The sequence below is a fragment of the Bacillus sp. MMSF_3353 genome (assembly GCF_030733445.1).
Taxonomy (GTDB): Bacteria; Bacillota; Bacilli; order Bacillales; family Bacillaceae_G; genus Bacillus_A; species Bacillus_A wiedmannii.
In genome coordinates this window covers 1-115,343 of sequence record NZ_JASHJA010000007.1, presented here as the reverse complement: position 1 = coordinate 115,343, position 115,343 = coordinate 1, and the positions used below count along the sequence as shown (strand labels likewise).

Sequence of the window (115,343 nt, the reverse complement as noted above, 5' to 3'; positions counted from 1 at the left end):
AAAAAAGAGAGGTTTATCATATAGGATGAAAGTATAGCTTGAATCAATACGATATGCATAGAGGAGAGAAAGCCTTATGAAAAAATGTTATTCCATTAAGTTAGCAAGTTTGGCAGTTTTATTAGCGGGTACTACTTTATTCACACCAGGTTTTACTGTGGAAGCAGAATCTACTCAAAATATTTCTAATTCGTCACAAGCACATGATCAAAAGAATCGGAATGGGTGGAAACGAGTCATGCAGGAAACCATCCAAATTGGAGCACCCGGGGTACTAGCTAAGACGTATAATAACGGAAAAATTAGTAGTTATAATGCTGGCGTCGCGGATTTAAGTACAAAGAAATCGATGAAATCGGACTATCGCTTTCGGATTGGTAGTGTGACGAAAACTTTTACTGCTACGACTGTTCTTCAATTAGTAGGAGAAAATCGTGTGCAGCTTGACGATTCGATTGAAAAGTGGCTGCCCGGCCTCATTCAAGGAAATGGTTATGATGGCAATCAAATTACGATACGTCAACTTTTGAATCATACGAGTGGTATAGCTGATTATTTAAAGTCAAAAGACGCTGACATTATGAATTCGAAAAAAACGTATACAGCAGAAGAAATAGTAAAGATAGGACTTGCTCTACCCCCAGATTTTTCGCCAGGTAAAGGTTGGTCGTATTCAAACACAGGATACGTAATACTAGGAATGCTTATTGAAAAAATAACTGGTAATAGTTATGCGGAAGAAATTGAAAAACGAATTATTGAACCTTTGGATTTGGCAAATACGTTTTTACCAGGTAATTCACCAGTCATCCCAGGAAAGAATCATGCTCGAGGGTATATGAAAATTGACGAAACAAGTGAATTGAAAGACATGACGTATTATAATCCGAGTTTAGCTAATTCAGCGGGAGATATGATTTCAGATGCAGACGATTTAAATAAGTTCTTTTCATCTTTGCTCGGTGGTAAGTTATTGAAAGAACGCGAGCTAAAAGAAATGCTTACTACAGTTCCAATAGAAGGAAAAGATCTTGGTGATGGATATGGCCTTGGGATATATGAGACGAAACTTCCAAACGGTGTTTCAGTTTGGGGTCACGGAGGAGCAATTCCTGGGTATATGACTTTTGCTGGTGGAGTAATTGGAGGCAAGCATACATTTGCTGTCAATGTTAACTCTTTAGGTCCGGTTGATATTCTTACACAGTTTAATAAAATGATGCAAATTGAATTTAAGAAATAATAGATGAAAAGAGTTCTACTATAGAGGTATATAAGGACTTGTATGCGATTTAATTATTATTAAAATATAGTCTTAAAAAACCCCGAATCATGAGCAATTTACTTCCCATGATTCGGGGTTTTTACGTGCTGTTACAAGAAAAGTAATGATGTATTTAAATTTTTTTATTTTACTATAAATCTATTATATTTATTTGATATTTCTTATTTATAGTGACTTTTACATTTTTAAAATATTGGAACACACAAAGGTAAGTAGTTCTAGATTTTGGAGTTAATAATAAGTAAATTCTGATTTTTGTTGAAAAATATTCGAATGTATTCCCTTAATTTACATAATAATGTACTTTTATCGTATGAATTAATATCTTAAAGCGTATTAATGTTGACGCATTTCCGAAGGATAAAACAAAACATTTTTGGAAGATGAAAAATAGAACACATATACAAGTCCTTTTTCAAAAGAAACAATATGTATGAATTAATAACAAATAGAATTAAGTATACAAAAATAGATAATTATGATTTGTGTCTAAATGATTGACTATTATGAAATTAATGATTAATATAGGTTTTATATTTTAATTCCATTTTTATTACAAAAATGTATTTTATTGCAATTTAAATTGTGTTTTAAACTATAATTGAATATATTGTGAAAAAGAATAGGGAGCGGGAACAGCAATAGAAAAGGCTATATTTTCAAATTGTGTAATGAAATCAAAGGGAGGATAAATATGTATAAACAAGTAGTAGAACTGTTAGAAGAAGCGGCTATATCGTATAAACAATATACACATGAACCAATATTAGATTATGAAACAGATAGAAAAATTAGAGAAAGGTTTAAATTAGAAGGTGTACCCAGTAAAAGTTTATTTTTAAAAGATAAATCAAATAACTATTACATATTTGTAACTGTTGAAGGAGAAAAATTAGATTCAAAACTTATGAAAGAGTTGGTTGGAAAAAGGATTTCTATTTGTTCAGCCGAGGAGTTAATAGAAAAAACTTCTTGTGTTCCAGGATGCGTATCTCCATTTGGCTATTCAGATGAAATCACACTTATTATAGATCGAAAAATTTATAACTATAATAAATTTTTATTATCTCCCGGTATACCTGAGATAACAATTGAAATACCTACAAAAAGTATAAATGAAATTTTAAATATTGTTGAGAATAATATTTTACTATATGAGAAAAAATCATAAATATATTAGGGGGGCTTTTAGTAATGCCAACTACAAAAATGTATTTATACGATCAAAAGAGAATAATTGAAGAACAAAATAAAGGGATTTTAGATGAGTGGAAAACTGTATCTTTCAATAATTTTCACGATAGCATTTTAGATCAATCTAAACCATTTCCGTGTTATTTTGCAGTGGATTCTGAGAAACATGGTTGGTCTAGATATATATTTTCCGAATCGGCTTATGATGAAAATGAATTGTTCAAACTAAGAGATGGGATTTATGAATATATTAAAACATATCAACAAATTGCAAAGAGAACTACTTTAGTAATATTTTTTAAACCATCTAATAAACAATTACTGGCTGAAGAATACAAAAAACAATTTTGGAATGTATTACAATTTTTAATGAGAAATGATCCGGAGCCATGGAATGCAGAAATACCAATAGATCCTTATAACGCTAAATGGGAATTTTGTTTTGGTGGTGAACCTATATTTGTCGTTTGTAGGGCTCCAATATATTCTGAGAGAAAAAGTAGATATACAGGAACCGGCCTTGAAATTACGTTACAACCTCGAGGTACTTTGGATGATATTACAGGTGATACAAAACAAGGGAAACAAGTGCGGAAAGTGATTAGAAAACGTTTGTTAGCATATGATGATATTCCAATGCATCCAGATATAGGGGATTACGGAATAAAAGAAACCTTTGAATGGAAACAATATATGTTACCAGAAACAAATGAAGAAAGTGTAATGAGATGTCCTATTACGGGGTTGAAGAAAAATGATTAGCATGATATTCAGTTATATATTATTAGGGATTTCATTGTCTGCACCAGTCGGTCCGATTAATGTTGCTCAAATAAATAAAGGAATAAAAAATGGTTTTTTGAGTGCATGGTTAGTGGGAGTCGGGGCAATGTCAGCAGATGTTGTAATGATGTTTTTAATTTACTTTGGTATTTCGACTTATTTAACAACCCCAGTTGCTCAACTTTGCATTTGGATTTTTGGTTTTGTAACGATGATTTATTTGGGTTATGAAAGTATGAAAGAAGCTACTAAACAAGTTCAATATATTTCATCAGGTGAAAAAGAACATCCTTTAAAATCTTTTCTATCGGGGTTTGCTATCGCAATTTCTAATCCATTAAATATTATTTTTTGGATAGGGATATATGGATCAGTTCTAACTAGTGCCATGAATACTATTGGAAAAGAACAAGCTTTATGGTATAGTGCAGCCATTTTTGCTGGGATTATGCTTTGGGATATATTTATGGCTACATCTATTCATTTTGGTAGAAGATTTATTAATCATATAGTAATGAAATGGATTTCTATAGTAGCAGGCATTGTTTTAATTCTGTTTGGAATATATTTTGGCTACGAGGCAGTAAAAGGAATTACTCAACTATTGTTAATTTTTTGACGATTAGAGAGAATAGTGATTTATTAGAAATTTATTCATCGCGAACCTTTTGGTTTTTGAATTTGTTAATCGATGGGTATAGGTTAATTCCTTATAGTAAAAGACTTATAGAATCATTCTATAAGTCTTTTTATTGCGGTATAGAAAAATATATAGGTACATTCTCTTCTCACAAGGAGAAATAAAATTCTTAACAAGAGCGATAAAATAAATATATAAGCAGTAAAGCAAATTTCAATCAAAGTAGCTTGTTTGCATTTCAAAAATCTAGAATATTTTTAATTGCTATGAATGACTTTCACACCTTTTGCCGGCACCCCTGCAACGACGGTGTTTGCAGGTACATCTTTTGTAACAACTGAACCTGCAGCAACAATTGAATTGTTCCCAATTGAAACACCAGGAAGTATTGTTGCGCTAGAACCAATCCATACATTTTCACCAATTGTAACAGGGGAAGCGTATGTTGTATTTCTTGTTTCTAAAGTTAGCCCGTGATTAAGTGTGGCAATTGTAACATTCATACCGATCATACAATTGTCTCCTATATGAATTCCGCCTCTATCTTGAAAAGAACATCCAGTGTTAAAAAATACGTTTTTTCCAATTGTAATATTTTTACCGAAGTCTGTATGAAACGGTGGAAAACACATAAAAGATGGATCAATGTTGTTACCTGTTAATTCACTAAATATCGCTACAATCTCTTCTTTAGAATGATAAGATGTATTTAATTTCATTGTTATCTTCTGGGCTTCATAGCTACATTGAACTAGTAGATCATGTAATTCTTTATCCTCGCCTGAAATAGGCTTGCCGGCCTTACAAAAATTTATAAAATCTTTCATATCCATTGTTATACTCCCCTCTAAAACGCTAATCTTTTCAATACAATCATAAAATGATACGATTCCAATATCAAATACCTATATTAAATACATTCATATGCTTATTAGCTATATGTAAAAGGAGACTATCGTGGAAATTCGAGTGTTACGCTATTTTATTGCTGTAGCAAATGAAGAAAGTATTTCAGCAGCTGCAAAACAATTACATTTGTCACAGCCAACATTATCAAGGCAACTGAAAGATTTAGAAATGGAATTAGGAACAAATTTATTTATAAGAGGAAATAGGAAAATCTCATTAACAGAAGAGGGGAAATACTTATTTAAAAAGGCGAAGGAGATTGTTGATTTAGCAGATAAAACGGAAGCGAACTTAAAAGATTCAAAAGAAATGATAAGCGGGGAAGTTTACATTGGTGCCGGTGAAACTGAAGCGATGCATCTTATTGCGAAAACATTAAAAGTATTAATAAAAGACTATCCAAATATTCGATTTCATTTGTACAGCGGAAATGCTGATGACATTAAGAGTAAATTAGATAGTGGATTATTAGATTTTGGTGTCGTTATAGAGCCAACTGATAAACAAAAATATGAATATGCACAATTGCCAGCTAAAGACACTTGGGGTGTATTAATGTGTAAAGATAGTCCTTTATCGGATAAACAAGTTATTAGCCCAGTGGATCTAATAGATAAACCATTATTCATTTCACGACAATCTACTGTTAGTAATGAATTAACAGGATGGTTTGGACAAAGTATAGATAATTTAAACATCGTCGCAACCTATAATTTGCTTTATAATGCAGCACTTATGGTTGAAGAAGGTATTGGATATGCATTATGTATAGATAAGATAATTAACACGTCAGGAAATAGTAAACTTTGCTTTAAACCATTACAACCTAAATTAGAAGCGAACTTAAATATTATTTGGAAAAAGAATCAAGTTTTTTCAAATGCAGCCCATGCCTTTATAAATCAGCTCCGAAATAGTATGAACTAATCATAATTTGAAATGCAAAGTAAAAAACGTGCCATCGTATTAAGGTGACACGTTTTTTACTTTACGAAATAGTCGTTATTCTTTCGAAGATTTCAGTAAAACAACTGCACAGAAATGTTTATGTTCAAAAGGAGAAGTAGTGAACAATAAAAACGATGTTGATTCTGAAAATTGTTATTTTTATGATTATTAAATATAATAGGGGTACGTATTTAGTGGGCTTGTATGAAAAATAGTTTATTTAATTAATTATTTTTCATCTTAAATAATATAGCATTGGAGTTGAATACAGTGGAACAAAAGGATTTCAGGTGGAGTAACAAGCAATTAAGAGAACATGTTGAAATAATAGATGGCAAAAGAAGTCCGCACATTTTATTTAAGAATGCAACTTATTTAAATTCCTATATGCGCGAGTGGATGCAAGCAAATATTTGGATCTATGATGATCGCATTATTTATGTAGGAGAAAAACTGCCAGCGCAACTACATAAATGTGAAGTCATTGATTGTGATGGAAAGTATATAGTTCCAAGTTACATAGAACCGCATGCACATCCATATCAATTATATAATCCAGAAACGTTAGCAAATTATGCGATGCAGTTTGGGACGACGACTTTTATTAATGATAATTTAACTTTATTTTTCACATTACAACGTGAAGAAGCATTTCGTTTATTAGATGGATTTGAAAAGATTCCAGCAAGTATGTATTGGTGGTGTCGTTTTGATGGACAAACTGAATTGCAAAACGGGGAATCTTTATTTAATCGTGAAGAAATAATAGAGTGGCTTAAGCATAAAGCAGTTCTTCAAGGTGGCGAGCTAACAGCGTGGCCAAAGTTATTACATGGCGATGATGAAATGTTACATTGGGTGCAGGAAACGAAACGATTACATAAAAAAGTAGAAGGGCATTTTCCAGGAGCATCTGAAACGACTTTAGCGAAGTTAAAACTGTTAGGTACAGATTGTGATCATGAAGCGATGACAGGGCAGGAAGTTTTCACTCGTCTTATGCAAGGTTACACGGTTTCCCTAAGAAATTCTTCAATCCGCCCAGATTTAGAAGTGTTACTAAAAGAATTGTTGGAACTAGGAGTAAAGCAGTTTGATAGATTTATTCTTACTACAGACGGCTCACATCCTTCGTTTTATGAAAATGGAATGACAAACGTAATGATAGCTACCGCGATAAAACAAGGAGTGCCAATAATAGATGCTTATCATATGGCAAGTTATAATATCGCTCGTTATTATAATATGGAACATCTACATGGTTCAATTGCGACAGGTAGAATTGCTAATATTAATATTTTAGAAAGTAAAGAAAAACCGGTTCCAATAAGCGTAATTGCAAAAGGGAAATGGGTGAAGCGTGACGGAATAAACAAAAATGAATCATTACAAATAGACTGGAGTAAATTCAAAGTAACTCCATTATTATTAAACTGGTCCATAGAAAAAGAGGATATGATTTTTTCTCATAACATGGGTATACATTTATTGAATAACGTTATAACTAAACCATACACGAGTGAAATTGATTTAAACTGTGATGAACTTTCTCTAGATCATGATGAGTGTTTTCTTATGATGATTGCTCGTGACGGTACGTGGCGAGTGAATACAGTTGTAAAGGGGTTTGCGAAAGAACTAGGTGGTCTTGCTAGCTCTTATTCTGGTACCGGCGACATCATTCTTATTGGGAAGAATAAAGAAGATATGCTTACAGCTTTTCATAGAGTAAAAGAGCTTGGCGGGGGAATGGTAATAGCTGAAAAGAATGAAGTATTACACGAAATCGCATTACCATTGCTCGGGATTATGTCTAATTTAAAAATGAGTGAATTAATACAGGAAGAGAAACAGTTGGTGAAATTATTGCAAGAGCGTGGCTACAGGTATGACGATCCGGCATTTACCATTTTATTCTTTTCTGCGACGCACTTGCCTTTTATACGGGTAACGCCTATAGGACTATATGATGTGAAAAATAGTAAGGTAATGGCTTCACCGGTAAATTTAATAAAGCAATGTTAATATGAAAGGCTCTATAAAAGTCCAATTTATAGGGCCTTTCACATTGTTAGCATAAGAATATTGTAAGACTCAAATGATATAGTATATAAATCATTTGAGGTGATATGTAAATATGAAAAAAATATTTTACATTTTAAGCGTATTTATTTTGTGTGTATCGATACAACACGTTGTACATTCCCAATCAGATGCACCAAGGTTATCTTCTGATTGTCTTGAAAAAAGGAAAATTCGAGATGAGAAGTATGTGAAAAACATTATGAGGGACATTAAATCTACGTTTGATTTAAATATTGATGCACACAGTTTTTGGGAAGTAAGTAAAAGAGATCTGGAGGCTGCCCATTTGATGTATGGTGGAAAGGAAAATGATTCTTATTATAATTCGCTAACTAAAATTTATGATAGTGGTGGATTTAGCGAGCAGCCCAGCTTATTTGTGAGGGCGCAAGAAGCATTTTTACTTTATAAAGAAAAAGATAATATTAATGTAATGAAACGCCTTAAACTAGACGTTGAAAAAGGGGAATGGCTCGTTATAAAAACGAAAAAGAAGAAAGGGAAAAAAGTGAAATTCAAACCGTTACAATGTGAAAAAGATTATCTAAAAAAGAGAAATGAATAACAAAATACTTATTAATACTATTTTTATTCAACGATATTTTGCTGTTGATTTGAAATAGAAAAAGGTAAACGAACATATTAGCTTTATGGAATATGTTTGTTTACCTTTTTTGAGAGATTTAAAAATTGGGGATGTTGTTAGTTGAAAATTATTTACTGGCTAATGAACTTATAACATTCAATGAATTTGTTCTTCATAAACATTAGATTTTGTGTCAAATGATTTATACATTGCCGAACCACCTATGTATATTTTATTCTACAGTATTTATAAAAGAATGTTGGCTATTCATAAGAAATATGATTAATATGATTGGCACAGTTTTTGCTTGTACTAAATGTAAGGAAGGGAGATTGTATGTAAGGAATCTGTACTCGTAATAGTATAAAACAAGCTACTATTGCATTATTGATCATAGTTGTATTTATAGCGGAACTGTAAATACATACAAATAAGTGTTTTTTGGTTTTGGAATTCAGAATTTTCTTTTAAAACACTAGGGGGCAATGGTATGGTTAAATATTCGAAAATTTCTAAGTGGATTCTTGGTGTTGGACTAGTGACAATAACATGTAATGGTTTGCAAATTCAAGCAGAGACAAAAGAGAAAAATGTGAAGAATGTATTACAAATGGAGCCGGTAGGAATACAGAAATCTGTTGATGAATTGGCGCACCCTTCAAAAGTACAAGAAAATGCATCTTTTACAAAACGGTTAAAATTAGCGGATTTATCGCAGCGTCCACTAGCACCAACCGATAATATTAAACCGTTAGCTGAAGAAAAAAAGTATTCGATGGCTGAGTTAAATCAATTAAATAACAAACAATTAACTGATCTTCTTGTGACAATTAAATGGTATCAAATTCCGGAATTATTTCAGTTTAATAGTGATAGTCTTAAATTCTATCAAGATGATAACCGAATGCAAGCGATTATTAATAAACTAGCAGAACAAGGACAAGCTTATACGAAAGATGATTCAAAAGGGATTGAAACATTAGTAGAAGCTCTACGTGCAGCATTTTATTTAGGTTTTTACCATGATGAATTAAGCAAACTAAATGAGCGTAGCTACCATGATAAATGTTTACCAGCTTTAAAAACAATTGCAAAAAATCCAAATTTCAAACTTGGTACATCAGAACAAAATAAAGTAATTGCATCATATGGAAAATTAATCGGAAATGCATCAGCAGATGTTGAAACGGTTTTATATGCAGGTGAAATTTTTAAACAATATAACGATAATCTTGCAACTTTCATTGAAGACCGAACAAAAGGAGACGCTATATATGAGTTGATGAAGGGAATTGACTTTGATATTCAGACGGATATGTACACGACTGGAAAAGAGCCGAAAGATACGATGTGGTATCGAAATATCGATAACTTTATTAATGAAGTAAGTCGTTTCGCACTTATTGGTACTGTATCAGATAAAAATGGATGGTTAATAAATAACGGAATTTACTATGCTGGCCGATTGGGCAAGCTTCATAGCACGCCGACAAAAGGACAACAAGTTGTTACAGATACAATGCGAATTTATCCATATTTAGGAGAGCAATACTTTGTTGCGGCAGAACAAATTACTACAAATTATGGAGGAATAGATGCGAACGGAAAAACTGTAAATTTAGATCAAATTCGAGAAGAGGGTAAAGAGAAATATTTACCGAAAACGTATACGTTTGATGATGGAGCAATTGTCTTTAAAGCTGGGGATAAAGTTAGCGAAGAGAAAATTAAACGTCTATACTGGGCGGCAAAAGAAGTGCGTTCTCAATTTTATCGTACAGTTGGTAGCGATAAACCACTTGAAAGTGAACATGCTGATGATGTGTTAACGATGGTTATTTATAATAGCCCAGATGAGTATCAATTTAATCGTCAACTGTACGGATATGAAACGAATAATGGTGGGATTTATATTGAAGGGACAGGGACTTTCTTTACATATGAACGTACACCAGAGCAAAGTATTTATAGTTTGGAAGAATTGTTCCGCCATGAATTTACGCACTACTTACAAGGAAGGTACGAAGTTCAGGGATTATGGGGACAAGGAGAAATGTATCAAAATGAACGTTTAACATGGTTTGAAGAAGGGAATGCAGAGTTCTTTGCAGGTGCAACGCGATTAGATAGTGTAGTACCGCGAAAAAGTATAATTGGTGGGTTATCTAATGATCCTGCAAAACGTTATACAGCATCACAAACATTAAATGCGAAATATGGAACGTGGGATTTTTATAATTATTCGTTTGCACTGCAATCATATATGTATAATAAACGCCCAGAAATGTTCGATAAAGTACATGATTTAATTCGCGCAAATGATGTTTCAAGTTACGATGCATACCGTGTTACATTAAGCAAAGATAATAAGTTAAATGAAGAATATCAATCTTATATGCAAATGCTTATTGATAATCGCGATAAGTATACAATTCCACAAGTATCAGATGAGTATTTAACTCAGCATGATCCAAAATCGCTTTCGGACGTTACTTCAGATATTACGAATGAAGCGAAATTAAAAGATGTGAAAGTAACAAAGAATAAATCACAATTCTTTAATACATTTACACTACAGGGGACATATACAGGAAGTGCGGCTAAAGGAGAAGTTGAGGACTGGAAAGTGATGAATGAAGCAACAAATGATATGTTGAAACGCCTTTCAGGAAAAGAGTGGACTGGATATAAAACATTGACTGCTTATTTTGTAAATTACCGTGTAAATAATGCTGGACAATATGAATATGATGTTGTGTTTAGCGGAGTGAATACAGAAGAAGGTACGGCTGTAGAAAAAGAACCAAATAATTCATTTGAAACAGCAAATCCACTATCCTTGAATATTTTGTTAAAAGGAACCTTGAGCGATCAAGATCAGGGGGATAAATTTGTTATTGATGTAAAGGATCAAAAAGATTTACAGATTTCTGTTACGAACGAACAAAATCTTGGACTGAACTGGGTATTATATTCTGAATCAGATCTAAATAATTATGTAGCTTATGCAACAAAACGTGATGGAAACAAATTGCTTGGAAATTATAATGCAAAGCCAGGGAAATATTACTTAAGTGTATATAAGTATGGTGGTGGAACAGGGAATTATACGGTACAAGTAAAATAGTTTGTTTTGAAAGGCTACTTATTGCATTTTTTAGCTAAATAAAGTATTTAATGTTAAACATTAAACTACTTCAATATATCCCTGTTCTAATTATAGAACAGGGATATATTGGCTTTATATTTTTAAATTAAATAACTTCATTGGATTTTGACAAGAAAATAATTAATATAGATTTGAATTCTCATTCGTAAAGCATGTTTTAATCTTCTTAATGCTCTTTCATTTTTGTCTCAATGCTTGTTTTCAAATCAGTTGATACTTGATTGAAATACCCCAAAACTATCTTCCTAATATCATGGGATATAACTTTGAAATCACTAGCTAAGTTTTTAGCAAGATGTTCTTTTTCTATCGGTTTTAACTTCGCATAAAATTCACTAGGCTGCGTAAAGTCATCCTGTTTCGTAATAGAAGTTCTTTCAAGTTTACCTTCAACGTATCTTCCGTCACCGCTCGTTATTTGATTAGCAGGCGTCCAATTTTGCTGTTTGTTAATCGCCAATTTGCGAAATTCGGAACCAATTCTTCTTCTTTGAGAATCACTGTAAATGTTAGCACGCCCTTGCAGCATTTTATCATCTGATAGTTCTGCACCGTCTAGTAAATTAGAAGGGGAGAAGGCGACTTTTTCTACTTGCTCCATATAATTTTCAGGATTTTTATTTAATACCATTTTGCCTACTGGTATAAGAGGATACTTCTTTTCATCCCATACTTTTGTATCATCTAAAGGGTCATAAGAAAGATGTGCTTCATCTTTCGGATCCATGAGCTGGACATATAAACCGTATTCTACTGGTTTACCATTTGCAATTGCATCATATAAATCTTTTCCGCTATAATCAGGGTTTTCAGCAGCCAGTTTATTCGCTTCCTCACTAGTAATGTATTGTACACCTTCAAAGGGGTACCAATGATACTTTACATACTTTCGATTACCTTCTGCATTTCTCCATACATATGTATTAACACTATGTCCTGGGATGTGGCGAAGACTTTTGGCCGTACCAGCATCAGAATATAAATGAACAACGAAATGAATGGATTCAGGCGCTCTAGCGACAAAGCTCCAAAATCTATTAGGGTCTATTAAGTTATTTATAGGTGAAGGTAACAACGCTTGAATCGTTTCAGGGAAACGCATCGGATCACGAACGGAAAAGACAGGGATGTGATTACATAAAAGATCGAAAATGCCTTCTTCTGTATAAAACTTTGTAGAAAAACCGCGTACATTTCTAGAAGTGTCAGGTGTTCCTTTCGTACTAACGGCTAATGAAAATCGCACCATAACAGGAACTCTCGCATTAGAATTTTGTAAAAAACGTAGTTTAGTATGTTCAGACATTGGATAGATCGTTTGAAAATAACCGAACGCACCAAATCCTTTTACATGAACAGGTCTTTCTAAAATTTTTTCGTGAATAAATTCTTGTAGCGTCTCGTGAAGTACACTATCTTGCTTTAGAATAGGTCCACGTGAACCAACTGTTTGTGAGTGAAGTATAGCTTGTTCATTACGTTCTCTATTTTCATTAAAGTCATTCCCTAGTAAAGATTGCCCCTGTTTATCATAGTTTTCATCCATCTATATAGCCTCCAAATCTTTTTTGTCCATTGTTACTAAATATGATTTCATAGCCTTGATTATGTATGACACGCAAAGTCCAAAATGGTAACAGACCGCTAGATGAAAAAAATGCACATGTAGTGGACCTGTTGAAATAGAAGAAATTATGGAAAAATGAATATCGTGAAGAAAATTACTATTAAAATTTTAATCTGAAAAATGAATTTATACATGACTTTATAGAGAATGAACATAAATAAACAGGGAAAATAACTAGGAGGAATTTAAAATGTCGGATTGGTTTCAATTAGATAAAGAATATATGATGTCTACGTATTGTCGTACGAAGGTTGCGATAGAAAGAGGAGAAGGTTGCAAACTATATGATGTGGATGGTAAAGAATATGTAGATTTATTTTCTGGTGTCGGAGTGAATGTATTAGGATACAATCACCCGAAAATCGTGCAAATGACAATGGAACAAGTTACGAAATCGTTGCATCTTCCATTTCATTTTTTAAATCCAGTTGCGATTGAGTATGCAAAGAAATTAGTTGACTGCTCTTTAAAAAACGGAAAGGTCTTTTTTACAAACTCTGGTACGGAAGCGACAGAAACGACATTAAAATTAATTGATAAATATAGAGCTAATACGGGAGAGGAACGTGAAGGAATCGTAGTGCTGAAGAATAGTTTCCATGGGCGTACGTTAGGAGCACTTCATTTTACGAGACAAGAAAGTGTATATCAAAATTTTCCTAAAACATCGATTCCGGTATATGAAGTAGAGCGTGAGAATATAGAGCAATTAGAAGAAACAATCGTTAAAGAAAATCCAATTGCGATTATGCTAGAGCCTGTATTAGGAAGCGGGGGGATATACCCTTTATCAAGTGAATATTTACATGGTGTTCAAAACTTATGTGATAAATATAATGTTATTCTTATCGTTGATGAAGTTCAAAGTGGTATGGGGAGAACTGGTAAACTATTTGCTTATCAAAATTTCAATATTACTCCGGATATTATTCAAATTGGTAAGGGAGCAGGAGGCGGGATACCGCTTGGCGGAATTATTGTAGGTGAAAAGTTATGTGATGTATTTGCACCAGGAGATCACGGCACAACGTTTGCTCATTCTTCAATGGGAACCGCTTTAGGGTTAACGGTATTAAACACATTGATTGACGATGGTTTAATGCAAGAAGCGTATGAAACGTCACACTATCTAAATGATAAATTGCAAGAAATTCAGAAAGAAAATTCTTATTATATTCAGGAAGTACGCCATGCTGGTATGATGTTTGGAATTAGTTTGAATGATACGAACGAAAATGTAAAGAAATTACAGGTAGAGCTAATGGAGAAAGGGATGTTAGTTGATGTTACACAAGGGAATATCATCCGTTTACTTCCTCCATATATAATTAAAAAAGAAGAAATTGATGCATTTATTACTCAATTTATTTCTTGTATGGATAAAGTTGCTGCTGTAGTAAGTGCTTAAAAGTTAAAAGCTAAATTTTATATAAAGTGCACTCTAATTGTTAAAAATAGTTTTACAATTGGGGTGCATTTTTTATAGTTGAATTTTGTAAAATACAGTTGTTGGTAAATGATAACGAAAAAAATAGAAGGGATTTCATTATATTTGATACATGATTGAATGATATTTTACTGTTGAAGAAAAGAGAAAGTAAATATAAAGATAGTAGATAAAACGAGTGGTACTAACAACGAGTGATAGAACGTTTTGAAAATAATAGCATACGAATATATAAATAATAAGAATGAGGTGGTATATTGGAAAATAATGATATTCAATTTACTTCTTTACAAATGAGAACGGATAAATATGGTTGGGCTGGTATTCAATATGCAAATAAAAAGCAAGCCATCTTATATACTCGAAACGGAGGAGTAGAATGGGATGTTGTTAATCCTCTAAATTCAATTGTATTATTTGCATATCCAATAAACGCTCGAAGCTCTTGGGCATATGGTTTAACAAAAACGAATGACGATCTATTGCCAGCTATATTTTATACAGTTAATAGAGGGGAAAGATGGAGTGAGTTTATTTTACCGGTTGAAGAAGATTGGGAGAAATCGACTGATGTTCAAGTGCAATTGCATGCTACGAATATGGATAGTATATGGATTGTATTATCTAGAAAGCTTGCATCAAATAAATTTGAACATAATTTATACTATTTGAAAACGAAAGGGAAAGCTTGGAAAGTAATAAAAAATATAAGTATTAGTGATAGTATTTCAGGGATAACATTTATAAACGATTTAGTCGGATTTATTTCATTACAAAAACATTATGAAACATCAACGGTATTTAAAACAATAAATGGTGGGGAAAGTTGGCAAGCTATAAAAGATATTCCAAGTCTTGAAGGGATTAATACTGGGACTGCTATGGCTTATAAAGCAATCTACAAAAATAACCTATTAGTAATACCAACTAAAATGAATGATGATAAATTTTTAATGAATTACTCATTTGATAAGGGGAATTCGTGGCATATTTCAAATAAAACAATAAATACTAGTAAAGTGGCTGTTTCTTTTTTTAGTTCCTATTATGGCTGGGTTATAAATAGTGAAAATGGAAGTGTATATCAAATAATAAAAAAAGGATCAAAATGGATAAAAGTATCAAGTAATCCATTGTTAAAAAATGTATTTTGTTTGCATTTTTTTAATCGGCGTAAAGGTTGGGCGTGTAATAAAAAAGAAATATTTACTACAACAGATCGCGGTATAACATGGAAAAAGGTAGTATATAAAATTAATAATATTGATAAATTTGTTTAATAGAGTCCTAAAGAAATTAGGACTTTTTTTGTTTTTAAATGGTGAGAGTTGTAACAAACAATGATAAGAGGAAGGAGGTAAGTGCAGAACTTATATTTTCAAAAATAGACGGTTGTTTTTACACAGTATAATTCACTTTTGAATATGTTAATAAAGTAGCAAATTCATAGGAAATGGTAATACTTAATATTTTATCCCACTTTAATAGGCAGTAAGACCCCCACCTCAAAATTTAGCGAAAGCAAAGAAGTTAGATGGGGGTCGGGCTGCCCATAAAAGTCCGATTGGTTCAACTAATAATCAGTGGGGGATGAAGAAAACCCCCACTGATTAAAGTTTCACTTTATGTCACATGATGTGCAAAGGGGGCGTGTAATGAAATCGTTAACGGTTATTATTTTGTATAGTGAAAGAGCACAAATATTAGAAGAATCAATTCAATCTATATGGAAGCTAAATCCTCTTGAAATTATAATTTTCGTTCCTAACGATAGAAGTAATTTGTATGAAATAGCAAAGAAACATAAATGCCATATTGTTTTGAGGGATAAATATAGTACGTATTATGATGGGTATGAAGCTTCTGTAAAGGCAGCTAAAGGAGATGTATTGTTATTTGTAGATAGTAATTTTTTATTATCTTCAAATGAAATGAAGAATTTTATTGAGCCAGTTGTTACAAATCAGGCTGATGTAGTATTAAACAAAATAGATAAATTTATAGAAGTTGGTAAATGTCCAAATACGGATATTGTTTGGAGAAAAATGTTAAATGAAATTTTAAGTCGACCAGATTTAAAAAGCAATTCAATACTTTCATTACCATATGCACTTACGAAAGAAGTAGTGGTAAATATCGGCTTTGATTATATAAAAGATATCGTTCTAGCTCATATGAACATAGTTAATCAAGGCTGGCGGATTAACGATCAATATGCAATAAAAACGTTATCTAGAGATGAAACGTTAGAAGAGGAAGGTTATTTAGTTAAAAAAGAATTGTCAGAAAATGAAAGGGAGAAAGTGGGAAAATATTTAATCGGTATTTCTAAATGGATAGAGAAAAAGGGAAAAAGAGTAGGGTTTACTGATGCAGGAAAAAGAAGAGATATTATTCAAAGATTAGGTGAAAGCAAGCAGTATCCTTCGTATCATCGAGGTTGGGGAATGCATTCTTCAATTTATGACGGGAAACAACTATCTGTCATTATACCAGTGCAAAATGAAGAAGAGACTATAGAACAAGTAATACTTGAGGCAAGAAAAATAGAACCGCTAGAAATAATTGTCGTTGTAAATGGTTCGACAGATCAAACGGCCAATATTGCTAAAAGACTTGGTGCTACTATTATTGAATATAACGAACGACTTGGTCATAATGTTGGACGTGCTATTGGAGCGCTTGAAGCTACAGGAGATATCCTTTTATTTATTGATGGTGATTTTAGTGTTTCAGGAAGTAATTTGCATCACTTTACAAAAGCAGTTTCAGCTGGTGTAGACATAGCATTAAATGATTTGAATCCGATGTTACATCCTCCGTTTTATGTTGTAGACGTCGTAAAGTATATGCTTAATTTAGCATATAATCGTCCAGAATTAAGTAATGGCTCATTAGTAGCAATTCCACATGCTATGAGTAGATCATGTTTAGATGCAATAGGCTGGGAAAGTTTACTATGCCCTAGTCTTGCACAAGTAAAAGCTATATTACAAGGGTATAGAGTAGAATGTGTACATTACGTTGATGTTGTAAAACCGAATAGAATTCGTTTAATGGAGAATGTAAGTCATAATGGACATCCTCCAGCGGTATTAAGAATAATTGGTGATCACGTTGAAGCTCTCTCTTACTTAATAGAACACCTTGAAATAGATGGAAAGGGTGATTAAACTGTTAGACCAGTACAAAAAAATTAACATTTCATATGAAGAATTATGGCAAATGGATTTTCAAACTACAGAACCATTTATACTCAAGGTTGATTGGGGTAAAGTAACGTATGAATTTTTAATTCGTATTAAGCCGGGTGCTTCTAACACTATTGTTTTTGGATCCGGAGCAGGTGGATTTCAAGAACAGCCAATCGGTCCACCTATTTTTCATAGACATTCTTGGATGGAAGAGTTTGAAGATACTGTTATATATTATAATGATCCTACATTATATCTTGGAAAATTATCTTTAGGTTGGGGACAAGGGGAGTTAGATAGATTTTACTTACAAGATATAGCAAATATTTTAGAAATATTATTTACAAAGTTAAAAATTGATTCGAAAAATGTGTTGTTTTATGGCAGTTCCGGGGGAGGGTTTATGTCTTTAATTTTAGCTGGATTCGTTAAGGGCTCCACAGTTTTAATTAATAATCCTCAAACAAATTTATTAAAATGGATACCTGTACCAATAAATCTAGTTTTTGATTTGTCTTATCCAGGTTTATCAAGAGAAGAAGTTGAGGAGAAATTTGGCGAAAGAATTAATGTTGTGAAATTTTTTAATCACATTAAATATGTACCGAATATTTATTTTTTGCAAAATTTCGCGTGTGAATTTGATGTGCAAAATCATTTAATACCATTCATTTCTGAATTAGAACAACTGGATAAAGATACAGAAGTAAATCAAATTGTAATAGACTTATATTTCGATAAAAAAGCAGGGCATGCAGCGGTAGGTAAGAGTGAAACAATTGAATATATAAAAAAAGTAAAGCCTAATCAGACTGTAAAAAAAGAACAAAAAGAAGTGGCACTGTCAGTCGTTATAGTTTTAGGAGAAGAAAAATCGAAATTGAATCAAATTTTAAACAAAGTGCACCATATAAAACCATTAGAAATTATCATTGTAGCTGATGATAGAATGAGTGCGATACAATCCATACCTACATTTGTTGAGAGTAACGTTGTTGTTATTGAAGAGAAAAATAAATGGAAAGCACCAGTTTATGGGGCGAAAATCGCTAATGGAGATGTAATTTTATTTTTAAATGGAGAAGATGTTATTTTTTCGGTAGAATTAGAACGATTTATAGAACCACTACTAAAAAAGGAACAGGATGTAATCTTGAATAACATAGACTCTGTATGTTTTGAAAAGATGAGAGTAGAATGGCCAAGCATTGCTATGGTGTATAGAAAAATAGTAAACGATGTATTGGGGCGTATGGATTTAAAATATGATTCGATGTTATCTATGCCATATGTTATTACTAAAAAAGCAATTGAAGACATTGGATATGATATCTTGCAGAACCCTATTCTGTCCCAAGTAACTCTTATTGAGAAAGGGTGGCGACTACAATCCTCGTCAGCTATCACTAACACCTCCTTGAATAATATACCCGCAAACAAAACCTCTTTCTATAAAAATGAATTAACTAAATTAGAAGTATGTGAGATTAAAGAGAATGTAAAAGCTTTGGAAAGTTGGTTACAACGAAAAGATGATAGAGGTAACTATACAGATGGAGGAAGAAAAAGAGAAATTATAGAGCAACTAAAAAAACAAAAGAATTATTCGCGTTTCCATAAAGGGTGGGGTATGAATTCATCAATTTATAATGGAAAACAGTTATCAATTATTATACCGGCACAAAATGAAGAAGCGACAATTAAAGAAGTTATTCTTGAGGCAAGAAAAGTTGAACCGAAAGAAATAATTGTTGTCATTAATGGATCAACAGATCAGACAGAAGTAATCGCAAAACAATTAGGAGCAACAGTAATTGTTTATCAAGAAGCATTAGGACATGATGTAGGACGGGCAATTGGTGCACAAAAAGCCACAGGGGATATACTTCTCTTTATTGATGCTGATTTTGCCATTCCAGCAAAAGACCTTCATCCGTTAACGCAGGCTGTTGCGGATGGTGTTGATATGGTTTTAAATGATTTAAATTTAAATCTTAGATTTCCTCTATATATTGTAAATTTATATAAATATATGTTGAATATTGCTTGTAATCGTAAAGATTTAGGTGTGGGATCCACAATTGCTGTTCCCCACGCTATTAGTCGAAAATGTTTAGAGGGAATTGGCTGGGATACTCTTCATACAGCGTGTGTTGCGCAAGTAAAGGCAATATTAGAAGGATATAAAGTTGAATGTGTCCATTTTGTAGATGTAATGAAACCAAATCGTATTCGTCCAAATGAGCACTTTGCAACAGTAGGACATCCACCGGCTGTATTGAGAATTACTGGAGATCATGTAGAAGGGCTTTCTTATTTAATAAAGAATAGGGATTTTAAAGATTTATTTTAATTTGGAAGCTACTTTACTAATAAGCGTAGAATAGCAACGGATAGAGTATAAGTTGAGTATTGGAATGAAAACAAAATTTAAAGAAGTTACCATTTTGGTTCAGGTGTAAGTGAAAAGTAAAAACTTCTTAAAATACATGAAGAGGTTTTTACTTTTTTATTTTAACTTATTTTAAGTATATCAAGTAAAAAATAAATAAAGAAGTAACGATAAGTTCTATATAACTTAATATCAGATGCAAGTAAGGAGGGAATACCTTTTCTTACATCAATAAAAGGTGTTTTAATATGTATTTAGAAATTAAGGTTTATCCAAATGTTGGGGCAGAAATATCTCTAAGGTGTAATTATGAATTTTCATCTGATTTTAATGTAATATCATTTACCGCATGTATTTCTATTTCAGTAAAAGATGATCTGAATTTATTAATTAATTTATCTAGTTTAATAATAAATTAAATATATATAAAACTGATAAGAAAATAGCAGCTAATTTATAAAAATTAGTAGGAGAGTCGTGTCTAAATTCGATAAACTGCATATATTGTTAAAAGAAAGGAGGGAGAGTTATGGCATGTACTACGAATAATGTTTGTTTAGATGTGTGTCTTAAAATTACAATTACCCCTGGTAGTGGAATTGATGCAGAAGTGGATTGTGGGGGCACATGTGGGACAAGTCCTACAATTGTAATTAGTCCTAGTGGATCAATTGTTATTACTTTACCATTAGTTGCATGTTTCTCAATTGCACTAAAAGATGATTTAAGTGTTGAATCTTCATTAACAAGCCTCTCTTTTCAAACTTCTTAAGAAAATAAGAAATGAAAAGCCTGCCTTCTACTTTTCTTTTGAGCTGATGTAAAAATAAAAAAGATGGTTACAAACCATCTTTTTTATTCTGTCATATATTAAAAATGAGATAATATATTATTTAGTAGGCAGGATGTATAATTAAAAGCACTCTTTACCTCATTTTTTGTTCGATCAGGTAAGAAATTGCTTCTATATGATCACCAATGATTTGTTGTGTTGCTAATGAAAGGCAACCTTGCTCAGAGAAGTGTTTTTCAGGTCGAACACGATTCATTTTATCGACGTCGACAGAATGGACATTTTGCACATGAAAGCCTGCTAAAATTGTTTTAACTTGACTTAAGGTTGGTGAAAGAAGTGAATCAAACCCAATTGTATGAATGCTTTTTCGACTAAAAGCATGAGGGACAGCAATTGTGGATCCCATACCTAAATCTTTCCGATTACATGCTAAGTTAATAGCATATTTACATGCGGTGACGATAGAATAGGGGAGACGATACATATAGTAGTAATCTAGTTTATTTAAAGCTAAGTCCGTGCCATTTTGAATAGATTGTACAAATGGTAATAAATCACAACTAGAAATTAAGAAATCTCCATCTATAAATAATAATATGTCACCTTTGGCAAAATAGGCACCAACAGCACGTCCCGTATCATTTCCAAGTGCTTCTTCGTAACTAATAACTGTTGCATCGCAATCCTTCGCCAATTCCTCTGTTTTATCTGTTGATCCATTAACAATAACGATAATTTCAAAAGGTTTTAATTTCTGCACCTCAAAAATGACAGATTCTATCGTTTTTTCTTCATTTTGAACAGGGATGATAACTGATAATTGTTTATCTCCATAAGTATTCGAATAAAACTCTTTACCTGTAATTATTTTTGGAGTGGATTTTTGTTCCCCGTTGTGAAGCCCTAAAATAATATCCCGCTTTCGATTATTATCGGTATAGTTTCCTCTTTGATCTCGCACTAGATTGATCCAATTTGCAATGGCTGCAAGATGATAATGAATGAGTTGAGTTGAAGGAAAAAAGGGAACTTGAGGGATAGAAATGTTTAATTGATCGCAAATCCGAAATTTATGTTCAATAATTTTCATTTGTGCCAATATTGGATTTGATAAACTATCTGAAGTAATTACCTCAAGTACTTCTTTTGTCATTGCATAGGGAGGAAATAATAAGGAGTTAACATTTAAATCTGGGCGATGAAAAAAATGATTCGTAACTTGCTGCCAAATCATTGCTATATTTGGCTGTTGTTTTTGATAGAAAAAATTATCTAAATTATTTAATATGACGTCAGCCGATTTTTTTAGTAATGGTTGAAGAAATTGTATAAGTGAGGAGGAGTGAATAATGTAATTTTCATCTAAAAATAAGAGGTACTCTCCCTTTGCTTTTTTTGCACCAATTACATAACAATTAGTAGATTCTATCGGCTCTTTTAGTGTAATAATTTCACAATTGTAAGATCGCGCAATATTAATAGAATCATCGACACTACTGATAATAGTAAGGATAATTTCAAAAGGTTGTAGTTGTTCACATGCTTTCAAAATTTTAGGTAAATTTTTTATTTTATGTTGTATGGGGATAATAATAGAAATTGAATTTTTACACATAAGCAGTCTCCTTTTTAATCAGAGGTAGTTGTTAATAAGATTAGATAAAAGAGGAGATATATTTTCTTCTTGTTATAAGCATAACAATCATTTAGTTTTATCAGACTCACAATTTTCTTTACTTGTATTAGAACCTTTATTTATTCCAGAAGCGAGTAAATTATTGAGAACGCTAAGGTCTAATTGCAGAGGGATGGAGTTTTCGGATGGAGTTTTCTCATTTTCTTTTTTTGTAGTTAATATAGTCTTTATATTTTTAATTTCTTTATATTGTTTTAAGGTAATGAAAAATCCAGAAATAATTAAGAGAAAAGAAACAGTAGTAAGTGAAAGTATTATTTCCAACATAAAATAGCCTCCTTTAAAACTATAATAATATTATAGTTGAATGTAATAAAACAGAATTCGAGCTAATGAGTTCACTTTTTAAATATATGCAAATCTTTAGTAAAAGTTACTGGTTTCTAAGTTATAGGAAGCAATTATAGAAACGTTATAAATATAAATAAATGAAAGGTTCATTTGTAGTGTAAAGGTATATATTATATAGCCTAAACTTCATTTTATAAAAAGTTAAATAGGGTGTAAATTTATACAAAAAGAGCATTTAATTGGACAAATAATTAATTATGTGAAATAATAATAACAGACAAGGAGACGTTGATTTTCCTTTAGTGCTTCGAATTAATTTTATTCAATAAGAGAAGGTGTGCTTAAAGAAGTTAAATTAAAAAAGGAGCTGATTTATTATATGCAACAAAATAATGATTTAAATTTTGAACCTCAAGACGTTAATATTGTCAATCCTAAACAAGCCAGGAAAGCAGTAGTTGCTACTGGTATAGGGAATGCAATGGAGTGGTTTGACTTCGGATTATACGCGTATTTAGCGGTTATCTTAAGTAAATTATTCTTCTCAGGTGTTGATAATAGTGGATTGCAACTTGTACTTACATTCGGTACATTTGCAGCAGCCTTTCTCGTTCGACCAATCGGAGGTGTATTCTTTGGTAGAATAGGAGATAAGTACGGCCGAAAAATCGTGTTAAGTACTACTATTATTTTAATGGCACTTTCTACATTATTCATCGCATTACTACCAACCTATGAACAAATTGGTGTATGGGCACCAATACTACTTTTAGTTGCGCGAATGATTCAAGGCTTCTCTACAGGCGGCGAATATTCAGGAGCAATGGTTTATATCGCAGAATCTTCTCCAGATAAAAAGCGTGGTATACTCGGTAGTGGTCTTGAAATTGGAACACTCTCAGGTTACATTGCTGCATCGGTAATTGTTACCATTTTGACGTTATTGTTAACAGATGAGCAAATGCTCAGCTGGGGCTGGCGTATTCCTTTCTTAATAGCTGCACCAATTGGTTTGGTCGGTTTATATTTACGCCGTCATTTAGATGAATCTCCCATCTTTGAAGAGATGGAAAAAGCACAAGAGGAATCTGAAGACAACGAACAATTTTCATTTATGGATATATTAAAATATCACAAAAAAGACTTCTTATTAAGCACAGTAATTGTCGCCTTCTTTAATATTACGAATTATATGATTCTTTCGTATATTCCTTCTTATCTAACTCAAGTACTTAAAGTCAAAGAAACAACTGGCTTATTAATTATTTCAATTACGATGGCACTTATGATTCCACTGGCATTATATTTCGGTAAATTAAGTGATAAAATTGGTAATAAACGCGTCGTGCAAATTGGTTTACTTGGTTTAACTGTATTTGCAATTCCAGCATTTATATTAATAGGTAACGGACATATTGCTGCTATATTTGCAGGTATTTTCATTTTAGGATTCTTCCTAAGTGTATATGAAGGAACGCTACCTTCATTATTACCATCACTATTTTTCACTGATGTACGTTATCGAGCACTTTCGATCTCATTTAATATTTCTGTATCAATATTCGGTGGAACAACACCGCTCGTATGTTCATACTTAGTTCATGCTACTGGTAACCCGCTTGCACCAGCATTTTATTTAGCAGGTGTAAGTATTATTGGATTAGTCGCATTTAGTGTATTATTCGTTACAACTTCAGGACGTGCGCTAAAAGGCTCATATCCTACAGTAGAAACGAAAAAAGAAGCACACCAAATCGCTAAAGAAGACCCTGAAGAAACACTTTGGTGGCATGAAGAGTCGTTAGAAATTGAAGCAGGGAAGAATGCTTCAATTTAACAAGTAACGTAGAAGTATAAAAAGACTCCTATGAAAATAGGAGTCTTTTTTTGTTATGTTATTTCTTTCTTTTCTTCAAATTCTTCTGATACAAATAAAGCTTATGAATCTCTTCCTTAAATTCCTGAAGTAGCATCATATCCTCACTATTTGAATAACGTACTGTATTATAAGCATTTACAATAATATGACTCTGAATACTTACATCTTCTTCACTATTTATTCTTTCTAACCATGCTTCAACAGTTTCTCCTCGTTTTCTATTTAAAGGAGGAGTTAATTTACTCTCCAGTTTAAAAATTTCTTTTCGAATTTCATTATGTGGCGGTTTGTTTCGTTTAAAATGTTTTAAACTCATTCCTTCTTTATCAGTAATGATAGTAGATTCGAAGGCAGGCATATTTGGTAAACTGAATTGTTTTCGTTTTTTTATTATTTTCCAAACGACGTAAATAGCAATGGTTGTACAGACTATTATTGTAATGCTATTTATAAGTGTTGGATCAAAAGCACGATGTCCAAATTCATCTTTAATTTGAGGATCTTTTAAATTCCCTTTATTCGACCAAAAATCGTCAGTTTCTTTTGATTCAGCTGCCGAAAATAACGGATTAATGGCGTATCCAAATCCTAAAGCAACTACTTGTACGACATAAGAAAAAAGAAGCCGAATGTATGGGAAAATAGGAATAAGGAAAGCACTAATTATTCCAATCGTAATAAGAGAAGCGAAACGTAATAACTGTTGATTACGGTTTATCCCGGTTAACCAAAATGTAATCATAATGTGTAAAACTAAAAGTAATAGTTTCCACAAAGGTGGAAAGGGCGCATAAAATATGGCTGAAATACTAAACCATACAATACCACCTAATGACTTTTGAACTGGATATCCGGGTCCAACTACATGTACGATAAAGAAGAAAAGCGGTAACATAATTGTGCCAAACAGAGAGAAAGGGAGAAAGATAGAACAACCAATTATTTGAGTCATTAACAGTATGACAAAACCTGTTGTTTTTTTCTTCATTAGTTTATGGATAAGAAATACTCCAATATAGCCTGTTGCTAAAAATATAACAATGCCGATGAGTTCATCTCTTTCCGTTAATAACGAAAGGAGGAGCAGCAGAATAAAGTCATTAACGTGATAAAGCCAAGTTTTCAAGCTTTTCCACCATCCCTTCGTTATTAATGAGAAACGTAGGCTGAGAGAGAAGAGGGAGTTCATTTCTCTGTAAACCAATGTATATCATTGTAGACGATCGTTCTCTTTTTCTCGTTACATAATGAAGAAATCCTTGTTTCGGAAGTAACGTACTATCATCTGAAATACGCGCTAATTCCTCTAAAGATATTCCGTAATGTGTTTGCCCTTCGTTTAATGGTAAGTGCAGAGGACCACCTTCAGCTAATACACTAATAAATAGTTCAAACGGTATTTGATGCTTCGTTGCGTATTGACAAATGTATGTTGCAAATGAAATAAGGTCTTCTATATTATCTTTCCAACCAAACCCGCGATCAGCAGCTAATGAAAGACAAATCGTCCAACTATAATTTTTTACAGGTTCATATTGCTTCGCCTGTAATTCTTGCATTTTAGCAGATGCTTTCCAATGAATAGAACGGAAAGACTCACGTTCATATCGTTTAACACCGATAATAGATGTTTCATCATTGTAAAAAGAAAAATTCGTTCGATAAGATCCGGTTAAAAGTTGCTGTAGTTCTTGTAAGCCTGCTACTTCTTTAGGAGAAGGGTACACAATAATTTCAGTCCTCAATTTATCAGAAATGGGCAAATGTACAGTTAAAAGATGAAAAGGATCTTTCAAGACACATTCGAACTGTTCAATTTGAAACACACCACGTTTCGTTGCGGTTAATGTTAAATCCCACTTTTGCGCCGAATGAGCAGGTTGTGAAAACGGGAAAGAGAATAGTGTTTTTGATATTTGTTCAATTCCTTGATCTTTTTGTGGTAGTAGTGACGGATTTAAATGAAAATAACAAACACCGTTAACGAGCGGTATATTTGCTCCATTTTTTAAATGAATAAAAAACTGCCCAGATTCATTAGGAAAAAGCTGATTAGTTTGTTTCTCATTTACGACTTCAAATGTTTTCTCTATGTAAGCGACATATTTATAAATGAAAATCGCAAATAAATAATAGAAGAAAAAGAGAAACATAATGATTCGTTGTGGCATGAAAAATGTAAATAGTATAGCGCCTGGGACAGTTAGTTGAATAATATGGAGTTGGAAAAATAAAGGTACAGTTACAACACGCTGTCCATTCATGTTTGTTCAATCTCCACTGGTACGTCAACTTCTTTTAGAATCCTTTGTATAATTTCATTTTTTGTCGTGCGTAATGCCCCTTCCATTGATAAGACGATACGATGATTCCAAACAGAAGGAACTAAAAATTGTATATCTTCAGGAGTGCAATATTCTCTGTCGCGTAAAAAGGCTAGTGCTTGAACTGCGCGTACTAAAGCTAATGTGGCACGCGGGCTTACACCATTAGCGATGTAATCATGATTTCTTGTAGCGTGAGCAAGTTTAATAATGTAATGTTCTAACGGTTCTGATACGAAAATTTCTTTTACTCGTTTCTGTGCTTCTAAAATATCATCTAAAGAAATAACAGATGTGACACTTTCTAGTGGTACATCGTTACGAAAACGTCGCATCATTTGTAGTTCATCTTCTGGAGATGGATAACCAATTGAAATTGTCATTAAAAAACGATCAAGCTGTGCATCTGGTAGAGGAAACGTTCCTTGTGATTCAATTGGATTTTGCGTCGCAATAACAAAGAACGGTTTCGGAAGAGGAGTAGATTGTTTTTCAAGCGTTACTTGTCGTTCTTCCATCGATTCTAATAAACTAGACTGTGTTCTAGGCATAGCGCGGTTAATTTCATCCGCAAGCAAAATATTGGTCATAACTGGTCCAAGTCTTAATTCGAATTCACTCGTTTTCGGATTGAAATATTCAATACCTGTTACATCACTCGGAAGTACATCAGGTGTAAATTGGACACGAGAAAAATTACCACCAATACTTTTAGAAAGTGTTTTCGCAAGTAACGTTTTCCCCGTACCAGGCACATCCTCAAGCAGTACATGTCCGTCAGCAAGCAAAGAAACAAGTAATAAATCAATAACATTTTCTTTACCGACAAAAACTGATCCTATATTTTCTTTCAATTTATTTATCATATGTATCATTCCTTTCAAAATATAAACGGATATTTCTATATTTTAACAAATTATTCAGAAAATTGATATGATTTTTTAATTTAAAGAAATAGATATTAAGTTATTAAATTACCTTGCATATTTTGGAATATGATTATACAATATCGATATACGATGTATCGTTAGTCGATATATCAGATAACGATGTATCGGAGGTAGTTATAATGAATGCGAAAGCGAAAAAATATATTCCGTTAACAGAGGCGACATATTACATATTGTTATCACTAGTGAAACCAATGCATGGATATGGAATTATGCAAATGGTAGAAGAGATGACAAATGGAGAAGTAAAACTCGGTCCTGGTACTTTATACGGGAATACGACGAAGTTACTAAAAGAGAAGTTAATAGTTGAAGTTGCCTCTACAGATAGAAAGAAGTGTTATGAGTTGACGTCCTTTGGGAGAGAAGTGTTGGAACTAGAGTACAACAGGTTGCAGAGATCTGTAAGGAATGGAAATAGTATATTAGGGGAGTGAATAGAAGATGAAGACAAAGAAGGTATTGAAATTTTTCGCGGCATGGAGTTTAGAAAAAGAAGAAGCTTTTTTACGGAAAATGCATCAAAAAGGATGGGCGCTACAAAATTATAATATGATGTATACGTTTAAGAAAACTGAGCCGAAAGATATAATCTATAAAGCCGATTTTAGAATGGATTATAGAGATTCAAAGGAAAAACAAAAAGAATATATTGAATTATATGAAATGTGTGGTTGGAAACATGTAACTAGTTTCACCAAATGGCACTACTTTTGCAAAGAAGTAGGTGATGATAACGAGTTGCCAGATATATATTCGGAAAAAGAGACGAAAATTGCAAAGTTTAAAGACTTATTTACATTTCTTGTATTTGTTTTTTCATTTGCAATGCTATGCATGACTCCTAGTTTCCTAAGTTCTTCGGAAGTTAGGATTCCACTTTTGATAAAAGGTGTAATTGGATTTTTAGGTTGTATGTATGTGTATATATTTGTAAGGTTATTTTGGAAGATAAAAAAATTAAAAAAAGAAATCCTTTAAAAATATAGAAAGGGGGATTAACATGATTATTTTGACTATGTTATTTATATATTTGACCTTAGGTGAAGGGGTTCTTGGCAAGCGGCTGTACAATAAGTTGAAAGAAGATATACAAACAAATAAAAATGCAAGAGTTTCCTTTTATATAAGAACAATGAGTTTACTGTGGGCGTTAGCCATCATTATGTTAATAACATCATACTCAATCAATATCCCATTTGAGGAGTATGGACTTAAACTACCATCTGCTAATCATATGGTAAGTAAGTATTTTAAAAATATGAATATATCATTGTGGATAGGTGTATGCATTGGGTTTATAGTGCCGTTGATTATGTTAAAGAAAAGTGAAATTTTTCAAAAGTATACAGAGAAACAAATGAGTGATGTTTCAGAAATGCTCCCTAATAATTACCGAGAAACAATACTATGGATTCTTATTTGCATTACAGCAGGTGTAACAGAAGAGCTATTATTTCGTTCTTTCATGATGAATTACTTATCACAGCTTTTCCCAGCGCTATCGATAATAGGGGTACTAGTTATCTCGTCAATCATTTTTGGTTTAGCGCATTTTTATCAAGGGTGGAAAGGTATAGTAGGGACAACGATTTTAGGTTTTATGTTAGGAAGAGTATATGTTGCAACTGGATCAATTTATCCATCTATAATTATACATATGTTAATAGATTTACTTGTACTAATCCGCTTATTTATATTGAAAGGAAAAGTAATATTACAGAGAGTCTAAAGTAAATGTAGAATGAGAATAAAAAAGTTGCTTGAAACACAAGCAACTTTTTTATTAGAAAGACTGATTTTGTGCAGGTTTAATAAATTGTTCTGGATTTTCAACAAGCCCACATACAGCACATTGGACGCGGTAAGTAGGTCCTTGATAGGCCATATGAAAAGCATTCATATTTTCATTTGTGTATTCCTCTTCTACTTGACCAGTTTGTGGATTTAACTTGACTGGTTTTACTTGTTGCTCAAGAATATTAAAGCGAGTACGGTTCGTTTTACAGCTTGGACATAGCATTGGTTCCATATGTATACACCTCCATTTGTAGCATTTCTTAAACTCATTAATTTTATGCAAGCAAAAAAACTTTCTCAATATAAATGGGTGTTAAAAGTATTCAAAATTCAGAAAAAATAAAATATAATAAGAGTACGAACTGGTTATGTCCAAACCAAATCTCCTGTTTTATGCCAATAAGCTGGGGGGCCGAGAAATCGGCCTCATTTTTTTGTGCTCGTTGCTATAAGGAACAAGGTTTTTATGAGACATTTGTCGAAATTTTAGGGATGGATATAAAGGAGGATGTAAAATGAATTTAAAAATGAAGTACATCATTTTATATGTAGAAAAGTTTGAAGAATGTTTAAGATTTTATAAAGATATTTTACAGTTACCTATAAAAGCAGAGCATGGTACATATATTGAATTTAATACTGGTTCTACAATTTTAGCGATGAACACAAGGCAAGATGTGAAAGAATTAACAGGACTACCACTTACAGAAGGTGAGTTACAATCTTCTCATTTTGAATTGGGATTCGTTGTTGATCATGTACAAGAAACAATCGAACAATTTAGAGAGCAAGGTATTAAAATCTTAGTTGAACCAATTGTGAAACCGTGGGGACAAACAATTGCATACATTGCCGATCCAGATGGGAATTATATTGAAATTTGCAGTTCATTAGAATAGAAGGAGAAAAAGAGATGGGGTTTCCGAAACTAGAAACAGAACGTTTACAATTAAGAGAACTAACACTGTTAGATGCAGAAATGATGTTCCGTTATTTTTCAAAAGAATCTGTTATACGTTATTTTGGAATGGATTCTTTCGAAAATATTGAGCAAGCGAAAACGACTATTCAAACGTTTAAAAATCGTTATGAAGAAGGAACTGTATTTCGCTGGGGAATTGAGAAAAAGGGTACGGGCCAATTAATCGGAACGTGCGGATTTCATTTAATAAACAAGCATCATAAGCGAGCTGAAATTGGTTATGAACTAGATGATACATATTGGGGACAAGGGTATGCAACGGAAGCGTTACAGGCGATTTTAACTTACGGGTTTGAAACGTTACAACTTATAAGAATTGCAGCTGTTGTATATGTAGAAAATAAAGCTTCTCAAAAATTATTAAGTAAAGCAGGGTTTCAAGAAGAAGGATTACTTCGAAAACATATGATTCAAAATGGAGTTGCTCATGATACAATTTTATACTCGTTATTAAAAGAAGAGTGGAAGAAGTAATGCGTACAAATGAGCTTATAAATGTTATGAAGAAGCATAAAGAAAATAGGTTCATTTTAGGTATTGATGGACTAAGTCGATCGGGTAAAACAACATTTGTAACAAACTTAAAAGAAAATATGAAACAAGAAAGTATTCCGTTCCATATTTTTCATATTGATGATCATATAGTAGAACGTAATAAACGGTATCATACTGGCTATGAAGAATGGTATGAGTATTATTATTTACAATGGGATATTGAATGGCTTCGGCAGAAGTTTTTTCAGAAGTTACAAAATGACACAAAACTGAAATTACCGTTCTATAATAATGAGACAGACTCAAGTGAGATGAAAAAAGTACAGATCCCCATAGTAGGCGTAATTGTAATAGAAGGTGTTTTTCTACAGAGAAAAGAATGGAGAGATTTCTTTCATTATATGGTGTATTTAGATTGTCCAAGAGAGACACGGTTTCTACGTGAGAGTGAAGAAACGCAGAAAAACCTTTCAAAGTTTGAAAATAGGTATTGGAAAGCAGAGGATTATTATTTAGAAAGTGAAACACCACAGAAGGGAGCGAACTTAGTTATATAATGATTAGAAAATAGAAAGGTGAACAGAATGAATATTTTATGGGATTTTGATGGGACGTTATTTGATACGTATCCAGTTTATACAAAAATTCTTTCTCAAGTATTAGGGGAGGAAATAAGGGAAGAAGAAATCTATAAAAATTTAAAGGTTTCATTTTCACACGCAATTGACTATTATGAAATATCAAAAAAACAATTAAGTGAAATTGATGTATTAGAGAGTCGCATTATGATAGAAGATATAAAACCATTTGAAAAAGTGGAAGAGGTTTTAAAGTTTGCCGATAAAAATGTAATTATGACTCACAAAGATAGAGCGGGGGTATTATCTATATTGAATCATTACGGCTGGGAAAAATACTTCGTAGACATGGTTACAATTGACGATGGTTTCCCCCGAAAACCGAACGCTTTATCTTATGATCATTTGCATAAAAAGCACAATATTGATTTAGCTATTGGTGATAGAGAATTAGATTTATTACCTGCAAAAGAATTAAGTATTTCAACATGTATGTTTCAAGGGAACTGTGATGTAGCGGATTATTCTTTAGCACATTACTCGGAATTTTATAAGTTAGTGATTGATAGAGAGGTTATTTTATAAATAATTTAAATAAAACCTCTACTTTTTGCTTGAAAGTAGAGGTTATTTTCTATGCTTTATAAAAATTAATACTATCTAGTACATAGAAGGAGATTAGTATAACAATTTGAATTATATAGTTATAGATAAATATATAGATAAAAAGATTTCAATAAAGCGAGTGATCCCATGAGTATTTTTATTTTAGAAGATGATGTCATACAAGCGCAGCAAATGAAACGGCTAGTTGAAGAGATTTGTGAGAAATATATGTTGCCTTTTGATTTTATCGAGGTGAGTAGTAAAAGTGAAAACATCATTACTAACATTCCTAAGGCGAAGTATATCCCAATCTATTTTTTAGATATAGAGATAAAAAGAGAAGAACGTAAAGGGTTACAAGTGGCACAAGAGATACGAAAGTATGATACGCAAGGAATTATTGTGTTTGTAACGACGCATTCTGAATTTGCACCTATTTCATATCAATACATGGTATCAGCTTTAACTTTTATTGATAAAGGGTTGCCATACGAGGAGAGGCGTAACGTTTTTGAACAATGTTTACTCAAATATGAAGCGCGTAATAAGCATATTATTCCGTCCGATGACTTTATCGTTGAAAATAGTAATGCAACTGTGCGGGTTCCGTTTCATGAAGTTGAATATGTTATGACCGATGAACCGCACCGTTTAGCATTAGTGACGTTAGATCGAATTGTTTATTTTTATGGGACTTTAAAAGAAATTGAATTAGTAGATGAACGTTTATTTCGTTGTCATCAATCATATATCGTGAATACGAAGCAACTGTCTTCTTACGATGCGAAGCAAAAAATGATAGTTTTAAAAAGCGGGAAACGCATTCCAGTATCACGGCGCTTAGTGAGTAAAGTACGTAACATATTAAAGGGTGAGATGTAATGTATATTTATGATTTATTTGCAATACTGCTTACTAGTATGAGCCATATGTTTTTATATATTCAATTAATCCGGTACAATAGATTATCAATTAGAATGTTAATAGCTTTAAGTGCAGTATTCATTATTTTACTTGCTATTGTCGTAACAGTAACGAGATATCCAGAATTGAATAGTACCATTGTGTTATTTCTAATAAGTTTAGGATTAATGCAAAATGAATTAAAACTTAAGCATAATGTATATTTTGCACTAGTGAGCATGGTGATTATAACGTTAGTAAAAATGTTGCTTTTCGATTTAGGAATGAAAATCTTTATGTTAACGCCATTCAATTTATATTTATGGACAGGAAGCATGATTCACCTTACCGTATCGACATTTACTTTTATCGGTATTTTTGTAGCCCGTAAAAGAATCCAAAAAATTGCTCAATATATAGTAGGTAGTCCGCTATACTATGTAACTTATATATTATTAATTGCCGGATTTATTATTGAACTAATCTTAACTCAGCCATCTTCTGCGTTATTAGCACAATTAAATCAACAATACAGTGATGTAAGTTATATTTCAGCGATTATTGTATTTTTATTATTAGTCATCATAGTACTTATAAGTTCACATTTATCGAGAGCAAAGTTACAAGAAGAGCATGAAAAACGTTTGGATAAAGAGTTATTAGATTATGTGGAGAAATTAGAGGATATGCATGATGAGCTTGCTAGTTTCCGTCACGATTATATGAATGTATTACTATCGTTAGAAGAGGGAATACGTACGAAAAATGTGAAAGAAATTGAGCAAGTGTACTATGACGTTATAGCTCCTACGTTAAAAACAATAAATGATCATGAACTTGATATTGCGAAATTATCTCGCGTACATATCCCTGAAGTGAGAAGTGTATTAAGGGCGAAAGTTAGCACTGCCCAGCACCAACAAATAAAAATAATGCTCGATATACCAGAGAATATTGAAAGTGTTTCGATGACGGTTATTTCATTTATTCGCATCATTTCAGTTTTAGTAGACAATGCAATTGAAGAAGCAGTACATAGTGAGGAAAAGATATTGCAAATCGCATTCTTTGAAACGGATTCACGACAATATTTTATCGTGCGTAATAGTTCAAAGAGTGAAGCGATTGATTTGCAAAAAATTTATGAGAAAAACCATTCAAGTAAAGAGGGGGCTAGAGGATACGGGTTATTCTCATTAAAACGTATCATGAATAAAACAAATAATGCAACGTTAGAAACAACTTATGTAAGTCCTTATTTCACGCAAACATTCATATTAAAAGAGATAAAATGACCATCTATGATGAAAATGAAACCGAATAGGAAAGAACTACATACTTTCTTCACTCGTTTTTATACACTTCAAGTAAGAGGTGAAGCGAGATGAATGGACTTATTTTTACAACAATGATTTGCTTTGGTTTACCGCTTGTAGCACTTTTATATGCTGTTTGGAAGAAACGCTATATTCCATATATGTTAGGTGTATTGGCTTTTGTTGTATCGCAAATATTGATCCGCATACCAATACTGAATTATGTAAATGGAACTAGCACAGATTTTCAAATGTTTTCAATAATGCAGCCTGTATTATTTGTACTTTTGCTTAGTTTATCAGCTGGAATTTTTGAAGAGATAGCTCGTTTTATCGCAATGCGTTATTTTATGAAGCAACGAGATTGGCAGTCTGGTTTTTTATTTGGAGCAGGGCATGGTGGTATTGAAGCGGTGTTGATAGTTGGTATCCCGGTAATATCCCTATTATTGTCACAAACAGTCATTCAAAATGGTGACAGTTATTATTTGGGCGGTATTGAGCGCATCTTCGCGATGGTATTGCATATTGGACTTTCTTTCATTATATTACAAGCTGTCGCCCAAAAGAAATTTCGTTATGTTTTCTATGCAATTCTCATCCATGGAACTGCAAATGCATTAGCTGGCATTATATCGCTATATGTACCAGGGAAAAGCGGGATCATTATGTCAGAAGTTTCAATAGCAATTTGTGCTTTACTCGTTTTTAGTTATAGTTTCACTTTAAAAAGAAAGGGTGTATGAAAATGAGAAGAATGTTACTTATTATTATAAGTGCTATCGCGGCGTTCGCGCTTGCAGCATGTACCGGTAATAAAGTAGATGAAAGTACGTCAAAAAAGTTTATTCCAAAGGCGGAAGAAATTGTATCATTACTAAATGAGGCGAAGTATAAAGACGTACACGAAAAATTTGATAGTAAAATGAAATCAGCCTTATCAGAAGAGCAAATGAAAGAACTTACGCCTATAATTGAAAAAGCTGGTACATTCGAAAAAATTGAGAAAAAATCGATTGAAGAAAAAGATGGTTTATATACTGTTATTCTTGTAGCAAAGTATAGTAAAGAACAACGTACCTTTATCGTAACTTATAACGATAAAGAAGAAATAGCTGGGTTAGTAATTAGGTAGAAATGTAATGGCAGATAAAGTGGTTGTGTCCACTTTATCTGTTTTTTTGTTTTAACCAAATTATGGGTATTCATGCTAATATAAACACATAGCTATAGAGAAAGGGTGGGTTAGTATGAAAACTGAAATAGTTCCTAAAAAGAAGTACAGTATAATAAGCTACATATCTTTACTCATCGGTGTTTTATGTTTTCTGTTCGTTTTTATTACACCGACAAGGATAGCCAATGTGGGTAATGTAGTGGGAGATTATATTACAGTTGCCCTCACAGTTGCAGGTATTATACTTTCTAGCATTACGATAACGAAACAAACAGAGAAGAAGGGGATTGCTATTATTTCAATAATACTGTCCTTATCATTATTTATATTTTGGATCATCGCAATTATTTTATTGTTTACTGGTCAAATTAGTTTTGCGCCGTAATATGTAATAAAAAGAGTCCTTCTAGTATGAAGGACTCTTTTTATTCGGTATCTTCCGGTTGATATTCTAAAATATCCCCTGGTTGGCATTCTAACGCTTTACAAATAGCATCTAAAGTTGTAATTCTAATTGCTTTTGCTTTTCCATTTTTTAATATAGAAAGGTTAGCCATTGTAATTCCAACCTTCTCTGAAAGTTCAGTTACACTCATTTTTCTTTTTGCTAACATTACATCAATATTAATTATTATTGCCATGTTATTCACCTCAGACCGTTAAATCATTTTCTGATTTTATATCTATCGCATCTTTTAAAAGTCTTTGGAGAACGGCAGCAAAGACTGCGATAACCATTGAAGAAAAGATAAGGATCATGCCAATTATTATAATACCTGGTGCATCATCTCTCTCTGCTACAAGATAGAAAAGCGGCATACCTACTACATATAATACACTAATTGTAATAGCACATTGTTTTATCTTTTTTAAAGCTCTAACAGATAATTTCGAGAAGGCGTTCCCCTTATCAATGTAGCTTACAAGTTTAAAGGCTTGATATAGAGCAAAATAAAAAGGTATCACCGTTGCATATAGATTGATTAAAACAAGATATTTTATATATGCAATATCCGGGTATAAGTCCGCTGTGTAATTCCCAATATTAGGAATTAAAAATATACACAAAGCAAAAACAGGAATACCGATAAGGATAATTGCTGTCTTTAAAAAGAGTGTTGATCCTTGGTTCATATAAAGCACCTCATTTTTAAATTATCATTTTAATTTAACATAAATTTTATCGTTTAACAATAAATTCTTATTTATTTCAATCGGATTTTTATTGAGAAACAAATTTTAGTGAAGAGAATGATAAGACGTTTTTATAAAAAAGTGTGGTCTCTATTTATTTGAACATAAAAAGCTATGATATGTATCGTTCGTTGCTTTACTAATAAAAGAAAATGAAGGTAATGATTGTTAGCTTCATGAAAATTGGGGACTAATAAAACATATATAGGTTGTGGAAATCTTTTTGTATATAAATGAATGTGAAACATACGGAGGAACAACAATGTCGAATTTGGGTTTATTGATGAAAAGGTTACTGTTAGTAGGAACAATCACACTAAGTATGTTATGTACGGAAAGCATGATGAATTATCATACGGTGGAAGCTAAGGTGAAACAAGTAGAACGGCAACCGAAAAATGTAATCATAATGGTTATGGACGGAACGAGTTCTTCAGCAACGACATTAGCTCGCTTGTATAAAGGGAAACCACTTGCACTAGATGAAATTGTAACAGGAGGAGTTCGTACCTATTCGGCGGAATCAGCTATAACAGACTCAGCTCCAGCAGCTACAGCTTTAGCGACGGGGAATAAATCGAATTCAGGATATGTAGGTATATTACCTTCTATTGTAAGTTCACCTGGCTTAAAATCAATCAAAGAAGAGGACAAGTTACGTCCAGTTGCCAATGTTTTAGAAGGTGCCAAACGCACTGGTCGCGCAACTGGAATAGTTGCTACAGCTGAAATTCAGCATGCTACTCCCGCTGGATTTTCTGCTCACCATATTAACCGTAAGCGTTTTGACGTAATTGCGGAGCAGCAAGTGTATCAAAATATAGATGTCGTATTAGGTGGGGGAAAAGAGGCACTGCTACCTATAAAAAGAAAAGATGGTGAAGATTTAGTAAAGGTGATTCAAAACAAAGGATACGACTTTGTTGAAACGAAAGATGCATTATTGAACTCTAAATCTAAGAAAATTTGGGGCTCTTTCTCACATAATGCTCTTGCGTTTGATATGGATCGCGAAGCAACAAATCCGGAGCAACCAACACTTTCTCAAATGACGGAAAAAGCAATTCAAACACTATCAAAAGATAAAGATGGTTTCTTTTTATTTGTAGAGGGAAGTAAGCCAGACTGGGCAGCTCATGTGAACGATCCAATAGGGATGATTAGTGATGTATTAGCATTTGATAACGCAGTTGCAGAAGCATTGGAATTTGCAAAAAAAGATGGTAATACGATGTTAATAGCTGTAACTGATCATGGTAACAGCGGTATTTCTATTGGGAATGCGAATACGACAAAAGGCTATAATATTACGCCGGTCTCTGCATACATTGGTCCATTAAAAAAATCGAAAATGACACTTGAAGGTGCTACAAATAAACTAAAATCTGATTTATCAAATGTAGAAGATGTAGCTAAATTATACGGTTTGGACAATTTAACTTATGATGAAAAAGAAAGAGTAAAAGCAGCAAAAAAGAAATCGGATGTAGGTCCAATACTTACTACATTATTGGCCAATCATGCGAACATAGGCTTCACAACAGGAGGCCATACAGGTGAGGATGTGTTTTTATATTCTTACGGTCCTCAAAAGCCAAAAGGTTTGATCCAAAACACAGACATTGCGAAGACGATGGCGAAAGCAATGGACTTTAACTTAGAAGAAGTAACAAACAAATTATTTGTAGAGAGTGAATTAGCCTTTAAACGAAAAGGTGCAACAGTAGCAATAGATAATACTGATGCAGAAAACCCGGTGCTCATAGTAAAACGTAATAATGTAAAAGCTCAATTATTTGTAAATAAAAATATAATTCGTATTAAGAATAAAGAATATGAATTAGGTAGTGTCGTTGTAGAAAGCAATGGCAAGTTCTATATACCAGAAGAAGCAATCCGCTTATTCATAAAGCATTCTCGTTAAAAAAATGCCAATTCCTTAGCAAGTACTTAGGAATTGGCATTTTTTGTGTAGATGAAAATTCATTCGAAAACAAGAGTAAAGAGAATCGCTGTTTCTACAAAAATATTCTCTACGTTTATAAGTTATTGTGAATGAGGATTTTGCAATATTAGACCTATTGCTATCATATATTTTTCGCCCTGCCTAAAAAAATATTTCTCAACATTCTCTTTGTTGAAAAAGATTGAATATTCGTATTATAACGAATATTATGTTGTTATCGGCAAAAAACGATAATTTGCAGACACTGGGGAGGAAATACATTGAAAAAGAAATTAAAACCATTAGCGGTATTAACAACAGCAGCAGTACTAAGTGGTACGTTTGCTTTTGGAGGTCATGCAGCGTATGCTGAGACACCGACATCATCTCTACCAATAGATGAGCACTTAATACCAGAGGAACGTTTGGCAGAAGCGCTGAAACAACGGGGAGTAATTGATCAATCTGCATCACAAGTCGAGACATCAAAGGCTGTCGAAAAATATGTTGAGAAAAAGAAAGGGGAAAACCCTGGAAAAGAAATCTTGACAGGAGATAACCTTACGCAAGAAGCTTCAGATTTTATGAAAAAAGTAAAAGATGCAAAAATGAAGGAGAATGAACAGGCGCAGCAACCAGAAGTAGGACCAGTTGCTGGACAAGATGCAGGATTGAATTCTAGAAAATTAAATGGAAAAGTACCTACTACACCAGCGAAGCAAGCTGAGTACAATGGAGCTGTTCGAAAAGATAAAGTACTTGTTTTACTCGTAGAATTTAGCGATTTTAAGCATAATAATATTGATCAAGAACCGGGTTATATGTATTCTAAGGACTTTAATCGTGAACATTATCAAAAAATGTTATTTGGTGATGAGCCATTTACGTTATTTGATGGATCGAAGATTAATACATTTAAACAATATTATGAAGAACAATCTGGCGGAAGCTACACAGTTGATGGAACTGTAACAGAATGGCTTACTGTTCCAGGGAAAGCGTCAGATTATGGTGCGGATGCGGGTACTGGTCATGATAACAAGGGGCCTTTAGGACCAAAAGATTTTGTGAAAGAAGCATTAAAAGCAGCGGTAGCAAAAGGCATTAATTTAGCTGATTATGATCAATTTGATCAATACGATCAAGATGGTGATGGAAATAAAAACGAGCCAGATGGAATTATTGATCATTTAATGGTTGTACATGCGGGCGTAGGTCAAGAAGCTGGCGGCGGCAAATTGAAAGATGATGCGATTTGGTCTCATCGTTCAAAACTAGGCTCAAAGCCATATGCAATTGATGGTACAAAATCTTCAGTTTCAAATTGGGGCGGAAAGATGGCTGCATATGATTATACAATTGAGCCTGAAGACGGAGCAGTTGGTGTGTTTGCACATGAGTACGGTCATGATTTAGGCTTACCTGATGAATATGATACAAAGTATTCAGGGCAAGGTGAACCTGTTGAATCATGGTCCCTTATGAGCGGCGGTAGCTGGGCTGGAAAAATTGCGGGAACAGAGCCAACAAGTTTCTCGCCACAAAATAAAGAGTTTTTCCAAAAGAATATGAAGGGTAACTGGGCGAATATCGTTGAGGTAGATTATGATAAACTGCGCACAGGAATCGGTACTGCAACATTTTTAGATCAAAGTGTTACAAAATCAAAACGACCAGGAATCGTTCGTGTTAACTTGCCAGACAAAGATATAAAAAATATCGAATCAACATTTGGTAAGAAGTTTTATTACAGCACAAAAGGAAATGACATTCATACAACACTTGAGACACCAGTATTTGACTTAACGACTGCAACGGATGCTAAGTTTGATTATAAGGCATTTTATGAATTGGAAGCGAAGTATGATTTCCTTGACGTAAATGCGATTGCAGAAGATGGAACGAAGACACGTATTGATAGAATGGGCGAAAAAGATGTAAAAGGCGGCGTAGATACAACAGATGGTAAGTGGGTTGATAAATCATACGATTTAAGCCAATTTAAAGGAAAGAAAGTAAAACTGCAATTTGAGTATGTAACAGATATTGCAGTAGCTTATAAAGGATTTGCGTTAGACAATGCAGCATTAACTGTAGATGGAAAAGTTGTTTTCTCTGATGATGCAGAAGGACAGCCAGCAATGACGCTAAAAGGATTTACTGTGTCTAACGGATTTGAACAGAAAAAACATAACTACTATATCGAGTGGCGAAATTACGCTGGGTCTGACACGGCGCTACAACATGCACGTGGTCCAGTATTTAATACAGGAATGGTTGTATGGTATGCGGATCAAAGCTTTACAGATAACTGGGTAGGCGTTCATCCAGGCGAAGGATTCCTTGGGGTAGTAGATTCTCATCCAGAGGCAATCGTAGGAACATTAAATGGACAACCAACTGTGAAGAGCAGTACGCGTTATCAAATTGCCGATGCGGCATTCTCATTTGATCAAACGCCAGCATGGAAAGTAAATTCGCCAACTCGCGGTATCTTTGATTATAAAGGATTGCCAGGCGTTGCGAAATTTGATGATTCTAAGCAATACATCAACAGTGTTATTCCAGATGCCGGACGTAAGTTGCCGAAACTTGGATTGAAGTTTGAAGTAGTAGGTCAAGCTGAAGACAAGTCTGCAGGTGCAGTTTGGATCCATCGCTAAAATAAAATGAAAAGGAGCTGCCATAAGTCGGTGAAACCTGACTTATGGCAGCTCTTTTCTTCTTGTGAAAAAGAGATTATTATATAAATACAAATGAAAAAATCTCTTTGCTATTTATAAGAAGAAAAAAGATACATAGAAGTGAAAAAGCTTTCTGTTTATATATATTTATTGGGGAGGGAATAGAAGTTTCTTTAACAAATAAAATGCTCCATCTGTCCGATTATATAAGCTTTTTTGACCGTAAGTAATTTGTAAGTAATGAGTAAGAAAAAAGAAATTTTTATATTATATAATATTTATTACAGCTACTTTTAACACCTGATACTAATAGTATGCTATAATGTGAATTAGCAACATAAAGGAAAGGAATTAGACCAATGACATTAGAAAATACTAAAAATTTAAAAAAACAAGTTGCTCCTTATGAAAAATCAACGATTAAAAAAAGTGTGTGGCAACTTATTAACACAATCGTGCCATTCATTATTTTATGGTACCTTGCTTATAAAAGTTTGTCCGTTTCTTATTGGTTATCGGTAGTTCCATCTCTGTTAGCCGCGGGTTTTATGACACGGATTTTCATTATTTTTCATGATTGTACCCATTATTCATTCTTTAAAAGTCGACCTGCAAATAGAATCGTAGGGACATGTATGGGTGTGTTAACTTTATTCCCGTTTGATCAATGGGGACATGAGCATTCTATTCATCACGCTACAAGTGGTAATTTGGATAAGAGAGGTACAGGAGATATTTGGACGCTTACAGTGGATGAATATTTAGCTGCGCCATTTAGACTTCGTTTAGCATATCGCTTATATCGCAATCCATTCGTTATGTTTGGATTAGGTCCGATTTATGTTTTCTTATTTAAAAATAGATTTAACCGAAAAGGTGCTAGACAGAAAGAACGTATGAATACGTATTTGACGAATATTATAATCGTTGCTTTAATAGCTATACTTTGCTGGGCAATTGGGTGGCAATCGTTTCTGTTAGTGCATGGTACGATATTCTTAATAGCGGGTTCAGTAGGAATTTGGCTGTTTTACGTACAGCACACATTCGAAGATTCTTATTTTGAAGAGGATAAAGATTGGGAATATGTGAAAGCGGCAGTGGAAGGAAGTTCATTTTATAAACTTCCAAAAATCTTGCAATTTCTAACTGGTAATATTGGATTCCATCATGTTCACCATTTAAGTCCAAGAGTACCTAACTATAAACTAGAAGAGGCACACAATAATACGCTTCCGTTAAAAAATGTACCAACGATTACACTTGCTACAAGCTTACGATCACTCCGTTTTCGTCTTTGGGATGAGAAAAGTAACAATTTTGTTACCTTTAAAGAATTCAAAAAAATAATTAAAAACAATGTTTCTGTTCGAGTGAAATCTGAACTATAATTTCATCGTAAATAAAAAACTCTCCTTAATCATTTTCGATTTAAGGGGAGTTTTTATTTAATTATTATATGATCGATATTTAGGAGGAGGAATACTTATGTGTAGGTATAAATATAAAGAGACAGTAATTATATTATGTAAACAAAATGAATCATTATAATTTTTTTTATAGTGAAAGATATAGTACATATATATTGGAAAGCAGAAGGTGGATGATAGTAATTATAAGAACACATACAACGTAATAAAATAATTCTTTCAAAAGGAAGGGGACATGAAAGATGTTGAAATTACAAGGAAAATACAATGAAGCAAAAGTATTTACGAATAACGTTGATGAGACTGCAACTGGGCAGATTATTGATCTTTGTAACCAAGAATTCGTAAAGGATAGTCAAATTCGTATTATGCCAGATACACATGCAGGAGCAGGTTGCACGATTGGGACAACAATGACAATACAAGATAAAATTGTTCCTAATCTTGTAGGGGTAGACATTGGTTGTGGTATGGAAGTTGTTGTGATTGATAAGAAAAAAGTAGAAATTAATTTCGATTACTTAGACGAAACGATTCGTAAATTTGTTCCAAGTGGTTTTCGTATCCGAGATAAAGAACATCGATTCTCAAAAATGATTGATTTTGATGGTGTGAAGGCCCCATATACATTACAACGAGCTCAAAAAAGTATAGGTACTCTTGGAGGAGGAAATCATTTCATTGAATTAAATGAAGATGATAAGGGAAATGTATATATTGTCATTCATAGTGGTTCTCGTAATTTAGGTAAACAAATAGCAGAGTATTACCAGAACTTCGCGTATGAACAACTAATTCATGTTACATCAATGAAGGATGAGATTATTAAGAGATTAACTAAAGAGGGGAGAGAAAAAGAAATACAAGAAACTTTACGTGGAATTAAGAAGCCACAGATTCGTAAAGAACTAGCTTATTTAGAAGGAGAAGGATTCAAAGATTATATGAATGACATGAATATTGCCCAAAAGTATGCTGAGTTCAATCGTAAAGCAATGATTGATGAAATTGTCACTAAAATGGATTGGAAAGTAACTGATCAATTTACTACAATACATAACTATATTGACATGGAAAATATGATTCTACGAAAAGGTGCTATTTCAGCTCAGAAAGATGAACGAGTAATTATTCCAATTAACATGAGAGATGGTTCAATTATTGCATTTGGTAAAGGTAATCCAGACTGGAACTTTTCTGGTCCGCATGGGGCAGGACGTATCATGAGTCGTAAGAAGGCTAAAGAATTATTGAGTCTAGAGGACTTCCAAAATACGATGAAAGAGGTTTGGACTACATCGGTAGTAGAGAGCACAATTGATGAGGCACCAATGGTATACAAGCCAATGGATGAAATTATAGAAAATACAAAAGAAACAATAGATATAAAGCACATTATTAAGCCATTATATAATTTTAAAGCGAATTAGAAGGGATAAATAAGCAGCCAGAAAAAACTATTTTTCGTATCTTTTGTTCGAAAACAATCTAATCAAGGGAAGTAGTTCCATTTTATTGCGATGGGATAGAAGAAGTCGATTTCCTGTGGAGTTAAGGAATCGACTTTTTTATTTATTTTGTTGAATGAAAGCAACCGTTAGCTTAATAGCAAAGGATTATAACCGTCTATTTCTCCCAAAGCTCAATTAGACGACCTTCAGGATCTTTAATCCAAATAAACTTTCCGAACTCACTAATTTCTTCTTTCTTTTCAAGAGGTACACCAATATGTTCAAGATGCTGAATAGTCTCATTTAAATTATGTACTTCAAAATTTAACATCACTTGCTGTTCTATTGGAAAATAATTATCATTTTCGGTAAAGAAAGAAAAAATAGTCTCATTTCCTAATTGGGGTTTAATCACAGTCCCATTCCAATCTTCTATTTCAATTTTCAACACCTCACTGTACCATTTTTTTATAACATCAAGATTTTTAGTTCTCCAAAATATTCCCCCGAAACCTTTTATCATTGTAGATAACTCCTGTCTTTTTTTAAATTTTTAAGCAATATATATTCAATATATCAAAACAGTAAAGAAAATCAATAACGTATTAAAAGTGAAAAAATCCAATTATTAGTATTGTAGTATTTACCGCATTATGGAAATTGGTATCACTTTTCAAAGAACTTGCAATCCAAGTAAAGGTATATAGTAACACTGAATCGTATGAGGTAATGAATGAAAAGGGAATAGAACAAATGCCAATGATAAAAGACCGCATATGAAATGAAAGCCATGTGCGGTCTTTTATATATAAGTATAGTATTACATAGTCTCGCTAATTTTACTTTCACTATGAGTGTTAGTAGCAATTCTTTTCTTAACTTTAAAGTGATAGTAGGTATAGCAAAAAACGATAAACGGTACAGTGCAATAGATTCCAAGTCGTTGTTCTGGGATAAAAATAAGACTGATTAATATAATGCCATACAATCCAAAACCAAGAATTGGTACAAGTGGATAAAGCGGAGTTTTAAATTTTAAGTCTTCTAATTTTCCACCGTCTGCTAAATAATGTTTACGGAAAAAGAATTGAGAGACACAAATTGACATCCAAACAATGATTGTAATGACGCCAGAAATGGAAATTAACCATAAGTAAACTGTTTCAGCAGCTACAACGCTTGTTAAAAGAGAAAAAGCAGAAATAGAAATTGTCAAAATTAAAGCGTTTAAAGGTATTCCTCGTGAAGATAATTTTTTTAAAAAGGCCGGAGCCATTTCATTTTTTGATAATGACCAAAGCATGCGAGTTGCGGCGTACAGTCCAGAGTTTGCGACAGAAAGAACAGCAGTAAGAATAACAAAATTCATAATATCAGCTGCATATGGAATACCGATATTATCAAATACAGCAACGAATGGGCTCTTTGTTAATCCTGCTTCTTCCCAAGGAATTAAAGCAACAAGAACAAAGATTGCTAAGACGAAGAAAAACATCGTGCGCCATATAATATTTCTAATAGAACGAGGTAAAGTTTTTGCTGGATCTTCACTTTCACCTGCTGCGATTCCGACAAGTTCTGTACCTTGGAAGGAATAATTGACTGTAACCATTGTTAATAGAATAGCTGCAAGTCCATTTGGGAATAAACCGCCATGATTTACGAAATTTGATAATAACGGGGCTGGTTCGTCGCCTTTTAAGTCAATAAAACCGAACATAGCGGCACCGCCAAGGATAATAAAAGCTATAATGGCAGATACTTTTATACTTGAAAACCAAAATTCTGTTTCTGCATAACTACGAGCAGATAATGCGTTAATAGTGAAGATAGTAACGCCAAATATTAAACACCAAACCCAAACAGGAATATCAGGAAACCAGCGCTGCATTGTAATGCCGGCAGTTGTAAATTCAAGACCGGTCGTATTCGCCCAGCTTAACCAATACAACCATCCGATTGTAAAGCCAGTTGCAGGATTGATGAACTTAGTTGCATATTCCTGAAAAGAACCTGAAACAGGCATGGCTACAGCAAGTTCACCAAGACAAAGCATAACGAAATACATTAATAATCCACCAGCCATAAAGGCAAGTACGGATCCACCAGGTCCAGCTTGACTTATAATAAAACCAGATCCGTTAAATAATCCCGTTCCAATCACACCACCGAGTGCAATCATGAATAAGTGTCTACTTTTCATCGTACGTTTTAATTCATTGTTTGTATTACTTACTTGCGTCATTGTTTTCCTCACTTTCGTAGTTGATAGAATGAAGTTTGATGTTTTTCCGTATTGTGGAATGTATTCCGTGATGTGAAATCTTGTTATAATTTTCAGATAATTAAAAAGAAAAGTCAATATTTTTTTGTTCGCGCTTACAAATTGTTATCAGTGGTATATTTTTATTTTTAGAAAATTGAATAAATAGATTGATTTCATTTTAAATTTTTGTTAAATTGATAGGTAATTGAGCGAACTAGCATATTACAAGTCAAGCTGAGGTGAGTTATTATGGTGCAGTCCATTGATAGAGCGATAAGTATTATAAAGTTGTTAAATTCTACTAATGAAAAAGAGTATTGGGCAATTTCTGATATAGCGGACAGAACACATCTCCCAGTTAGTACAGTACATAGATTACTTAACTCTTTAATCGAGCATGGGTTAGTTACGCAAATTTCAGAAACGAAACAGTACAAAATTGGGCCAATGTGGATGGAAATAGGATTACGTCAATTGGAGAAGGTAGACTACAGATCAGTTGCAAGAGAAGTGATGAAGCGGTTAGCCTCTGAAGTGGAAGAGAGTGTTTATTTGAACATTCCAAATGGAACACATTCTATTATCATTGAAAGAATGGATAGCCCTTTAAAAATTCGAGTTATTGATAACTTAGGGGAACAAATTCCACTTTCAATTGGTGCTGCAAATAAAACGATGCTTGCCAATATGAAAACGAATGAAATGGAACATATTGTAGAACATTTACTTTCTTCATTACCAGAACAAAAGCACATTCTTTTAGATCAAATAAAGCAAATAAAAACTGAAGGATATGCGGTAAGTTATGGTGAAAAAACAGAAGGGACAGCTTCAGTAGCTGCACCTATTATCGGATTTAATCATAAAGTAGTAGGAGCATTAAGTGTTGGGTTAATTAGTCACCGCATTAATGATGATCGACTATCTTTTCTGATTAGTAAGGTAAAACAAGCAGCTCATGAAATATCAATAAAAATCGGCAGTACATCAGAGCTATAATTTTGATAACTGTCGTCATTTTTTATTCATATACTGGAATTCATTTTCATAATGCGGAAAAAATAGGGGGATTTATATGTCAAAGTGGCAATCAAAAGAACAATTGATTCAATTATTAAGCAGTCTTGTTGAAATTCCTAGTATTACAGGTACAGAAGCTGAAGTGATATTGCCAGACTTTGTTGTGGAACAATTATCTGATTTACAGTACTTCAAAGAAAACCCACATCATTTGCAAAAAAATCCGACGGGGGACGGACGATATTTTGTTACAGCCCTAGTAAAGAAAAGCGATAGTACAAAAAATACCGTAATTCTAGTTAGTCACTTTGATGTTGTAGATGTGCAAGATTACGGAGTTTGGAAAGAAGATGCATTTAATCCTAAAAAGTTAACATCTATGTTTTATTCTCATAAAGATGAATTACCAGACCATGTACGTGAAGATATAGAACAAGGAGATTGGCTGTTTGGCAGAGGAACAATGGATATGAAATGCGGCCTCACATTACAAATGGCAATGATTGAGCAAGCCTGTGAAGGAAGATTTGACGGGAATGTTCTTTTATTAGCTGTTCCAGATGAAGAAGTAAACTCTGTAGGGATGAGGGCTGCTGTTCCAAGACTACTAGAGTTAGCAAGAGAACATAACTTGGATTATAAAACGGTATTAAATTCAGAGCCTATGTTTTCACGACATCCTGGTGACCAAAATAAGTATATTTATACTGGTTCTATTGGTAAAGTGTTACCTGGATTTCTTTGCTATGGTAAAGAAACACATGTGGGTGAACCATTTGCAGGCTTAAATGGGAGTTATATGGCTGCTTTATTAACGGCTGAATTAGAATTGAATACGGACCTTTGTGATGTTGTAGAAGGAGAAGCGAGTCCTCCCCCAACTAACTTACTTCAACGTGATTTAAAGGAGGATTATTCTGTACAAATTCCGCATCGTGCAGTCACATTATTCAATTTGTTTTTACTGGAAAAAACGATGACAGACGTTGTTTCAATGTTACGTCAAAAAGTAACGAAAGTAGCAGAGAAAATAGAAGAATCATACGAGAAGCAAGCATATCGTTTTTCTAAATATAATCCGTTTATACCGCCTAATATGAAAGTAAATGTATTAACGTATGAAGAGCTTATCGCTTATGCAATTGAACAACATGGGCAAGAGAAAATAGATGATATTCAATCTAATATAATAAAAAATAGAGAAGATAAAGATGATCGTGCGGTAACAATTGATTTAGTAGATAAACTATCTATTTTATGTAAAGAAAAGGCGCCGATGATTGTACTTTTCTTTGCTCCACCATATTATCCAGCTGTAAGTTCACGCAACAATCCGTTAATTAAAGATGTAGTTGCAGAAATGGAAAAGTATGCTCACTACAATCATAACATTACATTTGAAAACCAAAACTATTTTGGGGGAATTTCAGATTTGAGCTATGTGGGCTTACAGAATCCACTAGATTCAATGAGTTCACTTGTAGACAATATGCCATTATGGGATAAAGGTTATTCGATTCCACTTAAGGATCTAGAAGAGTTTGACGTTCCGGTATTAAATATGGGGCCGGTAGGAAAAGATGCACATCAATGGACAGAACGTTTAGATGTAAATTACGCATTTGAAACGCTATTAGATATGTTACCGAAATGCATTGAAAAATTATTAGTTTCTAATAAAATTACACAATCATAGTAGAGAATAAGGAAGGGATAAAACTGAAATTTCAAAAGAAGATACAAATGAAATTATTGTAGTATAATCAAAAAAACGGACAAACTCAAGTATCTATGAGTTTGTCCGTTTATCATTTAGTGCAAGCGAGAGAGTATGTAATCCACCGTTTTCTAACTAAATTCAAAGCTAACGTGATCTCTTTTATAGTTTTACTTTTTCGTTTGCCCAGATAGTTCAACAGACTTTTGTGTACAGCGCTGCATTGCTGAAATAATTGCAGTTCGTAATCCTTTTTCCTCTAATGTTGCTACAGCTTCTATCGTTGTTCCGCCAGGAGAACAAACCATATCTTTCAATTCACCTGGATGTATGCCTGTTTCTAGTACCATTTTTGCAGAGCCTAACACAGCTTGAGCAGCGAATTTATATGCTTGATTGCGTGGCATACCATCAAGTACAGCGGCGTCTGCCATCGCTTCTATAATCATATATACGTATGCTGGTGAAGAACCGCTTACAGATGTTACAACGTTCATTAATTTTTCGCTTACGATCTCTGTTTGACCAAAGCTATTGAAAATGTTTAGCACATCTTCTAAATCTTTTTCTGTCACCATTTCATTAGGGCATAATGCAGACATTCCTTCTCCAACAAGAGCAGGGGTGTTAGGCATTACTCTTATAACCTTTAATTTTTTAGCAAAAGCTTCTTCAGTACTTTTAATGCTTTTCCCGGCAGCGATCGTTACGATGATAACATCGTTTTTGATTACTTCTTTTATTTCGTTAATGATTGATGTGTATAGGTCTGGTTTAATTGATAAAATTAAAATATCAGCATTTTTAGCTACTTCATTGTTGTCAGTAGTTGTAGTTAGCCCATATTTTTCACTAGCATTTTTTAAATTCGTAGTGTTTAAATCCGAACAAATAATATTATTTGCAGACACTATATTTTTGTGTAGCATCCCACCAATCATAGCCATTCCCATATTTCCGCAACCGATAAATCCAATTTGTTTATCCATAATAACTCAATCTTGCTCCTTTTATAATAAATTATATCATTTTGAAATTGCTATCTTAAAATAACAATAACATCTTTATGTAATATAAAGAAACATTCTAAGAGAATATATTCCTTTTTGCAACACCAAAAGATAAAAATCAATTATATTCGACATTATGTAAATATATACACTTTAATTTTAGGTTTTATGTTGATGAATATGAGTTAAACTTATATCGATTTGTATTTTCATTCAGTACTGTAATAATTTCATACAAGTAACTTACCGCTCTATTTATTTTTAAAAATACTTCTTGACACCAAATCAAATTATATCGCATAATATAAAAAATTAAACCGAAAATCGTTGAAGGGAAATAGTACATATGTCTTCTTGCGAAAGAGAGTGGAATTCACCGGCTGAAAGATTCCTCGTATAGAATATATCGAACCTATCCCTGAGTCTTAAATGAAAGTTTAGGCGTTCGCCTGCGTTATAGGCGCCAAGTGGATATCTATGTATATCAATTAAGGTGGTACCGCGGAACAATGACCGTTTCGTCCTTTTTATTTTATTAAGGGCGAAGCGGTCATTTTTATTTTGCTCTTAAATAGGCTAGGCGCAGCATTGAAAAGAATAGAATCGCTGCAAGCTATATGAATAGAAGTGTAATTTATAAAAAACTTTGATTTTAGACTTGGGGGATAAAAAAATGAAAAAACAACGAATTGTTGTAAAGATTGGGAGTAGTTCCTTGGCAGATAGTCACGGAGGCATTTCTAAAGAACAACTTTCAGATCACGTTGCCGCATTGGCTCGATTGAAAGAGGAAGGGCATGAAGTTTTGTTAATTACATCTGGGGCTGTCGCTGCAGGTTTTTCGGCTCTGGGATATCCTACCAGACCTGTGACAATTAAAGGAAAACAGGCTGCTGCGGCTGTTGGACAAAGTTTGTTAATGCAGGCGTACACGGAGGAATTTCGTAAATATGGCATCGTTACAGCGCAACTATTGCTGACGAGAAGTGATTTTTCTAGAAAAGAACAATATAGTAATGCTTACGCTACTTTAGGAGAGTTACTAAACCGTTCTGCTCTACCAATCATTAATGAAAATGATTCCATCTCATTAGAGGAGCTAACGTTCGGTGATAATGATATGCTGTCAGCTTTAGTAAGCGGACTTGTTTCGGCAGATATGCTTATGATTTTTACGGATGTGAACGGTTTATATGACAAAAATCCACAGAAAAATGCGGATGCGAAAAAATATTATTTCCTTCCTGAAGTTACGGAAGAGATTGCTTCTCTTGCAGGAGATGCTGGGTCCAAACTTGGGACTGGCGGTATGAAATCAAAAATTGATGCTGCGAAGACAGCACTTTCTCTTGGCGTGAGTGTATTTATCGGAACAGGACGTGGACAAGAGAAGTTTGTAGATGTTTTGAAGGGCAAAGGTGATGGTACGTATGTGGGAAATGCCCCTCAAAAAGAGATGAAGATGAACAAGCAATGGATCGCGTTGCATTCGCTTGTTAGCGGACAAATTGAAGTAGACGCTGGAGCAGCTACTGCTATCATTCAGCATGGTAAGAGTCTTCTTCCTGCTGGCGTTACAAATGTTTCAGGATTTTTCCAAGTTGGCGATGTCGTAGAAGTAATGACGCAACAAGGGCGCGTAATTGGAAAAGGACAATGCACATATAGCGCAGAGGAATTAAGAGAGATAAAAGGTATGCAAAGTCAACATATTCAAGCAAGAGGCGAAAGGCATAATTATGAAGTCATTCATAGAGATTATTGGGTGTCACTTTAAGAATAGTGATGTTAAAAAGGAGGAAATGAAGATGAATGAAGTGTTGGCAAAGGGAAAAAAAGCGAAAGAAATTGCTAGAGAACTTGTACTAAAATCTACAAGTCAAAAAAACGAAGCACTTGCTGCAATTGCTGAAAGGCTAATAGTAGAAACAGCCTATATTTTAAAGGAAAACAAACGGGATATTGAAGAAGGTAAGGCGAAAGGATTTTCCGATTCTCTCATTGATCGACTTATGCTAACTGAACAACGAATTGTTGATATGGCAGAGGGGATTAAGCAGTTAATCGAATTACGTGATCCAGTTGGAGAACGTGTAAGTGAATGGGAGCGACCAAATGGACTATCTATTCAGGAGATGCGTGTACCACTTGGTGTTGTTGGGATGATTTATGAGGCAAGGCCAAATGTAACAGTAGATGCTGCTACGATTTGCTTGAAAACAGGAAACGCAGTTATATTACGTGGTAGTTCTTCTGCTATTAATTCTAACAAAGCTATTGTTGAAGTTATTCACCGAGCGCTTAAACAAACAAGCTTGCCAGAAGAAAGTGTACAGCTTATAGAAGACACAACACGGGATAGCGCAAAGCAGTTGTTTACAATGAATGATTACCTAGACGTTCTTATTCCAAGAGGTGGCAAACAATTAATTGATACGGTAGTGAGAGAAGCTTCTGTTCCAGTACTTGAAACAGGTGCGGGAAATTGTCATATTTTCATTGATGAAACAGCGGATAAGCAAATGGCAATTGATATTATTATAAATGCAAAAACGCAGCGTCCATCTGTATGTAATGCCATTGAAACGATTGTACTTCATGAGAAGTGGGCGCATCAATTTGGTAGCGAGCTGTTTTCAACTTTGAAGGAAAAAGGTGTGGAGCTACGCGGTGATCAGAGAGCATTGGCTATTGATTCTTCAATTGTACTTGCTTCAGAAGAAGACTGGGAAACAGAATTTTTATCTCTCACACTGGCAGTGAAAGTAGTTTCTTCTATAGAAGAAGCGATTCATCACATAAATACGTATGGTTCTATGCATTCCGAAGCGATTATTTCAGAAAACGAGGAAAACGTCAATAAGTTCTTCACATCTGTTGATGCGGCTGCACTGTATCATAATGCATCCACTCGTTTTACTGATGGATCTGAATTCGGATTCGGCGCAGAAATTGGCATCAGTACACAAAAACTACACGTAAGGGGACCGATGGGACTTCCTGCATTAACTTCTACAAAATATGTGATTCGTGGAAATGGTCAGATTCGAAAATAATAATAAAAGACACTCAATTCGATTGGGTGTCTTTTATTTTAAAGAATATTTACCATACAAATAGTCCAACAAGCATAGCGCTTAATAAGGAAACTGCCATCCCGCTAACGAGAAGCTTCCACACATTTTTACCGATTATGGCTGATTTTTCTCCGCCAAATAATGAATTGTAAGTTCCGTAAATCATACCTACTGTACTAAAGTTAGCAAAAGAAGCTAGAAATGTAGTTGCAACTGCAACTGTATGTGGTTGTAAAGACTTTAGGTTCGATTTTAAATCCATCATTGCAACAAATTCATTCGTCGTTATTTTGATCCCCATTAATTCAGCTACATACATCGCATCACTGCCCGATAAACCGAGTAAAAAAGCAAAGGGGCTAAAGATAATGGAGAAGATTTTTTGAATTGTTAAACCTGTGACGAAAAAGCCTAAAATTCCATTTAAACATGCAGTTAATGCCACATAACCAATTACCATAGCTAAAATAACGATAACCATATTCATCCCGACTAACATACTGTTTGAAATAGTAGAAAAGAAATCTTTTTTTTCATCTTTTGAAGGTGTATATATGACATCTTCTTCTTTCGTAATTTCTACAGGATTTAAAACATTGGCTAAAATTAATGCGTTAATACAGTTTAAAGGGATTGCGCTGAAAATATATGTTGCTGGAACCATAGATAAATAAGCGCCAAGAATGGAGCCGCTAACGCTACTCATACTCATAATTCCAAAAGTTAATAAACGATTATCTTTTAAAACAGATAACTGATCACGAACAACCGCAAGTGCTTCGGTGTTTCCTAAAAACATCATTTGAATCGAAAAGAAGCTTTCTAACTTTGGTAAACGAGAAATCTTTGAAATAACTGCACCTACTTTATCAATAATCCAAGTTAAGATTCCGAAGTACGAAAGAATATCAAAGAAGGTGATAACGAAAATGATAGGAAGTAATGCGCTAAAGAAGAAATCAATTGTTTGATTTTCCATAGCGGAAGGAAAGGCAAACCGAATACCTTCATTCGCGCATGACAGTAGCCAACTGAAAAATGACGCAATTTTATTAATGATAATACTACCGAGCTTCGTACCTAACATAAACCACGTAATAAAGAGCTCTAATATGATTAGAATAACGATTGGTCTCCATTTTATATGTTTTTTATTAGGCGAACAGAGGAAAACGATTAAGATTACAATGAAAATCCCTAACATATTTAATATAAAATACATGTCAACAACTCCTTGAAAGTTATTATTTGTATATAAAAAAGCTCCTATTCTTCTTAATTTAGAATGAATGTATTTCAACTTAAATTTCATTAATTCTAAAAATATAGAAGGTATAATTCGATAAAAATAGAATTTAATATATAGTAAACAGGGAGGGGATAAAATGGAGGTCTATCACATAACGAGTAGAAAGAGGGAAACTTACCATGTTCGAGTGAAGTATTCGATACTTTTCGAATGCGCACTTGGCATTGCGGCAATCACTCATAAAAGGTTAATCGATACCCTTGAAAAGAGTCAAAATGAATGGGAAGAAATTAAGGAATCATTAACAGAAGAAATGAGAGAGCACTTACAGTTTGTAGAAGAACATAATACGTGGAAAGCGTTACTTCAGTTGTTGTATAAAGAGGATTTTCAGGACTTAGCACAGTTTTATGCTAAAATCGATTCGCTTTCAGAAGTAGATTTGAAATATATATGCTTACCGTTTTTAGGCGAGAAGTATGAAAAGAAAAGATATTTAGCAGCAAGTGGAGACGTAACTGCAATATATGAACTAGAGGAGCTGACACAAGATCATCAGTTTTTCTCTACGTATCTTCGTTTTATATGTAATATCGATGTGCAAAAACTAAAGGACCATTTAGTAGCCGTTATGACAGGGTGGTATGAGAGTGTTATTCAGAAAGAGGAGGAGCAAATACTTTCTATATTACAAAGAGATTATGAAGCGAAAAATGAAATGAATAAAAAGATGAAACCAGAAGAGTTTGTCGAGTGGGCGACTGGCGGTGTGAACTATATGCCAGAACCAAGTGTTCATTATGTACTTCTTATCCCGCAAATGACGTACAGACCGTGGAACATTGAGGCGGATATTGAAGATACGAAAGTATTTCATTACCCAGTCGCAAACGAAAGCATCCATCCTGAAGATCTATATGAACCGAATTATTTTTTAGTTCAAAAACATAAGGCACTTGGGGATGAAGCGAGGTTACGCATTGTAAAAATGTTGTTCGAACAAGAACGGACTTTGCAGGAAATTACAGAAAGACTGCAACTCGGTAAATCGACTGTACACCATCATTTGAAATTGTTACGTGCAGCGAAGTTAGTAGATATACATGACGGGAAATATGTATTGAGAAAGAAAGCAGTACAGTCGTTAGCGAAAGAATTAGATGCGTTTTTAAATAGATAATATGCAACTAGAATGCACATAGAGGGAGGAATCTAGTAGAAAAGTTGGTGTGTGAAATTGAAAAATGTATTGAAAAACCGTTCGTTCTTTTATATGTGGATTGGCAGTGCAATTTCAGAGTTAGGCGGGGCTTTCGGAACGTTATGTAATTCGATTCTTGTTTACGAATTAACAGGATCAAAAACAGCATTAAGTAGTATGTGGCTACTATACTTTATCCCATCTCTTATACTACAACTAATAAGTGGCCCATTTATTGATAAATGGAGCCGGAAGTGGATTATGATTTTTTCGCAATGGATGCGGGCTTCGGTTTTCTTACTGCCGTTAGTCATGTTACTTACTAACAGTATAGAAGTATGGCATGTGTATGTCGTACAAATAATAATCGGGCTTATTACGCCGCTGTATACACCTGCAAGTCAAGCAATTACACCGAGTATTGTAAGTAAAGAACAGCTTCAAGACGCAAATGCGTATATTGATGGAATGGCTCGTCTTATGATGTTTCTTGCGCCCGTATTAGCCGGAGTAATCATTCATTTGATTGGAACAGAACTTACATTATCTTTCGTATGTATTTGTCTATTTGTTAGTGGCGCATTACTACTTAATATAAAAGAAAAGAGAACAAAACAATCTATTCGGAAAACGTGGTTAGAACAGTTTCTTCACGGTTTTACATATTTTTTTACAAAACCAGTTATCGTTTGGCTCGGTATTTTTCTTACTTTCGTGCAATTTGGAGTTGGGGTTACGCTAGTTACAAATCTTCCTTATATAAAAGACGAGCTGTCAGCCGGGTATGCGGAATTTGGTTATTTTATGGCCGGATTCCCATTTGGCTATGTAGTTGGATCTATACTAGTCGGAAAAGTAACATATAAAAGCCGGCGTATACTTATGCTTGGTGGATTGTTTATAGGAGGACTCACATATATTTCTCTAGCATTCAATCATAGTATAGTAATTGCAGTGTTCATTGAAGTTGTTGCAGGCATTTGCATTGCCTTTTTCAATGTTCATAACACGACAATAAGCCAACAAACAGTACCAAACAATATGATAGGGCAAGTATTTTCAGTGCGGTTATTTTTCATACGATCCGCTATGCCGTTAGGTGTGTTATTAGGAGGCATACTGAGTGAAATGTGGGGAGTGAGAGCACTATACTTTATCATCGGTGCGATTATATGTACCACTTCTTTAATAGGAATATTACTTCCGTATTTCAAATTTTTAGATGAGGCGATAGAAGAGAAATCAGCATAATTCAAATAATTATAACTTTTTAATTGAAAATAATTATCATAATCAACTATAATAGAAGAATACTAGTATTCGTATTACAAAGAGGGAGTGGGATTATATGTTTATCGAAACGAAAACATTTACAGTAAAAGAAGGTACATCAAATATAGTTGTAGAACGTTTCACTGGAGAAGGTATTATTGAAAAATTTGAAGGCTTCATCGACCTAAGCGTTCTTGTGAAAAAAGTAAGACGCGGCGACGAAGAAGTTGTCGTTATGATTCGCTGGGAATCTGAAGAAGCATGGAAAAACTGGGAAACAAGTGAAGAACATCTAGCAGGACATAGAGCGAGTCGTGGTAAACCAAAACCAGATCATATCATTAAAGTGGATCACGCAGTTTATTATGTAAAATCATCGAAAGCGGCTTATCAGCAGTCGTAAAATATAATTAAAGGTAGAGGATATTTGTTTATTAATAAACAAATATCCTCTTTTTTTGACTTATAGTAAAATATGGATGTGATATATGTTTTATTGTTTCGTTATAAATGGAGGTAAATGAAGTGAAAAAAATGTTTGGAGGTTACAAATGTTAGAAGCACAAATATCTGTTAAACATGAACAACATAAAAAATTAGTGCAAACCATAGTAGCTGAAATCTTATCTATAAATAAGATAACTGGATGTATGCTTATCGGATCTGTCGCAAGAGGTGATGCATATCCTGATTCGGATTTAGACTTCTATGTTCTTTTAGAAGACGGACAAAATAAGAAATTTCATTCTGAAACGAGAGAAGAAATTTTAGTTGAATATAAGTATGCAGACGTTAATCAAATACTAGAAAACTTCAAAAACAATCCGATGGAATTATACTCATTTTTAGAAGGGGAAATTTTATTTGATAAAAGCGGCGAGTTGAAAAAGTTAAAGGAAATAGCTACATATGAATTTGAAAACTATCGTGTTTCTAGTGACAAAGTGAAAGGCATTTCTTATTGGTTGCATAGTTCGCTCATTAAAATTCAGTCTGCTTTAAAAGCAAATGATGAGTTAAAAGCTTCATACATTGTTCATACGTCAACTTGGACATTGTTAGAAGGGATATGGGCTATTAATAACAAGCCTACACCGCCAGCGGGATCTGTTTTAAGGTATATACAAGTGTTGCCTAATAAACCAATTCATTTGGAGGCATTACTTCATAAACTATTTGTAGGGGATACAATAGAACGTACCTCTTCAGCAATTTTCTTGATTGAGTGGATTTTACACAATTTGAAAAGTAAATAATTTGACCATTTTATATAGGTAAATTAAAATTTCATGTCGAATGATTCATGTAATTGCATGCATTAAAAAAGCGTTCTAAGCTATAGAGAAAAGTATTAGACTATAAAGCATAGTCTTAGACGGAACGCTTGAATATCTTGCTTTACATATTTAGGTGTTATGGATATGAGTCTATATAACTTCTGTTTAATAGGAGATGAGTAAATGAAGTTAAATCATTTGAATCTATGTGTTGATGATTTATCAGAAGCGAGACATTTCTTTGAAACATTTTTTGATTTTCAATTTTTGGAGCAAAAGGGGAAGGCACTAGTAGTGATGAGAGTGGATTTATACTTGTGCTAAGCGATCCAAAAGCATTTAAGGGAAATAAGGAAGTTATGTACCCTGAAGCTTTTCATATTGGTTTTTTAGTGGATACTTCAAGTGAAGTTGATCAAACATATAATCGTTTAGTAGCTGGTGGCATTGAAATAGACAAGGAACCGTATGCAATGAGAGGTAGTAGTTACGGTTTTTATTTTTCAATGTTTAATGGATTGTTAATTGAAGTGTCCTGCCTTGACTATAAAGATGGTAAGAAAATTTAATAACAAATTTACAATAGTAATTGCATGAAGATGTAACTATACCCCTTATCCAGTTTGGAAAGGGGCTTAATTATTTTAAGGGACATAAAAGTAAAAATAAACGAATTTTAGTCAGGAAAAGGGTTTGTGAGACAGCCTTTTTATTAATCTATCTGAATCTCAAATTCAATCACAGCTTGATCTTTCCTAAACGGTATATTAAGTTCTTTAAATCGTAATCTAATTCCAGACGAATTATCAGGAAGGGCAGGAGATACAACGAAATGATGACTCAAATGTCCATCAGTACCGCCACCACCTTCAGGCCAGCAGTCATATGTATCATCTATTGATAATTGGAAGAAACTATGAGGCTTATTTTCATTAAAAACTTTATCAGTGGAATCCCAATCGCTATATAAATAAACTACACTAGCATTTGCATATTGCCGAATAAAAGTTACGGTATACATGATACCATCATGTTCATAAGATTTAAAAACAGGTAAATGTTTTTTGAATGTAGTTGGTTCGACGCGAGGTTTAAATTCACCTTCGTCCATCATGGAAGAGAATAGTGAATTTAAATAGTCTGGATAGAATCCGTATTGCTTTGCCCATTTATAAATGGCTTCATCATGTGGAAAACCTGGATCACCATCTGAAAGTTCTTTTCGTTCTTTTAATAGGGCACAAATTTTTTCATCGATAGTATATAACCTTTCATCGTAATAATCAGTAGGCCGTTCAAAACCCATTCGTTTCATAATCATTCCTCCTTTTCTTTATTTTAACAAAAAAGAAAGTGCGATACATTTTTAAATGTAAATTTAAACTCATTCATAAATCAAATATTGTAGACTTAAAATGAAGTTTGATAACAAGGTCTATTTAGCAGAGGAATTACTTATGCATAAAATAATAATAATGTATGAATCAAGCAGGTTTCCCATATGGTAAAGTACGAAACTATTATAAGTAGTACAGTGAAATCAATAGGAGGTTACCGCTATGACAGCTGTTTTTAAAGATATGGCGTTCCAGTTAAAAACGGAACGACTCGATCTGAATATGTGGGAGGAATCTGATGCAGTCTGGCTGAGACAATTAATTGGTGAACGTGGTGTGGACATGCCAACCATTGAATCTGTTCGTAGCTCTCTTATCGAAATGCGCAAGAAAGCAACTGAAAATGGTATTTCTCTTCTTACTATACGTAGGCGAGAAGAAGGGGATTTCATCGGATACTGTGGTTTAATCATCGGTCGTTCCACGCTTGAAGAGCCAGAGATTGCATATGAGTTGTTCCAAAGTGCTCATCGAAAAGGTTATGCGACAGAGGCAGCATCAGCAGTGCTTGAGGCCGCGATCGCTACGGGGCGCCAAAGACTTTGGTCAACTGTAGGTGCTTGGAATACAGCGTCTTTCCGGGTATTAGAAAAGATAGGGTTTCATCGGCATCACAGTACGTGGGGGGAGCGCGGTGAGATTGTTTGGAACGTACGCGATCTGTAGAAATCTGACTAAATCCGGAACAAAAAAATGTAAAAGAAAACCTCTATGCTAGGTTACTTAGTAATCTAACATAGAGGTTTTTCTTTATAGTAAATATTAATTTTGTATATATTTAAGAGTAATAGTCTGTCGTTTATTTTAATTTTTTACATCGTCGAATAATTGGAGTGCCTCTTTCACATTCAATCTATTCTTCACAATGCCATGAATCGCTTGAATCATCGCAGCAGGATGTTCAGATTGCCATATGTTTCGCCCCATATCTACGCCGATTGCGCCTTCTTGCAGTGCATTGTACGTAATGTTTAATGCGTCTTCAATTGAATCGAGTTTTGGACCACCAGCGATTACAACTGGGGCAGGGCAAGTGCTGGTGATTTTTTCGAATCCTTCGCAGTAATACGTTTTAATAATGTCAGCACCCATTTCAACACATACGCGGGAAGCGAGTGCTAGAAAGCGTGCTTCACGTTTTTGTAATTCTTTCGCAACAGCGGTAATACCGAGTACTGGTAGACCGTAATCGTGAGCTTCTGAAACTACATTTGCGAGATTTGAAACAGTTTGTGTTTCATAGTCTGATCCGACGAAAACAGAAACACCGACGCCAATTGCGTTTTGTTTTACTGCTTCTTTTACTGGTGTAACAATTGTTTCATTCGCTAAATCTTTACCGACGACAGTAGCTCCACCTGAAACACGCATAACCATCGGTGTGCTGCAGTTTTCAGGAATACAGGAGCTAAGTACACCTCGAGTTAAAAAGAGGGAATCTGTGTAAGGAAGTAAGTTTTTAACTGTTTCAAGTGGCTGTTCTAGCCCGTGAATGGGTCCTAAAAAGTAGCCGTGATCTATCGCTAACATAACCGCTCTTCCATCAGGCAAAATTGTATTTAATCGATTTTTAAATCCCCAAGTCATTAGAAATCACTCCTTCGTTAATGTTGGATTTCCCGTTTGTACCGTATCTTTATTTGGTAAATGTGGTGACTTAATAAAAACTGCTTTAAAAGGTTTGTCAGAATGGTTAATAAGATAGTGAGATTCATGAGGGCGAACTTGCAATACATCGCCTTGTTTAATCGGAACTTTTTCGTTATTCACATAGAAATCAATTTCACCTTCTAATGCATAAAAGACTTCCTCGCACGTCGTATGGTAGTGATTTTGAAACTCTTGCCCAGGCTGAATGACAACAAGGCCAAGATCAATATTCGGACCTTGTATTAAATATTTCGGCCCATTATCACCGAAGCGATAGGAGAAGTCATTTTCATTCGCTTTTAACATACTTTTTCACTCCTTTATGTAATGTGTTACAGAGCACCAGGCGCAATCCACATATGTGAGGTGAGCCCTTTATCAGCTAAAGCGAGTTGACTGTTATACACAGTTTTCCATGTTTCATAGAATTCTTTATATAGTTCATGATTTTCAGTAACTGGTTCAAATGTGTGCTCCCACTGTACAAACTGTTCAGCAGTTTCTTCCATAGCTGAATATATGCCAGCGCCAACTCCAGCAGCAATCGCAGTTCCTAAAGCAGCTGCTTCTTTCACAACAGGTACTTTTACAGGAATACCAAGGACGTCCGATAAAATTTGTGGCCATAGTTTTCCTTTAGCAGCACCGCCAGCAAAAATGACTTCAGAAGGGAATGTCCCTGTTAGATTTTCTATTAATTTTAAGTTGCCAAGTGTAACGAAGGCAGCATTTTCTTCAATAGCACGGAACAGTTCTTTTTTTCCGCATTTGTCTGCATCTAAACTTAAATTTAAAAAAGAAGGTGCGGCATGACGCCAAGAAATGTAGTTCATAACATTTGAAAAGGTAGGGATAATGCCATGTGAACCAACAGGTACGTCTTTCGCTTGTTCTTCTAATAATGTATAAGCATCTACACCGAGTTTGTCAGCAAGTTTCTTTTCCTCATGGCAAAAAGCGTCTCGAAACCAGCGCATAACAAGGCCTGGGAAAAAGGCAATCGTTTCATATTGCCAAAGGTTAGGTACGACGTGACAATTTACCCGAATGGAAGCATGTGGATCTGTTTTTGGTTCTGTAACATTGACTTCTTGTTGCCAAAAACTACCTCCGCATATTAACGTTTGATTAGGTTTCACGACTCCTGTTCCAAGTGAGGCCATTTGTGCATCTCCGCCCCCGGCGACGACAGGAATTCCTTCACATAATCCAGTTAATGCTGCACACTCTTTTGTGACGTTGCCAATTACTGTACCCGCTTCATTTACTGTTGTTGAAAATGGTAACGTTAAACCGCACTCGATAGCGACATCGTTATCCCATACTCTATTTTGCAGGTCAAAAATACCGGACGTACATCCATTTGATGGATCGATTTGCAGCACGCCGCTTAATTTATATAAAATCCAATCGTTTAACATCGTAAAAGAGTGAATAGCATTATAGACGTCTGGTTCATGTTTTTTAATCCAAAGTAGGCGGGGTAAAGCACCTAATGAAAAAGTTTGACCAGATCTTGTATATAATTCTTCTTCAAGATGTGACCGAATTTCTTTTAGTTCACTAACTTCGGCGGATGCGCGCCCATCAACATTTGCACAAGCCCAAATTTCTTGCCCATCTTTATCATATAAAACAAAACCTTCTCGCATACTAGTAGCGCTAATAGCTTGAATAGAAGAGGGCGAGACATTACTTCTTTGTAAAACTTCTTTCGTGCATTGTTGTACAAGTTGCCAGTTTTCTTTTACATCAAAATTCATAGAGCCTGGATAACAAGGATCCGTTTTATGAACCCATTCTTTTTGACTGACCGCAATTTGATTACCTAGTAAATCAAAAAGAACAGCTCGAATGCTTCCTGTACCAGCATCAAAAGCTAATAAATGAGACATTAACAATCACCATCCTTTCGTAATAAGGAGAGGGCCGTTTCCTCATCGGTAATTAATGTATGAATGAACTTTCCTTTTAAGGCACCATAAATTGCATCTATCTTTTCTATACCTCCAGCAACACCAACGACATGTTTCATTTTGCGCAGAATCGAGAGCGGCGTACCAATTAGTCGATTATGATGTGGGAGCTTTAATAAATCACCATTCGTATTATAAAACTGCCCTAAAATATCGCCAGCACCGTTTTGACTACGAATATATGTCATCTCACGTAGTGTTAATTTTTCTTCTTTTACAATAGTTGCGTCTTGGGATAGCCCGCCAATGCCAACAACTGCTGTATGAGCAAGTGAAGCGACATGAAGCATATCTTTTACACTCGGTTCTGATAGAATACTTTGTGCCATTTCGGTTGTAGATGCTAGAAACGGCGTAGGGATAATGTGAAAATCGCCTTGCATGTAGTGAAAATAGTTTTGTTTTCTCGGGAGATAGTGATTTACTCCGCCTGTTAGCGTTACAATTGAAAGATTAATAGAAGTTTCAAAATGAATGTTTTCTAGCATTTTGCTAATCGTTTCACCCCAGCCAATGCCGAGTAAATCGCCTTGTTGGAGCTGAGTTTCTAAATACTGTGCAGCAGCTTTTCCGAGAGAAGCGTGATAATTGTTTATTGGAGTAGGGATAATGAAAGCATCTTTTAAATGGAATTTTTTCATTAGGTCACGCTCAATACTTAAACAGTGTAAACCAGTCCCTTTTACGTGAAATGTAACGATACCTTCACTGCGCGCCTTATCTAATAATCGGACAACTTTATTTCTTGAAATGTGAAGAAGTGAAGCAATTTCCTGTTGTGTTAATTGGTCTTTATAATAGTACCAAGCTACTTTAGTTAATAAATTCTCTTCAAAGTTCAGCTGTGTCATACGCGTCATCCCTTTCAACAATTGACCACTGCTTAAACATATGTGCCATGTATTTTGTTTATTCCAGTTGAAACGATTAATTGTCTGATGAAAAAAGTGTTCTAGATATGAAAAAAGAAATATACAATGCTACAAAACAAGTAGAACAAATAATCATTTTCTCAAAAAATGTTCTGGATGAAGGCAGGTGACATCATGTGGAGAACGTACCTTTATTACATGTAAAGAAAATGAGTAAGGCGTTTTCAAATCAACATGTGTTAAAAGAGGTGAACTTACAAGTAGAGCGTGGCGATATATACGCTTTAGTTGGAGGAAATGGTGCTGGAAAATCAACATTAATGAAAATATTAACGGGGTTATATTCGTATGATAGTGGAGAAATGTATGTAAAAGGAATGAGGAAACAGTTTGTAAATCCGGAAAAAGCACACCGAGAAGGGATTTACTTAATACCACAAGAACCACTCATTTTTCCGCATATGACCATTGAAGAAAATATATGTATCGGACTAAAAGGGAAGAAAAAGGAATTAAAAGTAAAGATTCAGCAATTGATTGACAGTTTAAGATGGGATATTGACCTTAAAGAATTAGGAGGATCACTATCCATTGCGCAGCAACAGTTAGTAGAAATCGTTAGAGGATTAATACGGCAAGCCGAGATTCTTATTTTAGATGAGCCAACATCGACATTAACAACTCACGAAATAAAGAGTCTTTTTGTGCTGATGAAAAGTTTACAAGAAAAAGGAATTGGAATGATATATATTACGCATCGCTTTCCAGAAATCTTTGAAATTGCCAACAAAGTAGCGATATTACGTGATGGAATGATTGTAAGCCAAGGTGATGTATGTGACTATACATATGACATGCTAATGGAGGGGTTATTGCCGAAAGGGTATAAACAAGAAGAGAAAAGAGAAATAGTGCAAGAGACAAAAGAAACGAAAAAAATATTAGAAGTAATTGATATAACGAGTCACGCATTCGAAAATATATCATTTACTGTACATGCTGGAGAGATTGTAGGAATTGCTGGCATTGTTGGATCAGGCAGAACGGAATTAGCAGAAACCATATTTGGATTGAAGTCTATAAAATCAGGTTCTATTTTATTAGAAGGAAAATCAATTGATTCATGCTCTTTGCATAAAAGACTTAGCGAGGGATTAGTTTATGTGCCAGAGGATAGAGCAAGAAATGGTATTTTCTCAATTGCATCGGTTAAAGAAAATATGACTGCAGCAAGTTTACATCAGAATAGTCGATTTTTCATTAACCAAGAAAAAGAAAGCGCTTTATTGAAGGCGTATATAGAACAGTTTCGAATTGTTGTACGAAGCATGGATGAAGTTCTAGCATCTTTATCGGGAGGTAATCAGCAAAAAGTCGTGCTTGCAAAATATCTTGCGTGTAATCCAAAAATTATTATTCTTGATGAACCGACTCGCGGAATTGATGCGAAAGCAAGGATTGAAGTATATGAGACGATAGAAAAAATGAAAAGGGAAGGACTCGCAATATTATTAATCTCTTCCGATGTTGAAGAAATCGTTCAATTAGTAAATCGTGTATATGTAATGCGAAATGGACAATTTGTTTCTCATTTAGAGAAACAAAATATGACTGTAGATGAAGTTACACGTCTTGCATACGGAGGTGTAACGGAATGAAACGTATGTATAAAATGCACGAAACATCTATCATACTATTATTACTCATTTACATTGCCATTGTCGGAATGATAAATCCAAGTTTCGTTCAGCTTAACGCGTTATCTTTAATGATGAAATCAAGCGTTATTTTAGTTGTGCTAGCAATTGGCCAATCGTTCGTCTTATTTACGAAAAATATAGACGTATCAGTCGGTTCAATTATGGGATTAAGCGCAGCTGTTTGCGGGATGTTGTTAACGGATGGATATCATGCATTTTTGTCCATACTTGCTGCTATTTTACTTGGCGCTATTCTCGGTTTTATAAATGGGATTGGCGTTGCGAAGTTTCGGGTACCAGCTATTATTATGACATTAGGTATGTTAGGGATCATTAGAGGTGCGATGTTAATTTTCACAGGCGGAAAGTGGATTGAAGACATACCAAACAATTTTAAGCAACTGTCATCGATCGTCATATTTGGTTTGCCGATAATTGTATGGGTTGTTCTTATTATTTTACTACTACTATACTTCTTTTTAAGGAAAGTGCCATTCGGAAGATACTTCTATGCGGTAGGTGATAATGAAGATGGCGCGAGACTCATTGGTATACCAGTTAATAAAGTGAAGATATATGCGTTTATTATATCTGGCATAAGCGCTGCTCTCGCTGGTTGCATATTTGTCATGAATATCGGGTTCGTACCAAATCAAACAGGTACCGGGATAGAACTACAGGTTATCGCAGCTGCTGTACTAGGGGGAATTCATTTAAAAGGAGGAACGGGTTCTATAGTTGGAGCTGCATTAGGAGCAGTATTTTTAGAGGCGATTAGTAGTTCACTTGTCTTTTTAAAAATACCTGCGTTTTGGAATAATGCTATTTCAGGGTTTTTATTATTAGTAATCGTTATATTAGATAGTGTTATGAAAAAGTGGAAGGCGGAAAGGAGGATGAATCTATGAAGTATTTGTACAGATGGGAAGGTGTTCTAATTGTATTACTTTTTATAGAATTCATTCTCTTTAGTTTTATAAGTAGTGATTTCTTAAATATTAGTAATCTCCTTTTTAGTACAAATGATTTTCTATTTATAGCAATCGCAGCGATACCAATGACTTTCGTTATTGTAACAGGAGGAATTGACGTTTCTGTAGGATCTATTATGGGGTTAACTTCGATTATAATTGGTGTACTTTGGATGAATGGAATACCTATTTTGCTAGCGGTCATATTAGCTCTTTTAATCAGCTGTTTAGCAGGAGCTTTAAACGGATTCATTATAAAAATGACAGACGTAGAGCCACTTGTCGTTACACTCGGAACAATGTTTTTATACGGCGGAATTGCACTCGTCATTTCAGGAGGGGCAGGTGCTTCTGGATATGAAGGGATAGGTGGTTTGCCTGACGCATTTGTACAACTGGCAAACGGTAGTTTTATAGGGATACCGAATTTATTATGGTTATTGATTATATTAACGATTTTATGCACTGTATTGTTTCACCGTACTATTTATGGGCGCCACGTCAAATTAACTGGTGCAAACGAAAATGCAGCAAAATACACTGGGATCAAAACGAAAAAAGTAGTCATCATCGCTTACATACTTTCCGGGTTAGGAGGTGGATTAGGAGGCGCTTTCTTAACTGCATATTTCAGCTCCGCACGTGCTGATATGGGAAGTGAAACGATTTTACCAATCATTACAGCAGTCGTATTAGGCGGGACACTTATTACAGGGGGAAAAGGAAGTATTATCGGTACTGTACTGGCGAGTATTTTTATTGGGTTAATGCAGTATGGCTTGCAAATGACGGGTTTAACAAATGAACAATCTAACGTAGTTATTGGTATTATTCTTATTCTTTCAGTTATTATGAGACATTTCAAATTACATCAATTCACACCATGGAAAAGAAAGAACTTGCATAAGGGGGAAATGTCATGAAGAGAAAACTGGGGATTGTATTCATTGTATGCATTTGTTTAATCGGTTTAATCGCTTGCTCTAGTCAAACGGCAGATAAGAAAAGGGCAGATGATGTGAAATTTGCATTCATTCCGAAATTAACTGGAGTTGGCTTCTTTACATCGGGCGGTGAAGGAGCAAAAGAGATGGGAGATAAGTTAGGCGTACATGTGAAATATGATGGACCGTCTGAAGCAAGCGTATCAGGGCAAGTGAAATATATAAACAACTTTATTAATCAAAACTATGATGCACTTATGGTCTCATCTACTTCAGTAGATGGTCTATCGCAATCATTGCAACGAGCTAAGAAAAAAGGAATGACTGTTTTAACGTGGGATTCTGATGTGAATCCGAAAGACCGATCATTTTATATAAGCCAAGGAACACCAGATCAACTTGCTAATTTATTAATTGAAATGACTTCCAAACAAATTGGAGATAAAGGAAAAGTAGCTTTCTTTTATTCTAGCCCAACAGTAACGGATCAAAACCAATGGGTAACGAAAGCGAAAGAAATTATTAAAAAGAAATATCCAAGCTGGGAAATTGTAACGACGCAGTATGGTGAAAATAATGCGCAAAAATCTTTATCTGTAGGAGAGAACATTTTAAAAACATATCCAGATATTAATGCAGTCATTTGCCCGGATGCAACGGCACTACCAGCGATGGCACAAGCAGCTGAAAACTTAAAAATGGATAAAAAAGTAGTCGTAACTGGTTTTTCCACACCAAACGTTATGCGTGATTACGTAAAACGTGGAACAGTACAACAATTTGGATTATGGGATGTAAAACAACAAGGTGCACTCGCAACGTATGTAGCAAATGAAATAGTAGTAAAAGGGAAGAAGTTAAAAGTAGGGGATAGTTTCGAAGTAAAAGGAATCGGAAAAGTGAAAGTAGAGCCAAACTCCATCCAAGGTTATGATTATGAAGCAGAAGGAAATGGAATTATAGTATTACCAGAGCGGGTTGTATTTACGAAAGAGAATATTGATAAATATAATTTTTAGTAACAAAAAAACGTCCGAATAAATCGGACGTTTTTTAATAACTTCTTTAATTATGAACCGTTTCTTTTTCATTTAATCCAAGCGTACGACCTGTAGAAGTGTGAAGGTCTTGGAACAATCTTGGATTTTCAGTTAGTGAAATGCCATAAGAAGGAATCATTTCTTTTATTTTTTCTTCCCATTCTACCATGCGGCTCGGGAAACATTTTTCTAATACTTCAAGCATGACGTGAACGGCAGTAGAGGCACCTGGTGAAGCACCTAGTAATGCAGCGATTGAGCCGTCAGCTGCACTAACAACTTCAGTACCGAATTGAAGTGTACCTTTACCGCCAGCATCAGTATCTTTAATTACTTGTACACGTTGCCCAGCAACTACAATATCCCAATCTTCACTTTTCGCGTTCGGAATGAATTCGCGTAATTCTTCCATACGTTTTTCGTGAGATAACATAACTTGCTGAATTAAGTATTTTGTTAATCCCATTTCTTTTACACCAGCAGCTAACATCGTTAAGACGTTATTTGGTTTTACAGAACCAATTAAGTCAAGGTTTGAGCCAGTTTTTAAGAACTTAGGAGAGAACCCTGCGAACGGTCCAAATAGTAAAGCTTTTTTATTGTCTATATATCTCGTATCAAGGTGAGGTACAGACATTGGCGGAGCGCCAACTTTAGCTTTACCATATACTTTCGCATGATGTTGCTCGACAACTTTTTGGTTTTTACATACCATAAATAGTCCACTTACAGGGAATCCACCAATATGTTTTGATTCAGGGATACCAGTCTTTTGTAGTAGAGGTAGACTACCGCCACCGCCGCCGATAAAGACGAATTTTGCAGTGTGATGCTCAATTTTACCACTATTCATATCGTGTACTTTTACTTCCCACAAACCATTCTTTGTGCGTTTAATATTTTCGACACTATGTTTGTAGTTTAGCTCGACATTTTTCGTTTGTAAGTAATCAAACAACATACGTGTTAATGCACCGAAGTTAACATCTGTTCCAGAATCAATCTTCGTTGCAGCCATTGGTTCGTTAGGTGTACGTCCTTCCATAATGAGTGGAAGCCATTTTTTTAATGTTTCAGGAGCATCGGAAAATTCCATACCTTGAAACAGTGGATTTTTTGAAAGCGCTTCAAAACGGTTTTTTAGAAACTCAACATTTTTTTCACCTTGTACTAAACTCATATGAGGTAGAGGCATAATGAAATCTTGTGGATTACGAATTAATTTACTTTTTACAAGATATGCCCAAAATTGTCTTGAAAGCTGGAATTGCTCATTCACTTTTACAGCCTTACTAATATCTATAGATCCGTCAGATTTTTCGGAAGTATAGTTCAGTTCGCATAGCGCAGAATGCCCTGTACCTGCATTATTCCATTCATTAGAGCTTTCTTCCCCGGCACTTGCGAGTTTTTCAAAAACTTTAATTTCCCATTCAGGTGCTAATTCTTTTAGTAATGAGCCTAACGTTGCACTCATAATTCCTGCACCAATTAAGATAACGTCTGTTTTTTGCTGCATGTTGCTCATGATAATCTCTCCATCCCCTATATTGGCAAAAAAGAGTAGGTGTTTTCTATGTCTAAGCCGTAAAAGAGAAACACCGCCTAGGCCCCACCTAGGTATTTACCTTTTTTGTCTCAATTGTATAACCATCTCATACTCTATTATAATAATTAATAGACTAAAATATCTAGTGTTATCTGATAATTTTAAACTATTTAACGTTTTATTCGCCAAAAATCTTATTTAACAAGCTCTTTTAAGGTGATAAATAGAAAAAAATTACAGTTTGAAATTATCCCGAAAAAGCTTACGTATCGTAGAATGGGTAGAAAGGATACCTTTTTATGGAATTTTACCTCTGATAATAGTATGGTTATTCTGTAAAATGAAAAGGAGGGATACCAATGGGTACACAAGAACAAATCGCAAACTTATTTCGAAATTTTTCAATAAAGGAATGTAAAGGGTCAAGTGATTTATATGAATACTTATCAATAAAAATTGCTGAAGATGAGGAAGTACTTACACTATCTTCCTACGCTCAAGTAGGCCAACCAATTCCAAACTTATTATTAGGTGCTGTACATTATTTATTGCTATCAGGGAAAGAACATCATTTAAAAATGTATTACAGTAGCTTAGTTGAAAATGCTAATACGGATTTAAATCAAGCTTTTGATTATTTTAAAGATTTCTGTAAAACGTATCGAGAAGAAATCATTACCTTATTACAAACGAAACTCGTTCAAACGAATGAAGTAAGGCGATGTGCGTACTTATACCCAAGTTTTTGTTACATATTTAATAAAGTGAAAAAACAATTAGCGTTAATTGAAATTGGGACAAGTTCTGGATTACAACTGTTCTGGGATCAATATAGCTATTCGTATGGAACAGATGTAACATACGGAAATATAAACTCGAATGTGCATGTAACTTCTGAAATAAGAGGAGAGAATGTGCCTCATTTTCTAAAAGAAAGTCCATCTGTCGCAGAAAGAATAGGACTAGATTTACATGTAAATGATTTACATAGTAATGAAGATTATTTGTGGCTACGTGCACTCATTTGGCCAGAGCATAAAGAAAGACTTGAAATGTTTGACCAAGCAGCATCTTTAGTGAAGACTGAATCTGTTCAATTAATAGAAGGAGACGGTGTGGAGCTATTGCCATCTATCATCGAACAAATAAGTAAAGATGCTATAATCTGTATTTTCCATACACACGTCGCAAATCAAATACCTGAACAAGTAAAACGTAAGTTAGAAAAACAAATCCAAGAAATCGGTGCAAAACGTGATGTATTCCACCTATATAACAACATGTGGGACCGGGACCTTCATATTGATTATTATATTAACGGAAACGAATATCGTGAAACGGTTGGAGAAACCGAAGGGCATGGGAGATGGTTTAGCTGGAAAATTGGAGACCGAACTTTATGCTAAAGGAAACCTAACAATTATGGGTTTCGTCACCAATATTCGTAATAAAAACAGTTGACAGAAGGTAATCCGTCAACTGTTTTTTATTTTTATTAAACTTGCTTTATGTATCCAATTAAGTGTTAAACATGTCCCTGCTGCATGTTGCAAATAGCCCATGAAATAATCTTCTCTCAAAAGAAGCTAAAGAAAGTAGATTATAAAACTCTTGCTAGTGCCAAAAAAAGAAGCCACTGGTTAATGGGCTATATTACTAGTTTAATAATTTATAACTTCAAATGGAAAAACCAGGGGAAAGTAAATATTTAAAATGAATATATAATACATGCGAGAACGAGCGCAATTGGATAGGGGGCTTTCAAATGCATATGGACGAACGAATGAATTTGCAGGTAACTAGTCAGGCTCTTCAGGTAATGAATAACGGAATTGCTGTTATAAGTCATGATGGAATCATCACATATAGCAACAAACTATTCTGTAGCATGCTACAGAAAAAAGAAAATGAAATAATAGGTGAGCATATATCAACGATTATTCCTGATCGTAAAAAGTTAGTAGTGAATCAAAAGGATAGTTTGTACAGGTATGAATGTAGGAGTGGCAACCAAGTTTTAATTGTGAATGAATCCCATGTATATCGGAATGAGACAGAATACGGATCAATTGCCATTCTGGAAAGTAAGGGGAAAAGTATACAGTCTTTGGAAAGCATCATAAGTCGATATGAAAGTGCCCTAAATTTACTGTCTGAATGCATTCTAGGGGTAAATGAACAAGGAATTGTCAATTTTTTAAGTGGTTCTTATGCACAATTTTTAGGGATTGATGATCCGAAGGAAGCGATTGGTAAGCATTGTACGGAGGTTGTTGAGAATACGAGGATGCATATTATCGTAAAGACGGGACAGATGGAAATTGGGCATATCCAGCGTATAAGTAATCGGAATATAATCGCAACGCGCATACCTATCATCAAGGAAGGCAAGATTATTGGAGCAATTGGTAAAATTATGTTTCATGATATACAGCAGTTTAAAGCTTTGGGAGATCAAATTAGTGAAATGGAATCAAAGTTATCTTACTATCAAACTGAATTACAGCGGCTGCAAGAAAGGCGACTTTCCTTTCAAAGCATTATAGGAGAGAGTGCAAAAATGAAAGAAGTCAAAATGATGGCTTTAAAGGTTTCTAAAAGTCGGTCTACCGTTTTGATAAGAGGAGAAAGTGGTACAGGAAAAGAGCTCTTTGCACATGCGGTACATCGTGCAAGTCCGCGTGCTAGTGGCACATTTATTCGCTTGAATTGTGCTGCGATTCCGAGGGATCTTTTGGAGGCTGAATTGTTTGGATACGAAGAAGGGGCTTTTACAGGAGCAAAAAAAGGCGGTAAGCCTGGGAAGATTGAGTTAGCTCATAAGGGAACATTGTTTTTAGATGAAATTGGTGATATGTCATTGGACATGCAGGTGAAGTTGCTTCGTGTATTGCAAGAGAAAGAGATTGAAAGAATTGGAGGTACAAAAATTCAAAAGATTGATGTCCGTTTCATTGCGGCTACACATCGAAATCTCCGTGAAATGGTGCAAAGTGGGGAGTTCAGGGAGGATTTATATTATAGGCTGAATGTGTTTGAAATTGATATCCCTCCGTTGCGAGAGAGAAAAGAAGATATGATACATATAACGGAATTTTTAATTAAGAAATTGAATGGTGAGCTAGGTAGTAACGTTATTTCATTGGATGAGAGAGTAAGAGATTTATTTATGGAGCATGATTGGCCAGGGAATATTAGGGAGCTAGAGAATGTATTAGAACGAGCGATGAATGTTATAGAAGGAATGATTATTCAAGTGCATCATCTTCCTGCCTATTTACGAAAAAAAGATTTGGAAGAAGAGTTAATCCATGAAATATTTACGATGGGCCATGAGAACCATGAGATGAGTTATTTACTGAAGGCGGAAGTGGAATCCGCTGAAAAACGTGCGATTACGAGAGCTTTGGAAAAAACAGTTGGAAATGTAAAAGAGGCAGCCGAGCTTTTAGGAATTCATCGGGCCAGCTTATATCGAAAAATAGAGAAATACGAAATATCGTGAAGGAAAGTAAAGGGCAAATAGGCCCTTTTTTTGTTTGTAGTAATAAACACTGTCTCTTTTTTGCGACATTTTCTTATAGATGCGACATGGTTGCTAATGTTTGTAGCGCAAATGCGACATGTGAGGTTAGAAAAGTAAGGGAGATTACGAAGGAATAAGGGAATAGGTAATGAGTCGATTTTTGGCATGTTTCTTGCTATATAAATAAAAAAAGATTTTAGTAGGAAGGGGATGGAATTAAATGCTAGAAAATCATAGCTTACCGCATTTTATTATGCAAAGTATCGAAAAAACACCAAGTAAAGTATATTTACAATTTGAAGAACAAAGGGTTACATATGAGGAACTTTATCATCGAATTACAAGAGCTATAGCGGGGTTTTGTGAGCTCGGTATTCAAAAAGGAGACAAAGTTTGTATTATGCTTCATAACACTCCTGAATATCTGGATGTATGGTTTGCTTTATCTTTTATGGGAGCAATTGCGGTGCCTCTGAATGTGCATTTAAAAGGAGAAGGCTTGCAGTATATTATATCTCACTCTGATTGTAAGTTAATTATCGTTGATAAGGAATTTGTTCCTCAAATTGCCTCTTGTTTGTCATTTATACATAGGGACATTCAAATTGTTGCTTACGGAAAAAATGAAAGCGTAGTCATTGCAGGTGATGGCAAAGAGTGGTTAGTAATCGAATTGAAAGATGTACTAAATACAAATAATCATCACCTTCCAACTGCATTTGTTTCCTCCACTTCTATTAACAGTATCCTCTATACCTCTGGGACGACTGGTTTACCTAAAGGGGTTATGTTAAGTCATTCTGCTTATGTAAATTCTGCGCAGTCATTTGCCAACTATATGGTTGGCGCAAGTTCAAAAGATGTCTTATTTACAGCGCTTCCGTTATTTCATATAAACGCCCAGGCCCATACAGTACTTGGATCCATTTCTTCCAATGCTACGATTGCTCTAGGTAAGCGGTTTAGTGCTTCTAGATTTTGGTATGAAATTCGCAGTCATGGCGCAACCATTTTTAATTCTTTAGGATCTATGATTCCTATTCTCTGTAAGCAGCCGGAAAAGGAAGATGATAATGAAAATTTAGTAAGGGTGACAGCTTGTGCTGCTACGCCTAAGGAATTTTGGAAGCCGTTTGAGGAGAGGTTTGGCGTTCGGATTGTAGAAGGTTACGGATTAACGGAAACAACGGGTTTTTGTGTAACGAATCCATTGTATGCCAATAAGCCACCTTCTATAGGAAAACCATATTCTTACGTAGAGACGAAGATTGTTAATGAGGATGGAAATGAAGCACGGACTGGTGAAATTGGAGAGATTTTTATTCGTTCCTTACAGAGACAAGCATTCATGGAAGGTTATTATAAAATGTTTGATAAAACAGAGGAGGCAATGAAGGAGGGATGGTTCCATACAGGAGATCGAGGTTATCTAGATGAGGAGGGTTACTTATATTTTTGTGATCGAATTAAACAGTGTATCCGAAGACGTGGTGAAAATATCTCCTCTTGGGAAATCGAAAAAGTTGTGAATAATCACCCGAAAGTACTTGAATCGGCGGCCATCGGTGTCCCATCAGAAGTGGGAGAGGAGGATGTTAAATTATATGTGATTGTAAAGAAAGATGAAACGATGTCCCATGAAGAGATTATAGATTGGTGTCAAGAACGTATGGCTTATTTTATGGTACCTCGATATGTTCAGTTCAGTGAAACCTTCCCAAAAACAGCGACGGAACGGATCCAAAAGTTCAAGCTGAAGGAGGAAGGGATTGGTAGCGCTTGGGATCGCGAACAGGCCGGTTATGTAATTAAAAGAACGAGTTGATGTGCTGATTTTACTTTATTACATATTAGAAAGAAGGGATTGAATTGGAAAATAAGCGGGTTGTTACATGGTCCAAAGAAAATGGAGTCGCAACGATTATCATTGATAATCCTCCTGTGAATGTACTGAGCAGTGTTGTGATAGATCAACTGACGGTAGTAGTCGGTGAAATAGAACAGGATGATGAAGTAATTGTTGTACTTCTAACTGGAGCTGGAGAAAAGGCTTTCGTTGCAGGAGGAGACATTAAGTCGTTTCCGGAATGGATTGGAAAAGGGAGTGAATATGCAGAGGGAAAATCAATGTGGCTTCAGAATCCGTTAAATAAAATAGAAAGATTGCCCAAGCCTGTAATTGCTGCTATTAACGGATTAGCGCTTGGGGGCGGGTGTGAATTAGCTTTATCATGTGATTTACGGATTATAGAAGAACACGCCCAAATCGGGCTTCCAGAAGTGAAGTTAGGTTTGTTTCCAGGTGCAGGAGGAACGCAACGTTTACCGCGATTAATTGGAACTGCAAGTGCGAAAGAAATGATGTTTACTGGTGAACCACTCACTGCCGAAGTAGCTTGGCGAGTTGGTTTGGTGAATCATGTTGTTCCGCGTGGCGAATCGCTGAATAAGGCGAAGGAACTAGCTGTGAAGATGGCTCGGTTTTCTCTTCCTGCTTTATCCTTGATGAAGCAATCTATCAATAAGGGATTATCTGCTTCTCTTGAGGAAGGATTAAAAATAGAAGCTGAGAATTTCGGACATGTGTTTCAAACAAGTGATGTAAGAGAGGGAGTGGAGGCCTTTATAGAAAAGAGGGCACCAATCTTTCATCATAAATAAAAAGCTATAACTATAATATGCAAAAAAGTAATGCCTGCCTCCGGCAGGCATTACCAAAATATATACAAACAGAAAAGGATACAAAGTTAAAAAATCCATATTATTGAGGGGGATTGGGGTTATGGATTTATTGATTGTATTGTTAGCGCTTGGCTTGCTTATTTTTGTTGCTTACCGAGGATTCTCAGTCATTTTATTCGCTCCGTTATGTGCGTTGCTCGCTGTGTTTTTAACAGAACCGGCAAATGTTTTACCATTCTTTTCTAATGTTTTTATGGCGAAGATGGTCGGATTTATAAAATTATATTTTCCTGTCTTTTTGCTTGGAGCGATATTTGGTAAAGTGGTAGAAATCACTGGAATAGCAGAAAAAATCGCGAAAATTATTATCCGCTTTATAGGCGTGAAAAGAGCAATTCTTTCCATCGTATTAATGGGAGCGATTCTTACATACAGTGGTGTCAGTTTATTTGTCGCAGTATTTGCGATTTATCCATTTGCAGCGCAATTATTTCGTGAGGCGGATATTCCGAAACGTCTCATTCCTGCAACAATCGCATTCAGCGCATTTACGTTTTCGATGGATTCACTTCCTGGATCCCCTCAAATTCAAAATGTTATTCCAACTACGTTCTTTAAAACAGATATTTATGCCGCTCCTACATTAGGAATTATAGGAGCACTGTTTATCTTCATATGTGGTATGTTGTATTTGGAAAGATGTAGGAAGAAGGCTGCTGCTAAGGGGGAGGGGTACTTCGGAAAAGGCGATGCTACTTCTGAGATGGCTGCTACAACTAGCGCGCAATTGGTGCAAAATCCGATTGCTTCGGGCGATGTAATTCCAATTAGTTACTGGATAGCATTTCTTCCGCTTGTACTGGTTGGAGTGATGAATAAAGTCTTTACAGCATTCATTCCTGTTTGGTATACAAAGGGATTTGATTTTGCATCCATAGGTTTGAAGGAGTACGGAACAATTGATATGGGACAAGTTGTGGGGATTTGGTCAGTGGAAATGGCACTTCTTATCGGAATATTATCTGCTATATTATTAAACTTCCAAGCGGTAAAAGATCATTTTCAATCAATTACAAGCGTTGGTGTGAGTGGTTCAATCTTAGCAGCTATGAACACTGCAGCCGAGTATGGATTTGGTGCCGTTATAGCAGCTTTACCTGGATTTGTCATGATTCAAAACTATTTAACGGGGACTTTCTCAAATCCATTAATTAGCGGAGCGGTCATGACGAATATATTATGCGGGCTGACGGGATCAGGCTCGGGTGGAATGAGTATTACATTAGGTTTAATGGCTGAAAAATATATTGAAGCGGCAGCGAACTTTGATATTCCGTTAGATGTGCTGCATCGTGTAATTGCAATGGCGGCAGGAGGGATGGATACTTTACCTCATAACGGAGCAGTTATAACTTTACTTGCGGTTACAGGATTAACGCACCGGGAAGCTTATAAAGAGATATTTGGTATTACGATAATTAAGACCCTTGCCGTATTCTTCGTTGTTGGAGTGTATATGATGTTTTCTATTGTATAATAGGTAACTTGATCGTCAGTTAAAAAGAATGTATCTATCAATTAATTATGAATAATAGTAATCAGAAAAAGCCGTCATTCCATGAAATGATGGCTAAGAGAAAAAGGCAATACTACTAGTAGTATTGCCTTTTATTTAGTTAAATATATATACTCAAAACCTCCCTAGGCAATCCATCAATCTCACAAACTTTTTCAGAGGTAAAACCGACGTTTATTAAAATTTTGCGAGAGGGGATATTATTTGGATCAATAATTGCTTTTAGTACCTTTATATCTGTCTGCTTCGCTATATTCATTAGTTCCTTTGCAATCCTACTACTATACCTTTTTCCCCAGTGCTCTGGCAAAAGCATATAACCAATATCAGCCTCTTTAACATTATCCTCGTTTACCGTAACATGTCCAAGATTGATATACTCATTTGTAATAGAATCATATACTTTATAAGAGCCGAATAGTTGATGATTTTCATTGCGCTTTACCAGCCTTGTAAAGTCATTTTTCGCTTCATCTAACGGAATAGCGCGTTCGGTAATTTGCGCCATTACTTCTTTATTGAATACGAGTTGGAAATATAAATTAAAATCTGTTTCTTCAAATTTAGCTTTTGTATAATATTCCTCCAAACTAATTTTCATTTGTTCTTCAGAAAAAAGATAAATTAAATCGTAATTTCAATTTGATTACCTTCAGGATCGCTTATCACACTTTCGTAATAGCCATCTCCAGTGAAACGTGGTCCATTTAATAAAGGATAACCATCATTTTTTAATGTTGTAGTTAATTCATTTACACGTTCTTCACTACCGACAGAGAAAGCCATATGAGCATAGCCAGTTATGTTGGGGTTCGGCTCTTTTTCTATACCTTTTTTACGCATAATTTCAAGTCTTGCACCAGATTCGAACGTAATAAAATAAGATTCAAATTGTTTTGCTTTATTATGATATAAAGAGTTCGCTTTACCATTAAAGTACTTTGTATAAAAAGAACGCATTAATTCTAAATCATTTACCCATATTGCAATATGTTCTATTTTCATAGTTTTCACCAATCCTTACTTAACTAATTTGGCTTTCACTTTATAAAAATTGTTTTTGCATTGCAAGAATTTTGATTGGGTGTTAAAGGTGTTATTAATTTTTGGTTATTTGTGAGCATACAATATGTAATTAAGTAAAGGAGAAGCATAGTAATTAAAGAAAAAGGTGAATGAAGCATATGAATCCATTTGAGCAAATGATGTACGTTGGTGTCATTATGTCTATTGTACTATCTGTAATGATTTTAGGATCTTTATATTATAATCCTCGTCTTTCGTTAACTGAATATCCGAAAGATATTCAAAAGGTAGTTTTTCCAAAATCGATTCATGAAAAAAAGCAAACAATCTACTTTAATATTGCATATAATGCTATTCTTTTCGGTACGCCTGTCGTTTCTACATATATACTACATAAACATGAAAAATTATTATATGTTGATGCCTATTTACATACTTTTGGTATTTTAATGATTTTCAATTTAGTAGATTTGTTTATAATTGATTGGCTAATCTTTTGCTGGATTACCCCAAGATTTGTTGTTATTCCTAGTACAGAAGGCATGAAGGGATATAAAGATTATAAGTTTCATTTAAGAGGGGCTATAGTCGGCACAAAATTTTTAGCAATCGTAAGTTTGTTTTTGGCAGGAATTGTGACAACTATTTAGTATGAAGAGTTTATAGAAGATAGTGAGATTTATCCCGCGTTAACGGACAGTAAAACTCCCACCTCAAAATTCAGTTGGAGCAAAGAAGTTAGGTGGGAGATCAACTGTCCGTAAACGTCCGATTGGTTCAACTAATAATCATTGGGGGATGAACAAAACCCCCAATGATTAAAGTTTCACTTTATAATATATAGAATTAAAAATGAGAATTTGATAGTATTGGAGTAAGGATTTTTAATAGCAGTATATTAAGTCGTATTAATATACTGTTACAAATGCTTTCCTAATTTTATGGAAGTATTTGATAGAATTCAAAAAAATAATGGAGGCTAATATGAAAAAAATAATTGGCGCAGCAACAGCAACTGTTTTTGGATTGGGAGCATTTACTACAACTGCTACCGCAGAAACAATCGTAACAGCAGATGTACTCAACGTACGTGAAAAACCGACTACTGAATCAAAAGTTGTCAAAAAAGTAAAAGAAGGAGAAAAGTTAAAGGTTATACATACGGAAGAAGGATGGTCCAAAATTGATTTAAATGGTAAAGAAGTGTTTGTAAGTGCGGAGTTTACAAAAGATGTGTATTATGTAACAGCGAATTTGTTAAATGTCCGTTCTGATGCAAGTACAGAATCAGAAATACTTGGTAGACTAAAAACAAATGATGTAATTGAATCAACGCATCAAGTAAAAGACGGTTGGTTACAATTTGAGTATAAAGGAAAAACAGCTTATGTTAATGTTTCTTTCCTATCAAGTACAGCACCAGTTGAAAAAACAGCTAAAGAGAAAACGAAGCAAGTAGCGAAAGTATACAAAACAGCTAAAGCTAAGGATGAAGTTAAAGCACAAAAGATAGCAAAGCCTAAGGAAGAAGCGAAAGTACAAAAAGTAACAAAGCCTAAGGAAGAAGTGAAAGTACAAGAAGTAGTAAAGCCTAAGGAAGAAGTGAAAATACAAGAAGTAGTAAAGCCTAAGGAAGAAGTGAAGGTACAAGAAGTAGTAAAGCCAAAAGAAGAAGTGAAAGTACAAGAAGTAGTAAAGCCAAAAGAAGAAGCGAAAGTACAAGAAGTAGTAAAGCCAAAAGAAGAAGCGAAAGTACAAGAAGTAGTAAAGCCAAAAGAAGAAGTGAAAGTACAAGAAGTAGTAAAGCCAAAAGAAGAAGTGAAAGTACAAGAAGTAGTAAAGCCTAAAGAAGAAGTGAAAGTACAAGAAGTAGTAAAGCCAAAAGAAGAAGTGAAAGTACAAGAAGTAGTAAAGCCTAAGGAAGAAACGAAAGTACAAGAAATAGTAAAGCCTAAAGAAGACGTGAAAACCCAAGAAGAAGCAAAAGCTAAGGAAGAGGCCGAAGCAAGGGAAATAGCAAAGGCTAAAGAAGAAGAGAAAGCAAGAGAAATAGCAAAGGCTAAAGAAGAAGAGAAAGCAAGGGAAATAGCAAAGGCTAAAGAAGAAGAGAAAGCAAGGGAAATAGCAAAGGCTAAAGAAGAAGAGAAAGCAAAGGAAATAGCAAAAGCAAAAGAAGAAGAGAAAGCAAGAGAAATAGCAAAGGCTAAGGAAGAAGCAAAAGCAAGAGAAGAGTCTAAAAATAACATACAGTCTGCTAAACGTGAATTAACGGTAGTTGCGACAGCATATACTGCTGATCCAAGTGAAAATGGTACATATGGTGGACGTGTTTTAACTGCGATGGGGCATGATTTAACGGCTAATCCGAATATGAGAATTATCGCAGTAGATCCGAAAGTAATCCCATTAGGATCTAAAGTATGGGTAGAAGGTTATGGCGAAGCAATTGCTGGTGATACTGGAAGTGCTATTAAAGGAAATCGTATTGATGTTTTAATGGGCTCAAAAAGTAAAGCTATGAATTGGGGAAGACAAACTGTTAAAGTTAAAATCCTTTAATAAATAAAGTTATCTAGATAGAAGTCAGTTCTCTTTATTGAGACTGGCTTTTATTTTTGTATCGCAACATCAGTAAGAATCGCATTAAATATATCTTTTTGCGTGAATGTATCTGTAAAAATAGTTTCTCGAGCAACTTCAATTGTATCGTGCGGATTATACCATTTTTGTAGGGAACCCTCACCAAATTCATATCGTTTGTCCCTTGTGTTATGTCGTCGAATCGTTTCTTTTAATGATAAATCAAAGTAATATGTATATGCCTTTCCTTCAAAAAAATGTATTAACTCTTTTAGCATTTCACCGTATCTACGACTGTTTAAAATACCTTCTAAAATAACAAACTCACACTTTCCTTTTCCGTACTTCGTAATTTCAAATAGTAGATCATGAGATAAGTTCCCCATCGTATCATGTACGCTAAGCATATCTCTACGTACAACATCCTGCGATACTAAAAGTGTACCTTGTCCGAAATGTTCTTGTAGTTGCTTTGCGATTGTTGTTTTACCACTTGCGGAGTTTCCTCTAAGAATGATTAAAGTTGATTTAAGTATAGAATTAGACATAATGTATTCCTCCAACACGAATGATTATATAGAAAATTTTAACAAATGAAGTAAAGAAAGTGTATACTCAATATGATGGATATTTAAAGGAGGGGGCTAGATGGAAGATACATTAAAGAATACACACCCTATATAGAAACGGACATGGTTTCGTTATTTAGGGGCATTTATAATTGTTCAATTACTATTTATTATGTTTGAGAGTACAGGATGTGCACCAAACTTTAAACCTAGTGGGAAAATTTCAAATAGAATTTTACATTCCCAATTTTTCACGGAATGGTTCACTCCATATGAAATCCCTCATTTTAATGTGTTTACAGCTCTTTTTGCGATTACATTGTTACCATACGCACTAATAGGTGTAATGAAAGATTTCACAACAAGAAAAAATATAAATAATTAAAAAGAGGTATTATATGCTATTTCAAAAAGATAATATATCGATTAGATACGTAAAAGAAGAGGATGCACCAATCATTTCAAAATGGCTAACAGACCCAGAAGTCTTGCGGTATTACGAAGGACGCGATAATCCGCAATCTGTAGAAATGGTACTGAATCATTTTATACATAATCCAAATAGTCATGAAAAAAGATGTTTAATAGAGTTTGATGCTGTTCCAATTGGTTACATACAAATGTACCCAATTGATTCTGAGTGGAAAACATTATATGGCTATGAAGAATCACAAAATGTATGGGGAATGGATCAATTTATCGGAGAGCCGACTTATTGGGGAAAAGGAATTGGAACGAAACTCGTTCAGGCAGCAATTACATATATTATGGAGAACACGAGAGCAGAAGCAATCGCAATGGATCCGAAAGTAAATAATGAACGTGCGATAAAATGTTATGAAAAATGCGGCTTTAAAAAAGTGAAGATATTAAAGGAACATGAGCTGCATGAGGGGAAATTAGAAGATTGTTGGATGATAGAATACAAACAAAGGGAGCTGCGCGAAATGAAAAAAGCTTTATTAGTAATTGATGTGCAAGCAGGTATGTATACAGCGGGAATGCCAGTACATAACGGGGAAAAGTTTTTAGAAATATTGCAAGAGCTTATTGGGGAATGTCGTTCTAATGATATTCCAGTTATTTATGTACAACATAACGGACCAAAAGATCATCCGTTAGAAAAAGGTACAGAGGGCTGGAAAGTGCATGAGGCGATTGCTCCGCAAAAAGGGGATCGTATCGTTGAAAAGACGACGCCAGATTCTTTCCATAAGACAAACTTAAACGAAGTATTACAAGAAAAAGGCATTGAACACGTTATTATTTCAGGAATGCAAACAGAGTACTGTGTGGATACGACAACGCGAAGAGCGTTTAGTGAAGGTTATAAAGTAACGTTAGTGAGTGATGCACATAGTACGTTTCATACAGACGTGTTACGTGCGGAAGACATTGTAAAGCATCATAATGTAGTGTTTGGAGCGTTTGCTAATGTTGTTGCGTTAAAAGATTTGAAAGTGACTGCCTCTAAATAAGAGGCAGTTTTTTATTATAAGATATATTAAAAAAATTGTTCGTATAATTTCACATACCATAATGAAAATACACAAAAGGAGCACCACATAATTAAAAGAGGCGCTCCTGCATCAAAATGTTACTTCTTCTTATCTTTATCCAACACATTCTGCTCTTCAGCAAATTCCGTACCATATGCAAAGCGGCGATTAATATGAATGTTATCATTGTTGTGCCTTGTGTGTGAGTGAGAGAAGCGATGAACGATTACTTCAGATAATGTAAAGACAGTAGCGGAAAGGAAACTCCCCCATGCAATTTGCATGTAATTGTCTAATAAAATATTACCGAAAATCCATACGCTTAAATACGTTAGTAAGAAATCCGACATAATGGCACCGGTATTACCTATTCGGTTTAATATGATTTTATCGACGAACATATAGGAAACGATTGTAACAAAGAGACTAAATGAAATAATTTGGACGAACGTTGCAGGGAAAAATAAAGCGAGTCCAATACTAAATGCGATAATGCACGATATAAATTTGATAAGTACTACAGTAAAACCATTCAATATTTACACCTCCGATTTATACATAGTTTTACAATAAATTTAGGAGTTCATACATTGTAACGAATATATTTACATAAAACTTTTTCATGTTCGTTTTTTGTCTAAATATTAAAAAAACAAAGAAAAAATGTTATAGTAAAATGAGAGTATATGACATTTTTAGGTAAGGGGGAATCCATGATGTGGATTACTTCAGAAGTAGAAATTCCAGAGGAGTTAATTGATCATCTTGAACAAGGAAAGTTAGTACTATTTGTTGGAGCGGGAGTTTCTATGAAAGGGAAATCAAACTTACCGAATTTTGATGATCTAGTTGATGAGATTGCGAAAACGTTATATGTAGAAACGCGTGAAATAACAGAACCTCATGATTATTATCTTGGTAAAATTGCGAAAACAAAAGATATACATCAAGTTGCAAGAGATTTAGTTCATATTGAAAAATCAAAGCCGAATCCGCTTCATTATGCGATTCCGAGGTTGTTTCCTTTAGATACGGAAGTCCGCATTGTCACGACAAATTTTGATCGGCATTTTACAACTGCGATGAAAGAAATGAATAGAGAATTAAACGTATATTACGCACCTGCGTTACCTACAGGTAGAGCGTTTAAAGGACTCGCTTACATACATGGCAATATAGAACAAGAGAAAGAAGCTTTAATTTTAACAGATGGTGATTTTGGAAGGGCTTACTTGACCGAAGGCTGGGCAAGAAGGTTTTTAGTTGATTTATTCTCGAATTATACTGTTTTATTCGTTGGATATAGCCATAATGACCCAGTAATGAAATATTTGGCTACTGGTTTACCGCCAAGTACAAGGCGTTATGCATTTGTTGCACAAGGGGAAAATACGTACCATTGGGAGCATTTAGGAATACGGCCGATTGTATACCCGAATAAAGGTAATAATCATCAATCTCTTGTTAAAGCAGTGAAGCGATGGGCAGAATTAATGGGAGATAATTATATTACAAAACGAATGCGAATTCGTGACATAGTAACAGTTCCACCGTCAGTAGAGCAGGAACAATTATCATACATAAAACAATCCATAAAAAAAATTGAAACAGTCCGCTACTTTGTTGAATTTGCTCATGATTATGAATGGGTGGAATGGCTTGAAGCAGAAGGGAAATTACAAAATTTATTTTTAGTTACATCAAACGATAATGAGGTAGATGAATTACTTGCAGAATGGTTGGTGGAACAATTTCTTTTTAGTCATCAAAAAGAATTATTTCAATTAATTTTTAAAAATCATTCTAAAATATCTCCGTTATTATGGAGAACAATTTGTAGCTACTTAAACGAAACGAAAATTAAAATGGACCCGTTGTTGTTTGCAAGATGGACACTTCTTTTATTAGAAACAGCTGAAAAAGATAGTAAATCTATTGAAAAAATTTCTTGCTTACTGCAAAAATGTTCTTTTCCTGAGCATAAAGAAATTGCTTTATTATTACTAACGTTTATTTTGGACGGAAAACTGAAATTGAAGCGGGAAAGAAAATGGGGAAATGATACGCAAGAATCAATAGAACTTGAGGAATCGAGTCGTTTACCAGTGTCTACATTTTCTTATGTGGAGCAAATTTGGAATGAGAAGATGAAACCTCATATTTCCTATTACGCCGTACCAATTATGATGATGGGAATAGAGAAGATGCGAATGTTATCACTACGACAAACGGCACTGAAAAAAAAGGATAAGGAAAATGTTGAAAAAGAGTTTCAGCAAAATGATCTTGCATTTTTAATTCAAATTGTAAAAGAGTGTTTAGCCTATTTGTGTGAAAAAAATGAAAAAAAAGCAAATTATTATATTACAGAAATGATAGAAGCAAACAGCATGCTTCAGAACCGAATTGCAATTGATGCGATGAATAAAAATATATTCGTTAGCGCCGATGCCAAAATGAAATGGTTGTTACAGGAAGGACTTCTTTTAGATGTCACGTATAAACACGAAGTTTTTCAACTTATAAAAAATCATTTCGCACTCTCTTTGGAAAAAACAAAGGAAGTGGTTATTCAAATTGTATTGAAGGACCTTGCAGAGGAGAGAGCATTTGATGCTTGTTTAGTTTTAGATTTATTATTCACTTGTGATTCGAATAGTCCATCTACAGCAAAAGGTTATGAGTTAATGAAGCAAAAACATCCTCACTTTCATTCTGATCGATATAGTGTACAAAAGAAAGAGACGGCAGATCAAAGTATTACTTGTAATGTAACTGCTGATGGATTATTGCAGTTGAAAGACGATGAAATTATGAAGCAAGTTCGTCAATTTTCTCAAGATGGTGTTTTTGAACAACGCCATTTTTTAGAGATGTTATCGAAAGCATGTAAGTTGGATACAGAATGGAGTATTTCATTTGCCTATCAATTAGTTGGTATGCACGAAATAAGTAATGAAGTATGGTTTGTTTGTATTAGAGAGTGGCGAAATAACCGAGGATTGACAAATGAACAAATCCAAAAAGTAATTCCGCTATTACAGAAATTTGTTAGAAATACTTCTTTTCATTGGTTAATTAGTAGCTTTCTATATGAGATTAGTAATCGATTAGAAGAGTTAGAGGAAAATAGTATACGCAGTGTGAAACGTTTTGCTTTTTCGGTATTCCCTCAAGTAATGAAAAGTGATATAGATTTTAAGCTTGGAAAACAAGACTTTTACAATGAATCGATCCAGCATCCTGTTGGGAAAATGACAGCTGTATTATTAAAACTGTTATCATATGATCATTTATACGATCGTAATGTATATGAATATTTATTTTTATTTGAAGAACAAGTAAGAGTTAGTAAAGTACGGACAAACTTTATGTTAGCTCGTTTAGTAGCAGATGTTACATTTCTTTATCATATTGAGAAGCAATGGTGCCGAAAATATTTGTTGCCATGCTTAGATTTAAAGAAAGAAAATGAGATTACGAAATATGCATGGGCAGGCTTATGTTACACGCAAATCAATTTACCTTTATTTACAGAAATGAAACGATTTATTAAGTATGCAGTAGAACATTTGGAAGTATTACATCCGCATACGAGGGAAGCTTTCTTGAAATGGCTCAGTTTTGTATTTATTAAATGTGTACTGTATTGGGAGCAAAAAACAGATTGGTTATACCCGTTACTTATACAAGAAAATGAAGAAAATAAAATTAAATTTATGCAGTTTTTATGCTATTACGTCAAAACGTTAAGTGCAAAAGAACAACAAAAATTTTGGGCATCTTGGCTCGGTGTATTTTTGCGAGAGCGACCGAAAATGGGTGAAATCACAGCTAGAGAATATGTAATGCTTTTGCGTATTATTTTATTTATGGATGAAATAGTAGAAAGAGGATTATCTATAATAAAAACATTTTCAGGTTTGGTTGGAAAAGGGAATCAAACGGAGTTAAAACAGTTGTTTAATGAAATACTTGAAAAGACAGAGAGTATAAAAATGTATAAAGAATTGTATGCAAATGTATTTTTCACTTTACTACAAACGCTTCAAGAAGCCGATTTACTTGAAACTGAAATTATTCAAATAAAAGAAATATTAATCCAGTATGGAGTAGAAAAATATGTATTAAATGCAATAGATAATGAGATAATTCGCATCGGAATTGTTATGGAGAATTTACAAGAAGAAATGTAGGGCGGAAGTGGAATTTTAAAAAAAATATAAAAAGTTGTTGACAGTGTTTTGAAAAGCGTTCTATAATACGAATCATACTTATTCAATTTCAAAAACATTTGAATAAACAAAGTGCAATGAAGAGATCACAGTAGTGGTTAGTCTTACTGTAACAGAGAGCTGGTGGTTGGTGTGAACCAGTACAGGGATAATCATGAATTACAGTCTTGGAGCATCTTTTTCGTAGTAAAGATAGTATTGTCTTTATGAAGAAAAAGCGGTCAATTGATCGTTAACAGTGAAGAGAGGTAGACGGAAAGTTAGTCTACAACTAGGGTGGTACCGCGATAAATATCGTCCCTACTGATTTATTCAGTAGGGACTTTTTGTATTTTAGTGGTCTAACTTGAAAATTAAATATATATGCGTTGAAAGGAAAAGCAGTAGTTGTTGTTTCCCTGTAACAGAGAGCTGGTGGTTGGTGCGAACCAGTACAAAAACAAGAGCGAATTACAGTCCTAGAGCATCTTTTTCGTAGTAAAGATAGTATTGTCTTTATGAAGGGAAAGACGGTCAGATGATCGTTAACAATGAAGAGAGGTAGACGAAATAAGTCTACAACTAGGGTGGTACCGCGATAAATATCGTCCCTACTGATTGAATCAGTAGGGATTTTTTGTACAAAAAAGTGGGTTTTGATTGAGTTGATAGTGTCCTTATAGTAAGTATTCGTTTAAAATAAGAAGAGGTATCGATTCCACTTAAATTTTGTATAATTTATCAGTTCAGAAAATAGAGAATTTTTCATTCTCTTACTATACTTTTAAAACATTAGAGGAGGATTTCCAAATGGCAAATCATGAATTAGATCAATTACGTAAACAGGTAGATGAAATTAACTTACAACTATTACACCTTTTAAACAAACGTGGTGAAATCGTTCAAAAAATTGGGGAGCAAAAGCAAGTACAAGGTACGAAACGTTTTGATCCAGTACGTGAGCGTGAAGTACTTGATATGATCGCAGAGCATAACGAAGGACCATTCGAAACGTCAACAGTTCAACACATTTTCAAAACAATCTTCAAAGCTAGCTTAGAATTACAAGAAGATGATAACCGTAAAGCATTACTAGTATCACGTAAAAAGAAACAAGAAAATACAATCGTTAATGTAAAAGGTGAATTGATTGGAAACGGAACACAAACGTTCATCATGGGACCTTGTGCGGTAGAAAGCTTAGAGCAAGTTCGCCAAGTAGGGCAAGCGATGAAAGACCAAGGTCTAAAATTAATGCGCGGTGGTGCTTTCAAACCAAGAACATCTCCATACGATTTCCAAGGTTTAGGAGTAGAAGGATTACAAATTTTACGCCAAGTAGCAGATGAGTTCGACTTAGCGATCATTAGTGAAATCTTAAATCCGAACGATGTTGAAATGGCGCTAGACTACGTTGATGTAATTCAAGTCGGTGCACGTAACATGCAAAACTTCGATTTATTACGAGCTGTAGGTAAAGTTAACAAGCCAGTATTATTAAAACGTGGATTAGCAGCAACAATTGATGAGTTCATTAACGCAGCTGAGTACATCATTGCACAAGGTAACGACCAAATTATTCTATGTGAGCGTGGTATCCGCACATACGAAAGAGCGACACGTAACACATTAGACATTTCAGCAGTACCGATTTTAAAGAAAGAAACACATTTACCAGTAATCGTTGACGTAACGCATTCAACTGGACGCAGAGATTTATTATTACCAACAGCGAAAGCAGCACTTGCAATTGGCGCAGATGCAGTAATGGCTGAAGTACACCCAGACCCAGCGGTTGCATTATCAGATTCTGCACAACAAATGGATATTCCAGAATTCCATAGATTCATGGATGAGTTAAAAGGTTTCAAAAATAAATTATCTTAATTCCATATCATATATGCGCTGAAGAGGAAACAGTAGTGCTTATCTCACTGTTAAAGAGAGCTGATGGTCGGTGTGAATCAGTACAAAGATAAGCATGAATTACAGCCTTGGAGCATCTTTTCCGCCAACTTTTGGAGGGAAAGACGGTCAAACGATCGTTACAGAAGAAGAGAGGTAGACGATAGTTGTCTACAACTAGGGTGGTACCGCGATAAACATCGTCCCTACTGAGCGCTCAGTAGGGACTTTTTTGTACAAAAAAATAGTAAAGGGGCAAGAGAAATGAGATACATTACAGCTGGAGAATCACATGGACCGCAGTTAACAGTTATTTTAGAAGGTGTACCAGCAGGTTTAACATTAACATCGGAACATATTAATAAAGAATTATTAAGAAGACAAAAAGGGCACGGACGCGGAAGACGCATGCAAATAGAAACTGATACAGTTGAAATTGTAAGTGGTGTTCGTCATGGGATGACACTTGGCTCACCAATAACGTTAATCGTTAAAAATGATGATTTCAAACATTGGACGAAAGTAATGGGTGCAGAGCCAATTTCGGAAAAAGAAAGTAAAGATATGAAACGTACAATTACAAAACCACGTCCAGGACATGCAGATTTAAACGGTGCAATTAAATATGGACATCGTGATATAAGAAACGTATTAGAGCGCTCATCTGCAAGAGAAACGACAGTTCGTGTAGCTGCTGGTGCAGTTGCGAAACAAATTTTGAAAGAATTAGGCGTAGAAATTGCAGGGCATGTTCTTGAAATTGGTGGGGTACAAGCGAAACGAATTTCAAACTTACCAATAGAAGAAATTCAAACGATTACTGAAAATTCACCAGTTCGATGTTTAGATAAAGAAGTAGAACAAGAGATGATGGATGCGATAGATAACGCTAAAAGTAGTGGGGATTCAATCGGCGGTATTGTTGAAGTCATTGCAGAAGGTATGCCAATTGGTGTTGGTAGTTACGTTCATTACGATCGTAAATTAGATGCAAAACTTGCTGGTGCAATTATGAGTATTAATGCATTTAAAGGTGCTGAAATTGGCGTTGGTTTTGAAGCAGCAAGACAGCCAGGAAGTAAAGTACACGATGAAATATTATGGGATGAAGAAAATGGATACACGAGAAAAACGAATAATGCCGGCGGTTTAGAAGGCGGTATGACAACAGGAATGCCAATTGTCGTAAGAGGTGTTATGAAGCCAATACCTACATTATACAAACCGTTAGCAAGCGTTGATATTGATACGAAAGAAGCATTCCAAGCGAGTATTGAAAGATCTGATAGTTGTGCAGTACCAGCAGCAGGTGTAGTAGCTGAATCTGTTATAGCATGGGAACTTGCACATGCACTAGTCGAACAATTCGGAAAAGATCGTATGGATTTAATTCAGCAAAACATTACGCAACATAATAAATACGCAAAAGAATTTTAATAAAAAGGTGGTTTTAACATGCAAGTAAAAGATCAACTATCATCATTACAACCATATAAACCAGGTAAATCACCTGAACAAATGAAAGAAGTGTACGGAGATCATTTATTTGTGAAATTAGCATCAAATGAAAATCCATTCGGCTGCTCACCACGTGTTTTAGATGAGTTGCAAAAATCGTGGTTGGAACATGCTTTATATCCTGACGGAGGTGCTATAGCGCTTCGTCAAACAATTGCAAATAAGTTACATGTTCAAATGGAACAAATACTTTGCGGTAGTGGTTTAGATGAAGTCATTCAAATAATAAGCCGTGCAGTACTTAGAGCAGGAGATAACATCGTAACGGCTGGTGCAACATTCCCGCAGTACCGTCATCATGCAATTATTGAAGGTTGTGAAGTGAAAGAAATCCCTTTAAATAACGGTGTATACGATTTAGACGAAATTTCGTCAGCAATAAATAATAATACGAAAATCGTATGGATTTGTAATCCGAACAACCCGACAGGCACATATGTGAATGATCGAAAATTGACTCAATTTATTGAAGGTATTAGTGAAAATACGTTAGTTGTCATTGATGAAGCGTACTATGAATACGTAACAGCAAAGGATTTCCCAGAGACATTACCGCTTTTAGAAAAACATAAAAACATTCTTGTACTTAGAACATTTTCTAAAGCGTACGGATTAGCTTCTTTCCGCGTTGGATATGCAATTGGACAGGAAGAGCTAATCGAGAAATTAAATGTCGTACGTTTGCCATTTAACGTATCTTCATTAGCGCAAAAAGCAGCAACGATTGCTTTTGGTGATGACGAGTTTATTGAGGAAATAGTTCGTGTGAATACAGAGGGATTACAACAATACGAAAGCTTTTGTAAGGAAAATGAAATTTCGTTTTATCCATCGCAAACAAATTTCATCTTCTTGCCAGTTGAGAATGCTGGGGAGATTTATGAAGCTTGTGCACACGCAGGATTTATTATTCGTCCGTTCCCAAATGGTGTCCGTATTACAGTCGGAACAAGGGAGCAAAATGAAGGAGTGATTTCAGTGTTAAAACAACACTTTGAAAATAAAAAAAGAAAGTCTCGAGATGAGGAAAATGCGTAAAAAGGTAGTTTTAATTGGAACTGGTTTAATCGGAGGCTCTCTCGCATTAGCAATTAAGAAAGAGCACGATGTAACGATAACAGGTTATGATATATTTCAAGAACAAGTAGAGCGTGCAAAAGAATTACATGTAGTAGATGAAGTAGCAGTAGATTTACAGCATGCATGTGAAGAGGCGCATTTAATTGTGTTTGCTTCTCCAGTTGAAGAAACGAAGAAGTTATTACACAAATTAGCGTCATTTCATTTACGAGAAGATGTTATTGTAACAGATGTTGGTAGTACAAAAGGGACGATCATGAATGAAGCGGAAGCTTTATTTTCAAAGGAAGTTTCTTTTATTGGTGGACATCCGATGGCAGGTTCTCATAAAACGGGAGTTGAAAGTGCAAAAGCACATTTATTTGAAAATGCATTTTATATTTTAACGCCGATGAATCATGTGCCAAATGAACATGTGGAAGAACTAAAACGTTGGTTACAAGGAACAGGGTCTCATTTTCTCGTTCTAAATACGGAGGAACATGATTATGTAACAGGGATCGTTAGTCATTTTCCGCATCTTATCGCAGCTGGATTAGTAAAGCAAGTGGAGAAACATGCAGGAGATAATCCGCTCATTCATCAATTAGCTGCCGGAGGGTTTAAAGACATTACACGTATCGCATCTAGTAGCCCAAAAATGTGGAGTGATATTGTTAAGCAAAATCGCGAGCATTTAATGGTATTATTAAAAGAGTGGATCTCTGAAATGGAAGATTTATATGATACAGTTTCTACCGGAGATGCAGGCGAGATTCAAAACTATTTTGCAGACGCGAAAGAATACCGTGACTCTTTACCAGTACGAAAGAGAGGGGCAATTCCTGCCTATCACGACTTATACGTCGATGTTTTAGATAAAGTAGGGGCATTGGCTCATATTACGAGTATTTTGGCATGTGAAGAAATTAGTATTACGAACTTGCAAATATTAGAAGCACGTGAAGGGTTGCTTGGGGTATTACGTATTAGCTTCCAAAGAGAAGAAGATCGTATGAAAGCAAAGCTAGCGCTTAGAGAAGAAAAATACCAAACTTATGAAACAATTTAAATGAGAAGGTGAAAACATGAAGGAAAGAACAATAGAACCTGTTAATAACGGATTAAATGGTATTATTACAATTCCAGGAGATAAATCCATTTCACACCGCGCTGTCATGTTCGGCGCGATTGCAGAAGGAAAAACAACAATTAAAGGTTTCTTGCCCGGTGCAGACTGTTTAAGTACAATTTCTTGCTTTAAAGAAATGGGAGTAGAAATCGTGCAAAATGGTGATGAAGTCACTGTAGTTGGTAAAGGATTAGAAGGCTTACAAGAACCGAAAGCTGTATTAGATGTTGGTAATTCTGGTACAACAATACGTTTAATGTCAGGAATTTTGGCAAATACACCATTTTTCTCTTGCGTACAAGGTGATGCATCTATCGCAAAAAGACCGATGAAACGTGTTACAAATCCATTAAAACAAATGGGTGCAAACATTGATGGCCGCGAAGAAGGGACGTTTACACCGTTAACAATACGTGGTGGAGATTTAAAAGCAATTGAATACACTTCACCTGTAGCAAGTGCGCAAGTAAAGTCAGCTATTTTACTTGCAGGTCTTCGTGCAGAAGGTGTAACAGCTGTTACAGAACCACATATTTCACGTGATCATACGGAAAGAATGCTTGAAGCATTTGGTGTTAACGTAACTCGCGAGGGAAAAACAGTGAAACTTGCAGGTGGACAGAAGTTAACAGCGACAGACGTTCAAGTACCAGGTGACGTATCATCAGCAGCATTTTTCTTAGTAGCAGGTGCAATTATTCCAAATAGTAAACTAGTATTACAAAATGTAGGAATGAACCCAACTCGTACAGGTATTATTGATGTTTTAGAGAAAATGGGTGCTACTTTTACTGTAGAGCCAATTAACGAAGGAGCATCAGAACCAGCTGCAAATATTACAATTGAAACATCTTCATTAAAAGGAATCGAAATTGGCGGAGATATTATCCCAAGATTAATCGATGAAATTCCTGTTATCGCCTTAGCGGCAACGCAAGCAGAAGGAATTACAGTAATTAAAGATGCGCACGAATTAAAAGTAAAAGAAACGAACCGTATTGATACAGTCGTTGCGGAGTTAACGAAACTAGGAGCGCGCATAGAAGCAACTGATGACGGGATGATTATTTACGGGAAATCAGCACTAAAAGGCAATACAGTAAATAGTTACGGTGATCACCGCATCGGAATGATGCTTGCAATTGCCGGCTGTCTAGCAGAAGGAAAAACAACAATTGAAGACGCAGAAGCAGTAGGCGTATCATATCCTACATTCTTCGAAGAACTTCAAAAGTTAGCCAAATAAAGTAATAAAAAGCAGATACGGGATGTATCTGCTTTTTATATTGGATTCGTGTCGTTAAGTCCATATAATTTCATTCACCGCACTGGAATATTGAGAATTATGGTACAATTCAAACAAGGAATGGAGGAGAAATATATGAACGTTATACGATTAAAAGAAGATATATTTAGAGAAGCATTACGCTTATCGGAATACGCTTTTCAATATAAAGTTGATGAGGAACGATTGCAACAACAACTTACAAAGATGAAAGAAAGTCATGAAATATACGGTATTATGGAAGGGAAAGATTTAGCAGCAAAACTGCATCTTATTCCGTTTCATATATACATAGGCAAAGAAAAATTTAAAATGGGAGGCGTTGCAGGGGTAGCGACGTATCCAGAGTATAGAAGAAGCGGGTATGTAAAAGAATTGCTTCAACACTCACTTCAAACGATGAAAAATGACGGATATACAGTATCAATGCTACATCCATTTGCTGTTTCATTTTACCGTAAATACGGCTGGGAACTTTGTGCGAATCTCTTTGTATGTCATATGACAAAGAGTGATTTAGTTATGAAAAAACAAGTAAATGGTACTGTAAAACGTTTCAATAAAGAAAATCACCCAGAAGAGGTCGAAAAGATTTATGAAACATTTGCAGAACGTTTTTCCGGTATGCTAGTTCGCGATGAAAAATGGTGGTTACAAGCTGTTTATGATGATTTAACATTAGCGATTTATTACGATAAAAATAAAACGGCAGCTGGCTACATGTTATATAAAATTGAAAAAAACAAAATGACAGTAGAAGAATTTGTTCCACTGCATAATGAAGCGCGAAATGGTCTGTGGAACTTTATTTGCCAGCATGATTCTATGATTAAAGAACTTGAAATGACAGTAAGTGAAAATGAACCGTTATTATATACACTAAAAGAGCCACGCGTGAAAGCAGAAATAAAACCATATTTTATGGGCAGAATTGTAGATGTGGAGCAGTTCTTAAAACAATATGAGTTGAATTGGAACAATGCACAGCAAGAAGTGATTTTACATATTATAGATTCATTTGCACCGTGGAATAACGTTACAGTGAGGCTTGCAAATCATGAAATAACAATTATAGAAGAAGAAATAAAGGATAAAGGAATTAGGCTAGATATAAATGCATTATCTACTATAATGTTTGGATACAAACGTCCGTTAGAACTTAATGAACTAGAATTAATTAGAGGAAGTGAAGAGGAAATACGAGCGTTTGAGAATATAGTTCCGGTACGTAAAGCATTTATTTATGATTTCTTTTAAAAAATAGGGCTGTCCAAAATCAAATTTTGGGACAGCTTTCTCTTTGGTTGTCGGTTTTTGTCGGTAAGTCGATATATTTTGAAAAACGCTGATATAATTGGAGATGCGCCGATATATCCTGAGAATCGCTGATATAATTAGATTTGCGCTGATATATTCTAATAATCGTTGATATAATTTTTTCACTAAAACGCAACCATACTTTGTCACGCACTTGACTTTTATTCCCTGTAATTTATAATTAAAAACGGAATGAATTTTCATTCCTGGAAATAGAGGTGGAAAAAATGGCTAAAAACAAACAAGAGGATATTTTTGATGCTGCGATGCAACTTTTCGCAGAGCGTGGTTACGATGGTACGACAATTCCAATGATCGCTGAAAAGGCAAAAGTCGGTGCGGGTACTATTTATCGCTATTTTGAAAATAAAGAGGCACTTGTTAACTCATTATTTTCAAAAAGTATGTTAGAGCTTTCTGAAATGATAAAAACGGATTTTCCTGTTGAAGCAAATATTCGTGAACAGTTTAGTCATACGTACAACCGTTTATTTGAATTTGCGAGAAACAATGTGGATGCTTTTTTATTTACAAATTCTCACTGTGATAGTTATTTTCTTGATGAACAGAGTAAGAAAATATTTGATGATTTTATAGGCTTCTTTATGAATATCATTGAAGATGGAATCGCAAAAGGTTTTCTTCGTCCATTGCCTCCAGTTGCTTTAATTATTATTGTATATCAACCGTTAGAACAATTAACGAAAGTAATTGCAACAGGGCAATTAGAATACTCGAAAGAGTTAGTAAAAGAACTGGAAGAAAGCTCTTGGAATGCTATTAGAATCATCTGATTCTATAGCTAATAAGTATAGGAATGAACATTCATTCCGCTAAAGGTAGTTTAATAGAGTTTAAAAAATAATGTAATAGAATGATAGGAATGAACGTTCATTCCTAAAAAGTATTTTTAAAAGGATAGGAATGAATATTCATTCCCTTTAAATTTTCAAAACGGGAGATGATTAAAATGAGTAAGCTGAAAAATTGGAGAAGTTTATCTTTTCTATTATGGATAGTTATTACTATTACAATGATCGTAACGATGCCTAATATGGATAAATTAGTGAAAGAAAAAGGGCACATTACGATTCCTAATACAGAACAAAGTAGTATTGCTGACAAGATGATAAAAGAGATGGATAAAGACGGGACTGAAAAGTATGAAATTATAGCTGTTTTTAATAGTGGAAGTAAAACAGCTTTAACAACTGAGCAAAAAGAGGAGATAATAAAAACAATCAATGCTTTACAAAATGAAAAAGTGAAATTAGGAATTAAGGAAGTTGTTTCACATTTAGATAATAAAGATTTGGAAAAACAATTGATATCTAAAGACAATACGACCATTTTAACGCAAATCTCTGTAGATAAAAAAAATGGTGAAATATCAAAAGTTGCAAATGGGCTTCATAAAAAAGTGCAAACGAAAGGGGTAAAAACGTACTTAACAGGAAGTGATTTAATAGCGGGTGATTTTCTTACTTCCTCTCAAGAGGGAGTGAAGAAGACAGAAGTTATTTCTATCATTTTCATTCTAGTTGTATTAATCATTGTATTTCGTTCACCAATTGTTCCAATTGTATCTCTTCTTACAGTGGGTGTATCATATTTAGTTTCAATGGGGATTATTGCCCATCTAGTAGATCAATTTAATTTTCCGTTTTCTAACTTTACACAAGTGTTTGTAGTTGTTGTCTTGTTTGGAGTTGGAACAGACTATAACATTTTATTATATACAAGATTTAAAGAAGAATTAAGTAAACAAGAAAATGCATTTTTGGCTACGAAAGAAACGTTTAAATCAGCAGGGAAAACCGTTTTATATAGCGGGATAGCAGTACTAATCGGTTTTGTATCTCTTGCTTTAGCGAGTTTTAAATTATATCAATCTACTTCAGCAGTAGCAATTGGTGTCGCAGTATTATTACTCGTATTAACTACGTTAAATCCATTTTTCATGGTGCTTTTAGGAAAAGGAATGTTTTATCCAGTTAAAACATTTAAAGGTCATGAGGATAGTCGATTATGGGGATTTCTTGCGAAAAACTCAGTAGCAAGACCATTTGTCGCTTTAATCATTGTATTTGTGATATCGATTCCTTTCGTAATGAAATACTCTAACACACTAAATTACAATGATTTATTTGAAGTAGATAATAAATATGAATCGAAAATGGGGATTAACGTAATAGAAGAGCATTTTCCACCAGGTTTTTCTTCACCAAGTACGTTAGTCATTCAATCAGATAACAAGTTAGATGAGGCGAGTTCGCTTCAAACTTTAGACGAACTAACTGATAAGATTTTGAAAGTGAAAGGTGTTTCAGAAGTATATTCACCGACGCGTCCAACCGGTGAAAGGATAAAAGAACTATATATAAATAAACAAGCGGGAGAACTAAATACAGGATTAGGAGATGCCAATGGTGGTATAAAGGAAATTAATGATGGATTAACTTCTGCGAAAGATAAAATGGGTAGTAAAGATTCAAATAGTCTTGCAAACGTTCAAAAATTAATTGATGGAACAACGGAAGCGAAAAATGGTGTAACAGCATTAGGAACAGCTTTAGATCAACTTTCAAATGGCATAAATGACGGAGCACAAGGTGCGCAGCAAATTGAGAGTGGGTTAACTTCAGTAAATGAAAATATTAGTGTATTATCTAATGCAACTTCACAACTTCATGCTGGCTATGCGCAGTTAGAAAAAGGTTTAAGTTCTTACGATCAATACTTCGGAAGTATTTCTCAAGCGATTGATGGGGCGAAAAAAGGTTACGAACAAATTGAAATGTTAATGACGAATTTCATTCAAACGAAACCAGAATTAACAAATGATCCGAACATACTGCAAACGATAGGGATCGCTAAAGAGGCTCAAAAGCAATTAGGTGGGCTTTCAAATGAATTAAACCAATTAGCAACGCAGCACAAAGCGGCGATGGGTTCATTTAAAGAAGCAAATCAATCGTTATCGAAAGTGGATAACGGCTTAAAAGGCATGAGCGATGGAGTTACTAAGTTACAAAAAGGAGCAGCTGATCTTAAAAATGGATTAAATGAAGGTGCTTCAGGCTCAAAACAAATTGCGAACAAGTCATCTGAGTTACAAACCGGATTAACAAAAATAAATGATGGGCAAGGCCAGTTATTAACCGGGCTGAAAGACTTGCAAGAACAGATGGGGCAATTACAATCAGGATTATCTAAAAGTACAGAAGGGCTTGAAAAGGTAAGTAACGGTCTAGGAGATGCTCAAAAATATTTAGGAGAACTAAATGAATCAAAAAGCTCTGCGAAATTTTATATACCAAAAGAAGTTTTAGAGGGGGAAGATTTCCAAAAAGCATTGAATACGTACATGTCACAAGATAGAAAGACTGCTAAAATGACAATCATTTTAGACGTAAATCCGTATTCAAAAGAAGCAATGCCAATCATTGAAGAAATTAATAAAACGATAGACGGTACGTTAAATGGTACAGAATTAAAATCGGTGAAAAAAGCAATCGGCGGTACAACAGCTAGAAACGTTGATTTAAAAGAAGTAACAGGCCAAGATTTCTTACGTACAGCTACAATTATGTTAATTGGAATTGCGATTGTATTAATCGTTATTACACGGTCATTTTTAAATACAATCTTTATTATTGGATCTTTAATATTAGCTTATTTTGCATCACTTGGCATAAGTGAACAAATTAGTATACACGTATTAAACGTAGAGTCATTAAGCTGGAATGTGCCATTCTTTAGTTTTATTATGATTGTCGCTTTAGGTGTGGATTATAGCATTTTCGTAATGATGCGATACAATGAGTTAGAAGGGGATCCCGCAACGAAAATTGTAAATGCATCTCGTCACATAGGAGGAGTTGTATTATCAGCGGCACTTATTTTAGGCGGAACATTTGCTGCATTAATCCCTTCAGGTGTATTGACGCTTATACAAGTAGCATCTGTTGTTGGTGTTGCACTGTTACTACTAGCTATCATTGTGATGCCAATATTACTACCTGCTTTAATAGGATTAACGAGTAAAATGAAGAATTATACGAAGAAATTAAGTAAAAGAAAATAAGAAGAATCCCCTTTTAAAAGGGGATTCTTCTTATTTAATAAACTTTTCCATCACGTCTTTATATTTTGCAAACTTTTCATCTTTCATTTCGCCATTTATTTGTATAGGAAGTGAGCGATAAACATTATGCTCCAATTATAAATATTTTGTTCAAAATAACTCCTCTTTAAATTGTGAAATTTGCTTCTATATAATATTGTTTCGTTAAAAAACAAACATTTTATTCAAGGTAGAAAAGGGATGAATAGCAATCAACCGTTGCTATTCATCCATCTTCTACTATATAATAGCTATAGTCTACAATAATTGAGTCGTAATATGCGATTTTTTAAGACAATCGGTGAGAAAACGCTGAAATAAGCGGTATTAGTAGGAGGACACAAATGATTACAGTAAGTAACGTTAGTTTGCGTTTCGCGGATCGCAAATTGTTTGAAGATGTTAACATAAAATTCACGCCAGGTAACTGCTACGGTTTAATCGGAGCAAACGGTGCGGGTAAATCAACATTTCTAAAGATTTTATCTGGAGAAATCGAACAATCAACAGGTGATATACATATTACGCCAGGTGAGCGTCTAGCAGTGTTAAAACAGAACCACTTCGAATATGAAGAGTTCCCAGTATTAGAAACAGTAATTATGGGTCACACGCAACTTTATAAAGTAATGCAAGAGAAAAATGCCATTTACATGAAAGAAGATTTTAGTGATGAAGATGGTATGCGTGCTGCTGAACTTGAAGGTGAGTTCGCTGAGCTTAACGGTTGGGAAGCAGAATCAGAAGCTGCAATCCTTCTTAAAGGTTTAGGTATTGGTGAAGATGTTCATGATAAGAAATTGTCAGAATTAACTGGGGCAGAGAAAGTAAAAGTATTACTTGCTCAAGCATTATTCGGTAAACCTGACATTCTATTACTAGATGAGCCTACCAACCACTTGGACTTAAAAGCGATTCAATGGTTAGAAAACTTCTTAATGAACTTTGAAAATACAGTAATCGTTGTATCCCATGACCGTCACTTCTTAAATAAAGTTTGTACGCATATGGCTGATCTTGATTTCGGTAAAATTCAACTTTATGTTGGTAACTATGACTTCTGGTATGAGTCAAGCCAATTAGCTTTAAAATTAACACAAGATGCTAATAAGAAAAAAGAAGAGAAAGTAAAAGAGTTACAAAACTTCATTGCACGCTTTAGCTCAAACGCATCTAAAGCGAAACAAGCAACTTCTCGTAAAAAATTATTAGATAAAATTACATTAGATGATATTAGACCATCATCACGTCGTTACCCATTTGTTGGCTTTACACCTGAGCGTGAAATAGGAAATGACTTATTAACTGTTGAAGGTCTTTCTAAAACAATTGATGGTGAAAAAGTGTTAGATAATGTGTACTTCACTTTAAATAAAGGTGATAAAGTTGCATTTATCGGTCGTAACGATATTGCGATGACAACATTATTTAAAATCCTTATGGGTGAAATGGAGCCAGATAGCGGTTCATTCAAATGGGGCGTTACAACATCTCAATCTTACTTCCCAAGAGATAACTCTAAATACTTTGAGAATAGTGACTCCAACTTAGTTGATTGGTTACGCCAATTCTCTCCACAAGATGAGTCAGAAAGCTTCTTACGTGGTTTCTTAGGCCGTATGTTATTCTCAGGTGAAGAAGTTAAGAAGAAAGTTTCTGTATTATCTGGAGGCGAAAAAGTTCGTTGTATGCTATCTAAAATGATGTTAAGTGGTGCGAACGTAATCACACTTGACGATCCAACGAACCACTTAGACCTTGAGTCTATCACTGCATTAAACAACGGTTTAATCGCATTTAAAGGTACAATGTTATTCACATCTCATGACCATCAGTTCGTACAAACAATTGCAAACCGCATTATCGAAGTAACGCCAAACGGTGTAATCGATAAAGAGGCTACTTACGATGAGTTCTTAGAAAATGAAGAACTTCAAAAACAAGTAGAAGCAATGTACAAAGGTCAATAATAAATGATGAAAAACCTCGCTCTCTTTATGAGAGCGAGGTTTTTTTATAATCTTTTATTTTATGAATTGTGAATAATTATACAGAAATAACTTTAGAGAAGAAAAGACCTTTTGATGTTACATATAGAGAAAGGACTGTATTAAGAATAAACTTGAAATATATGAAGGAATTTAATATACACCGAAAAAAACAAATACTATCTATTGTGAATTTCACTATATTACATTAATGTTCCAGAACTGGAGACATATTTATTTGCGAAGCAGTAAATAAAGGTTTATAGTATGTGGAGTCATAATTAGTGGATGAGACTTGGGAGAAAACAGAAAATGTTACAAATTTATTTTATTAAATAGAAACCAAGGTCAAAATGTCTAGAAAGAAATAGTTGAATAAATACTAGCTTCAAATTATAATTACTAATATTCTTCATTTAGTTAAACAAACAAAATCTATTTGAAGATAAAAAATTGAATAGAGACAGACTTATAAAAAAATAAGCCTTGGATGATCAAAAGAGGTGGAGAGATGAAGCAATTACTATTAAAGAGTAAGCGAGTGTTAAGCAATCACTTTGGATTTTTCGTGTTTGCCATTATTTTATTCTGGTTAAAAACATACGCAGCATATGTGACAGAATTTAATTTAGGGATATCCAACACAATCCAAAAGTTTTTACTGTTTTTCAACCCGTTAAGCTCAGCAGTTTTATTTTTAGGGCTCGCATTATTTGCAAAGGGGAAACGTGCTTACATTTGGTTAATTGTTATTAATTTGTTAATGTCTATACTGTTATACGCAAACGTAGTATATTATCGCTTTTTCAGTGACTTTATTACGTTCCCGACATTAACACAAACGAATAACTTTGGAGATTTAGGTGGTAGTATTTTTGCATTGCTACACGCATATGATCCACTATATTTCCTAGATACAATCATTTTAATTGTTTTAGTTGCAACAAAATTTGCAAATCCAAAACCAATTCGTGTTGCGAAACATAAATTATCACTAGTATTTGTAGCAGGTATTTTATTATTCAGCATTAACTTAGGTCTTGCAGAATCTGATCGTCCTGAATTATTAACAAGAACATTTGACCGTAATTATATTGTGAAATATTTAGGGGCATACAACTATACGATTTATGATGGCATTCAAAGTGCGAAAGCATCAACAGAACGAGCGTTAGCTGATGGAGATAATATGACAGAGGTTAGAAATTATCTTGCATCAACATATGCAAGTCCAAATCCTGAGTACTTTGGTAAAGGAAAAGGAATGAACGTAATTTATATTCATTTAGAATCATTCCAAAACTTTTTAATTGATTATAAATTAAATGGGCAAGAAGTTACACCGTTCTTAAACTCATTTACAAAAGATGCGAATACGCTATACTTTGATAACTTCTTCCATCAAACAGGACAAGGTAAAACATCTGATGCTGAGTTCATGCTAGAAAACTCAATGTATGGGTTACCACAAGGATCTGTTTTTACAAATAAAGCTCATAACACGTATCAATCAGCACCAGCTATTTTAGGTCAACAAGGATACACATCAGCTGTATTCCACGGTAATTACAAAACGTTCTGGAACCGTGATGATATTTATAAATCATTTGGTTTCAATAAATTTTTTGATGCGTCATACTATGATATGAATGAAAAAGATGTAGTAAACTATGGATTAAAAGATAAACCGTTCTTTAACGAATCTATACCATTATTACAAACATTGAAACAACCGTTCTATACGAAGTTCATTACGTTATCAAACCATTTCCCTTATCCAATTGATAAAGAGGAAGCGACGATTGAACCAGCTAAAACAGGTGACTCTTCAGTAGATACGTATTTCCAAACAGCACGTTATTTAGATGAGTCTGTAAAAGGATTCTTGGATTACTTGAAACAATCTGGTTTATACGATAACTCAATTATCGTTATGTACGGTGATCATTACGGTATTTCTGATAATCATGGCGCAGCAATGTCACAAATAATGGGTAAAGAAATGAACTCATTTGAAAATGCACAACTACAACGTGTACCATTAATCATTCGTGTTCCAGGAATGAAGGGCGGCGTACAACATCAATACGGCGGAGAAATTGATGTTCTTCCGACACTATTACACTTACTAGGTACAGATACGAAAAATTATGTCCAGTTCGGATCAGATTTATTATCACCAGAGCATAAACAAGTCGTTCCATTCCGTAACGGTAACTACGTAAGTCCAACAGTGACTGCACTAAACGGCAAATACTATGATACAGCGACTGGTGACGCTGTTGAATTAACAGACGAAATAAAACAAAATGAACAAATGGTTCAAAAATCACTAAAATACTCTGACCAAGTCGTAAACGGAGACTTATTACGATTCTACACACCGGAAGGTTTTACACCAGTAGATCGTTCGAAGTACAACTATAACCATCGTGATAAAAATAAAACGAAGGTAAAGACGACTGAAGACGGGGAAACGAAATAAATATTAAAGAGCGCTACTCATTTGAGTAGCGCTTTTGTTTGTACATATAACGTTGTCATTATATAGAATTATCTTTCGTTTTTTGTTTCATCTTTCCAAAGAATACTACACCGGCAATGATAATAATGATAAATGCCCATTTTATGAAAGGATTACTTTCGAAAAATCCAGCGAACCATTTCTCATCTACAATCATTTTCGCAGCAGTATAAGCTAAAACAGCTGCTCCAATCGTAATGATGACAGGGAATCTATCCACCCATTTTAAAATTAAGGTACTGCCCCATACTACTACTGGAATAGATACTAATAGTCCAATGATTACTAAAGAAAAATTACCATGCGCAGCTCCTGCAACAGCGAGAACATTATCAATTCCCATTAATGCATCAGCTATAATAATGGTTTTAATAGCAGACCAAAATCCTTCTTCTGCCTTAATATCATGATCTTTACCTTCAGCAATTAATTTGTAAGCGATCCATATAAGGAGTACACCACCAATTAGAAGTAGCCCTGGTATTTTTAATAACCAAACGACAACTAAAGTAGCGAGGGCTCTAATCGCGATTGCCCCGATAGTTCCCCAAATAATAACTTTCTTTTGCTGATCTTTCGGTAATCGCCTTGCTGCTAACCCAATTACAATGGCATTATCACCGGCTAACACTAAATCAATTACAATGATGGCAAGTAAGGCAGACAAATATTCGGTTGAAAGAAAATCCATATACACATCACTCCTTAAGAGTAATATGTGCTAAAGTGTTGATAATATAAAAAATAGGATTGAATTTGTATACTCAATCCATAATTTCTTACTGTATTTTGATATATATGTTTTAATGCCGTATAATTCGCTTTTGCAATTTTTTTTGCTTGTCGTTTCTTTTTCTTAATTTTCGATTCATCTTTTTGATACGATTTTCTTTTCTATTATCCCAGTTATTACTTCTGATTTCATTAATAGATTTATCTTCCTTAGCACGAAAACGTCTGACTTTTTTTACAAAGGAAAGGGGGATTTTGCCGATAACACCTTGTTTTTCTAATGAGGCCTCTTTACCTTTATACCAATCAGGATGAGATAATAAATAGTCGAAGTCGAATATTAATCTGTACTCTTCATCCATAAAAGTAAACCAGTCTTTTAATGTTCGTTTATTTGTTTGATGAAAATACATAGAGCTAGCAGTCATGGCACAACACCAGTAACTAATATCACTCCATAGTACCCATTCATTCGGCACATCAAGTGTTAAAATTACCATTTTTGAATTTTCTCTACCCCAGGCTTTAGTATTTCGATCTGGATAATTATTTGCTTCCCAGACCCAAATAGGATAGTTACCTTCGTAGTGGAGTAATCTTTTTTTAGCTACACGTACCATCCAATCGTATGAATATATAAAATCGGGATCGATGTTTTCTTTACTTCCTTCTAAATAACCAAGTTTTTTAAATTGTTTCCATGCTGTTTCAGTTTGAACTGTATATACTATCATGTGACACCTACTCATTTAAATTAGCCTATAGTATAACATGACATGTTTTTAATTTAAATTAATGTGATTCTTAATTTCTATTCATATAAGGGAAGTAGGGAGTTGAATTGAATATACGAGAAGTAATACCCAATGCGATAAAAAAAGACTCAATAACCTACTAGAGGAAATCAAGTCTTTTTCATTACATACGATTATCGTGCCAGAAGTTTAATGGGAAGTGTTCGTTCTCACTATAACTTTCTAATTCATATCCTTTTTCTTTCAGCCCCTTAATAATTCCAGGTACTGCTTTAACGGATTGTGGATGAATGTCGTGCATAAGAATAACTTCTGTCGGTTTGTTAGCACCATTTAGAACGTTTTCGACAATTTTAGCTGATGCAGCATCAACAGGCATTTTGTTATATTTCCAGTCTAAAGAATCAATTGTCCAATCCCAAACTTTCAAGCCATTTTCAACAACTTTGTTACGAAGAGCTTCATTTAATCCTGGCATTGAACCGTAAGATGGACGAGTTAATACTGGTGATTTACCTAGAACGCCAGCGATTAAGCCTTGGTCTTCCTTCATTTCATCTACGTAATGACCTTCTGTGTAAAGTTTCTTGTAGTTATGAGTCATACTGTGCATCCCAACATAGTGGCCTTCAGCATCTTCACGTTTTACAAGATCAGGGAATGCTTTTACGTTTGAACCAATTAGGAAAAATGTTGCTTTTGCATTTTCTCTCTTTAACATATCTAAAAGCTCAGCTGTGTATTTTCCAGGACCATCATCAAATGTTAAATAAGCTACTTTTCTAACTTGCCCATTATATTGTTTTGGAGCTTCTTTCGGTGCAAGAGATGATTGAATTTCACTTACAAGTTGAACAGATTTTGCTTCATCCTCTGTACTTGCTAGAGCAATATGTGCTGATCCTAAAGCTGCTTCGTATGTAAATAATACCCCCGCGCAAATCAACATAGCCCTTTTTACTAAAGTTGTCATTCGAATTCCATTGTGCATAATTTTCCTTCTCTCTATAAAAGTTCTACTCTACTATATTAGCAATTATAGGGAGGTAATTGCAAAAAAACTTTTTTACAAGTGCAAAAAAGTTTGTTCAAAAATATGCAAGATTTTGTATCAATTGCAGTCTTGAAAAAACAGGGTGATTTTAATGTTTATTATGAAAATTTTCAGGAATTAAATTTGGTTCTTCTAATAATGATGTAGGTGGTTTTTAGGAGAATCGATATCAAAATGAAAGGGGACTAATCATACTTTCGTAGCATTTCATTTTCATTCCAATTATTGATTCGAATATTTTTGTTTTCTATTAAAATATTGGTATAGAAAAAATTAAATTTTAGTCTGGGGAACATTTGATATTATCGGAAGAACTATTTATTTCATCTCAATATTTACATAACTACTTTTATATGAATTTAATACTAAAGTCCTACTATTTATAAACTAATAGGTCTTTCAACTTAGGTAGTTCTCACACTAATGAGGGATATGAAAGGAAATATATGTAACTTATAATAATTACTATAAAGCTTTGGAAAATGAAAAGGAGGAGATTTGCATGAAGAATTGGGTTCAATTTAGAATGGCAAGACCAACAGATAAATTTGAAGAAGTTATAAGTTTTTATGAGACGGGGTTAGGATTAAAGCGTATAGGAGAATTTCACAATCATGAAGGATATGATGGAGTTATGTTTGGATTACCGGATGCCGAGTATCATTTGGAGTTTACAACGCATGTTAATGGAAGTCCATGTCCGGCACCGACAAAAGATAATTTACTAGTTTTTTATATGCCTAATAAAAATGAAATTGAAAAAATAGTGAATCGATTAAGTAATATGGGCTATCATGAGGTAGAACCAGAAAATCCGTATTGGATAGAGAAAGGGACCACAATAGAGGATCCAGATGGTTGGAGAATTGTACTTATGAACGCATTTGAATAAAGAAGCTCTTTTTGTATGAAATAGCACGTTTTTATAATGAAACTGGTATGAAAATAGGGACGTCTGCGGCAGCGAATTTATTAGCTGCTAAACAAATTGGAAAAGAAAAAGGTGCGAATTTTAATGTAGTTACAGTTTTTCCGGACGCAGTGTCTATAGAAGAGTGGTCAGATGTAAAGAGCTTACAACAAATATAGAGAAAATCGAATAAATAAAAGTTCTTTCATATTCTATTTCTTATACTTTGGAAAATTGATGAAATGAAAACCTGTATATGTAAAAGGTACAGGTTTTTCGTGGTTGTGTTAGTTATCTGTAGAAACTTTAAAATTTCACATACCGTATTTAAAGAAATAAATATAGGAAAACCAAAAAGTAATGTAGAATATATCGTACATACATATATGAAGTCAACATAAAAGATAAAGAGGTGGGCATATGTTACTTGAAGAAGTAATGCAGCAACTAGAGAAATATGGAACAGAACAAAATCGTAAAACGTATAAAAACCACGGAGCGAAAGAGCCACTATTCGGAGTTAGTTTTGCCAATTTAAAATTGTTAAAAAAGAAGATAAAAAAAGATCATGATTTAGCAATTTCATTATGGAAAACAAAAAATATGGATGCAATGACTTTAGCAACAATGATTTTAGAACCAAAGCAAGTTACGACAGAACAGCTAAACAAATGGGTACAGGAAGTTGATTATTATTGTTTAATGGACGTTTTGATGACGGCTATTTGTACGTCGCCAATCGCGATAGAAAGAATGGAAGAATGGACAAAGTCTGATGATGAATGGATTGGAAGAGCAGGATGGTCTCTATTAGCAAATATAGCGATTAAAAATAAAACGTTACATGATGAATTCTTCACTCCGTATCTAGAAGAGATTAAAGCAAATATACATAATGAAAAAAATAGAAAAAAAGAAGCGATGAATAGTGCTTTAATCGCGATAGGAATTCGTAATGAAGACTTTGAGAGAAAAGCGATTGAAATTGCACGTGAAATTGGGAAAGTACAAGTTGATCACGGGGCAACGTCATGCAAAACACCAGACGCAGAACCGTATATACAAAAGGCGAGAGAAAGAGCTGAAAAAAAGAAAGTGAAATAAGAAAAGGGGAACGGTTATGAAACCAATGAAAGCAGCACAAAGCATAATTACATCACAATTTCCGAATTGTGATGTAGCTTTACTGGGAGGAAGCGTTGTAAGAGGAGAAGCGACAAAAACATCTGATCTGGACATTGTTATAGTTGATCAAAATTTACCGTCTTGTTATAGAGAATCTTTCTATAGTAATGGATGGCCTGTTGAAGTGTTTGTACATAATTTTGAAACGTGTAAAACCTTTTTTAAAATGGATTGTGACCGAGGGAGACCTTCGTTACCACAATTAGTTTCAGAGGGTATTGTATTAAAAGGAGAAAATGAAATTGTTGAGAAATTAAAAAGAGAAGCAAATGATTTACTAAATAAAGGGCCAGCTAAATGGACTGAAGCAATGATGAAGCAGAAACGGTATTTTATTACGGATACTTTGGACGATTTTATTGGTGCATCAAAAAGAGAAGAAGAATTGTTTATCGCGAATTTATTAGCTGATTTATTACATGAATATATATTAAGAGTAAATGGGAAATGGCTTGGAAGTTCAAAATGGTTTATAAGGGTACTTAGAAAATATGATGAACATTACGCAGATCAATTTGTAGAGGCGTTCGATCATTTTTATACAACGGGTGAGAAAAGAAACTTAATTACTTTTGTAGAAAAAACGCTAGAACAGTATGGAGGAAGAATGTTCGAAGGGTTTTCTATAGGAAAATAAAAAGGGGATAGCATAATGAATGTACCAATCGTTCAATTAAGAGAACTGACACTAGATGATGTAGAAGAGCGATATCAATGGTCATTAGATAAAGAAGTGACAAATCATTTAGTTGTACCGGATCAATATCCACCGTTCACTCGTGAAGATACGAAAAAGTGGATTGAAGCATGTATAAATCGAAAAAATGGTTATGAACAAAGAGCTATCACTACAGAAAACGGCATACATATTGGGTGGGTAGATCTTAAAAACTTTGATAAAACAAATAAAAATGCAGAACTGGGAATCGTAATTGGTAATAAAGAGTATTGGGGTAAAGGATATGGATTAGCAGCCCTATATAGAATGTTACATGTGGGATTCTTTGAATTTGAATTAGAAAAAGTTTGGCTACGTGTAGATGAAGATAATTTTCAAGCTAGAAAGAGTTATGAAAAAGCTGGTTTTGTTTGTGAAGGATTAATGAGAAATGATCGATTACGTCAAGGAAAGTTCATTCATCGTTATCGTTATAGTATGTTAAGAGAAGAATACGAATCTATAAATAGTAGTTTATAAAAATATTATGTTAACTTAAAGGAGCTGGAGATATATGATTCGATTACTTACGAAAGAAGATGCAAAACAATATTGGGAGTTACGTTTACAGGCATTACAAGTAAATCCAGAGGCATTTGTAACAACTTATGAAGAGGCGATTCGTCAAGAAAATCCTATTAAGCGAGTGGAAAATAATTTAACAGCTACTACTAGCTGTACATTCGGTGCTTTTAATGAAAAGAATCAATTAGTTGGAGTGGTTACTTTACTAACAGAAGAGAAAGAGGCGTATAAACATAAAGGTCATATCGTTGCGATGTATGTAGATGCAAGTAATCGAAGAAGTGGTCTTGCACGTGAGTTAATACGTAAGGCAATTGAAAGAGCAAGAGAAATGAGCTTAGAACAATTGAACTTAGGTGTTGTATCTACAAACGAATCAGCAAAAAAATTGTATGAATCAATGGGCTTTAAAACGTATGGGATTGAAAAGAGAGCTATAAAGATGAATGGTGTGTATAGTGATGATGAACATATGGTCTTGTTCTTTTAATAGAGGGAGTTTAGTATGAAAGATCTCCATTTAGAAAAAAATATGAACCCGCAAGTAGCAATTTTGTATGCGACGGTTACTGATACATTTAAACGACTGCAAAAGTTAGTAGAAGGTACTGATGAGAAAGAACTGTCCTTCAAAGGGGCAAAAAATAATGAAAATAGCATCGGACAACTACTTCAACATTTGGCAGTGGTTGATTTGAACTGGGTGTATCGCTTAAAAGGAGAAGCAGTTCCCCTCGCGCTTGAAAATAAATACGGAACTATGTTAAATGATGTAGGAGAACTACCAAGTTTAAGAAAACAGACGTTGCAACAATTAATGCAAGATTATGAAGCGGTGCAACATATGTTTTATGAGGAGTGTATGAAACTAACAGAAAATGATTTAACAAGGGAAGTTTTTTATGAGAAGGGAGAAACTGCGACTATAAGGTGGGGAATATGGCATATAGCCGATCATAATCGGTACCATCAAGCTCATATTAGTCAGTTAAGAAAACTATATAGAGCTAGAATAGATGCGAGATAAAGATTTCGAATTTTAATTATATTTAATTTGTTGTATAGTATAAGAAGAAACTAAACAAGGGGTTTTATAATGAAAGCTATTGCAGTAGGGATATTGGCATCATTTTTCTTTGCCTTTACCTTTGTTTTAAACCGGGCGATGGACTTAGAAGGTGGAAGCTGGATTTGGAGTGCTTCATTACGGTACTACTTTATGGTTCCAATGCTTTTACTTATTGTCATGTATAGAGGGAACTTAAAGCAACTCTTTCAATATATGAAAAATAATCCGAAAGAATGGTTAGTGTGGAGTATCGTTGGATTTGGTCTCTTCTATGCACCACTTAGTTTTGCCGGAGCTTTTGGACCTGGTTGGCTTGTTGCATCAACTTGGCAAATTACGATTGTCGCAGGAATTTTGTTAACACCATTTTTTGCAGTAGATCCATTACATAAAAAACTTCCAATAAAGGAATTAGTTATGTCTGGGGTTATTTTATGCGGTGTTGTACTCATGCAAGTAGAACATGCTTCTTCATTAGGAATTCGAGAAACCGTTTTATGTGTAGTTCCTGTACTTATTGCAGCGTTTGCGTATCCTCTTGGAAATCGAAAAATGATGCAAGTTTGTAAAGGCGAATTAGATGTATTCCAGCGAGTTCTCGGTATGACATTAGCAAGTTTACCATTTTGGTTTTTACTATCTGGTTATGAAGTATCAACAGGCGGATTACCGTCAAGTAGCCAAGTTTTCCAATGTTTTATTGTAGCAGTTAGTTCTGGTTTAATCGCGACAGTACTATTCTTCTTTGCGACAGATCTTGTAAAAGATGATCCACAAAAACTAGCAACAGTAGAAGCAACACAGTCCGGTGAAGTTTTATTTGCGCTAGTAGGAGAGCTTATCTTACTATCTGCGCCAATTCCGTCATCTTTATCTTGGATCGGAATGAGTCTTGTTATTGTCGGAATGATACTACATAGTTATGTAGCGGTCGTTGTGAAAAAAGAAGAAAAAATAACAGCGTAATGAGATTAGCTCTTTATAGAAAGAGCTAATCTTTTTTCATGGAAAGGAATGTAGAAATGAATTTGCAATGCGTGGAACAAATTGTGAAAGATCCAATTTTAAATGTGTTACAGTATGCAGTCGGGCCAAGTGAAACTAGCTTAAAGAAAGCAGTTTTATATTATGAGAGTAATAAAGGGACTTTGTACAGATATGAAGAAGAGGCTTGTATAGGTATTGAAATAATCGGAGCAAATAAAGCGAGAATATGTCACATAGCAGTCGCTCCACAATATCGTAATAAAGGAATTGCGTTGCAAATGATAAAAGAAGTAGTAAAAATGCTTCAATTAACTTATATAGAAGCAGAGACAGACAATGAGGCAGTAGAATTTTATGAAAAAATTGGTTTTCAGGTTAAAAGTTTAGGAGAAAGATATCCGGGGATTGAAAGATTTCATGTGTATTTTAAAAATAAAACATATTAAAATCATCTTAGAATATAATATCCGGAATAGGATTTGAAGAAATAGTTCGTTTTATATGTATCCTGCTATTTGTGGACAGTAAAACTCCCACCTCAAAATTTGGCTGGAGTAAGGAAGCTAGGTGGAAGCCCTGAAGCTCGTAAAAGCCCGATTGGTACGGAATAATAATTAGTGGGTGATGAACGAAACCGCCACTGCTTAAAGTTTCACTTTATTTGTTTTAATTTTAATAGCAACTAGTTATTAGTTTTTGACAAAAATGTAAGAAAGGTCGGAATGGTTAGTTGATGCTAAGGAAGGAAGTAAAATATGAGTAAATCAATAAATAATGTAACAATTGAGAAGAAGCGTGCAGTCTCATTAGATTTAGCAAGAGGTACTATGTTACTATTAATCGTACTTGCCCATGCACCGCTTTACTTGTATGCTGCAGATCCTGGAATTATGCATAGGGTGGAAAGCGGAAGTTTCTTTGATCAAATTGTAAACCTTTTTGGTATATTCATAATTGATAACCGTGCAAGAGCGATGTTTGCCGTATTATTAGGCTACGGTTTGGTTCTAGCACTCGAAGGGCAAATATCAAAAGGGAAAAATGAAAATCATGCTGTAAAAATAGTAAGAAGACGCTCTTGGTATTTAATACTGTTTGGGGTTGTGTTAGCAGTATTAATTGGAGGACAAGATATTCTTATGGCCTATGGTATAGCCGGGCTTCTTGTTAGCCCGCTATTAAAGTGTAAAATGAAAACATTAATTCGAACATTTACGATTATCACTATATTGTATATCATTTTTATCCCAATAATATGGGGATTTAATATGCAAGCAATAGGCGATTACGGTTTTTCACCAGATGTTTCAGCAAAAGACACGTATCTAAGTACTACAATGTTACGATTACTTTTCTTTCCTGTTATACCTGTTCTCATCCATTTTATGTTCCCAATTCTTCCTTCGGTAATTCTTGGTTTGTGGATTGCTAGATATCAGTTATTAATAAAACCAGAGCAAAATTTGAAAAAATTATATTATATAACAATTATAGGATTAGCAATTTCCTTAATAGGTGCTTTGCCTCTATCTTTTATAGGGACTTTATGGTATCCAAGTGTATTTACAGCTGGAATGATAAATGGAATCCATATTTTAACTGGAATTGTTGGAGGATTAGCATATGCAACGGGTTTCGGTATAATAGGGAGTAAATTGAAAAATCTAGGGTACTTTAGCCTTTCATTAATTGCTTTGGGAAAGCGCTCATTAACATTTTTTGTTTTGAATGAGGCACTGCTTGTTATACTTTTATCACCTGTAGCATTTGATTTAGGAGGGCATGTAAGTAACGCTCTTGCTGCATTGATAGCTATAAGTATTTGGATATTGTCTGTCATATTAGCTACAATAATGGAGAAAAACAATCTGAATGGACCATTAGAGATTTTATTGAGACGTTTAATATATAAAAATAAAACAATTGAAAGACGACCCA

98 protein-coding genes, 4 pseudogenes and 4 other annotated features are annotated in these 115,343 nt (G+C 34.4%); of the genes and pseudogenes, 75 read left to right on the top strand and 27 right to left on the bottom strand.

All coding sequences use genetic code 11. The features are described from left to right. The first annotated feature begins 76 nt into the window (after nt 1–76). The 4 genes from RBB48_RS17275 (at nt 77) to RBB48_RS17260 (ending at nt 3,881) form a co-directional block, all read left to right on the top strand. Entirely contained in the window at nt 77–1,243 is a 1,167-nt protein-coding gene (locus RBB48_RS17275; protein WP_088063836.1) for a serine hydrolase domain-containing protein, read from the top strand. Nucleotides 1,244–1,979: 736 nt separating this feature from the next. Continuing rightward, nucleotides 1,980–2,456 (top strand): YbaK/EbsC family protein, encoded by a 477-nt coding sequence (locus RBB48_RS17270; protein ID WP_087984608.1) that lies wholly within the window; start codon nt 1,980–1,982, stop codon nt 2,454–2,456. Between the two features lie 23 nt (nt 2,457–2,479). Then, on the top strand, nt 2,480–3,241 hold the full coding sequence (locus RBB48_RS17265) for a YqcI/YcgG family protein (RefSeq protein WP_088063835.1): 762 nt from the start codon (nt 2,480–2,482) through the stop codon (nt 3,239–3,241). Next, the gene (locus RBB48_RS17260) at nt 3,234–3,881 is read left to right on the top strand and encodes a LysE family transporter (RefSeq protein ID WP_088063834.1); all 648 of its coding nucleotides are present in this window, start codon (nt 3,234–3,236) and stop codon (nt 3,879–3,881) included. Before RBB48_RS17265 ends, RBB48_RS17260 begins: the two co-directional genes overlap by 8 nt. Before the next feature lie 278 nt (nt 3,882–4,159). On the opposite strand, the gene RBB48_RS17255 is transcribed toward RBB48_RS17260, so the two are convergent. Further along, nucleotides 4,160–4,735, bottom strand: coding sequence for a sugar O-acetyltransferase (locus RBB48_RS17255; protein WP_088063833.1), 576 nt, complete (start codon nt 4,733–4,735; stop codon nt 4,160–4,162). A gap of 124 nt (nt 4,736–4,859) precedes the next feature. On the opposite strand from RBB48_RS17255, the gene RBB48_RS17250 reads away from it, so the two are divergent. The 4 genes from RBB48_RS17250 to colA all read left to right on the top strand — a co-directional run bounded on the left by RBB48_RS17250 (nt 4,860) and on the right by colA (nt 11,557). After that, entirely contained in the window at nt 4,860–5,738 is an 879-nt protein-coding gene (locus tag RBB48_RS17250; RefSeq protein ID WP_088063832.1) for a LysR family transcriptional regulator, read from the top strand. A gap of 291 nt (nt 5,739–6,029) precedes the next feature. Then, complete coding sequence (locus RBB48_RS17245; RefSeq protein WP_306007882.1) at nt 6,030–7,784, top strand: adenine deaminase C-terminal domain-containing protein; 1,755 nt, start codon at nt 6,030–6,032, stop codon at nt 7,782–7,784. Nucleotides 7,785–7,896: 112 nt separating this feature from the next. Next, the gene (locus tag RBB48_RS17240; RefSeq protein ID WP_088063830.1) at nt 7,897–8,409 is read left to right on the top strand and encodes a hypothetical protein; all 513 of its coding nucleotides are present in this window, start codon (nt 7,897–7,899) and stop codon (nt 8,407–8,409) included. A 511-nt stretch (nt 8,410–8,920) separates the two neighbouring features. Further along, on the top strand, nt 8,921–11,557 hold the full coding sequence (gene colA / locus RBB48_RS17235) for a collagenase ColA (protein WP_088063829.1): 2,637 nt from the start codon (nt 8,921–8,923) through the stop codon (nt 11,555–11,557). 208 nt (nt 11,558–11,765) lie between these two features. Here colA and RBB48_RS17230 read toward each other — a convergent pair whose 3' ends face one another. After that, nucleotides 11,766–13,145 carry a catalase gene (locus RBB48_RS17230; protein ID WP_088063828.1) on the bottom strand — a complete coding sequence of 460 codons (1,380 nt, stop codon included), beginning with the start codon at nt 13,143–13,145 and terminating at the stop codon, nt 11,766–11,768. Nucleotides 13,146–13,416: 271 nt separating this feature from the next. On the opposite strand from RBB48_RS17230, the gene RBB48_RS17225 reads away from it, so the two are divergent. The 5 genes from RBB48_RS17225 to RBB48_RS17205 all read left to right on the top strand — a co-directional run bounded on the left by RBB48_RS17225 (nt 13,417) and on the right by RBB48_RS17205 (nt 21,031). Beyond that, nucleotides 13,417–14,634 (top strand): aspartate aminotransferase family protein, encoded by a 1,218-nt coding sequence (locus tag RBB48_RS17225; protein ID WP_088063827.1) that lies wholly within the window; start codon nt 13,417–13,419, stop codon nt 14,632–14,634. A gap of 296 nt (nt 14,635–14,930) precedes the next feature. Further along, complete coding sequence (locus RBB48_RS17220; protein ID WP_088063826.1) at nt 14,931–15,953, top strand: hypothetical protein; 1,023 nt, start codon at nt 14,931–14,933, stop codon at nt 15,951–15,953. A 375-nt stretch (nt 15,954–16,328) separates the two neighbouring features. Then, nucleotides 16,329–17,846 carry a glycosyltransferase family 2 protein gene (locus RBB48_RS17215; RefSeq protein ID WP_088063825.1) on the top strand — a complete coding sequence of 506 codons (1,518 nt, stop codon included), beginning with the start codon at nt 16,329–16,331 and terminating at the stop codon, nt 17,844–17,846. Nucleotides 17,847–17,898: 52 nt separating this feature from the next. Continuing rightward, the gene (locus tag RBB48_RS17210) at nt 17,899–20,220 is read left to right on the top strand and encodes a bifunctional glycosyltransferase/dipeptidyl aminopeptidase/acylaminoacyl peptidase (protein WP_306007922.1); all 2,322 of its coding nucleotides are present in this window, start codon (nt 17,899–17,901) and stop codon (nt 20,218–20,220) included. A 568-nt stretch (nt 20,221–20,788) separates the two neighbouring features. Next, entirely contained in the window at nt 20,789–21,031 is a 243-nt protein-coding gene (locus tag RBB48_RS17205) for a hypothetical protein (RefSeq protein ID WP_000752473.1), read from the top strand. Between the two features lie 154 nt (nt 21,032–21,185). Here the strand turns inward: RBB48_RS17205 and RBB48_RS17200 are convergent, their stop codons facing one another. Beyond that, nucleotides 21,186–22,670 carry a glycosyltransferase gene (locus RBB48_RS17200; RefSeq protein WP_306007881.1) on the bottom strand — a complete coding sequence of 495 codons (1,485 nt, stop codon included), beginning with the start codon at nt 22,668–22,670 and terminating at the stop codon, nt 21,186–21,188. Between the two features lie 87 nt (nt 22,671–22,757). Beyond that, nucleotides 22,758–23,018 carry a hypothetical protein gene (locus RBB48_RS17195; RefSeq protein ID WP_000889750.1) on the bottom strand — a complete coding sequence of 87 codons (261 nt, stop codon included), beginning with the start codon at nt 23,016–23,018 and terminating at the stop codon, nt 22,758–22,760. A gap of 403 nt (nt 23,019–23,421) precedes the next feature. Here RBB48_RS17195 and RBB48_RS17190 point away from each other — a divergent pair, with 403 nt between their 5' ends. Continuing rightward, a complete protein-coding gene (locus RBB48_RS17190) occupies nt 23,422–24,879 on the top strand; it encodes an MFS transporter (protein WP_097907109.1) in 1,458 nt (485 codons plus the stop codon). 58 nt (nt 24,880–24,937) lie between these two features. Here RBB48_RS17190 and RBB48_RS17185 read toward each other — a convergent pair whose 3' ends face one another. The 3 genes from RBB48_RS17185 to RBB48_RS17175 are packed head-to-tail and all read right to left on the bottom strand — an operon-like array spanning nt 24,938 to nt 28,111. Continuing rightward, the gene (locus tag RBB48_RS17185; protein ID WP_088063822.1) at nt 24,938–26,047 is read right to left on the bottom strand and encodes a DUF4018 domain-containing protein; all 1,110 of its coding nucleotides are present in this window, start codon (nt 26,045–26,047) and stop codon (nt 24,938–24,940) included. Further along, entirely contained in the window at nt 26,022–27,185 is a 1,164-nt protein-coding gene (locus tag RBB48_RS17180; RefSeq protein ID WP_306007880.1) for a DUF58 domain-containing protein, read from the bottom strand. Before RBB48_RS17180 ends, RBB48_RS17185 begins: the two co-directional genes overlap by 26 nt. Next, the gene (locus tag RBB48_RS17175) at nt 27,182–28,111 is read right to left on the bottom strand and encodes an AAA family ATPase (protein ID WP_306007879.1); all 930 of its coding nucleotides are present in this window, start codon (nt 28,109–28,111) and stop codon (nt 27,182–27,184) included. Before RBB48_RS17175 ends, RBB48_RS17180 begins: the two co-directional genes overlap by 4 nt. Nucleotides 28,112–28,314: 203 nt before the next feature. Between RBB48_RS17175 and RBB48_RS17170 the strand changes: the two genes are divergently transcribed. Genes RBB48_RS17170 through RBB48_RS17160 form a run of 3 tightly spaced genes read left to right on the top strand, consistent with a single transcriptional unit; the run spans nt 28,315 to nt 29,927 of the window. Next, on the top strand, nt 28,315–28,632 hold the full coding sequence (locus tag RBB48_RS17170; RefSeq protein ID WP_097890234.1) for a PadR family transcriptional regulator: 318 nt from the start codon (nt 28,315–28,317) through the stop codon (nt 28,630–28,632). A gap of 7 nt (nt 28,633–28,639) precedes the next feature. After that, nucleotides 28,640–29,176, top strand: a complete 537-nt coding sequence (locus tag RBB48_RS17165; protein ID WP_088122446.1) for a DUF2812 domain-containing protein — start codon at nt 28,640–28,642, stop codon at nt 29,174–29,176. Nucleotides 29,177–29,198: 22 nt separating this feature from the next. After that, on the top strand, nt 29,199–29,927 hold the full coding sequence (locus RBB48_RS17160) for a CPBP family intramembrane glutamic endopeptidase (RefSeq protein WP_306007878.1): 729 nt from the start codon (nt 29,199–29,201) through the stop codon (nt 29,925–29,927). 54 nt (nt 29,928–29,981) lie between these two features. On the opposite strand, the gene RBB48_RS17155 is transcribed toward RBB48_RS17160, so the two are convergent. Continuing rightward, complete coding sequence (locus RBB48_RS17155; protein WP_000433606.1) at nt 29,982–30,227, bottom strand: hypothetical protein; 246 nt, start codon at nt 30,225–30,227, stop codon at nt 29,982–29,984. Between the two features lie 283 nt (nt 30,228–30,510). Between RBB48_RS17155 and RBB48_RS17150 the strand changes: the two genes are divergently transcribed. From RBB48_RS17150 to RBB48_RS17110, 9 genes are all read left to right on the top strand, one after another. Beyond that, a complete protein-coding gene (locus RBB48_RS17150) occupies nt 30,511–30,894 on the top strand; it encodes a VOC family protein (protein WP_001049855.1) in 384 nt (127 codons plus the stop codon). Between the two features lie 14 nt (nt 30,895–30,908). Continuing rightward, nucleotides 30,909–31,451 carry a GNAT family N-acetyltransferase gene (locus RBB48_RS17145; RefSeq protein ID WP_088063816.1) on the top strand — a complete coding sequence of 181 codons (543 nt, stop codon included), beginning with the start codon at nt 30,909–30,911 and terminating at the stop codon, nt 31,449–31,451. Further along, complete coding sequence (locus RBB48_RS17140; protein ID WP_060487198.1) at nt 31,451–32,029, top strand: kinase; 579 nt, start codon at nt 31,451–31,453, stop codon at nt 32,027–32,029. Before RBB48_RS17145 ends, RBB48_RS17140 begins: the two co-directional genes overlap by 1 nt. A 27-nt stretch (nt 32,030–32,056) precedes the next feature. Beyond that, complete coding sequence (locus tag RBB48_RS17135) at nt 32,057–32,635, top strand: HAD-IA family hydrolase (protein WP_306007877.1); 579 nt, start codon at nt 32,057–32,059, stop codon at nt 32,633–32,635. Between the two features lie 168 nt (nt 32,636–32,803). Next, nucleotides 32,804–33,538 carry a LytR/AlgR family response regulator transcription factor gene (locus RBB48_RS17130; RefSeq protein WP_262720377.1) on the top strand — a complete coding sequence of 245 codons (735 nt, stop codon included), beginning with the start codon at nt 32,804–32,806 and terminating at the stop codon, nt 33,536–33,538. Further along, nucleotides 33,538–34,854 carry a GHKL domain-containing protein gene (locus RBB48_RS17125; RefSeq protein WP_306007876.1) on the top strand — a complete coding sequence of 439 codons (1,317 nt, stop codon included), beginning with the start codon at nt 33,538–33,540 and terminating at the stop codon, nt 34,852–34,854. Before RBB48_RS17130 ends, RBB48_RS17125 begins: the two co-directional genes overlap by 1 nt. Before the next feature lie 89 nt (nt 34,855–34,943). Continuing rightward, nucleotides 34,944–35,621, top strand: a complete 678-nt coding sequence (locus RBB48_RS17120; RefSeq protein ID WP_088063813.1) for a YhfC family glutamic-type intramembrane protease — start codon at nt 34,944–34,946, stop codon at nt 35,619–35,621. A 2-nt stretch (nt 35,622–35,623) separates the two neighbouring features. Further along, a complete protein-coding gene (locus RBB48_RS17115; RefSeq protein WP_088063812.1) occupies nt 35,624–36,010 on the top strand; it encodes a DUF3887 domain-containing protein in 387 nt (128 codons plus the stop codon). 115 nt (nt 36,011–36,125) lie between these two features. Further along, entirely contained in the window at nt 36,126–36,437 is a 312-nt protein-coding gene (locus RBB48_RS17110) for a hypothetical protein (protein ID WP_262720375.1), read from the top strand. Between the two features lie 40 nt (nt 36,438–36,477). On the opposite strand, the gene RBB48_RS17105 is transcribed toward RBB48_RS17110, so the two are convergent. Beyond that, the gene (locus RBB48_RS17105) at nt 36,478–36,693 is read right to left on the bottom strand and encodes a helix-turn-helix domain-containing protein (protein WP_000974615.1); all 216 of its coding nucleotides are present in this window, start codon (nt 36,691–36,693) and stop codon (nt 36,478–36,480) included. A 10-nt stretch (nt 36,694–36,703) separates the two neighbouring features. Then, the gene (locus tag RBB48_RS17100) at nt 36,704–37,186 is read right to left on the bottom strand and encodes a DUF2975 domain-containing protein (protein ID WP_088063810.1); all 483 of its coding nucleotides are present in this window, start codon (nt 37,184–37,186) and stop codon (nt 36,704–36,706) included. A gap of 322 nt (nt 37,187–37,508) precedes the next feature. On the opposite strand from RBB48_RS17100, the gene RBB48_RS17095 reads away from it, so the two are divergent. From RBB48_RS17095 to RBB48_RS17080, 4 genes are all read left to right on the top strand, one after another. Continuing rightward, nucleotides 37,509–39,170: an alkaline phosphatase gene (locus RBB48_RS17095; RefSeq protein WP_088063809.1), complete on the top strand. Its 1,662-nt coding sequence runs from the start codon at nt 37,509–37,511 to the stop codon at nt 39,168–39,170. Nucleotides 39,171–39,472: 302 nt separating this feature from the next. Beyond that, entirely contained in the window at nt 39,473–41,854 is a 2,382-nt protein-coding gene (locus RBB48_RS17090; RefSeq protein ID WP_306007875.1) for an immune inhibitor A domain-containing protein, read from the top strand. Nucleotides 41,855–42,234: 380 nt separating this feature from the next. Further along, the gene (gene desA / locus RBB48_RS17085; RefSeq protein ID WP_142291766.1) at nt 42,235–43,266 is read left to right on the top strand and encodes a Delta(5) desaturase DesA; all 1,032 of its coding nucleotides are present in this window, start codon (nt 42,235–42,237) and stop codon (nt 43,264–43,266) included. Between the two features lie 281 nt (nt 43,267–43,547). Beyond that, complete coding sequence (locus RBB48_RS17080) at nt 43,548–44,735, top strand: RtcB family protein (RefSeq protein WP_088063807.1); 1,188 nt, start codon at nt 43,548–43,550, stop codon at nt 44,733–44,735. A 196-nt stretch (nt 44,736–44,931) separates the two neighbouring features. On the opposite strand, the gene RBB48_RS17075 is transcribed toward RBB48_RS17080, so the two are convergent. Further along, nucleotides 44,932–45,279 carry a VOC family protein gene (locus RBB48_RS17075; RefSeq protein WP_048560674.1) on the bottom strand — a complete coding sequence of 116 codons (348 nt, stop codon included), beginning with the start codon at nt 45,277–45,279 and terminating at the stop codon, nt 44,932–44,934. Nucleotides 45,280–45,576: 297 nt separating this feature from the next. After that, nucleotides 45,577–47,001, bottom strand: coding sequence for an amino acid permease (locus RBB48_RS17070; RefSeq protein WP_088063805.1), 1,425 nt, complete (start codon nt 46,999–47,001; stop codon nt 45,577–45,579). Between the two features lie 270 nt (nt 47,002–47,271). Here RBB48_RS17070 and RBB48_RS17065 point away from each other — a divergent pair, with 270 nt between their 5' ends. Together RBB48_RS17065 and RBB48_RS17060 are read left to right on the top strand one after the other, a co-directional pair. Beyond that, complete coding sequence (locus RBB48_RS17065; RefSeq protein WP_000250770.1) at nt 47,272–48,021, top strand: IclR family transcriptional regulator; 750 nt, start codon at nt 47,272–47,274, stop codon at nt 48,019–48,021. Between the two features lie 76 nt (nt 48,022–48,097). Next, nucleotides 48,098–49,738: a M20/M25/M40 family metallo-hydrolase gene (locus RBB48_RS17060; protein ID WP_088609170.1), complete on the top strand. Its 1,641-nt coding sequence runs from the start codon at nt 48,098–48,100 to the stop codon at nt 49,736–49,738. A 191-nt stretch (nt 49,739–49,929) separates the two neighbouring features. On the opposite strand, the gene proC is transcribed toward RBB48_RS17060, so the two are convergent. Beyond that, entirely contained in the window at nt 49,930–50,748 is an 819-nt protein-coding gene (gene proC / locus RBB48_RS17055; RefSeq protein ID WP_088609169.1) for a pyrroline-5-carboxylate reductase, read from the bottom strand. A 339-nt stretch (nt 50,749–51,087) separates the two neighbouring features. Beyond that, nucleotides 51,088–51,298 (top strand) — a binding site (T-box leader). Between the two features lie 144 nt (nt 51,299–51,442). Here proC and proB point away from each other — a divergent pair. Further along, nucleotides 51,443–52,546, top strand: a complete 1,104-nt coding sequence (proB, locus tag RBB48_RS17050; protein WP_088063803.1) for a glutamate 5-kinase — start codon at nt 51,443–51,445, stop codon at nt 52,544–52,546. Nucleotides 52,547–52,577: 31 nt separating this feature from the next. After that, on the top strand, nt 52,578–53,825 hold the full coding sequence (locus tag RBB48_RS17045) for a glutamate-5-semialdehyde dehydrogenase (protein WP_306007874.1): 1,248 nt from the start codon (nt 52,578–52,580) through the stop codon (nt 53,823–53,825). 49 nt (nt 53,826–53,874) lie between these two features. Here RBB48_RS17045 and RBB48_RS17040 read toward each other — a convergent pair whose 3' ends face one another. Further along, complete coding sequence (locus tag RBB48_RS17040) at nt 53,875–55,068, bottom strand: nucleoside transporter C-terminal domain-containing protein (protein WP_088609167.1); 1,194 nt, start codon at nt 55,066–55,068, stop codon at nt 53,875–53,877. 163 nt (nt 55,069–55,231) lie between these two features. Here RBB48_RS17040 and RBB48_RS17035 point away from each other — a divergent pair, with 163 nt between their 5' ends. The 5 genes and pseudogenes from RBB48_RS17035 (at nt 55,232) to RBB48_RS17015 (ending at nt 59,414) form a co-directional block, all read left to right on the top strand. Continuing rightward, nucleotides 55,232–56,275 carry an ArsR/SmtB family transcription factor gene (locus tag RBB48_RS17035; RefSeq protein ID WP_306007873.1) on the top strand — a complete coding sequence of 348 codons (1,044 nt, stop codon included), beginning with the start codon at nt 55,232–55,234 and terminating at the stop codon, nt 56,273–56,275. 57 nt (nt 56,276–56,332) lie between these two features. Continuing rightward, nucleotides 56,333–57,547, top strand: coding sequence for an MFS transporter (locus RBB48_RS17030; RefSeq protein ID WP_097890346.1), 1,215 nt, complete (start codon nt 56,333–56,335; stop codon nt 57,545–57,547). A 97-nt stretch (nt 57,548–57,644) separates the two neighbouring features. Next, nucleotides 57,645–57,971, top strand: coding sequence for a heme-degrading monooxygenase HmoA (gene hmoA, locus RBB48_RS17025; RefSeq protein WP_088609164.1), 327 nt, complete (start codon nt 57,645–57,647; stop codon nt 57,969–57,971). Nucleotides 57,972–58,119: 148 nt separating this feature from the next. Next, a complete protein-coding gene (locus RBB48_RS17020; protein WP_097890224.1) occupies nt 58,120–58,824 on the top strand; it encodes a nucleotidyltransferase domain-containing protein in 705 nt (234 codons plus the stop codon). Between the two features lie 204 nt (nt 58,825–59,028). After that, nucleotides 59,029–59,414 (top strand): annotated as a pseudogene (locus RBB48_RS17015) (VOC family protein). A gap of 143 nt (nt 59,415–59,557) precedes the next feature. Here RBB48_RS17015 and RBB48_RS17010 read toward each other — a convergent pair. Continuing rightward, nucleotides 59,558–60,160, bottom strand: a complete 603-nt coding sequence (locus tag RBB48_RS17010; protein ID WP_141542741.1) for a chorismate mutase — start codon at nt 60,158–60,160, stop codon at nt 59,558–59,560. A 244-nt stretch (nt 60,161–60,404) separates the two neighbouring features. Here RBB48_RS17010 and RBB48_RS17005 point away from each other — a divergent pair, with 244 nt between their 5' ends. Beyond that, nucleotides 60,405–60,908 (top strand): GNAT family N-acetyltransferase, encoded by a 504-nt coding sequence (locus RBB48_RS17005; RefSeq protein ID WP_088063795.1) that lies wholly within the window; start codon nt 60,405–60,407, stop codon nt 60,906–60,908. A 138-nt stretch (nt 60,909–61,046) separates the two neighbouring features. Here the strand turns inward: RBB48_RS17005 and lsrF are convergent, their stop codons facing one another. From lsrF to RBB48_RS16985, 4 genes are read right to left on the bottom strand one after another with little or no spacing between them, the layout of a single operon-like run. After that, the gene (lsrF, locus tag RBB48_RS17000; protein ID WP_088063794.1) at nt 61,047–61,829 is read right to left on the bottom strand and encodes a 3-hydroxy-5-phosphonooxypentane-2,4-dione thiolase; all 783 of its coding nucleotides are present in this window, start codon (nt 61,827–61,829) and stop codon (nt 61,047–61,049) included. A gap of 6 nt (nt 61,830–61,835) precedes the next feature. Continuing rightward, complete coding sequence (locus tag RBB48_RS16995) at nt 61,836–62,198, bottom strand: cupin domain-containing protein (protein WP_088609161.1); 363 nt, start codon at nt 62,196–62,198, stop codon at nt 61,836–61,838. A gap of 26 nt (nt 62,199–62,224) precedes the next feature. Next, on the bottom strand, nt 62,225–63,787 hold the full coding sequence (lsrK, locus tag RBB48_RS16990) for an autoinducer-2 kinase (RefSeq protein WP_142291763.1): 1,563 nt from the start codon (nt 63,785–63,787) through the stop codon (nt 62,225–62,227). Continuing rightward, complete coding sequence (locus RBB48_RS16985; RefSeq protein ID WP_087984656.1) at nt 63,787–64,719, bottom strand: sugar-binding transcriptional regulator; 933 nt, start codon at nt 64,717–64,719, stop codon at nt 63,787–63,789. Before RBB48_RS16985 ends, lsrK begins: the two co-directional genes overlap by 1 nt. 197 nt (nt 64,720–64,916) lie before the next feature. On the opposite strand from RBB48_RS16985, the gene RBB48_RS16980 reads away from it, so the two are divergent. Genes RBB48_RS16980 through lsrB form a run of 4 tightly spaced genes read left to right on the top strand, consistent with a single transcriptional unit; the run spans nt 64,917 to nt 69,374 of the window. Further along, nucleotides 64,917–66,398, top strand: a complete 1,482-nt coding sequence (locus RBB48_RS16980) for a sugar ABC transporter ATP-binding protein (protein WP_097890221.1) — start codon at nt 64,917–64,919, stop codon at nt 66,396–66,398. Next, nucleotides 66,395–67,348 carry an ABC transporter permease subunit gene (locus RBB48_RS16975; protein ID WP_306007872.1) on the top strand — a complete coding sequence of 318 codons (954 nt, stop codon included), beginning with the start codon at nt 66,395–66,397 and terminating at the stop codon, nt 67,346–67,348. Before RBB48_RS16980 ends, RBB48_RS16975 begins: the two co-directional genes overlap by 4 nt. Then, nucleotides 67,345–68,334, top strand: a complete 990-nt coding sequence (locus RBB48_RS16970; protein WP_141542743.1) for an ABC transporter permease subunit — start codon at nt 67,345–67,347, stop codon at nt 68,332–68,334. Before RBB48_RS16975 ends, RBB48_RS16970 begins: the two co-directional genes overlap by 4 nt. Continuing rightward, nucleotides 68,331–69,374, top strand: a complete 1,044-nt coding sequence (lsrB, locus tag RBB48_RS16965; RefSeq protein WP_087984658.1) for an autoinducer 2 ABC transporter substrate-binding protein LsrB — start codon at nt 68,331–68,333, stop codon at nt 69,372–69,374. Before RBB48_RS16970 ends, lsrB begins: the two co-directional genes overlap by 4 nt. 46 nt (nt 69,375–69,420) lie before the next feature. Here lsrB and RBB48_RS16960 read toward each other — a convergent pair whose 3' ends face one another. Beyond that, nucleotides 69,421–70,923, bottom strand: a complete 1,503-nt coding sequence (locus RBB48_RS16960) for a malate:quinone oxidoreductase (RefSeq protein WP_000069156.1) — start codon at nt 70,921–70,923, stop codon at nt 69,421–69,423. Between the two features lie 380 nt (nt 70,924–71,303). On the opposite strand from RBB48_RS16960, the gene RBB48_RS16955 reads away from it, so the two are divergent. From RBB48_RS16955 to RBB48_RS16935, 5 genes are all read left to right on the top strand, one after another. Further along, on the top strand, nt 71,304–72,350 hold the full coding sequence (locus RBB48_RS16955) for a DUF2332 domain-containing protein (RefSeq protein ID WP_306007871.1): 1,047 nt from the start codon (nt 71,304–71,306) through the stop codon (nt 72,348–72,350). Between the two features lie 359 nt (nt 72,351–72,709). Then, entirely contained in the window at nt 72,710–74,449 is a 1,740-nt protein-coding gene (locus RBB48_RS16950; protein WP_088609156.1) for a sigma 54-interacting transcriptional regulator, read from the top strand. Nucleotides 74,450–74,690: 241 nt separating this feature from the next. After that, nucleotides 74,691–76,295, top strand: coding sequence for an ATP-dependent acyl-CoA ligase (locus RBB48_RS16945; RefSeq protein ID WP_088063788.1), 1,605 nt, complete (start codon nt 74,691–74,693; stop codon nt 76,293–76,295). Between the two features lie 44 nt (nt 76,296–76,339). Further along, a complete protein-coding gene (locus tag RBB48_RS16940) occupies nt 76,340–77,131 on the top strand; it encodes an enoyl-CoA hydratase (RefSeq protein ID WP_088063787.1) in 792 nt (263 codons plus the stop codon). 121 nt (nt 77,132–77,252) lie between these two features. Beyond that, nucleotides 77,253–78,689 (top strand): GntP family permease, encoded by a 1,437-nt coding sequence (locus RBB48_RS16935; protein WP_088063786.1) that lies wholly within the window; start codon nt 77,253–77,255, stop codon nt 78,687–78,689. A 139-nt stretch (nt 78,690–78,828) separates the two neighbouring features. Here RBB48_RS16935 and RBB48_RS16930 read toward each other — a convergent pair whose 3' ends face one another. Both RBB48_RS16930 and RBB48_RS16925 read right to left on the bottom strand, forming a co-directional pair. Then, nucleotides 78,829–79,329 (bottom strand): GNAT family N-acetyltransferase, encoded by a 501-nt coding sequence (locus RBB48_RS16930; RefSeq protein ID WP_371878385.1) that lies wholly within the window; start codon nt 79,327–79,329, stop codon nt 78,829–78,831. 23 nt (nt 79,330–79,352) lie between these two features. Next, nucleotides 79,353–79,733 carry a VOC family protein gene (locus RBB48_RS16925; protein WP_060487169.1) on the bottom strand — a complete coding sequence of 127 codons (381 nt, stop codon included), beginning with the start codon at nt 79,731–79,733 and terminating at the stop codon, nt 79,353–79,355. A gap of 179 nt (nt 79,734–79,912) precedes the next feature. Here RBB48_RS16925 and RBB48_RS16920 point away from each other — a divergent pair, with 179 nt between their 5' ends. Both RBB48_RS16920 and entB read left to right on the top strand, forming a co-directional pair. Next, complete coding sequence (locus RBB48_RS16920) at nt 79,913–80,404, top strand: nitroreductase (protein ID WP_075307578.1); 492 nt, start codon at nt 79,913–79,915, stop codon at nt 80,402–80,404. A gap of 334 nt (nt 80,405–80,738) precedes the next feature. Then, nucleotides 80,739–82,313 (top strand): cell wall-binding protein EntB, encoded by a 1,575-nt coding sequence (gene entB / locus RBB48_RS16915; protein ID WP_306007870.1) that lies wholly within the window; start codon nt 80,739–80,741, stop codon nt 82,311–82,313. 50 nt (nt 82,314–82,363) lie between these two features. Here entB and RBB48_RS16910 read toward each other — a convergent pair whose 3' ends face one another. Then, a complete protein-coding gene (locus tag RBB48_RS16910) occupies nt 82,364–82,882 on the bottom strand; it encodes a kinase (protein ID WP_088122419.1) in 519 nt (172 codons plus the stop codon). 100 nt (nt 82,883–82,982) lie between these two features. Here RBB48_RS16910 and RBB48_RS16905 point away from each other — a divergent pair. From RBB48_RS16905 to RBB48_RS16895, 3 genes and pseudogenes are all read left to right on the top strand, one after another. Then, nucleotides 82,983–83,288: pseudogene (locus RBB48_RS16905) on the top strand (YfzA family protein). Nucleotides 83,289–83,301: 13 nt separating this feature from the next. After that, nucleotides 83,302–83,835 (top strand): annotated as a pseudogene (locus tag RBB48_RS16900) (GNAT family N-acetyltransferase); the annotation flags it as partial. Nucleotides 83,836–83,850: 15 nt separating this feature from the next. Then, a complete protein-coding gene (locus tag RBB48_RS16895; RefSeq protein WP_033662720.1) occupies nt 83,851–84,381 on the top strand; it encodes a cysteine hydrolase family protein in 531 nt (176 codons plus the stop codon). 119 nt (nt 84,382–84,500) lie between these two features. Here the strand turns inward: RBB48_RS16895 and RBB48_RS16890 are convergent, their stop codons facing one another. Further along, a complete protein-coding gene (locus tag RBB48_RS16890; protein WP_060487163.1) occupies nt 84,501–84,938 on the bottom strand; it encodes a YndM family protein in 438 nt (145 codons plus the stop codon). Nucleotides 84,939–85,118: 180 nt separating this feature from the next. Between RBB48_RS16890 and RBB48_RS16885 the strand changes: the two genes are divergently transcribed. From RBB48_RS16885 to ltaS, 11 genes are all read left to right on the top strand, one after another. After that, entirely contained in the window at nt 85,119–88,598 is a 3,480-nt protein-coding gene (locus RBB48_RS16885) for a DUF4020 domain-containing protein (RefSeq protein ID WP_306007920.1), read from the top strand. Nucleotides 88,599–88,705: 107 nt separating this feature from the next. Beyond that, nucleotides 88,706–88,942: a binding site (T-box leader), on the top strand. 54 nt (nt 88,943–88,996) lie between these two features. Further along, nucleotides 88,997–89,232, top strand: a binding site (T-box leader). Nucleotides 89,233–89,426: 194 nt separating this feature from the next. After that, nucleotides 89,427–90,503 (top strand): bifunctional 3-deoxy-7-phosphoheptulonate synthase/chorismate mutase, encoded by a 1,077-nt coding sequence (locus tag RBB48_RS16880; RefSeq protein WP_001273578.1) that lies wholly within the window; start codon nt 89,427–89,429, stop codon nt 90,501–90,503. A gap of 9 nt (nt 90,504–90,512) precedes the next feature. Beyond that, nucleotides 90,513–90,732: a binding site (T-box leader), on the top strand. 53 nt (nt 90,733–90,785) lie between these two features. Further along, the gene (aroC, locus tag RBB48_RS16875) at nt 90,786–91,958 is read left to right on the top strand and encodes a chorismate synthase (RefSeq protein ID WP_061673330.1); all 1,173 of its coding nucleotides are present in this window, start codon (nt 90,786–90,788) and stop codon (nt 91,956–91,958) included. An 18-nt stretch (nt 91,959–91,976) separates the two neighbouring features. Continuing rightward, nucleotides 91,977–93,077 carry a histidinol-phosphate transaminase gene (gene hisC, locus RBB48_RS16870; protein ID WP_097908403.1) on the top strand — a complete coding sequence of 367 codons (1,101 nt, stop codon included), beginning with the start codon at nt 91,977–91,979 and terminating at the stop codon, nt 93,075–93,077. Continuing rightward, nucleotides 93,070–94,170 (top strand): prephenate dehydrogenase, encoded by a 1,101-nt coding sequence (tyrA, locus tag RBB48_RS16865; protein WP_306007869.1) that lies wholly within the window; start codon nt 93,070–93,072, stop codon nt 94,168–94,170. The genes hisC and tyrA overlap by 8 nt, the downstream gene beginning before the upstream one ends. A gap of 16 nt (nt 94,171–94,186) precedes the next feature. After that, the gene (gene aroA, locus RBB48_RS16860; RefSeq protein ID WP_000664597.1) at nt 94,187–95,476 is read left to right on the top strand and encodes a 3-phosphoshikimate 1-carboxyvinyltransferase; all 1,290 of its coding nucleotides are present in this window, start codon (nt 94,187–94,189) and stop codon (nt 95,474–95,476) included. Between the two features lie 135 nt (nt 95,477–95,611). After that, nucleotides 95,612–96,772: a GNAT family N-acetyltransferase gene (locus tag RBB48_RS16855; protein WP_142310525.1), complete on the top strand. Its 1,161-nt coding sequence runs from the start codon at nt 95,612–95,614 to the stop codon at nt 96,770–96,772. Between the two features lie 287 nt (nt 96,773–97,059). Next, a complete protein-coding gene (locus tag RBB48_RS16850) occupies nt 97,060–97,626 on the top strand; it encodes a TetR/AcrR family transcriptional regulator (protein WP_088063780.1) in 567 nt (188 codons plus the stop codon). 176 nt (nt 97,627–97,802) lie between these two features. Beyond that, nucleotides 97,803–100,919 carry an MMPL family transporter gene (locus RBB48_RS16845; RefSeq protein ID WP_142398685.1) on the top strand — a complete coding sequence of 1,039 codons (3,117 nt, stop codon included), beginning with the start codon at nt 97,803–97,805 and terminating at the stop codon, nt 100,917–100,919. Between the two features lie 383 nt (nt 100,920–101,302). After that, a complete protein-coding gene (locus RBB48_RS16840; RefSeq protein WP_000633870.1) occupies nt 101,303–102,928 on the top strand; it encodes an ABC-F family ATP-binding cassette domain-containing protein in 1,626 nt (541 codons plus the stop codon). Between the two features lie 529 nt (nt 102,929–103,457). Beyond that, on the top strand, nt 103,458–105,431 hold the full coding sequence (ltaS, locus tag RBB48_RS16835) for a lipoteichoic acid synthase (RefSeq protein WP_306007868.1): 1,974 nt from the start codon (nt 103,458–103,460) through the stop codon (nt 105,429–105,431). Between the two features lie 58 nt (nt 105,432–105,489). Here the strand turns inward: ltaS and RBB48_RS16830 are convergent, their stop codons facing one another. From RBB48_RS16830 to RBB48_RS16820, 3 genes are all read right to left on the bottom strand, one after another. Continuing rightward, a complete protein-coding gene (locus tag RBB48_RS16830; protein ID WP_088082048.1) occupies nt 105,490–106,161 on the bottom strand; it encodes a TerC family protein in 672 nt (223 codons plus the stop codon). A gap of 112 nt (nt 106,162–106,273) precedes the next feature. Continuing rightward, complete coding sequence (locus RBB48_RS16825; RefSeq protein WP_306007867.1) at nt 106,274–106,936, bottom strand: DUF3841 domain-containing protein; 663 nt, start codon at nt 106,934–106,936, stop codon at nt 106,274–106,276. A 184-nt stretch (nt 106,937–107,120) separates the two neighbouring features. Continuing rightward, on the bottom strand, nt 107,121–107,948 hold the full coding sequence (locus RBB48_RS16820; RefSeq protein ID WP_060487153.1) for a peptidoglycan-N-acetylglucosamine deacetylase: 828 nt from the start codon (nt 107,946–107,948) through the stop codon (nt 107,121–107,123). Between the two features lie 565 nt (nt 107,949–108,513). On the opposite strand from RBB48_RS16820, the gene RBB48_RS16815 reads away from it, so the two are divergent. The 10 genes and pseudogenes from RBB48_RS16815 to RBB48_RS16770 form a co-directional block, all read left to right on the top strand. Further along, the gene (locus RBB48_RS16815; protein ID WP_087983772.1) at nt 108,514–108,903 is read left to right on the top strand and encodes a VOC family protein; all 390 of its coding nucleotides are present in this window, start codon (nt 108,514–108,516) and stop codon (nt 108,901–108,903) included. Between the two features lie 11 nt (nt 108,904–108,914). Beyond that, nucleotides 108,915–109,100 (top strand): annotated as a pseudogene (locus RBB48_RS16810) (cysteine synthase family protein); the annotation flags it as partial. Between the two features lie 241 nt (nt 109,101–109,341). Then, the gene (locus tag RBB48_RS16805) at nt 109,342–110,025 is read left to right on the top strand and encodes a DNA alkylation repair protein (protein WP_088063776.1); all 684 of its coding nucleotides are present in this window, start codon (nt 109,342–109,344) and stop codon (nt 110,023–110,025) included. Nucleotides 110,026–110,041: 16 nt separating this feature from the next. Continuing rightward, nucleotides 110,042–110,743, top strand: a complete 702-nt coding sequence (locus tag RBB48_RS16800) for a nucleotidyltransferase domain-containing protein (protein ID WP_088063775.1) — start codon at nt 110,042–110,044, stop codon at nt 110,741–110,743. 15 nt (nt 110,744–110,758) lie between these two features. Further along, entirely contained in the window at nt 110,759–111,304 is a 546-nt protein-coding gene (locus tag RBB48_RS16795) for a GNAT family N-acetyltransferase (RefSeq protein WP_088063774.1), read from the top strand. 34 nt (nt 111,305–111,338) lie between these two features. Continuing rightward, nucleotides 111,339–111,839 (top strand): GNAT family N-acetyltransferase, encoded by a 501-nt coding sequence (locus RBB48_RS16790; protein ID WP_088063773.1) that lies wholly within the window; start codon nt 111,339–111,341, stop codon nt 111,837–111,839. A gap of 15 nt (nt 111,840–111,854) precedes the next feature. Further along, the gene (locus RBB48_RS16785) at nt 111,855–112,376 is read left to right on the top strand and encodes a DinB family protein (RefSeq protein ID WP_088063772.1); all 522 of its coding nucleotides are present in this window, start codon (nt 111,855–111,857) and stop codon (nt 112,374–112,376) included. Nucleotides 112,377–112,445: 69 nt separating this feature from the next. Further along, the gene (locus RBB48_RS16780) at nt 112,446–113,384 is read left to right on the top strand and encodes a DMT family transporter (RefSeq protein WP_087980770.1); all 939 of its coding nucleotides are present in this window, start codon (nt 112,446–112,448) and stop codon (nt 113,382–113,384) included. Between the two features lie 56 nt (nt 113,385–113,440). After that, complete coding sequence (locus tag RBB48_RS16775; protein WP_306007919.1) at nt 113,441–113,851, top strand: GNAT family N-acetyltransferase; 411 nt, start codon at nt 113,441–113,443, stop codon at nt 113,849–113,851. 309 nt (nt 113,852–114,160) lie between these two features. Beyond that, nucleotides 114,161–115,343 (top strand): DUF418 domain-containing protein (locus tag RBB48_RS16770; protein ID WP_306007866.1); only part of this gene is annotated, 1,183 nt, incomplete at its 3' end.

What these genes read in the sequence shown, in the direction of transcription:
- RBB48_RS17275 (WP_088063836.1), top strand. Translation starts at nt 77, where the DNA reads ATGAAAAAATGTTATTCCATTAAGTTAGCAAGTTTGGCAGTTTTATTA.
- RBB48_RS17270 (WP_087984608.1), top strand. Translation starts at nt 1,980, where the DNA reads ATGTATAAACAAGTAGTAGAACTGTTAGAAGAAGCGGCTATATCGTAT.
- RBB48_RS17265 (WP_088063835.1), top strand. Translation starts at nt 2,480, where the DNA reads ATGCCAACTACAAAAATGTATTTATACGATCAAAAGAGAATAATTGAA.
- RBB48_RS17260 (WP_088063834.1), top strand. Translation starts at nt 3,234, where the DNA reads ATGATTAGCATGATATTCAGTTATATATTATTAGGGATTTCATTGTCT.
- RBB48_RS17255 (WP_088063833.1), bottom strand. Translation starts at nt 4,735, where the DNA reads ATGGATATGAAAGATTTTATAAATTTTTGTAAGGCCGGCAAGCCTATT.
- RBB48_RS17240 (WP_088063830.1), top strand. Translation starts at nt 7,897, where the DNA reads ATGAAAAAAATATTTTACATTTTAAGCGTATTTATTTTGTGTGTATCG.
- colA (WP_088063829.1), top strand. Translation starts at nt 8,921, where the DNA reads ATGGTTAAATATTCGAAAATTTCTAAGTGGATTCTTGGTGTTGGACTA.
- RBB48_RS17230 (WP_088063828.1), bottom strand. Translation starts at nt 13,145, where the DNA reads ATGGATGAAAACTATGATAAACAGGGGCAATCTTTACTAGGGAATGAC.
- RBB48_RS17225 (WP_088063827.1), top strand. Translation starts at nt 13,417, where the DNA reads ATGTCGGATTGGTTTCAATTAGATAAAGAATATATGATGTCTACGTAT.
- RBB48_RS17215 (WP_088063825.1), top strand. Translation starts at nt 16,329, where the DNA reads ATGAAATCGTTAACGGTTATTATTTTGTATAGTGAAAGAGCACAAATA.
- RBB48_RS17210 (WP_306007922.1), top strand. Translation starts at nt 17,899, where the DNA reads ATGGATTTTCAAACTACAGAACCATTTATACTCAAGGTTGATTGGGGT.
- RBB48_RS17205 (WP_000752473.1), top strand. Translation starts at nt 20,789, where the DNA reads ATGGCATGTACTACGAATAATGTTTGTTTAGATGTGTGTCTTAAAATT.
- RBB48_RS17200 (WP_306007881.1), bottom strand. Translation starts at nt 22,670, where the DNA reads ATGTGTAAAAATTCAATTTCTATTATTATCCCCATACAACATAAAATA.
- RBB48_RS17195 (WP_000889750.1), bottom strand. Translation starts at nt 23,018, where the DNA reads ATGTTGGAAATAATACTTTCACTTACTACTGTTTCTTTTCTCTTAATT.
- RBB48_RS17190 (WP_097907109.1), top strand. Translation starts at nt 23,422, where the DNA reads ATGCAACAAAATAATGATTTAAATTTTGAACCTCAAGACGTTAATATT.
- RBB48_RS17180 (WP_306007880.1), bottom strand. Translation starts at nt 27,185, where the DNA reads ATGAATGGACAGCGTGTTGTAACTGTACCTTTATTTTTCCAACTCCAT.
- RBB48_RS17175 (WP_306007879.1), bottom strand. Translation starts at nt 28,111, where the DNA reads ATGATAAATAAATTGAAAGAAAATATAGGATCAGTTTTTGTCGGTAAA.
- RBB48_RS17170 (WP_097890234.1), top strand. Translation starts at nt 28,315, where the DNA reads ATGAATGCGAAAGCGAAAAAATATATTCCGTTAACAGAGGCGACATAT.
- RBB48_RS17165 (WP_088122446.1), top strand. Translation starts at nt 28,640, where the DNA reads ATGAAGACAAAGAAGGTATTGAAATTTTTCGCGGCATGGAGTTTAGAA.
- RBB48_RS17160 (WP_306007878.1), top strand. Translation starts at nt 29,199, where the DNA reads ATGATTATTTTGACTATGTTATTTATATATTTGACCTTAGGTGAAGGG.
- RBB48_RS17155 (WP_000433606.1), bottom strand. Translation starts at nt 30,227, where the DNA reads ATGGAACCAATGCTATGTCCAAGCTGTAAAACGAACCGTACTCGCTTT.
- RBB48_RS17150 (WP_001049855.1), top strand. Translation starts at nt 30,511, where the DNA reads ATGAATTTAAAAATGAAGTACATCATTTTATATGTAGAAAAGTTTGAA.
- RBB48_RS17145 (WP_088063816.1), top strand. Translation starts at nt 30,909, where the DNA reads ATGGGGTTTCCGAAACTAGAAACAGAACGTTTACAATTAAGAGAACTA.
- RBB48_RS17140 (WP_060487198.1), top strand. Translation starts at nt 31,451, where the DNA reads ATGCGTACAAATGAGCTTATAAATGTTATGAAGAAGCATAAAGAAAAT.
- RBB48_RS17135 (WP_306007877.1), top strand. Translation starts at nt 32,057, where the DNA reads ATGAATATTTTATGGGATTTTGATGGGACGTTATTTGATACGTATCCA.
- RBB48_RS17130 (WP_262720377.1), top strand. Translation starts at nt 32,804, where the DNA reads ATGAGTATTTTTATTTTAGAAGATGATGTCATACAAGCGCAGCAAATG.
- RBB48_RS17125 (WP_306007876.1), top strand. Translation starts at nt 33,538, where the DNA reads ATGTATATTTATGATTTATTTGCAATACTGCTTACTAGTATGAGCCAT.
- RBB48_RS17120 (WP_088063813.1), top strand. Translation starts at nt 34,944, where the DNA reads ATGAATGGACTTATTTTTACAACAATGATTTGCTTTGGTTTACCGCTT.
- RBB48_RS17115 (WP_088063812.1), top strand. Translation starts at nt 35,624, where the DNA reads ATGAGAAGAATGTTACTTATTATTATAAGTGCTATCGCGGCGTTCGCG.
- RBB48_RS17110 (WP_262720375.1), top strand. Translation starts at nt 36,126, where the DNA reads ATGAAAACTGAAATAGTTCCTAAAAAGAAGTACAGTATAATAAGCTAC.
- RBB48_RS17105 (WP_000974615.1), bottom strand. Translation starts at nt 36,693, where the DNA reads ATGGCAATAATAATTAATATTGATGTAATGTTAGCAAAAAGAAAAATG.
- RBB48_RS17100 (WP_088063810.1), bottom strand. Translation starts at nt 37,186, where the DNA reads ATGAACCAAGGATCAACACTCTTTTTAAAGACAGCAATTATCCTTATC.
- RBB48_RS17095 (WP_088063809.1), top strand. Translation starts at nt 37,509, where the DNA reads ATGTCGAATTTGGGTTTATTGATGAAAAGGTTACTGTTAGTAGGAACA.
- desA (WP_142291766.1), top strand. Translation starts at nt 42,235, where the DNA reads ATGACATTAGAAAATACTAAAAATTTAAAAAAACAAGTTGCTCCTTAT.
- RBB48_RS17080 (WP_088063807.1), top strand. Translation starts at nt 43,548, where the DNA reads ATGTTGAAATTACAAGGAAAATACAATGAAGCAAAAGTATTTACGAAT.
- RBB48_RS17075 (WP_048560674.1), bottom strand. Translation starts at nt 45,279, where the DNA reads ATGATAAAAGGTTTCGGGGGAATATTTTGGAGAACTAAAAATCTTGAT.
- RBB48_RS17070 (WP_088063805.1), bottom strand. Translation starts at nt 47,001, where the DNA reads ATGACGCAAGTAAGTAATACAAACAATGAATTAAAACGTACGATGAAA.
- RBB48_RS17065 (WP_000250770.1), top strand. Translation starts at nt 47,272, where the DNA reads ATGGTGCAGTCCATTGATAGAGCGATAAGTATTATAAAGTTGTTAAAT.
- RBB48_RS17060 (WP_088609170.1), top strand. Translation starts at nt 48,098, where the DNA reads ATGTCAAAGTGGCAATCAAAAGAACAATTGATTCAATTATTAAGCAGT.
- proC (WP_088609169.1), bottom strand. Translation starts at nt 50,748, where the DNA reads ATGGATAAACAAATTGGATTTATCGGTTGCGGAAATATGGGAATGGCT.
- proB (WP_088063803.1), top strand. Translation starts at nt 51,443, where the DNA reads ATGAAAAAACAACGAATTGTTGTAAAGATTGGGAGTAGTTCCTTGGCA.
- RBB48_RS17045 (WP_306007874.1), top strand. Translation starts at nt 52,578, where the DNA reads ATGAATGAAGTGTTGGCAAAGGGAAAAAAAGCGAAAGAAATTGCTAGA.
- RBB48_RS17040 (WP_088609167.1), bottom strand. Translation starts at nt 55,068, where the DNA reads ATGTATTTTATATTAAATATGTTAGGGATTTTCATTGTAATCTTAATC.
- RBB48_RS17035 (WP_306007873.1), top strand. Translation starts at nt 55,232, where the DNA reads ATGGAGGTCTATCACATAACGAGTAGAAAGAGGGAAACTTACCATGTT.
- hmoA (WP_088609164.1), top strand. Translation starts at nt 57,645, where the DNA reads ATGTTTATCGAAACGAAAACATTTACAGTAAAAGAAGGTACATCAAAT.
- RBB48_RS17020 (WP_097890224.1), top strand. Translation starts at nt 58,120, where the DNA reads ATGTTAGAAGCACAAATATCTGTTAAACATGAACAACATAAAAAATTA.
- RBB48_RS17010 (WP_141542741.1), bottom strand. Translation starts at nt 60,160, where the DNA reads ATGAAACGAATGGGTTTTGAACGGCCTACTGATTATTACGATGAAAGG.
- RBB48_RS17005 (WP_088063795.1), top strand. Translation starts at nt 60,405, where the DNA reads ATGACAGCTGTTTTTAAAGATATGGCGTTCCAGTTAAAAACGGAACGA.
- lsrF (WP_088063794.1), bottom strand. Translation starts at nt 61,829, where the DNA reads ATGACTTGGGGATTTAAAAATCGATTAAATACAATTTTGCCTGATGGA.
- RBB48_RS16995 (WP_088609161.1), bottom strand. Translation starts at nt 62,198, where the DNA reads ATGTTAAAAGCGAATGAAAATGACTTCTCCTATCGCTTCGGTGATAAT.
- lsrK (WP_142291763.1), bottom strand. Translation starts at nt 63,787, where the DNA reads ATGTCTCATTTATTAGCTTTTGATGCTGGTACAGGAAGCATTCGAGCT.
- RBB48_RS16985 (WP_087984656.1), bottom strand. Translation starts at nt 64,719, where the DNA reads ATGACACAGCTGAACTTTGAAGAGAATTTATTAACTAAAGTAGCTTGG.
- RBB48_RS16975 (WP_306007872.1), top strand. Translation starts at nt 66,395, where the DNA reads ATGAAACGTATGTATAAAATGCACGAAACATCTATCATACTATTATTA.
- RBB48_RS16970 (WP_141542743.1), top strand. Translation starts at nt 67,345, where the DNA reads ATGAAGTATTTGTACAGATGGGAAGGTGTTCTAATTGTATTACTTTTT.
- lsrB (WP_087984658.1), top strand. Translation starts at nt 68,331, where the DNA reads ATGAAGAGAAAACTGGGGATTGTATTCATTGTATGCATTTGTTTAATC.
- RBB48_RS16960 (WP_000069156.1), bottom strand. Translation starts at nt 70,923, where the DNA reads ATGAGCAACATGCAGCAAAAAACAGACGTTATCTTAATTGGTGCAGGA.
- RBB48_RS16955 (WP_306007871.1), top strand. Translation starts at nt 71,304, where the DNA reads ATGGGTACACAAGAACAAATCGCAAACTTATTTCGAAATTTTTCAATA.
- RBB48_RS16950 (WP_088609156.1), top strand. Translation starts at nt 72,710, where the DNA reads ATGCATATGGACGAACGAATGAATTTGCAGGTAACTAGTCAGGCTCTT.
- RBB48_RS16945 (WP_088063788.1), top strand. Translation starts at nt 74,691, where the DNA reads ATGCTAGAAAATCATAGCTTACCGCATTTTATTATGCAAAGTATCGAA.
- RBB48_RS16935 (WP_088063786.1), top strand. Translation starts at nt 77,253, where the DNA reads ATGGATTTATTGATTGTATTGTTAGCGCTTGGCTTGCTTATTTTTGTT.
- RBB48_RS16930 (WP_371878385.1), bottom strand. Translation starts at nt 79,329, where the DNA reads ATGAAAATTAGTTTGGAGGAATATTATACAAAAGCTAAATTTGAAGAA.
- RBB48_RS16925 (WP_060487169.1), bottom strand. Translation starts at nt 79,733, where the DNA reads ATGAAAATAGAACATATTGCAATATGGGTAAATGATTTAGAATTAATG.
- RBB48_RS16920 (WP_075307578.1), top strand. Translation starts at nt 79,913, where the DNA reads ATGAATCCATTTGAGCAAATGATGTACGTTGGTGTCATTATGTCTATT.
- entB (WP_306007870.1), top strand. Translation starts at nt 80,739, where the DNA reads ATGAAAAAAATAATTGGCGCAGCAACAGCAACTGTTTTTGGATTGGGA.
- RBB48_RS16910 (WP_088122419.1), bottom strand. Translation starts at nt 82,882, where the DNA reads ATGTCTAATTCTATACTTAAATCAACTTTAATCATTCTTAGAGGAAAC.
- RBB48_RS16895 (WP_033662720.1), top strand. Translation starts at nt 83,851, where the DNA reads ATGAAAAAAGCTTTATTAGTAATTGATGTGCAAGCAGGTATGTATACA.
- RBB48_RS16885 (WP_306007920.1), top strand. Translation starts at nt 85,119, where the DNA reads ATGTGGATTACTTCAGAAGTAGAAATTCCAGAGGAGTTAATTGATCAT.
- RBB48_RS16880 (WP_001273578.1), top strand. Translation starts at nt 89,427, where the DNA reads ATGGCAAATCATGAATTAGATCAATTACGTAAACAGGTAGATGAAATT.
- aroC (WP_061673330.1), top strand. Translation starts at nt 90,786, where the DNA reads ATGAGATACATTACAGCTGGAGAATCACATGGACCGCAGTTAACAGTT.
- hisC (WP_097908403.1), top strand. Translation starts at nt 91,977, where the DNA reads ATGCAAGTAAAAGATCAACTATCATCATTACAACCATATAAACCAGGT.
- tyrA (WP_306007869.1), top strand. Translation starts at nt 93,070, where the DNA reads ATGCGTAAAAAGGTAGTTTTAATTGGAACTGGTTTAATCGGAGGCTCT.
- aroA (WP_000664597.1), top strand. Translation starts at nt 94,187, where the DNA reads ATGAAGGAAAGAACAATAGAACCTGTTAATAACGGATTAAATGGTATT.
- RBB48_RS16855 (WP_142310525.1), top strand. Translation starts at nt 95,612, where the DNA reads ATGAACGTTATACGATTAAAAGAAGATATATTTAGAGAAGCATTACGC.
- RBB48_RS16850 (WP_088063780.1), top strand. Translation starts at nt 97,060, where the DNA reads ATGGCTAAAAACAAACAAGAGGATATTTTTGATGCTGCGATGCAACTT.
- RBB48_RS16845 (WP_142398685.1), top strand. Translation starts at nt 97,803, where the DNA reads ATGAGTAAGCTGAAAAATTGGAGAAGTTTATCTTTTCTATTATGGATA.
- RBB48_RS16840 (WP_000633870.1), top strand. Translation starts at nt 101,303, where the DNA reads ATGATTACAGTAAGTAACGTTAGTTTGCGTTTCGCGGATCGCAAATTG.
- ltaS (WP_306007868.1), top strand. Translation starts at nt 103,458, where the DNA reads ATGAAGCAATTACTATTAAAGAGTAAGCGAGTGTTAAGCAATCACTTT.
- RBB48_RS16830 (WP_088082048.1), bottom strand. Translation starts at nt 106,161, where the DNA reads ATGGATTTTCTTTCAACCGAATATTTGTCTGCCTTACTTGCCATCATT.
- RBB48_RS16825 (WP_306007867.1), bottom strand. Translation starts at nt 106,936, where the DNA reads ATGATAGTATATACAGTTCAAACTGAAACAGCATGGAAACAATTTAAA.
- RBB48_RS16820 (WP_060487153.1), bottom strand. Translation starts at nt 107,948, where the DNA reads ATGCACAATGGAATTCGAATGACAACTTTAGTAAAAAGGGCTATGTTG.
- RBB48_RS16815 (WP_087983772.1), top strand. Translation starts at nt 108,514, where the DNA reads ATGAAGAATTGGGTTCAATTTAGAATGGCAAGACCAACAGATAAATTT.
- RBB48_RS16805 (WP_088063776.1), top strand. Translation starts at nt 109,342, where the DNA reads ATGTTACTTGAAGAAGTAATGCAGCAACTAGAGAAATATGGAACAGAA.
- RBB48_RS16800 (WP_088063775.1), top strand. Translation starts at nt 110,042, where the DNA reads ATGAAACCAATGAAAGCAGCACAAAGCATAATTACATCACAATTTCCG.
- RBB48_RS16795 (WP_088063774.1), top strand. Translation starts at nt 110,759, where the DNA reads ATGAATGTACCAATCGTTCAATTAAGAGAACTGACACTAGATGATGTA.
- RBB48_RS16790 (WP_088063773.1), top strand. Translation starts at nt 111,339, where the DNA reads ATGATTCGATTACTTACGAAAGAAGATGCAAAACAATATTGGGAGTTA.
- RBB48_RS16785 (WP_088063772.1), top strand. Translation starts at nt 111,855, where the DNA reads ATGAAAGATCTCCATTTAGAAAAAAATATGAACCCGCAAGTAGCAATT.
- RBB48_RS16780 (WP_087980770.1), top strand. Translation starts at nt 112,446, where the DNA reads ATGAAAGCTATTGCAGTAGGGATATTGGCATCATTTTTCTTTGCCTTT.
- RBB48_RS16775 (WP_306007919.1), top strand. Translation starts at nt 113,441, where the DNA reads ATGAATTTGCAATGCGTGGAACAAATTGTGAAAGATCCAATTTTAAAT.